Annotated in this window: 110 protein-coding genes and 2 pseudogenes (1 of these 112 only partly in view); 42 read left to right on the top strand and 70 right to left on the bottom strand. The window is 60.7% G+C overall.

Annotation, left to right across the window (positions count from 1 at the left end; translation table 11 throughout):
* Positions 1-194 carry the end of a helix-turn-helix domain-containing protein gene (locus EK373_RS00560; protein WP_129640822.1) on the top strand. Its footprint begins 235 nt before the window's first position, so the window shows 194 of its 429 coding nt (coding positions 236-429); its start codon lies beyond the left edge, outside the window; its stop codon occupies positions 192-194.
* 430 nt (positions 195-624) lie between these two features.
* Here EK373_RS00560 and EK373_RS33590 read toward each other — a convergent pair whose 3' ends face one another.
* Both EK373_RS33590 and mobH read right to left on the bottom strand, forming a co-directional pair.
* A complete protein-coding gene (locus EK373_RS33590; RefSeq protein WP_129640821.1) occupies positions 625-858 on the bottom strand; it encodes a helix-turn-helix transcriptional regulator in 234 nt (77 codons plus the stop codon).
* 237 nt (positions 859-1,095) lie between these two features.
* Positions 1,096-2,910 carry a MobH family relaxase gene (gene mobH, locus EK373_RS00550; protein ID WP_129640820.1) on the bottom strand — a complete coding sequence of 605 codons (1,815 nt, stop codon included), beginning with the start codon at positions 2,908-2,910 and terminating at the stop codon, positions 1,096-1,098.
* 735 nt (positions 2,911-3,645) lie between these two features.
* Between mobH and EK373_RS00545 the strand changes: the two genes are divergently transcribed.
* The 3 genes from EK373_RS00545 to EK373_RS00535 all read left to right on the top strand — a co-directional run bounded on the left by EK373_RS00545 (position 3,646) and on the right by EK373_RS00535 (position 4,780).
* Positions 3,646-3,891 (top strand): type II toxin-antitoxin system Phd/YefM family antitoxin, encoded by a 246-nt coding sequence (locus tag EK373_RS00545; RefSeq protein ID WP_129640819.1) that lies wholly within the window; start codon positions 3,646-3,648, stop codon positions 3,889-3,891.
* Positions 3,888-4,274 (top strand): type II toxin-antitoxin system VapC family toxin, encoded by a 387-nt coding sequence (locus EK373_RS00540; protein WP_129640818.1) that lies wholly within the window; start codon positions 3,888-3,890, stop codon positions 4,272-4,274. The genes EK373_RS00545 and EK373_RS00540 overlap by 4 nt, the downstream gene beginning before the upstream one ends.
* Before the next feature lie 110 nt (positions 4,275-4,384).
* Positions 4,385-4,780 carry a DUF3742 family protein gene (locus tag EK373_RS00535; RefSeq protein ID WP_129640817.1) on the top strand — a complete coding sequence of 132 codons (396 nt, stop codon included), beginning with the start codon at positions 4,385-4,387 and terminating at the stop codon, positions 4,778-4,780.
* A 19-nt stretch (positions 4,781-4,799) separates the two neighbouring features.
* Here the strand turns inward: EK373_RS00535 and EK373_RS00530 are convergent, their stop codons facing one another.
* The 23 genes from EK373_RS00530 to EK373_RS00415 form a co-directional block, all read right to left on the bottom strand.
* Positions 4,800-6,347, bottom strand: coding sequence for a conjugal transfer protein TraG N-terminal domain-containing protein (locus EK373_RS00530; RefSeq protein ID WP_129640816.1), 1,548 nt, complete (start codon positions 6,345-6,347; stop codon positions 4,800-4,802).
* A gap of 366 nt (positions 6,348-6,713) precedes the next feature.
* A complete protein-coding gene (locus EK373_RS00520; RefSeq protein WP_129640814.1) occupies positions 6,714-8,099 on the bottom strand; it encodes an integrating conjugative element protein in 1,386 nt (461 codons plus the stop codon).
* A 178-nt stretch (positions 8,100-8,277) separates the two neighbouring features.
* The gene (locus tag EK373_RS00515; RefSeq protein WP_129640813.1) at positions 8,278-9,240 is read right to left on the bottom strand and encodes a TIGR03756 family integrating conjugative element protein; all 963 of its coding nucleotides are present in this window, start codon (positions 9,238-9,240) and stop codon (positions 8,278-8,280) included.
* The gene (locus tag EK373_RS00510; protein WP_129640812.1) at positions 9,237-9,626 is read right to left on the bottom strand and encodes a TIGR03757 family integrating conjugative element protein; all 390 of its coding nucleotides are present in this window, start codon (positions 9,624-9,626) and stop codon (positions 9,237-9,239) included. Before EK373_RS00510 ends, EK373_RS00515 begins: the two co-directional genes overlap by 4 nt.
* A 62-nt stretch (positions 9,627-9,688) precedes the next feature.
* On the bottom strand, positions 9,689-10,663 hold the full coding sequence (locus EK373_RS00505; RefSeq protein ID WP_129640811.1) for a phosphoadenosine phosphosulfate reductase domain-containing protein: 975 nt from the start codon (positions 10,661-10,663) through the stop codon (positions 9,689-9,691).
* Positions 10,664-11,041: 378 nt separating this feature from the next.
* Positions 11,042-11,401, bottom strand: coding sequence for a DUF3085 domain-containing protein (locus tag EK373_RS00500; RefSeq protein ID WP_129640810.1), 360 nt, complete (start codon positions 11,399-11,401; stop codon positions 11,042-11,044).
* A gap of 544 nt (positions 11,402-11,945) precedes the next feature.
* On the bottom strand, positions 11,946-12,377 hold the full coding sequence (locus EK373_RS00495) for a hypothetical protein (RefSeq protein WP_129640809.1): 432 nt from the start codon (positions 12,375-12,377) through the stop codon (positions 11,946-11,948).
* A gap of 266 nt (positions 12,378-12,643) precedes the next feature.
* Complete coding sequence (locus EK373_RS00490; protein WP_129643220.1) at positions 12,644-15,601, bottom strand: conjugative transfer ATPase; 2,958 nt, start codon at positions 15,599-15,601, stop codon at positions 12,644-12,646.
* Positions 15,602-15,950: 349 nt separating this feature from the next.
* Positions 15,951-16,271: a hypothetical protein gene (locus EK373_RS00485; protein WP_129640808.1), complete on the bottom strand. Its 321-nt coding sequence runs from the start codon at positions 16,269-16,271 to the stop codon at positions 15,951-15,953.
* 183 nt (positions 16,272-16,454) lie between these two features.
* Complete coding sequence (locus EK373_RS00480) at positions 16,455-16,886, bottom strand: TIGR03751 family conjugal transfer lipoprotein (protein WP_129640807.1); 432 nt, start codon at positions 16,884-16,886, stop codon at positions 16,455-16,457.
* Positions 16,867-18,318, bottom strand: a complete 1,452-nt coding sequence (locus EK373_RS00475) for a TIGR03752 family integrating conjugative element protein (protein ID WP_129640806.1) — start codon at positions 18,316-18,318, stop codon at positions 16,867-16,869. The genes EK373_RS00480 and EK373_RS00475 overlap by 20 nt, the downstream gene beginning before the upstream one ends.
* The gene (locus EK373_RS00470) at positions 18,308-19,189 is read right to left on the bottom strand and encodes a TIGR03749 family integrating conjugative element protein (RefSeq protein WP_129640805.1); all 882 of its coding nucleotides are present in this window, start codon (positions 19,187-19,189) and stop codon (positions 18,308-18,310) included. The genes EK373_RS00475 and EK373_RS00470 overlap by 11 nt, the downstream gene beginning before the upstream one ends.
* Entirely contained in the window at positions 19,186-19,869 is a 684-nt protein-coding gene (locus EK373_RS00465) for a PFL_4703 family integrating conjugative element protein (protein WP_129640804.1), read from the bottom strand. The genes EK373_RS00470 and EK373_RS00465 overlap by 4 nt, the downstream gene beginning before the upstream one ends.
* Entirely contained in the window at positions 19,866-20,261 is a 396-nt protein-coding gene (locus tag EK373_RS00460; RefSeq protein ID WP_129640803.1) for a TIGR03750 family conjugal transfer protein, read from the bottom strand. The genes EK373_RS00465 and EK373_RS00460 overlap by 4 nt, the downstream gene beginning before the upstream one ends.
* A gap of 9 nt (positions 20,262-20,270) precedes the next feature.
* The gene (locus tag EK373_RS00455; RefSeq protein WP_232831088.1) at positions 20,271-20,567 is read right to left on the bottom strand and encodes a TIGR03745 family integrating conjugative element membrane protein; all 297 of its coding nucleotides are present in this window, start codon (positions 20,565-20,567) and stop codon (positions 20,271-20,273) included.
* 365 nt (positions 20,568-20,932) lie between these two features.
* The gene (locus EK373_RS00450) at positions 20,933-21,166 is read right to left on the bottom strand and encodes a TIGR03758 family integrating conjugative element protein (protein ID WP_129640801.1); all 234 of its coding nucleotides are present in this window, start codon (positions 21,164-21,166) and stop codon (positions 20,933-20,935) included.
* Complete coding sequence (locus tag EK373_RS00445; protein WP_129640800.1) at positions 21,163-21,486, bottom strand: integrative conjugative element protein, RAQPRD family; 324 nt, start codon at positions 21,484-21,486, stop codon at positions 21,163-21,165. The genes EK373_RS00450 and EK373_RS00445 overlap by 4 nt, the downstream gene beginning before the upstream one ends.
* Before the next feature lie 144 nt (positions 21,487-21,630).
* Positions 21,631-22,377, bottom strand: a complete 747-nt coding sequence (locus EK373_RS00440) for a TIGR03747 family integrating conjugative element membrane protein (protein ID WP_129640799.1) — start codon at positions 22,375-22,377, stop codon at positions 21,631-21,633.
* A complete protein-coding gene (gene traD, locus EK373_RS00435; RefSeq protein ID WP_129640798.1) occupies positions 22,374-24,527 on the bottom strand; it encodes a type IV conjugative transfer system coupling protein TraD in 2,154 nt (717 codons plus the stop codon). The genes EK373_RS00440 and traD overlap by 4 nt, the downstream gene beginning before the upstream one ends.
* Position 24,528: 1 nt before the next feature.
* Positions 24,529-25,074, bottom strand: coding sequence for an integrating conjugative element protein (locus tag EK373_RS00430; RefSeq protein ID WP_129640797.1), 546 nt, complete (start codon positions 25,072-25,074; stop codon positions 24,529-24,531).
* The gene (locus EK373_RS00425) at positions 25,071-25,643 is read right to left on the bottom strand and encodes a transglycosylase SLT domain-containing protein (protein ID WP_129640796.1); all 573 of its coding nucleotides are present in this window, start codon (positions 25,641-25,643) and stop codon (positions 25,071-25,073) included. Before EK373_RS00425 ends, EK373_RS00430 begins: the two co-directional genes overlap by 4 nt.
* Positions 25,628-26,365 (bottom strand): TIGR03759 family integrating conjugative element protein, encoded by a 738-nt coding sequence (locus tag EK373_RS00420; protein WP_129643219.1) that lies wholly within the window; start codon positions 26,363-26,365, stop codon positions 25,628-25,630. Before EK373_RS00420 ends, EK373_RS00425 begins: the two co-directional genes overlap by 16 nt.
* A 30-nt stretch (positions 26,366-26,395) precedes the next feature.
* Positions 26,396-26,719, bottom strand: a complete 324-nt coding sequence (locus EK373_RS00415; protein ID WP_129640795.1) for a hypothetical protein — start codon at positions 26,717-26,719, stop codon at positions 26,396-26,398.
* A gap of 42 nt (positions 26,720-26,761) precedes the next feature.
* Between EK373_RS00415 and EK373_RS00410 the strand changes: the two genes are divergently transcribed.
* A complete protein-coding gene (locus EK373_RS00410; RefSeq protein WP_129640794.1) occupies positions 26,762-27,019 on the top strand; it encodes a hypothetical protein in 258 nt (85 codons plus the stop codon).
* A gap of 19 nt (positions 27,020-27,038) precedes the next feature.
* Here the strand turns inward: EK373_RS00410 and pilL2 are convergent, their stop codons facing one another.
* The 26 genes from pilL2 to EK373_RS00280 form a co-directional block, all read right to left on the bottom strand.
* Positions 27,039-27,584 (bottom strand): PFGI-1 class ICE element type IV pilus protein PilL2, encoded by a 546-nt coding sequence (gene pilL2 / locus EK373_RS00405; RefSeq protein ID WP_129640793.1) that lies wholly within the window; start codon positions 27,582-27,584, stop codon positions 27,039-27,041.
* 182 nt (positions 27,585-27,766) lie between these two features.
* Complete coding sequence (locus tag EK373_RS00400) at positions 27,767-28,375, bottom strand: hypothetical protein (RefSeq protein WP_129640792.1); 609 nt, start codon at positions 28,373-28,375, stop codon at positions 27,767-27,769.
* 275 nt (positions 28,376-28,650) lie between these two features.
* Positions 28,651-29,061 carry an ATPase gene (locus tag EK373_RS00395; RefSeq protein ID WP_129640791.1) on the bottom strand — a complete coding sequence of 137 codons (411 nt, stop codon included), beginning with the start codon at positions 29,059-29,061 and terminating at the stop codon, positions 28,651-28,653.
* Positions 29,062-29,157: 96 nt separating this feature from the next.
* The gene (locus tag EK373_RS00390) at positions 29,158-29,415 is read right to left on the bottom strand and encodes a hypothetical protein (protein WP_129640790.1); all 258 of its coding nucleotides are present in this window, start codon (positions 29,413-29,415) and stop codon (positions 29,158-29,160) included.
* A gap of 156 nt (positions 29,416-29,571) precedes the next feature.
* The gene (locus EK373_RS00385; protein WP_129640789.1) at positions 29,572-29,877 is read right to left on the bottom strand and encodes a hypothetical protein; all 306 of its coding nucleotides are present in this window, start codon (positions 29,875-29,877) and stop codon (positions 29,572-29,574) included.
* Positions 29,878-29,953: 76 nt separating this feature from the next.
* On the bottom strand, positions 29,954-30,220 hold the full coding sequence (locus EK373_RS00380; protein WP_129640788.1) for a hypothetical protein: 267 nt from the start codon (positions 30,218-30,220) through the stop codon (positions 29,954-29,956).
* Positions 30,221-30,295: 75 nt separating this feature from the next.
* Entirely contained in the window at positions 30,296-30,682 is a 387-nt protein-coding gene (locus tag EK373_RS00375) for a hypothetical protein (protein ID WP_129640787.1), read from the bottom strand.
* A 121-nt stretch (positions 30,683-30,803) separates the two neighbouring features.
* The gene (locus tag EK373_RS00370; protein ID WP_157994172.1) at positions 30,804-31,304 is read right to left on the bottom strand and encodes a DUF3577 domain-containing protein; all 501 of its coding nucleotides are present in this window, start codon (positions 31,302-31,304) and stop codon (positions 30,804-30,806) included.
* Positions 31,305-31,648: 344 nt separating this feature from the next.
* Positions 31,649-31,927, bottom strand: a complete 279-nt coding sequence (locus tag EK373_RS00365; protein WP_129640785.1) for a hypothetical protein — start codon at positions 31,925-31,927, stop codon at positions 31,649-31,651.
* Positions 31,928-32,112: 185 nt separating this feature from the next.
* The gene (locus EK373_RS00360) at positions 32,113-32,622 is read right to left on the bottom strand and encodes a DUF3577 domain-containing protein (RefSeq protein ID WP_129640784.1); all 510 of its coding nucleotides are present in this window, start codon (positions 32,620-32,622) and stop codon (positions 32,113-32,115) included.
* A 321-nt stretch (positions 32,623-32,943) separates the two neighbouring features.
* Positions 32,944-33,501, bottom strand: coding sequence for a hypothetical protein (locus EK373_RS00355; RefSeq protein WP_129640783.1), 558 nt, complete (start codon positions 33,499-33,501; stop codon positions 32,944-32,946).
* 130 nt (positions 33,502-33,631) lie between these two features.
* Positions 33,632-33,922: a hypothetical protein gene (locus EK373_RS00350; RefSeq protein WP_129640782.1), complete on the bottom strand. Its 291-nt coding sequence runs from the start codon at positions 33,920-33,922 to the stop codon at positions 33,632-33,634.
* A 92-nt stretch (positions 33,923-34,014) separates the two neighbouring features.
* Positions 34,015-34,449, bottom strand: coding sequence for a hypothetical protein (locus EK373_RS00345; protein ID WP_129640781.1), 435 nt, complete (start codon positions 34,447-34,449; stop codon positions 34,015-34,017).
* A 495-nt stretch (positions 34,450-34,944) separates the two neighbouring features.
* The gene (locus tag EK373_RS00340; RefSeq protein WP_129640780.1) at positions 34,945-36,492 is read right to left on the bottom strand and encodes a DNA cytosine methyltransferase; all 1,548 of its coding nucleotides are present in this window, start codon (positions 36,490-36,492) and stop codon (positions 34,945-34,947) included.
* A gap of 546 nt (positions 36,493-37,038) precedes the next feature.
* The gene (locus EK373_RS00335) at positions 37,039-39,069 is read right to left on the bottom strand and encodes a DNA topoisomerase III (RefSeq protein ID WP_129640779.1); all 2,031 of its coding nucleotides are present in this window, start codon (positions 39,067-39,069) and stop codon (positions 37,039-37,041) included.
* Positions 39,070-39,224: 155 nt separating this feature from the next.
* The gene (locus tag EK373_RS00330; protein WP_129640778.1) at positions 39,225-39,620 is read right to left on the bottom strand and encodes a single-stranded DNA-binding protein; all 396 of its coding nucleotides are present in this window, start codon (positions 39,618-39,620) and stop codon (positions 39,225-39,227) included.
* A complete protein-coding gene (locus tag EK373_RS00325; RefSeq protein WP_129640777.1) occupies positions 39,617-40,165 on the bottom strand; it encodes a DUF3158 family protein in 549 nt (182 codons plus the stop codon). The genes EK373_RS00330 and EK373_RS00325 overlap by 4 nt, the downstream gene beginning before the upstream one ends.
* Positions 40,162-40,959, bottom strand: a complete 798-nt coding sequence (locus EK373_RS00320) for a PFL_4669 family integrating conjugative element protein (RefSeq protein WP_129640776.1) — start codon at positions 40,957-40,959, stop codon at positions 40,162-40,164. Before EK373_RS00320 ends, EK373_RS00325 begins: the two co-directional genes overlap by 4 nt.
* A 277-nt stretch (positions 40,960-41,236) precedes the next feature.
* On the bottom strand, positions 41,237-41,455 hold the full coding sequence (locus EK373_RS00315; RefSeq protein WP_129640775.1) for a hypothetical protein: 219 nt from the start codon (positions 41,453-41,455) through the stop codon (positions 41,237-41,239).
* A 152-nt stretch (positions 41,456-41,607) separates the two neighbouring features.
* On the bottom strand, positions 41,608-42,363 hold the full coding sequence (locus tag EK373_RS00310) for a hypothetical protein (protein ID WP_129640774.1): 756 nt from the start codon (positions 42,361-42,363) through the stop codon (positions 41,608-41,610).
* Between the two features lie 340 nt (positions 42,364-42,703).
* Positions 42,704-43,264 carry a DUF2857 domain-containing protein gene (locus EK373_RS00305; protein WP_129640773.1) on the bottom strand — a complete coding sequence of 187 codons (561 nt, stop codon included), beginning with the start codon at positions 43,262-43,264 and terminating at the stop codon, positions 42,704-42,706.
* 26 nt (positions 43,265-43,290) lie between these two features.
* Positions 43,291-44,805, bottom strand: coding sequence for a ParB family protein (locus EK373_RS00300; protein ID WP_129640772.1), 1,515 nt, complete (start codon positions 44,803-44,805; stop codon positions 43,291-43,293).
* Positions 44,798-45,664: a ParA family protein gene (locus tag EK373_RS00295; RefSeq protein WP_129640771.1), complete on the bottom strand. Its 867-nt coding sequence runs from the start codon at positions 45,662-45,664 to the stop codon at positions 44,798-44,800. The genes EK373_RS00300 and EK373_RS00295 overlap by 8 nt, the downstream gene beginning before the upstream one ends.
* Before the next feature lie 467 nt (positions 45,665-46,131).
* Positions 46,132-46,905, bottom strand: a complete 774-nt coding sequence (locus EK373_RS00290; protein WP_129640770.1) for a LuxR family transcriptional regulator — start codon at positions 46,903-46,905, stop codon at positions 46,132-46,134.
* A 162-nt stretch (positions 46,906-47,067) separates the two neighbouring features.
* Complete coding sequence (locus tag EK373_RS00285) at positions 47,068-47,262, bottom strand: hypothetical protein (RefSeq protein WP_129640769.1); 195 nt, start codon at positions 47,260-47,262, stop codon at positions 47,068-47,070.
* A 965-nt stretch (positions 47,263-48,227) separates the two neighbouring features.
* On the bottom strand, positions 48,228-48,593 hold the full coding sequence (locus EK373_RS00280; protein ID WP_129640768.1) for a helix-turn-helix domain-containing protein: 366 nt from the start codon (positions 48,591-48,593) through the stop codon (positions 48,228-48,230).
* Positions 48,594-48,737: 144 nt separating this feature from the next.
* Between EK373_RS00280 and EK373_RS00275 the strand changes: the two genes are divergently transcribed.
* Both EK373_RS00275 and EK373_RS00270 read left to right on the top strand, forming a co-directional pair.
* Entirely contained in the window at positions 48,738-49,502 is a 765-nt protein-coding gene (locus EK373_RS00275; RefSeq protein ID WP_129640767.1) for a helix-turn-helix domain-containing protein, read from the top strand.
* Between the two features lie 150 nt (positions 49,503-49,652).
* Positions 49,653-52,730: a TonB-dependent receptor domain-containing protein gene (locus tag EK373_RS00270; RefSeq protein ID WP_161810936.1), complete on the top strand. Its 3,078-nt coding sequence runs from the start codon at positions 49,653-49,655 to the stop codon at positions 52,728-52,730.
* Here EK373_RS00270 and EK373_RS32960 read toward each other — a convergent pair whose 3' ends face one another.
* Entirely contained in the window at positions 52,731-52,889 is a 159-nt protein-coding gene (locus tag EK373_RS32960; RefSeq protein ID WP_157994171.1) for a hypothetical protein, read from the bottom strand.
* A gap of 877 nt (positions 52,890-53,766) precedes the next feature.
* Here EK373_RS32960 and EK373_RS00265 point away from each other — a divergent pair.
* The 3 genes from EK373_RS00265 to EK373_RS00255 all read left to right on the top strand — a co-directional run bounded on the left by EK373_RS00265 (position 53,767) and on the right by EK373_RS00255 (position 55,142).
* Positions 53,767-54,006 carry a hypothetical protein gene (locus EK373_RS00265; RefSeq protein ID WP_129640765.1) on the top strand — a complete coding sequence of 80 codons (240 nt, stop codon included), beginning with the start codon at positions 53,767-53,769 and terminating at the stop codon, positions 54,004-54,006.
* A gap of 534 nt (positions 54,007-54,540) precedes the next feature.
* Positions 54,541-54,732 (top strand): hypothetical protein, encoded by a 192-nt coding sequence (locus EK373_RS00260; protein ID WP_129640764.1) that lies wholly within the window; start codon positions 54,541-54,543, stop codon positions 54,730-54,732.
* 200 nt (positions 54,733-54,932) lie between these two features.
* Positions 54,933-55,142, top strand: a complete 210-nt coding sequence (locus EK373_RS00255) for a VRR-NUC domain-containing protein (protein ID WP_129640763.1) — start codon at positions 54,933-54,935, stop codon at positions 55,140-55,142.
* Positions 55,143-55,213: 71 nt separating this feature from the next.
* Here EK373_RS00255 and EK373_RS00250 read toward each other — a convergent pair whose 3' ends face one another.
* Positions 55,214-56,161, bottom strand: a complete 948-nt coding sequence (locus tag EK373_RS00250) for an ATP-dependent DNA ligase (protein WP_161810937.1) — start codon at positions 56,159-56,161, stop codon at positions 55,214-55,216.
* 77 nt (positions 56,162-56,238) lie between these two features.
* Here EK373_RS00250 and EK373_RS32955 point away from each other — a divergent pair, with 77 nt between their 5' ends.
* Complete coding sequence (locus tag EK373_RS32955; RefSeq protein WP_157994170.1) at positions 56,239-56,547, top strand: hypothetical protein; 309 nt, start codon at positions 56,239-56,241, stop codon at positions 56,545-56,547.
* Positions 56,548-56,722: 175 nt separating this feature from the next.
* On the opposite strand, the gene EK373_RS00240 is transcribed toward EK373_RS32955, so the two are convergent.
* Positions 56,723-57,415 (bottom strand): helix-turn-helix domain-containing protein, encoded by a 693-nt coding sequence (locus EK373_RS00240; RefSeq protein WP_129640760.1) that lies wholly within the window; start codon positions 57,413-57,415, stop codon positions 56,723-56,725.
* A gap of 923 nt (positions 57,416-58,338) precedes the next feature.
* Here EK373_RS00240 and EK373_RS00235 point away from each other — a divergent pair.
* From EK373_RS00235 to EK373_RS00215, 5 genes and pseudogenes are all read left to right on the top strand, one after another.
* The gene (locus tag EK373_RS00235) at positions 58,339-61,194 is read left to right on the top strand and encodes a hypothetical protein (RefSeq protein WP_129640759.1); all 2,856 of its coding nucleotides are present in this window, start codon (positions 58,339-58,341) and stop codon (positions 61,192-61,194) included.
* Positions 61,187-62,155 carry a hypothetical protein gene (locus tag EK373_RS00230; RefSeq protein ID WP_129640758.1) on the top strand — a complete coding sequence of 323 codons (969 nt, stop codon included), beginning with the start codon at positions 61,187-61,189 and terminating at the stop codon, positions 62,153-62,155. The genes EK373_RS00235 and EK373_RS00230 overlap by 8 nt, the downstream gene beginning before the upstream one ends.
* A gap of 115 nt (positions 62,156-62,270) precedes the next feature.
* Entirely contained in the window at positions 62,271-63,191 is a 921-nt protein-coding gene (locus EK373_RS00225) for a hypothetical protein (RefSeq protein ID WP_129640757.1), read from the top strand.
* Between the two features lie 96 nt (positions 63,192-63,287).
* Positions 63,288-63,760, top strand: a pseudogene (locus EK373_RS33585) (IS110 family RNA-guided transposase); the annotation flags it as partial.
* 239 nt (positions 63,761-63,999) lie between these two features.
* Positions 64,000-64,185: a hypothetical protein gene (locus tag EK373_RS00215; protein WP_129640756.1), complete on the top strand. Its 186-nt coding sequence runs from the start codon at positions 64,000-64,002 to the stop codon at positions 64,183-64,185.
* Positions 64,186-64,440: 255 nt separating this feature from the next.
* Here the strand turns inward: EK373_RS00215 and EK373_RS00210 are convergent, their stop codons facing one another.
* The 3 genes from EK373_RS00210 to EK373_RS00200 all read right to left on the bottom strand — a co-directional run bounded on the left by EK373_RS00210 (position 64,441) and on the right by EK373_RS00200 (position 68,484).
* Positions 64,441-65,130: an HNH endonuclease gene (locus EK373_RS00210; RefSeq protein WP_198682984.1), complete on the bottom strand. Its 690-nt coding sequence runs from the start codon at positions 65,128-65,130 to the stop codon at positions 64,441-64,443.
* Position 65,131: 1 nt separating this feature from the next.
* Positions 65,132-65,581, bottom strand: a complete 450-nt coding sequence (locus EK373_RS00205) for a hypothetical protein (RefSeq protein WP_129640754.1) — start codon at positions 65,579-65,581, stop codon at positions 65,132-65,134.
* A gap of 560 nt (positions 65,582-66,141) precedes the next feature.
* Positions 66,142-68,484, bottom strand: coding sequence for an alkaline phosphatase D family protein (locus EK373_RS00200; protein ID WP_129640753.1), 2,343 nt, complete (start codon positions 68,482-68,484; stop codon positions 66,142-66,144).
* Between the two features lie 73 nt (positions 68,485-68,557).
* Between EK373_RS00200 and EK373_RS00195 the strand changes: the two genes are divergently transcribed.
* The 4 genes from EK373_RS00195 to EK373_RS00180 are packed head-to-tail and all read left to right on the top strand — an operon-like array spanning position 68,558 to position 72,488.
* The gene (locus tag EK373_RS00195) at positions 68,558-69,577 is read left to right on the top strand and encodes a phosphotransferase family protein (RefSeq protein WP_129640752.1); all 1,020 of its coding nucleotides are present in this window, start codon (positions 68,558-68,560) and stop codon (positions 69,575-69,577) included.
* Positions 69,578-69,595: 18 nt separating this feature from the next.
* Positions 69,596-70,930 (top strand): phosphopyruvate hydratase, encoded by a 1,335-nt coding sequence (gene eno / locus EK373_RS00190; protein ID WP_129640751.1) that lies wholly within the window; start codon positions 69,596-69,598, stop codon positions 70,928-70,930.
* A gap of 2 nt (positions 70,931-70,932) precedes the next feature.
* Positions 70,933-71,769 carry a fumarylacetoacetate hydrolase family protein gene (locus EK373_RS00185; RefSeq protein ID WP_129640750.1) on the top strand — a complete coding sequence of 279 codons (837 nt, stop codon included), beginning with the start codon at positions 70,933-70,935 and terminating at the stop codon, positions 71,767-71,769.
* On the top strand, positions 71,766-72,488 hold the full coding sequence (locus tag EK373_RS00180) for an SDR family NAD(P)-dependent oxidoreductase (protein WP_129640749.1): 723 nt from the start codon (positions 71,766-71,768) through the stop codon (positions 72,486-72,488). The genes EK373_RS00185 and EK373_RS00180 overlap by 4 nt, the downstream gene beginning before the upstream one ends.
* Positions 72,489-72,505: 17 nt before the next feature.
* Here the strand turns inward: EK373_RS00180 and EK373_RS00175 are convergent, their stop codons facing one another.
* Positions 72,506-73,549, bottom strand: a complete 1,044-nt coding sequence (locus EK373_RS00175; protein WP_157994169.1) for an aldose epimerase family protein — start codon at positions 73,547-73,549, stop codon at positions 72,506-72,508.
* 149 nt (positions 73,550-73,698) lie between these two features.
* Here EK373_RS00175 and EK373_RS00170 point away from each other — a divergent pair, with 149 nt between their 5' ends.
* From EK373_RS00170 to EK373_RS00160, 3 genes are all read left to right on the top strand, one after another.
* Positions 73,699-76,455 (top strand): TonB-dependent receptor, encoded by a 2,757-nt coding sequence (locus EK373_RS00170; protein WP_129640747.1) that lies wholly within the window; start codon positions 73,699-73,701, stop codon positions 76,453-76,455.
* 100 nt (positions 76,456-76,555) lie between these two features.
* A complete protein-coding gene (locus EK373_RS00165) occupies positions 76,556-78,100 on the top strand; it encodes a tryptophan halogenase family protein (protein ID WP_129640746.1) in 1,545 nt (514 codons plus the stop codon).
* A gap of 9 nt (positions 78,101-78,109) precedes the next feature.
* On the top strand, positions 78,110-78,838 hold the full coding sequence (locus tag EK373_RS00160) for a SapC family protein (protein WP_129640745.1): 729 nt from the start codon (positions 78,110-78,112) through the stop codon (positions 78,836-78,838).
* A 17-nt stretch (positions 78,839-78,855) separates the two neighbouring features.
* Here EK373_RS00160 and EK373_RS00155 read toward each other — a convergent pair whose 3' ends face one another.
* Genes EK373_RS00155 through EK373_RS00125 form a run of 7 tightly spaced genes read right to left on the bottom strand, consistent with a single transcriptional unit; the run spans position 78,856 to position 85,663 of the window.
* A complete protein-coding gene (locus EK373_RS00155; RefSeq protein WP_129640744.1) occupies positions 78,856-79,491 on the bottom strand; it encodes a 2-dehydro-3-deoxy-6-phosphogalactonate aldolase in 636 nt (211 codons plus the stop codon).
* A complete protein-coding gene (locus EK373_RS00150; protein WP_129640743.1) occupies positions 79,488-80,372 on the bottom strand; it encodes a 2-dehydro-3-deoxygalactonokinase in 885 nt (294 codons plus the stop codon). Before EK373_RS00150 ends, EK373_RS00155 begins: the two co-directional genes overlap by 4 nt.
* A gap of 25 nt (positions 80,373-80,397) precedes the next feature.
* On the bottom strand, positions 80,398-81,834 hold the full coding sequence (locus EK373_RS00145) for an aldehyde dehydrogenase family protein (RefSeq protein ID WP_129640742.1): 1,437 nt from the start codon (positions 81,832-81,834) through the stop codon (positions 80,398-80,400).
* 4 nt (positions 81,835-81,838) lie between these two features.
* Positions 81,839-82,684 carry a phytanoyl-CoA dioxygenase family protein gene (locus EK373_RS00140; RefSeq protein ID WP_129640741.1) on the bottom strand — a complete coding sequence of 282 codons (846 nt, stop codon included), beginning with the start codon at positions 82,682-82,684 and terminating at the stop codon, positions 81,839-81,841.
* A gap of 37 nt (positions 82,685-82,721) precedes the next feature.
* Entirely contained in the window at positions 82,722-83,489 is a 768-nt protein-coding gene (locus tag EK373_RS00135; RefSeq protein ID WP_129640740.1) for an SDR family oxidoreductase, read from the bottom strand.
* Entirely contained in the window at positions 83,486-84,505 is a 1,020-nt protein-coding gene (locus EK373_RS00130) for a zinc-dependent alcohol dehydrogenase (RefSeq protein WP_129640739.1), read from the bottom strand. The genes EK373_RS00135 and EK373_RS00130 overlap by 4 nt, the downstream gene beginning before the upstream one ends.
* A gap of 9 nt (positions 84,506-84,514) precedes the next feature.
* Positions 84,515-85,663, bottom strand: a complete 1,149-nt coding sequence (locus EK373_RS00125; RefSeq protein WP_129640738.1) for a mandelate racemase/muconate lactonizing enzyme family protein — start codon at positions 85,661-85,663, stop codon at positions 84,515-84,517.
* A gap of 168 nt (positions 85,664-85,831) precedes the next feature.
* Here EK373_RS00125 and EK373_RS00120 point away from each other — a divergent pair, with 168 nt between their 5' ends.
* The 9 genes from EK373_RS00120 (at position 85,832) to EK373_RS00080 (ending at position 101,408) form a co-directional block, all read left to right on the top strand.
* Entirely contained in the window at positions 85,832-86,806 is a 975-nt protein-coding gene (locus EK373_RS00120) for an SMP-30/gluconolactonase/LRE family protein (RefSeq protein ID WP_157994168.1), read from the top strand.
* Positions 86,807-86,870: 64 nt separating this feature from the next.
* The gene (locus tag EK373_RS00115; protein WP_198682983.1) at positions 86,871-89,180 is read left to right on the top strand and encodes a beta-galactosidase; all 2,310 of its coding nucleotides are present in this window, start codon (positions 86,871-86,873) and stop codon (positions 89,178-89,180) included.
* Entirely contained in the window at positions 89,170-90,792 is a 1,623-nt protein-coding gene (locus EK373_RS00110) for a sugar porter family MFS transporter (protein ID WP_198682982.1), read from the top strand. The genes EK373_RS00115 and EK373_RS00110 overlap by 11 nt, the downstream gene beginning before the upstream one ends.
* Entirely contained in the window at positions 90,792-91,580 is a 789-nt protein-coding gene (locus EK373_RS00105) for an SDR family NAD(P)-dependent oxidoreductase (RefSeq protein WP_129640736.1), read from the top strand. Before EK373_RS00110 ends, EK373_RS00105 begins: the two co-directional genes overlap by 1 nt.
* A 43-nt stretch (positions 91,581-91,623) precedes the next feature.
* Positions 91,624-92,769: a mandelate racemase/muconate lactonizing enzyme family protein gene (locus EK373_RS00100; protein WP_129640735.1), complete on the top strand. Its 1,146-nt coding sequence runs from the start codon at positions 91,624-91,626 to the stop codon at positions 92,767-92,769.
* Between the two features lie 40 nt (positions 92,770-92,809).
* The gene (locus EK373_RS00095) at positions 92,810-94,117 is read left to right on the top strand and encodes an MFS transporter (protein WP_198682981.1); all 1,308 of its coding nucleotides are present in this window, start codon (positions 92,810-92,812) and stop codon (positions 94,115-94,117) included.
* Positions 94,118-94,207: 90 nt separating this feature from the next.
* A complete protein-coding gene (locus tag EK373_RS00090) occupies positions 94,208-94,819 on the top strand; it encodes a GntR family transcriptional regulator (protein WP_129640734.1) in 612 nt (203 codons plus the stop codon).
* 348 nt (positions 94,820-95,167) lie between these two features.
* Complete coding sequence (locus EK373_RS00085; RefSeq protein WP_129640733.1) at positions 95,168-98,674, top strand: TonB-dependent receptor; 3,507 nt, start codon at positions 95,168-95,170, stop codon at positions 98,672-98,674.
* 157 nt (positions 98,675-98,831) lie between these two features.
* Positions 98,832-101,408: a carbohydrate-binding protein gene (locus EK373_RS00080; RefSeq protein WP_161810939.1), complete on the top strand. Its 2,577-nt coding sequence runs from the start codon at positions 98,832-98,834 to the stop codon at positions 101,406-101,408.
* Positions 101,409-101,597: 189 nt separating this feature from the next.
* Here the strand turns inward: EK373_RS00080 and EK373_RS00075 are convergent, their stop codons facing one another.
* Together EK373_RS00075 and EK373_RS00070 are read right to left on the bottom strand one after the other, a co-directional pair.
* Positions 101,598-102,008, bottom strand: a complete 411-nt coding sequence (locus tag EK373_RS00075) for a thermonuclease family protein (RefSeq protein ID WP_129640731.1) — start codon at positions 102,006-102,008, stop codon at positions 101,598-101,600.
* A 70-nt stretch (positions 102,009-102,078) separates the two neighbouring features.
* The gene (locus EK373_RS00070) at positions 102,079-102,975 is read right to left on the bottom strand and encodes a competence protein CoiA family protein (protein ID WP_129640730.1); all 897 of its coding nucleotides are present in this window, start codon (positions 102,973-102,975) and stop codon (positions 102,079-102,081) included.
* A gap of 483 nt (positions 102,976-103,458) precedes the next feature.
* On the opposite strand from EK373_RS00070, the pseudogene csrA reads away from it, so the two are divergent.
* From csrA to EK373_RS00020, 10 genes and pseudogenes are all read left to right on the top strand, one after another.
* Positions 103,459-103,626 (top strand): annotated as a pseudogene (gene csrA, locus EK373_RS00065) (carbon storage regulator CsrA); the annotation flags it as partial.
* Between the two features lie 315 nt (positions 103,627-103,941).
* Positions 103,942-104,154 (top strand): hypothetical protein, encoded by a 213-nt coding sequence (locus EK373_RS00060; protein WP_129640726.1) that lies wholly within the window; start codon positions 103,942-103,944, stop codon positions 104,152-104,154.
* 71 nt (positions 104,155-104,225) lie between these two features.
* Positions 104,226-105,113: a hypothetical protein gene (locus EK373_RS00055; protein ID WP_129640724.1), complete on the top strand. Its 888-nt coding sequence runs from the start codon at positions 104,226-104,228 to the stop codon at positions 105,111-105,113.
* 61 nt (positions 105,114-105,174) lie between these two features.
* Positions 105,175-105,579 (top strand): hypothetical protein, encoded by a 405-nt coding sequence (locus tag EK373_RS00050; RefSeq protein WP_129640722.1) that lies wholly within the window; start codon positions 105,175-105,177, stop codon positions 105,577-105,579.
* A gap of 288 nt (positions 105,580-105,867) precedes the next feature.
* On the top strand, positions 105,868-106,872 hold the full coding sequence (locus tag EK373_RS00045) for a hypothetical protein (RefSeq protein ID WP_129640720.1): 1,005 nt from the start codon (positions 105,868-105,870) through the stop codon (positions 106,870-106,872).
* Positions 106,873-106,879: 7 nt separating this feature from the next.
* Entirely contained in the window at positions 106,880-108,235 is a 1,356-nt protein-coding gene (locus EK373_RS00040) for a hypothetical protein (protein ID WP_129640718.1), read from the top strand.
* Between the two features lie 280 nt (positions 108,236-108,515).
* Complete coding sequence (locus tag EK373_RS00035) at positions 108,516-109,250, top strand: reverse transcriptase domain-containing protein (protein ID WP_198682980.1); 735 nt, start codon at positions 108,516-108,518, stop codon at positions 109,248-109,250.
* A 334-nt stretch (positions 109,251-109,584) separates the two neighbouring features.
* Positions 109,585-109,815, top strand: a complete 231-nt coding sequence (locus EK373_RS00030; RefSeq protein WP_129640714.1) for a hypothetical protein — start codon at positions 109,585-109,587, stop codon at positions 109,813-109,815.
* Between the two features lie 369 nt (positions 109,816-110,184).
* Positions 110,185-110,826 (top strand): DNA methyltransferase, encoded by a 642-nt coding sequence (locus EK373_RS00025; RefSeq protein ID WP_129640712.1) that lies wholly within the window; start codon positions 110,185-110,187, stop codon positions 110,824-110,826.
* A gap of 72 nt (positions 110,827-110,898) precedes the next feature.
* Positions 110,899-112,461, top strand: coding sequence for a relaxase/mobilization nuclease domain-containing protein (locus tag EK373_RS00020; protein WP_198682979.1), 1,563 nt, complete (start codon positions 110,899-110,901; stop codon positions 112,459-112,461).
* 493 nt (positions 112,462-112,954) lie between these two features.
* On the opposite strand, the gene EK373_RS00015 is transcribed toward EK373_RS00020, so the two are convergent.
* From EK373_RS00015 to EK373_RS00005, 3 genes are all read right to left on the bottom strand, one after another.
* Positions 112,955-114,016, bottom strand: coding sequence for a serine/threonine-protein kinase (locus EK373_RS00015; protein ID WP_129640710.1), 1,062 nt, complete (start codon positions 114,014-114,016; stop codon positions 112,955-112,957).
* The gene (locus tag EK373_RS00010) at positions 114,009-114,479 is read right to left on the bottom strand and encodes a hypothetical protein (protein ID WP_129640709.1); all 471 of its coding nucleotides are present in this window, start codon (positions 114,477-114,479) and stop codon (positions 114,009-114,011) included. Before EK373_RS00010 ends, EK373_RS00015 begins: the two co-directional genes overlap by 8 nt.
* A gap of 189 nt (positions 114,480-114,668) precedes the next feature.
* Positions 114,669-114,765 (bottom strand): IS3 family transposase (locus EK373_RS00005; RefSeq protein WP_157994167.1); only part of this gene is annotated, 97 nt, incomplete at its 5' end.

The following is a 114,765-nucleotide window of genomic DNA, read 5'->3' as shown; positions in this document are numbered from 1 at the left end:
CGATAGATCAGCTCTTGGGCTTTGGTCCGGTGCCATCTAGGAAAGGACGGCTTTCTCCTCGAGCGATGCGACACGCGGAGCGGCTTCAGGCTCTTTCCAAAACACAGCAGCGCTTCGTGGTCAGGATCATTGATGTACTGGAGGTGCACAACTCAGAGAGCAAGGGCGGAAGTTTACGACCATTTCGCAATTGAGGGTCTGCCATGTCCCCTGTTCCTCGCTAAGCGCCGACAGGGACGCGGCGTTTCGCGCTTGCACCGCGGCGAGCTCAATTGTCTGCATGTAGCTTGCTGCCCGAACCGTCCGCTTGACGAAACCCCATGCCTGCAACAAAGCGGGCCGGTACATGCCTTTCGAAGCGATCAGGATCGGAGGATCGATAGACTGAAGCCCGGGTGCCATGTGACCGATTCCAACTCGAGCGGATCTCTCGATAAGCGCGGATCGACAGTGTACTTCGACGTGGCGCTTACGATGATCATGAACGACATCGCTCTTCTTCTTCGATGCCGCCAGGTCAGATCGATCACGCGCCGAAGCGGACGCATTGCCCAGAAGCCCGTTTGCTTCAGTCCTCGTGGAATGAGTAATGCCAAGCAAGTCGGAGCGCGCACATCCTAATCGCTAATCGTGCAATGTCGTGTACGCGGGATCAGATGTGCTCTCGCACGCACGAGCGTCAGACCAGGCATCGAGGTCAGCGAGTTTGTACAGGACTCGCCGCCCGAGTTTCCGGAAGCGTGGCCCTCCACCCACCGTGCGCAGCTTCTCCAATGTCCTCGGGCTGAGATTGAGATGCGCTCCGGCCTGTTCGCAACTGAGGTAGGTCGTGGTCGCGGTTGTCTCGGATTCGGGCATGCGACTATGCTCGTGTCGTGAGGGACGCCCAACCCAGCGTCCATAGGGACCGGTCCCGTGCAGATTGAATGAGAGGTGCCGCGCGCTTCCACGAACTACGCGCTGACGCGTGATGCCGGATTGTTTCCTGCCTTGGCACTTCGACCCTTGAATTGGACTTGCTTACGCGACCCTCGCCTTTCCTGGATCTATTTGGTCGCGCCGCGCACCGAGGATGTCCAAAATACGCGCGGCCGTTCATGCAGCAGCTGCATTCGGATTTTTGCTATCCGTCTGAACTTTTAGGTACAGGTTGTTCGGCGGCAGCTGCGAAAATATCGCGTGACCATCGATCAGCAGGTAGCCGTGCAGCCGCCGACTCTTACGCGGCCCCGTCACTTCGCACGTCCAAATATTGAGTCCATTCCGTTGTTTCTTGTGTGCGCGCAGGCGTTCGAAGCGCTTCTGAATCCATTCCCATGCCGCCATTCCGTCATGCCGGGCGGCTTCGGCGAGTTCGGGGTTTTCCTGTGCATAGCGTTGAAATACGCCAGGTGAAACGAGAAATGCCGTGCCGTCAACCGTGTGAACGAGCGCGCGCGAGTCATTGATGATGAGGCGGTGACTCGCGACGGCGTCGCGTAACCAAGTGATGAACCTCTCGCCGGGTGCTTCGACCGGCGGGGTGGATGGATTGCTGTGCATGCGCGTGCTTTCACCATCCGACATTGATATCGGGGCGCTGGCACGCTCGGCGTTGTCGTCGGACGCAGGACAAGCGCTGGGCAGATCCGAAAGGGCGAGTGCGTCTTTGACCGCCTCTTGATGAATGGCTTCGACATGCGATGAACCAGCACTGGCGTGCTCAGCTGGCGTACTTGTCAAAGCGTGGGCGGCCGGTGTTGTCTCTCTTCTCGAATCCGCAGCGTCCTCGATCCGAATCGTCCCCTTGAACGTCGGTGGACGCTCATTGGCTTCCCAGATCATCGCAGGGGACAGCCGCAGGAAAGTGAAAGTATTCGACCAGCCGGCATCGCTGATGACTGTCGCTCGCCAGATCGCCTTGCCGTTGGGCGCCGCCAACACAATCCCATGATCCTGCAGCGCATTGAAAAACGTGACGTTGTTTTCCGGGATCCCGTCGATTCCTTGTGAGAGCAGATGTGCGCGTAACCTGTCGCAAGTTGTCTTGCTGATCAGCCACAAAGCATCCTGTGTCAACCATCCATCGGACGCGTGAGGCTGGTTGAGTTTCAGCTCTCTCACGAGATAGCGCAGACCGTCGATCAACTGGCGTTGCAGGGTCCGCTTTGGAGCGGTGCGTGCTTTCGCTGGGTCTCCGCCGAGATCTTGTGCGACCGAGGCTTGGTCGGCTTGCACGACGAGCTCGCCCAGAATTCCCGCATGTTCGTATTGGCCGGCGAGCACATAGAGCAGCGCCGCCCAAAGTTCAGGAAAGCCGCTGAGCCAATCCATGATCAGTGGGTCAAGGATGTTCGTGTACACCAAACCTGCAGCGGCGCCGTGCAATCGATACGCGCGATCGCGTCGGAAACGAAACCGATAGGGCTTCTGCAGTGGGCCGTGCCACGGATACCAGCGGCGGCCGTCCTGATGCTCGACGTGTAGGTCGACTGCGATCTTGCCGACATCGTGCAGGAGCGCGGCGTATGCGGCGCCGGCAGTCCAGGCCTCCGCCTGGGCCGCTTGCGATTCAGGCGGCGAACCCACCGGTAGCAGATGTGACTGCCGCAGCCGCAACGCGTAAGCGACGATCTCCAAGCCGTGATCTAGCATGCCGCCCAGGTGCGCGTGATGGTGCGTCTCGCTTGCGGGAAACTGCTGGACGAGGAGAGCGTAGCGCTCGATCGGCGCGCGGTAGAGCGATGCGAACTGCGCGCGCGAAAGTGACGTGCGCTGCCAGATGTGATCAAGGAGTTGTTGACGACGCGGCGTCGCGAGCAATCTGGCCGCGGATTCGGGCGGCAGCAGCCCTTTCGGCAGCGCCTGCGCCGGAGCCGACGCGCTCTCAGGTTGTGCAGCCGCTTTTTTGCGGAACAGTGCGAACGTCATAGAAACTCATGCGGACGCAGCTCCTTTGGAAGTTGGCAACGCTTCCATCAGGATCGAGGCGGGCGGTGCTTCACACTCCATTCGCGGACTTCAGTGTTGCCTCGGGAAGGCTGCAAGATCAACGTGCTGGGGAAAGAAGCGCGGGCGGACACTGACCTAACCGCCCGCGCATTCCGCTTCGCATGAAGCTCCTGGCCTGCCTCCTGTGGGAAGCTCAGTCAGGAAACCGTGCGCTACCGCCGGGATCGTGACGGTGAGGAGCGAACCGTACCGGTCCCAACCTGCCGCAGCGAACGGTCGGCGAAAGGATGCTATGTGCCAGGGGCCGGTCACCACGGCAAAAGCGATTGCGGCCGCCTCCACATTTTCGTCATCGCGTGTGAGCCTTTTAGGTCCCTTTTCCTTTTCCGCCGGAGACGTTCGGCTGGTGGCCTGATCCCGTCTCGTGCTCGCCTGTTTCGGGCTGCGATGCCGTTTCCTCTCTGCAGGGGTGGGGCCTTTACCCTTGATTCCACCTGTTCCCATTCCGCCCTCTTGTGCCTTTTGGTCCGGAGCCGTTTGGGCGGGAGGTGTCAGGCAGCAATGGCGAACCAGGGCGTACCTCGAAAGTGCGCAACTACATGTATAGCAACGAAATTCCTGTCATTCCGAGGCTGGTCAGCCTGAGGGCTACGACCGTTGCGGGATGCGCCAGATTCGGACTAGACTAATCGAACTTAGCCTATAGGTGCGACCGTGCAGACCGTCAACATTCATGAAGCGAAAACCAACCTCTCGCGCCTGGTGGATCAGGCTGCCCGCGGCGAGCCGTTTGTGATTGCCAAAGCGGGAAAGCCGCTCGTTAAGGTGGTGCCACTGGACGCGCCAGCGGCTGGAGAAGCGAAGCGTCTCGGCTTCTTGGAGGGGCAGATCTCGGTGCCCGATGACTTTGATGAGATGGGCCGTGCGGAGATCGACCAGCTCTTTGGAAATGAGGAATGAAGCTGCTGCTCGACACACATATATTATTGTGGGCGGCCGGGCGGCCTGACCGCCTGCCGCAGAGTGCTCGAGACCTGATCGCGGCCCCCGAGAACGAGTTGTTCTTCAGCGCGGCAAATCTCTGGGAGGTCGTGATCAAGCGGTCGTTGGGCCGCGATGATTTCAAGGTGGACCCACGCGTGCTTCGGCGAGCATTGCTCGACAACGGCTACAGTGAATTGCCCATCGGCAGTGAGCACGTCGTTGCTGTCGACAGTCTTCCGCCGATTCACAAGGATCCTTTCGACCGCATTCTCGTCGCTCAGGCGTCGATCGAAGGAATTACGCTGCTGACTGCGGACCACGCGCTGGCTGAATATCCTGGATCGGTGCGACTGGTCTAGTCTTCACTGCGGGAAAAAGCTGGTTCGGAACATCAGCTCGTCCGGGTTGTCGGTAGGAGTAGGAGCGCTGCCTCTTCGGTTATTCCAATGGACTGTGGGTGAGGTCGGCCATGAATACTTACGCGAGCAAAACCCGCGGAGAGCGTATGGGTCGATGGTTCGGCACCGCCTGGCGGTGGGCCGTGCGTCAAGATGTTCGGGCGACTCGCTGGATGCTTGATCGCGGAGTACCTCGGAAGGTTGCCGTGTCATCGCTGTGGGTCCTGAAACTCGGCGTTGTCGCGGCCTTGCTCTATGCGGCATTCTGGTTGGCACTCGTGATTGCTGCCGTTCTGATTCTTGTAGCAAGCGCATCAAATGCCGCCCAGGATTCGGACCAGCCGAAATGGCTGGAGAAGGACCCGGATGATCATCGAGAAGATCTCTTCTATCATCCACTGTCATACAATGACGATCCGGATCCACGCTTTTACGATCCACGACTTGATGACAAGTCGTCGCAGTAACTCACGCTCTCGAAAGCGGTTACCGTTTGCTCTGGGCCTTTGAGCCTTCGTCAATTCGCGTTGTAGCCATTCGCGTGAGAACATTTGCGCCTTGCGAACCGGCCTGCCCGACGTCGCGCGAACCCTGCGCTAGTCCCTGCAGCACGTTGCCTGCATAGATTCCTGTCCATGTAAGCGCGGTCATCCAAAGTGAGGGCAGCACGAGAAACATGACTGGAGTCACGAACCAGTTGAGGATCATGTCCTGAAACGTATTGTTGAGCCCGAGTAGAGCATTGAAGTTGCTGTGCGGAGCGTCCCAACCATACATGGCATCCAGGATCGTGCTATCGATCCAGCGCGCGAGTTGAAACCAGAAATCCACGAAGAACACCGCGAATTGAACGCAACTGATGACCGCTACGGTTTTCAGCTCGAATGTGCCCACCACCAGTACCAGCGGCACGCAGATCACGAGTGCCATCTTGAGCAATGACAACACCATCGGTAACGCCTGCCTCATGGCATCTGACGCCGGCACATAGCCCAGCGTGCCCATCATGACGCCCAGGTCCGCGGCGATGCGCGTCGCGAGGTTGGGTGCGGTCATGCCGATTCTCCCGCCATAGTCTGTGTAGACCTGCCCGTGGTTGACGGTCTGGTGGCGTGGGGATGCGATAGCGCGAATGACCGCATCATCTACTTCATCCTGCGACAGGAACCCGGCCCATTGGCGAAATCGCAGCAACAAATCCGGCTCGACTTGTGTGAGCAAGCGCGCTCGCAATCCGTCGTCAGCATCTGACCACCATTGCTGGCAGGTGGGATAGCCGTCACCGCTCGGAGTCTCAGCTAATCCTGCATCGCGTACAGGATCGTACGGCCATGCGTCGCGCGGTGTACGAGAATGATAGGTATCGTAAAGCCCCGCTGTGGATAGGAAGTAGCTCGATCCAATCCAGGTCACGTCATTCATCTCGTCCTCGCTAAGCGTGGGCCGGCTTGCGAACAACCGAGCACGTGCGGGTCCATAACAGTCCCGGCCGAAATCGGCGATCTCTTGTGACAGCGTCGGGTCATCAATACGGGTCGCATCGATCTCGATGCGCATCTGCCGTAAGTCCGTCCCACATGGAATAGAGGCTGAAGCAGCGCCTGTAACAGCCTTCGACAATGCGTGGATGAAGAACCACCAGACCGGCACCTGTGCGGACTGTCCGTTGAGTTCCGTGAACACGGGCTCCCACCCTGTTTCTGCAGGCAACGGCAGCGTTACCTGACATTGTCGCGAGCGCGGGCGATCAAACTGGATGGTGTTGAGGTCGATTTGAATGAGCGGGATGCCAGCGAACACAATGATCAGTATAGCGACCCAGACCCGCTGCTCGATACGCATCGAGGAGAGTACGCCTTTGTTTCCTTCATCTATGCCCTCGGTGCGGGAGCGCAGCCACTCCTGAAGGACAATCACCAAGAATGGTAGTGCCACCACGCCGCTGGCGACGAGGACATTCCAGATGCCGTTGCTGACGAGCCAGCCGACGAGCGTGAGATAGTACTCAAGGTAGTCGCTCGTATATAACGTCATGTGTCGTGCTCGCCGCTCTATCAAGTTTGCAGAAGCGTCGTAACCTCAAGCGCGGCCACCGCGAGCACTGCGCCGATTTCTGCGCGGCGCAGTCGAGTTCGTGTCTCGGCGTTTGATTCGCGCCGAAGTACACGGCCGCACATCCACCACCACCCCAAAGCCGTTATCGCGTACAGAATTCCGCGCCACACCGCGAAATACCCCGCGTGCTCGTGAAGCCACGCGGTCCAACCCTTCACGTCACCCGTGAGCCATATGCCAAGCACGTTGATGGCAGCAGCAGCGAGCACGGCCGCTAGCACGCAGAGGAGGACGCGTGCAAAACGACGAGGTAGCGGCCGTCGCGCATGCGTATGGGTAGTCATCTCAGTTCTGACCGCCGCCCCCGGCACGCTGGATCTGTTCCAATCGATCGGGGCGATCACCCTGGAAGACGCCGCGCGAGGCATCACTGCGACCACTGTGGCGCTCGATGATTGCCATGGGTGCGTTAGACGCCAGCGTGCGGCGGACTTCAAGTTCGGTGCGCAGGCTTTCGATCTCTCGCGCGAGCCACTCGGTCTCACGAGAGATGGCATCTTGAGCGAGCCGGTTCGAGGCGACGTTAGGTTCCTTGGCGCCAGCCAGTAGGAGGCGCTGTAGCAGAAGTGCCCGCTCGAGCACGGCGGCGAGCGCGATCTCCGAGGCCAGACGGTGGGCGAGCAGGTTCTGGTCGGGCTCATCACGAAGGGCTTCGATGACGCCTCGTGTGATCGGCATGGCCGTACTGCCGGCCGCTACGAGGTTTTCGATGGTCAGCGCCTGGGCGCCGGTGACGAGTCCCTGCAGTGCCTGGAGCTTACGTTCGTATTCCTCTTGGATCAGCGGGGTGAGACCGACGCCAGCCGTCGCCTGAGTCTTGGTGCAGGTGTCACAGGTGCGGTGCTGTGTCTCCCCAAGGACGCGGATCGCCCATGCAGCCGCGGCATCCGGGGAGGGCCAGGCCGCACAGGAAAGGCGACCGTTGCAGGCATTCGGGTCGATGGGTGAGGTGTCGGTGATGCCGCGTCCGTTCAGAAGGTTGTAGCCGGCGCGCGCGATATCGCCCACCACTCCAATCGGCTCCTGTCCCGCGCCCCCAGCATCCTGGCCACCAATCCAGGTCACGCCATTGTTGCCGCGATTGTTCTCCGCCGCTTCAATCGCCGACACGGCATCGGTGCTTGCGACCGCATCCCTCAGCGCGAGTCCTTCGGCCAGTTGGTCCCAACCCAACTGTCCACCCGCGACCTCGGCCATGCGATCTGCGATTTGACGGCACGTGAGTTTGCTGCGGTCATAGTCCAGCCGTGCCTGCAATATGCCGTTGGTCAGCAGGTTATACAGCCCAGGATCGGCGCGCTGAATGATGAGCGCAGGTAACGAAGCGACTGCAGCGGTCGCGCTCTCGATGATGTCGCTCATGATGGCCTGAAAGCCATCCGTGATGCCGTTGAGCTGATTGCGAAGCGTCACTTCCAGGCTCATGTCGCCGCAGATGAGATTGGCGTTCCATCCAATGCCGGCACCGTAACTCTGCATGCCAGGCGCGCGACTCATCGAGACCGCGCTGCCGCCGCCGATCGTGTACAGCACGTGATCATCGATCACACTGCCATGAATCCGTACATCCTCATCAATGACGGTTTGGGCGAGCAGAGCGCTGCTTGAGAGCAATAGGCCGCTGACGACAGCCAGTCTGATTGCGTGGTGAACGGAAAGAGGTGTGATCATGTTCTGTGCGGCGCTAGGGGAACGCACGGAACAGTGAATCGCTTTCAGTCAGGCTCAACCGCAATCAACCCGATCTTGCGGCTCATCGGATTGTTGGCCCCGCTCTGTTTGAAGGCGGGCGTGTGCACACTGGCGCGCGATGGGCGGCATTGCAGGTGAATGGCCGCCGAACGTATGGTCAGTTGGCGAACTCGATGTGACCCAGGAAGATCTGTCCTCTGCGCTCGCAGCAACTGTAGGGACGCCACAGTGCCCAGGCATAGCCACCATCCGTGGCTTGCGCCCGCGCATTCCGATGCGGAAACACAGCGCAGGTTGATGACAGCGTTGGCGTGAGTGGTTGCCACTTCCCCGTCCTCGCGTCGTTTTCGATGAGTGCGCCCGCCGGCCAGTAGCCGTCCTGTCCTTCGACGATCTGAATATCCCTGGGTAGCAACGGTTGATAGACATGCGGTTGGCCGCCACGTGTGACGATGTCGCCGGCGCGCTGTGCGACCACCGCCGCAGATTTGTGATCGTCCACTTGATGCAAGAATCCGCCGCGGGGATAGACGTTGCCCCAGAGATTCAGTGACTGGCGACTGCCGATCTCGCGCCGACCCGGAATCAGCGATTCCGGGTAGAACATCTCAGGAATGTTGTATCGCCATGCCAGCGTGTCGAGGGTACTCAGAAGGTAGGGTGTCAACGGAGTGCCGGCACCGGGACAGATGTAGCCGAGTTGAGCGGCGAATCGATTGAAGACGAGCCCCGCCGGGTGGCCGATCACATCCGCGTTCTTGAACTTCGCCATGTCGTTTTCGTTGGCCTGATCCGCCGAACCGTCGCCACCGCTCACTGCGGTCGTGTTCGGTCGACTCATCGCGGCGACTTCAACCCAGGGGTTCTCTCCCGTGTTGCTATAACTGGAGACGACGGCGTCGGGGACGTAATGACGCACTTGGACGGAGGTCTCGACTTGGCACTCATAGATCGAGCACCGTAGCCAGAAGCAGATGCCCACAACACGGTATTCAAGGCAGTCCAGAGACAGCGCCGAGGACGTGATGCTGGCGGTGTCGATCGCGAAGGCGGTGCTCGTGACACTCATCAACAGGTACGTGATGCGCCGACGCCATTTCGCGCGACAACTGCCGGTCATCTCTGCGTCCTCTGTCGATAATCCTCAACACTCGCCAGTGCGCGCGCAATGTTTGTCTCTCCGTAGAGGACATATCGCCGATCGACGACGATGGCGGGGACCTTGGTGACGCCCAGGCTCCAGGCACCGATCACGCCCTGATACGCCGTTGCCAAGCGCTCTTGCAGTTCAGAGCCGCCGCGCTTCAATCGCTGTTGCGCGATCAGCGACGCCTGTGCCGGATCGGAAGGCAACTTCGATGACAGTTCGGCTTTGATGCGTGCTGGGGCATCCAACTCAATCAGGCGAACACCCGGTGCCATCTCCATCGGATGTTCCCGATCGGTGATCACCCAGATCTCCGCTGCCCGTGCACTCGCCTCAAAGGCAAGTGCACAGGCAGTCATGAGCAGCAATATCCAAACACCCCTGAAAGCATCGCTGTCAGTGGTACGTCCAGTGGGTGCGCTCATTCGCATAGACCGTACACCGAACTGCATGCCGGCGGGGCCTGCAATCGAAAGGCATCGATCTGGCGACCGCCGCGAGCCGTTTGTGCCCAGCGCACGCGTCCGTCGATGCACAAACGATCGAACAACTCCGCCTCGGTCTCGCCGTCCCTGGCGGCATCGGTGAAGAACGTGCTCCATCCGCGCTTGGAGGCCAAGCAAACCAGCGACTCCCATTCACGCTTGATGGCGAGGTATTCAGGGAATCGCTTCCAGATTTCCAGGAGTTCGTCCTTGCAGCAGTTGATGCAGGGCATGCACCCCACACGTCGCATACCCAGTTTATAGAGAGGATTGAGCTCGACGCCGCGCGCTCGCACGGCGGCGACGACTTCCATGCTCGTCAAGTCCGCGATGGGGTGCACGATGCAGTACCCCTCAGCGACTCGTTCGCGATCAGGAGCGTTGCGCCGGTGTAGACTCTCGTCTCGCCGAATGCCGCGCCAGCTTTCGACTGAGAAGCCTTCGGCGATCCGATCAAGCAGATACCGATCGAGCGGGATGCGCTTTAGGTGCTGCGTGCAGAACTGAGCCATGCGTGAGGGAAATCGTCCCTTCCACAGGCACAGATCCAAAAATGGATTGCCGGTCGGATGCAGTACGCGCAGCGCGCGTTGCACGATCTTCTCAGGCACGCCTTTCTCGGGCCACACTGTTTCACAGTAAACGCGCTTGGCGGCAATCTGGCGCGAGAACTCCGCACGAACGACGTCGACATTGGCGCCCAGCACGGTCGGCAAATAGTGGCCCACATACTCGTAGGTCAACTCATGCTCATTGCCAGTGTCGGCGAAGACGAACTTGCAGCGCTTGACGCCCACCTGGTCAATCGCTCGGAAGGCGGTTTCGGTGCTGTCCTTTCCACCCGAGACCGATACGACAACCAAAAGACGTCGATTCGAGCTTCTGTCGTGAGTCCTTCGCCCTGAGCGCATCTGTAGTACCACTGGAGGAAGCAGGTCCAGTGGGTAGTCGAACCGAAGCCGCGTCGTGCAGCCGCAAACAATGCGAACGTGAGTAGAGCGGATTGAACGCGAAGGGACAGGTCGGTTGACCGTATGTCCCTTCGCGGAGCTAAGAGAAGGCTATGGGACCTGGCGGGAGGTTTGATTCGATACGTTCTTTTTCAGCTCATCCCTGAGCTTGATCGCGTCGCTTTCGCCTCGACACGGACAACAGAGTCCATTCCCAACGACATACCATCCATCCGGCAATCTCAGCGTGCGATAGTCGCCGGAAGTATCGATCGCTACTCCATCGGAGAATCGAAGCGTGCTCATAACATCGCCTCCCAAGTTCTCCGGATTCGATCTTTAGGTAGGAGAAAGTGGCGCAGCAGTTTCCAATTGAATGTGCGTTTCGGTCGCGCTCACGAGCAGATCGTCAGTGCCGTTCAGAATGGCCTCGAAGACCGGGTCAGTGACGTCGAATCGCTCGACGAAATCGTCGCCGCCAAACTCGAGCCTCGCGGTGTCCCACCACGCATCAGAATCGTCGACGTTTGGATTGCACCCGATCGCGTAGGCCAATCGCTTGTGTGTGCCACGATCGTCCTTCTCGCCGATGGCAGACATCATGTACACGCCATGGTCCTTGACGAGAAGGATCTTGCAGCCATTCGCCTTGGCTTCTTCCAAGACCAAGCGCAGATCACCATTTTTGAATCTCAGCATGAAGTAGTTTCCTCGGGTGAAGAAATTGGGTAGAGCGCGCGCACGGCACGTATCGGCTCGGGCGCAGTCCGAAATGACAGGTCGTCTGGCTCGCTAGAATGCGGCGATGCGACGGATGACAAACGACGACCTCATCGCAACACATGATGCTCGCCTCAGAGAGGACGTATGTTTCGCTGCGACCTTGCGCAAAATTTCATGATTCATTGATCTGAGACTCCCATTCGTGTTCACCACAGATCGCGAGCCGGAGCTGATGCGGACCTCGGCGAACTTGCTGACCATTCCAATCAACTCGGGTCTCTCCGCAGTACATCGCTGAGCCATCAGGCCCGATGCCGGTGAAGAGGGCAATGCCGGGGATGAGATCAACGGTGCCAATCGCAGGCTGGTCACAGATCGGACAACGCGGAACAGAGACGCATGAAAGGTCTCCTGCAAGAAGGAAGTGGTTAACTGGGACGGGACTCTCGGGATGCCGCGACAGGCATCAAGGTGAGAGGACACGCGGCCAACCTTGGTGCGCGTGTCCATACAGAGGTCCTTAGTCCGCTCTTGATGCGCCGGCTGAAGGAGTCTCGGTGTTCGAGCTCGCATCGAATGACGCAATTGCCCTGTTTAGTGCCGCGATGGCCTGATCGACTGAGATCGGACGGTCGCGAAACGCAGGCCCATAGCCGGAACGGTAGAACGGTTCCTCAGTACCGAAAAAGATCTCCACGGGGATACTGACCTGTCCGCGGGATAGGGACTTATCGTCGCCAACGGTGGTCATAAAGCCTTCGGCCTGGAACCACGGATCAAAACCACAGAAGCCGGCAATGCATGCGGAAACGCCGCTCTTGTTGCGAATCGCGAACAGATCAATATCGAAGTGCGAACGCTCGTCTTCCGAAAGTCCTTTCATGACTCGGACAGCTTGCTGCAGCCGTTCGACATAGAGGGCCCCGGCGCTGCGTATATTATGAGTGTGCATATCATCTCCCGTCAGTGAGTGGTTGAAAAGGCACGACTGTTTGAAAGATGCACGCCATCTTTCGAAGATCGCTGACTTGGCTGAAGAGAAGTGCATCGCCACCAGATGTGCTGGTGAAGGTCCGCGGCTACGATGCATATGCGGACTGGGTTTCGGTCGATGCGCAGAGCCGCACGCAGCCTGAAAGACCGATAGCTGCAGAATCGAGATCAAGATGGACGAGCGGAGAGCTCACTGCAGCAGTGAACACGCGTTGGCGCCGATCCCTATTTATTGGGACTGCCAGGCGTCGGGCGCGCCGTAGTGCTCGCAATAAGTTCCTCGAAGGACAGCGGCTCGATGCCGCGTGAGCGATCCAGCCGCTCGGCAACACGCATGGCCGCCTGCAGTTCGCTAATTCCTTCCGAGGTCATCAGCTGATGGCGCTCATGCTTCTCGTCCGATTCCGTCATGGCTTGCGCCAGGTAGAGGCTCGGGGGAACGGCGCGAAACAGGATCTCCGTCGACTTGCTGAGAATGACGCCTTCTGAGTACTTGCCCATTTCTTTGCGAGCCGAGCGCAAGAGGGCTTTCTGCGCAGGGCTGAGCTCGCGAAAGCGCGCCACTTTTTCCACTTCATCGACCGGCATGCTGAGACAGATCCACCACTCGATCATGTTGAGCATGAGCTTCGCGACCGCCGGAAGGTCGTCCAGGTTCTGCGTCGCCAACCAGAACCAAGCGCCGAGCTTTCGCCACATCTTCGTGATCTTCACCACATACGGGGCGAGGAGCGGATTTCGCGTGATGATGTGACCTTCATCCGTCACGTTGATCAGTGGCCGACCGAGATACTGGTCGCGCTCGGCGATATTGTTGACTGCGTTGATGAGGCTGACGTAAGCGACGGCGAGTTGCGCGTGATATCCCTCGCGCGCAAAGGTCGCCAGATCCACGATTGTGATATCCGCCTCTGGCCACGGCGTCCCTGGGCGATTGAAGAGCTCGCCGTCCGCGCCCTGGCAGAACATGTCCATGGCATCGGCCATCTCGAGCAGGCGCGTTCTGCGCGGCTCGGGCAGCACGGGATCGCTCGCGCGGCGCCGTAGGGCATCGTGCACGTCTCCGGCGAGAACGGTACGTCGCTGCGATGAACAGTATTGTGCGGCGTCGATGATGCACTGGCGGATGAGACTGCGGTCGGCGCGCGTCATCCGCGCTTCTTCCTGCTCTTCGCCGCCGGTGATCATCAGGCGAGCGGTGATCTCAAGTTCACCGAGTACATCGCGCTGCTCATCGGGATCGTCGGTCCGTCCCGTAGGCGTATCCGGTTCGTCCAACGCATCGACGTCCAGGGTCTGAACATCATTCGGCGTTTCCACGAGTCGGCGGGCGTCTGTGAACGGTGCGAGGCTCACGCCGGCGCCAGGTGCGAGTCGCACTCGATGCACGCTCAGCCCCAGCCGTCGAGCGAAGTCAGCAAACAGCCCGAAAGAGTTGCCGGCCTCGACGACGAAGACTCTCGGCCTGTAGATCGCCGTGACCTGATTGAGCATGCTGCTGAGCGTCGCCGACTTGCCCGACCCCGTCGGTCCGAACAGGAACAGATGGGCGTTCATCTGTCGGTCAAGGCGGTTGAGCGGATCGATGCTGACCAGACCACCGCCACGATTGAAGAATGTCATGCCGGGGTGTCCTGTCCCCAGGTGGCGTCCCCAAATAGGCGCGAGGTTTGCGACATGCTGCGCCCACATCAATTGCGTGTACCACTGCCGCCGGTCCATGGCCGGGTTGTACTTGCAGGGCAGCCAGCGCAGATAGCTGTTAAGCGGCGCGACCTCATCGTGCTCTCGCACGGGTTGCAGGCCGGCGCCCAGGAGGGCGTTGGTTAGTTGCAGCGTGCGGTCATCGAGTTCGGCGAGATCACGACCGTGTATGTAGAACGCGATTGCTCCACGATACAACTTATGGGCGCGGCCAATCGTGGAACGGGCTTGCTGCACGTCCTGGCGAGTCTGCTCGGAGTCGAGCGTGTCTCCTACGGATTTCCTGGCGAGATAATTCAGGTGCGATTCGAGCCGGTCCTGTGGTGTGATCACGAGCGTGATGCACATCACCGTGTCATCGGGAAACTGGTCGAAGAGCGCGTTGATCGCCTCGCCACTTTTGGAGGTCTCACCCGTCGTGTGCCCGGTGACCGGGGGCGTGCGCAGTCGGTCGAGCACGACGACGCGATGAGGCCGCTCGTCGAAGGACCACACACCGTGATCGGCATCGGACCGTGGGGAACCAAAGAAAAGCCGTTGCGCGAAATCGGTGCCGCTCGCCAGCTCTAACGTTTCGGCACTGCTATCCTCTGGGTAGGCAACGAGCTGATAGAAGCGCTCTCTGGCCTCGGGCGATGTTCCAAGCATCGCCGGAGACGGGTTGAACCAGCGCACGAGCCAAGCGTGAATGTCGGCCGCGCCGAGTCGTCGTGCCTTGATGCCCGCGTTGGACAGACCACCGACGAGTCGATCGCAGGTGATGGTCAGATCTTGTTCGGGGAACGCTTCGCGAGGAGATGCATTCCGTGACGCCCAGTGCCGGCCGGCACGATCAATGCCATTCAAGCGACGATAGACGACCATGCGCACGCGTCGCGTCTGACCGCGCCAGGGCAGCTGCGTCACCGCATTATCCCGGAAGAGACCGCCGGGCCGGGACACGGAGCGCAGGTGGTGCTCGACCAAACGTAGATAGAACTCGGTAAACGCCGTTCCTTTGGCCCGTGGATGAACGTAGTCACGGAGCGCGCGGAGATACGGGTCCCAACCAGTCTCATCTTGAGCGTAGAGCTGCACGACCCATGGGTCGTCATCGAGCTCATCGAGGCTGTCCTGGAGCGAGTCCTCCAGCGCGTCACGGACCTGATCGAGCCAGAGTGTTTCGCGCCCCTCAGTGGCGATCGGCGTCAGTTCGAAGAACGCCGCGACCGACCGTCCGTCTTCGAGGAGCAGGCTTTGTGAGTTGGGTAAGAACTCGACCCACGGGAGCATGTCGACGAAGGACGGTGCGACATCATAAAGCGCTCGTTCGTCGGCGAGCGTTGCGCGGCGATGCCGTGACTCGCGCCATGTATCTGGTGCAGGAATGCCGTGAGCGCGCAGATGAGCGACGTACTGTTCCCAAGCATCCGCCGAGGGCTCGCTCGGTTTGGACGGTGCTCGCGCGAATGCCGCGGTAGCATCTTGCTCTGCCTTCATCAGATCACGGCCCACAGCCACGTTCGGCTGTTCCTTGCGCGTTGCGGGAAGGGGCATCACAGGCGTTACCTGTCTGTAGGAGGGATAGAGGCGTGATGCTGCGAGCGTCAGCTGGGTCGTGCCGCTAGGAATCGGTGCGCGTTACATACCGCTTTGGCAGAGGCGGTGTTATTGCCAGATGCACGCGGTATGCGCTCATGGTGTTGCTCACGTCACGCGCGTGGTCAATGCACGATCGTGCGGACGGGAGAAAGAAGGGGACACGGCTTCCCGCAGCGGGGAAGCCGTGTCCCATCAAGTAGATGCTTGATGTTGGCTAGATCAGACTCTGCGAGCAGCGCTGAGGAACTCAGGAGCGCAAGTAACTAACGTCTTTGAGACGACGTAGCGCTTTGGCTTCCAAAGCTGTGAGCCCGATAAACTCACTCTCTGTGAGGGAGATCTCATCCGGATAGTAATGAAAGAGCACCTCGTCGGTCCCATCATCGAAATAAGCGTGAACCTTTGGCATGGGGTCACCCATTCCTTCAGGTAGCGTACGTGGCATCGGTCCTATGGTGACGGAAACGATCTTAGCATCGGCCATGTTCGAGTCCTCGCATAGCGGGTGTGGATGATTTTGGAGAGTCCCTGCATCGGCATTGCTGCGTCCGAGTACGACCGTCAGCATGTCGAGCTGATAGTTCTGGTCACTGCGGGGAACCGCAGCGCAGCCTCGAGGACCTATGGCCGCCTGGCTTGGTGCTGACGCAGTCAGTCACACACGAGCGCGAGATGATTCAGCGAGGATGGAATAGTCGCGCGGTAAGTCGCACGCCAGCGATAGCGGGCGTCTCGCGAGCGATTTGGTCAGTCAATAGTCGTCGGTGCGTTCGCCCGGCAGGGCATACTCGACCCGCGAGTGCAAAGCAAAGACGGTGCTGTAGCCGGGCACTGGAACCTGCTCTGACCCGGCGAGATGCGGAAAGACGTACATGATGAGATCGGGATTCGGCAGGCGCGGAAACTGTCGATAGATTTCACTGCGAGCCGTGCGCGTGTAGGTGACATTGGCGGCGAGTGCCGCTGAGCGGTCCGCTTCGATCAATGGGCGTCGCAGTGCTTGCCGCGCATCCAGTAGTTCCCGATTTGCACCGGCTCCCGGCTGACCGCTCGTGTGTTGGTTCCAGATGTCGAGCATCGTGGCGCTGTCATGCGTGAGCAGCGTGTCTTTGCTCGTCGCGCAGCCGCTGAGCGCCACGGCCACCAGTGCCATGCGTGTTGCGTTAGTCGAGATCCGAAACATGACTCGCTCCTAGGGTGTGGTTCACCTTGCGTCCCGCCGCGTCATAGTCGATCGCGAGCGGCTGTTCGATGTGGATTGCCACCTTCGCGCCAGGTGGCACGTACACAGCAGCGAAAGCCTGGCCATATAGTTTGTTGACCCATTGTGCGAGGTCCTGGACGCCGCCCGAAAGAATGCGCCCCATTGCCTCATTCCCCGAGATGCCGACCGTGCCGAGCGATCCGGCGGGGCTGACATAAGAGATGCTGCCGCTGTCGGAGTCGATGAGCGAAGCCGCGCCGGCGCCGGCCGCGGTGATTAACGATCGTGAGGTCAGATACTGTTGAGCGTTGCTGCGCTGTAGGCCGCTGACACAGGGAATGCCATGTGGATCGCTGATCCACCCGAGACCGCTGCGGAGGGTGTCGCCGGTCGTCCCGTTGCCCGAAGCAGTCGAGCCCACAGTGCGAATCGTGCCATCGTGGAACACGAAGGTGATCGAGCGTATCTGGCCGCGCACGCATGACCATGTCCAGTCGCCCGAGGCTGTGCCGCTGGCGATGGCGCCCGCGACCTCCGGCAGTTCGACGCCATTGGCCGACAGGTTGTCCGCACCAATGAGCACCTTGAACGGATACGGATCATCGATCGCGCCGTCGACCGGGATACGTCCGATCAGCGCGGTCATCGCGACAGCGCCCATCAATGTCGAATTCGCCGGCACCGTGTAGATGGGTCTCGTGGTATCAGCTTTCTTGACCTCGCGCTGTGACACACCACCCTCGGGTTGTTTGTCACCATCGGAGCTCGGGGTGTCTTTTGTATCGTCTAGGGCTGGACCAAAACTCGTCGGGAACACAGCAGTGCTCGCGGATGATGTTGGCCGCGAGCCCGTTTTCCTATCTGCGGGTCTTGCGTCCTGCGGCTCGACCCATTGGAGGCTGGAGACGTCGTGCGGGCCGTAGGCATCCTCTTCGCGTAGCCCGAGACCCACTGGTAGGTCGGCGTGGCCGGGTGAGGATCGGTCAAGCTGCTGCTGCAGCTCGAGCAGGAGACTGCGGATTCGCTCTTGCTCGCGTGCGCCCTGCTCTCGATCTTCTCGCGAGCGGTCCCGCTCGGCCTCGAGTGCAGACTGGATGCGCCGATCGATCGCGCTTTCGCGCTGGCGGAGGCGCTGGTTCTCGGCCTTCTGCTGCTTGTTGCCCTCGAGGGCACTCTTGAGTTCGGTTCGTAACTCCTTGACCTGAGCCACGAGCGTCGCGACGGTGTCCTCCGGGGTGTCGCCCTCGATGCCGAGACTTTTCATTTCCTCAGCCGTCAATTCGCTTGCTGCTTCACTTGCGGAACGTGCCGGGGAGGGCGTTGGCGGACTGGAGAGCAATCGCACGCCGACGAATACGACAAGCAGCACGATCGGAATCAAGAGCCACTTGAGTAGACCATTACTCTTCACGTGGACCTCCGTCGTTGATCGATGCGGGCGGTAGATTCGAGCTGGCATCGATGGACCCGATTGAAGGTAGCAAGGCTTCAGCCAGGCCATGTCCACGAGTGATGAGGTACAGCATCGTCGTGTCCGTCGAGTCGCCGGCAGGGCCGAGATCGGCGTGCTGGAAGGTCGCGGCAAGGAAGTCACCTTGCAGTGCGCGCGGGTCCAGCGATATCCACTGCGGTTCGGCGTTCGTGATGCGGAGGGCGGTCACCCAATGATCTGCAAGACGCCACGCGGCCATTGCTTTCAAACGCACCGCCAGCGTGGGCAGCACCGTGTCGAGGGGTAGATTGCGCGGTGTCGCCACACGCACGAGTCCAGACGCCGGCTCGAGCGTGCGAAGCGGTGCATAGAAGCTCTGCGCAGCGTATCGCGTGAGTACCACAGAAACGGGTGTCGGGATGGCCGCAGGGTCGTCTGACACCTGTACATCGGCCCCTGCGTGGAGCTGTCGATCGGTGAGAGCCCGCGCCGCCTCGCCATCAATGATCCGGATCGGCTCCAGAGGTGCGGCATCGGCCATCGCATGTTCCGCCGTCACGTCCACCAGAACGAGCGCACCACTGATCGCATCCTGCAGTTGCAGGCGCGTCGGTTCGATGGGCGCACTTGCTTGGAGGTACAACGCGCCGCCCGCACTCTGCACGCGCAAGCGCTCGCTGACCGAGGCCGGTATCCCGACTCTTACGTTGCGATCGACAAAGATCACGCGTTCCTGCCCGACCACCAGGCGGATCGAGAGTGGCAGTCGCTCCCATCGAAGGATCTCTACGGCATGGCCGACCGATCCAACGCCAAGCAAGAGCGCGCTGAGGAAGATCGAATGCTTCATGATGTGCCTTCCGATGTGCCGGGTAGTCCTGAACGGTCAGGCGTTGCTGGGGCAGGCGATGCAATTCGTTGTGGCGGCGTGCTGTAGCAGTTGATGGCGAGGCCAAACGGATTGCGCTGCGGATCCACGTCAGCGCGGACCGCCTTCAGGGAATAGCGAATCAATGCGCGCTTGACCTGCTCGGAGCCGTAGTACTCATCGGCGGTCACATCGAGCGTCACGATCCAGTCGCGGTTCGACACGGTCTGGACCCGAATCGCAGGCGCTTCGCCATAGCCGCGCCCGGGGATTTCGTAGATGCCGCGTACACGTTGCCGCAGCTCGCCGGCATCGCGGCGGGTGGCAAAGTCATGCTCCAGAAACGTTTTGCACGCGGGTGTCAGGTACGCGTCGAGCGCACGGATGTTTCTTGGATAATCCTCTTCACCATTGGTCGGCCAGCGGTGCAGTTGCTGCCAGACGTAGAACGTAAAGGCGTAAACGGACTCCGGCGGTACATCCCACCACTTGCGTACACTGCCTGTCCGCAGATCCGGTGGCACATGGATGGTCAGTTCACGCGGTGCGTTCCACCAACCGAGCGCCAGTAGTAATGTGATGAGTAGAAGCGCGACGGCCGCGAAGCGCAACGTTCGCACGTGCGCTTGCAGATGCACGACCTCATTCTGAAACCGGCTCATCGTGTCGGACCTCGCCGAATACTCCAATACCCGGAGCGGTCGATGAGTTCGCTCGCACCGACATAGCGGGACAGCGCCGGGACGCGTCGTCTTATGCGCCACTGCATCTGCCGGTAGAGCCAGGTGTCCGGTCGACCGCGCTTGTGTCGCCGGAGTACGCCGCCACCTGCGAAGACGCCGACGGCCATGCTCACGGCGATGACGGTCGGCGCCAGCGCAATGCTGTGCGCAATCCACGCAAGCGGAACGCCGATCAGCAGCCCGACTGTTGCGCTCAGCGTGACGGTGATCCACAACTCATCCGCGGTGAGACCGCGCACGACCGTAGGTTGGCGGTTCAGGCGATGCGGCAAGAACGTCACCCTATCGCGTGGCTCGAGATTCCCGCTCACGCGATGACCTCACAGGATGTCAGTGGCCGCATTGAGCAGCCAGATTGCGATGACTAGGAGCACGGCCCCCACAGCGACCGTCAGACCAAACTCACCCCACGTCTTGCGGCCCGTCTGGATCTCCGAATAGGAGACATACCCGTGATAACAAACGCCAATGAACATCGTAGAGATGACGAGGAGTGCAACCAACAGCACAACGTCGTAGCTGTAGTTCTGGATGGTTTCTAGGATGCCGTCACTGGGTCGCGAGGGATCCTCCACGGTCGGCAGGCCCTGTGCTTGCACGACGGATGGCAAGCTCATATCAATCAGCAGCAAGCTGGAAAGAACAAGAAGAGGAATTGCACGATTGAGACGGATGGATGATTTCATTGCGGGGTCACCGATCTACTCGCGGGAGGCGTGATGCTGCGAGGGGTCGATCGGGGCCGCCGCAATGAATGGGCACGCGATGCACACCGCTTTTCCCGCGCCGGAATAACGGTCAGTGAACGCGATACGCGCTTAGAGAAATTGGTTGAAACTGCCTGCGATGCTGCTCATCGTGCTGGCCAGCCCGGTCGCGCTGAGAAGAGCGTCCCGAGCAGACGCACGCTCACGGGCAGGGCCGGATACCAATGGCGGGGAAGTGCAGCGAACGGCAGAAGGCTCGCGTCAGAGCCGACGGATCACGACAATAGGAAGTAGGTCAGCACGAGGTACATTGAGACGAAGCGGACGATGACCATCAAGAGAGCACGATGGGGGAGCTGGTGTTCGGCCCAGCCGACATAGGCTGCGCGCATCGCCCATACGCCCCAGAGGAGCAGGACGGCGAAGACGGTGCTCAGCAGCAGCATGGCGCTTTCGGAGGGACCGAAACCGCCGTTGGCGAGAAATGCATCGAGTTGATCTTGAGTCATCGCGCTGGCACACCTTCACGGCGGTACTCACCGCTCAGCGTGTCTGGGTCGCGCGGCTGCGCCCGACTCGGGCTCAGGTAGTCCTCGATACCTGTGCGGATGCGCACCAGGTCCTGGCGCAACCGCGCGTAGTCAAAGTGGTAGCGGGTATTCGCGGGCGGTGAGGAAGCGCTCTGCGCCGCCAGGCGATCAAGCACGTCGAGTTGACGCATGAGCGCGGCGAGCCGCGCGTTCTCTAGATCCGAATCGGCAGTGGCGGGTTGACACAAGCTCAAGCCGACCGCGAGCGTCACTGCCCACAACCGCGGTTGGGTCTTCATCGTGAGTCCTTGGAGCGTCATTACACGCGTACCCGTTAGCTTCAATTGTGAGATAGGAGCTCGATGCTGCGACGTTCGGTGAGAGCGCGCCTCAATGAATGAGCGCGCACCGGATATCGGTTTTCGGCGCCACGATCAGCAGCGTTACAAATACTTCTTGAAGCTAGCTGCGGTGATGCTCACGGCAATGCCCAGCCCGATTGCGCCGGGCAGAAGAATCCAGAGCGGATGCATACTCACGGGCAGCACGAGATAAGTAACCCAGGGCAGCACCGCGAGTGGCATGAGGCTCGCTCTGGCGCGGTGGTAGACGAATCCTGATTCACGCCCTGCGCCGAAGCGACGAATGTCCCGGCGCACGAGTCCATCCACGAAGCCCACAAAGGCGGCGGTGATGAAGAGCGGCAACGTCAGGCACAACACCACGACGCGCACGAGAAACGTCAATAGCGTGTAGCTGGCCGCGAGCGCATACGCTTCCATTTGTAAGCTGACCCTACGCCGTACCGACCGAAACCCCTCGATGCGATCGGACTGTACGTGGGCGCGTGCTGATAGTGCGCGTGCGTGTTCAAGCACACCGGTCTTCACGAACAGCTTGTCATATGCACTCAAGACGACGCGACGGGTGGTCGCTTCGGGCGCTTCGATGAGCAGACTCTGCGGGAATTGCAGCGATAGCTGATCGAGTTCGTGCTCCAGCATGTGTTGCGCATGATGCCAGCCCTGTTCCGGCCACACCCAATGCATGCCGATCCATTCCACGATAACGGACAGGATCAGTGAACCGCACAGTACCCCGAACAATTGAAATGGGAGCAGCAGGGTGTTTGCAATCAAACCTTGCGCACGAGCCTGCTGCCGTTGCGCGGCGTCTGCTGGACTGGTCATGTGCTTGTTTCGGGTGAGGAGCCGCTATCGCGTTCAGCGAGGCCGCGCAGATCGTGAGGTAGCGGTCGATCCTGAGCAGCCGGCTGGCCTTCCCACCATTCGTGCGGGTCCGCATACCGCTGCCGCATATGGGAGGCGAGTGTCTGCAGGTCTTTCGGCATGACTTCATCTGGGTTCGGGGCGGGCAGCGGAATTCGAACCTTCCAGAGGGTGCCGCCCTCGATCAACGCAAAGGCCTGTCCCTTGGGCAGTGCGACCACATGCGCCGGTTCAATCAGGGGCACACTCGTCATCTCGATCTGATCGTGCGTCGAGGAGACGAAGGCGGTGTCACCGTGCGGGTCGGAGCTGTCCGTCGCACCGCTTGCGAGCGACGTGGAGTAGATGTCTACCTTGGGCAGTTGTTGGGTCAGCAACTCCGCGGTCGCCGTCTCGCGAACGCGCAGCATGATCAGCGCGTTGAAGTTGCCGATGACCTGACCCGCCTTGGCGCGATTGCCGATGCGAGCCTCAATGTCGCTCAGGGTTTGCGTGTAGGCCGTGATTTGAAGACCCGCACCCCCTCCCTTGTTGAGCAACGGAATGAACTCGTTGCCCATCAACTCTGCGAATTCATCGGCATGCACGTTGATGGGAATCTTGGCGGCGCGTCCGCCACCTGGCAGTCCGTCGTCGATACCGAACTTGTACAGGCTGCCCGCGACCGAGACCAGGTCGGCGAACATGGAGTTGCCGACTGCGCTCGCGACCTCGGCATCGCTGAGCGCATCGAGGCCCACGTACACGATAGCGCGCTGACGGATGGCCTGCATCCAGTCGAAGATGGGCCGCGGATCATTGAGATCTGAGTACTGAGGCGCGAGGAGTTGCGCGATCTTGCCGGTGGTGAGCTTTTCGAGCAGCGGCAACAGGCTTGCGACAATTTTGTCGAAGTACGTTCGATCGTATCGAACGGCCGAGCGCAGCCCATCCAGGACGGGATCATAGAGCCGAGACTGCGACAGATACTGCTCGATCGCCACCACCCGTCGTTCGCGACCCAGCATGTGACGCGGGATGGTTTTGTCGTTGAGCTTGCCCTCGATCGCGACAATGATCTCCCACGCTTTCGGATCGACGCGTGAGAAGTAGTGGCGAGCATATTCGAGAAACAGCGCATCGATGTTGATGACATGCTGCTGGATGAGTGCATAGTCAGGTCGTTGACCGAGTTCAACCAATGCGCGCGCGATAATGTTGACGAAGCGCCAGGCAAATTCTTTGAAGGCGGCCGAATCACCTTCCGCGCTGAGCTGACCGGCGACGCGGGTTGCGACCTCAGAGATGCGTCCGAACCGACCGATGGCGTTATAGCGGCAACTCAGCTCCGGCCAGCCGAGATGGAACACATATAACTCGCCTTCGCGCCCCGCACGCTTGGCTTCCACGTACAGTCGCGTCAGAAGATCCGCATCGCCTTTCGGATCGAACACGATCACAGGCTCGTGCTCGCCACTGCGTTGGCGGCGGATGTCTTGCGTGAGGAGCAGTTCGGCAAGGCGCGTCTTGCCTACGCGGGTGGTCCCCATCACCAACACGTGTCCGACCCGTTCACCGAGGGGTAGCGTCACGTCCGATTCATGAGGTTCGACGCCGTGCAGGCGCGGTAGTCCGCCGACGGGGGGTAATGGGCGGACCGGATTGAGTGCGTGATCCCACTGGGTGATGCGTGCGAGGCCGTTTAGAGGGGATGAGGCGAACTCGAGCCGATGTTCGAGCGATCGAATCCGCTGATACAACCCACTGGGTTCAATGTAGCGGCGGTATTCGGGCCGATAGGTCTGCAGCAGTCGATGTGTGTGGCGCTGGTCCCAACGAAAGCCGCGACCCACGAACAACCGATGCTGGCTGACCGGCACCGCACGGCTCGTCATCACATAGCGCGGTAGACGGCGGATGTTGCGCCGGTAACGCAGGACGATGATCGCTTCGTGCAGGCGGCATCCCGCGAGAACAAGTAGCACTGAAGCGGCGCCCAGCCCCAGTGACGGAGGCAGGGCGAGTGACCAGGGCGCGGCGAGACAGAGCACACTGCACAGTACGCACGCGGCGACTGTGTACAGTTCCACGGCGGGTCGCAGCAGCACCTCGAGGGCGTGCACCCGCGCCATATCATTGCTCGATGCCCGTGGGCGTGATCAGCACGGGGTAGTAATGCAGTCCGAGCCGCGCTCCCAGGTCGTCGCCGGAGATGGGCGCGAGCGTGAGGCCCGGTGCAAGTTCCCGCAGCGACGCCAAGGCTTCGGCGGAGTTGACATTCACGACCCAGCCAAGCGCGCGTAACGCGCGCAACTTGGGCAAGCGTGCTCGCAACCAAGCCCGCGATCGATCGTCATCGCCGATCAGGAACAATGGCGTGAGGCCCGGCACATTGATTGCGCGAGGCGCGATGGAGCCCGGCGTGAGTCGAGCTGAGCGCACGGGAAGCAGGTCCGCTTCGCTGTACCGAGTGCTTGCTGAAGGAGTTCGCACCGACGTCGGATCCACCAACGACGGAAAGGGTTTCCGCGATTGCAGATTGAGTGCGCGGTAGTACGGCAGCGCGGAGGCGCCACCGAGATCGTCGACGACGATAAGTTCCTGCCCGTCCGGGAGTGCCGGCGCTGTGACGATCGCTCCGACCCATACCGCGAACACGCGGAGGCAGCGCGGCTTCATCGGCGTGCTTCCGGTGAGGCCGCCACCGTGCCGACAACACGTGCGAGGTGCTGCTGGACGCTACGTCGATAGCGCGCTGCAGGCTCGCCACCCGCCGGGCGATGGTAATGACCGATGGCGACCAGCCAATCCTCACCAGGGGTGTAGTGCTCGCGGAGAATGGCCGCCGTGATCGCGAGATTGCGATAGGGATCCAGCAATTCGCAGGGTTCTCCGACGCGATGCCCGTGATAGCGCACGCTGATCTGGCCGAGACCCACGTCAACGTTTCTATACTGAGTCAGCGCGCGCCGGAGCGCCGCGCACGCCTCGGCTCGGCGGCGAAAGCGATGAGGCATGCCGTCTGTGTTCAATGTCCACGGCCACGGGATCAGACGACCCCGAACGGTCATGCCGCTCTCTTGTAGCGCCACCGCGAACAGGACCGTCGAAGGAATGTCTGCGGACGAGGCAGCATGCTGATAGGCGGCAGGCGGTGTGATGCCTTGGCCCCGTGCCGCGCCCGATCCGAGGAACAGGCAAGTGACACACATCAGCGCGGAAGTCCGCGTGCTCACTGACGCTGCCATCGCCCGTCAATCTCCTTAACCACGGCCGGCAGTCCGCCACGTCCGCCGATCCATGCCCAGCGTCCCGCATCGTGATTGAGCGTGATCTGTCCGGCTCGGACCTTGGACGGCTCGATGCCTGCACGCGCGGCCCATTGGCGAATCTCTGCATCGTTGTTGTCGCTCCCGACCATGTAGAGATCGAACGGCTGACCCGCCGCCTGCAATTGCTTCACGCGCTGATCGCAGGGCGGGCAGTGATTGCTCACGAAAACGGCGAGGCGTAGTTCGACCGGAGAGGCAAGAGGCTGCGATGAAGCTAGGTGCGAGCGTAGACTGGATGCGGTGATACGCTGCTGCCTCGGATACAGGCGCTGCCATGCCTCGTCATAGGCTCGCTGATATGCGAGCAGCTTCTCCACGCGACGACGTTCCGCCTGCACCTGCAACTCGGCGTAGCGTTGCCGTTCGTCTTCGTTGCGCGCCTCCATGCCCAGCGCCGTGAGTGGATCGAGGTTGGGTGAGTACAGCCCCAGTGGTCCCTGCATCAACTGGCGATACCGTCCCCATTCTTCGGCTTTGAGACCCCAGTCGCGTGCAAGGCGCTCGTCAAGCGCTGCGCTCGTCGACGATCGCAGGTCGCTCTCGACAACGCGGGATTCGACAGCGCGATGGCTTTGCGCCGCCAAGCTCGATAGTGGCAAGAGGACCGTCAGGAGCGCGGCACGCGAGAGCAGACGCATACAGGAAACAATCGTCTTCACGTCTGTGCTCTATGGAACCGTGACTCGCTGCAACCGACCGGCGACTCGAAAGGCGGCGCTGTCGCGATCCACGCTTTCAAGTTGCCAATCGTCGTACGCCTCGCCCGGTTGCAGTACGCGCACGGCATCGAGTGAGTACGCGCCGGTAGGCGCCAACGACAGGAAGCGCTTGCCGCCGCGCCATTCGATGCCGAGCACGGTGAATGGCGGGTCTGGAGGCGGCGGTTCGGTGTGAACGGCATCGGGTGCGCGCGTGGGCGTTGCGGGACGCTTGGATGTTCTCGCGCGCGCCAGCCCTTTTTCGACGGCGATCAGTCGCTCCTGCAGAGACACGAGGTCGCTCGCGCGCGCTGACTCACGTATTGTTCGATCGATTTGATCAAGCCGATCATCGAGTGCTTGCTGCGCCTCGGCAAACGCGGCCTTGCTGACTTGGCGGGGAGCACGTTGGAGCGCTCCCATGCGTTGCTCGACTGCACTCAACCGCTCCTCGAGGGCTTCCACCACCAACTGGCCATACTCGAGGTTCCCCTCGACACGCTGGGTCAGATGCCCTACGGCAACTCGGTCAACGAGCGCTATAGCGCTGATCAGCGTGACCCAAACGATCGCAAGGACGCGAAGGAGTCGTGATCGAGGTGACGTTGCAGGGTCAGTCATTGCCGTGCTCCGTCGCGTCGCCGCGGACGGTGCCGGCGGCCGGCTGCGCGGCGTCGCGGCGTGCGAAGCAAACTGTGCGGGATGCGTTGTCCTCGTCTAGCTGCCACCCCGGTCCGACAAGTACCTGAAGCGCGTTGCGTAGCGTGAGAGGTCCGAGGTATGCGTGAGTCGCGGGAAACGCCAGTCCATCGAAGGCGTGAGCGGCCTCGCAGTCCTCGCTCATGCGATAGCCCGAGTGCAGCAACAGGTAACGAAGTGCGTCCGTGACACTGTGAATCACGGCTGCGGGAAACGTGATATCCATGATCTGCTGCATCAGATCGCTTTGGTCATGCTCCGGAATCAGCTCTACGAGCGTGTACCGACCATGACGCACGACCAGTGTGCCGTCTGACGGCAAGAGTTCCGGAGAAGACGGCGTGGCGGGCGCCACGACCGTCGGTGAAGTCGCGGTGCACCCTGCCATCAAGCCGAGGCAGGCGAGCCCTGCGTAGATGAGACGGCGCTGAAAACAGACGGAACTCGACTCGCGACGCATTGGGGTTCCCCAGATACCACTGACTGGACGGCAGCGTGGCGGTGAACTGCGGCGCAATCAGCAGAGAATGCGAGTCGCGAGCAAGTCGATTTATGCTCGGAATCGCGCAGCCGAGGAATGCGGCCCCCGGCGGGGGCCGCCAACTTGCGGATGTGAAGTTCTAAACGGGTATCGATTCAACATCACTGATCGATGCGCCGGGCCATGCCGTTGGGACCGAGCACGGTCATTCCCGGATTCGCAAGGATCACACGAGCAGCATGAACGTCCTGCGGGTCGAGTGTGAACTGCGTGCGCAACGCCCGCTCGAGCTCGGGACGTGCTTCGTAATAGGCCACGCCCGGGTGCAGAGTGGCGGCGACCTCCTTGTAGCTTCGGATTGAGTTTTTTGGCAGCAGCAAAAACGCCGGGCACCAATTCACCGTCGTATGGCCACCGTCCATCGCATCCAGTTCTTGCGCCTTGTGCCTCAGCTGATACGTCGTGAAGTCGACAATGAATCCAGAACAATCGAGCCATGCGTGGTAAGCGAAGCCTTTGACGCCCGCGGGTAGATAGCCCTTCACATAGGGCGCGTGAGCAATGACATCGCCGTTGCCTTCGCCGACACGCCACGCGGCAAAGCCCACGACGCGCAAGGCTTGGAAACCGCAGTCCGCGAGCAACACGCGTCCCAACTCTGCATGTATGTAACAGTCGCTGCCTAGATGGCCGCTCGCTGCGGTTGCAAGCTTGCGTAACGCGGTCGACACACGGGCCGCCGCGGGTTCGAGATCCTGTGAATAGGTCATGTTGAATTCCTCGATCGGGGTGAAGTGATAGGAGCGGAAGTGTGGTTGCCAGACGCACTGGCGATCGGCGGCACTGCGCAGCACGGGTGCGTTAGCCCATGCGGGCCGGCCTTGAATGAAAAGGGCACCTGCCAGTCACCTGGTGAGCGCCTATGGGAGGGAGCCGGAGCGGATCGTGAAAACAAACAGGGAAGGACGCGGCCCCAAGAGGGGCCGCGTATGCGGGAGACAGACTTGCGTCAGCTCAGGTCAATGCAGTGGCTGGGTGAGCATGATCAGGTCGCATCAGCTCGATCTGTCGAGGCGTGCGTCGCTGCCTGAAGCTTCCGAATCATGCCTGGTTCGACGAACACGCACGGCAGACCTTGACGAATGGGAACGTTGAACACCTTCGCGGCGATATCTCGCCTGAGATGCGCGAGCGCGCCCGTCCGGTAGACCTGCTCTGGTTTGACGCTCGCACCGTCTGGCGGGCTACCGCTCTTTGCTGGATCGATCTCTACTAATGCGGCAAAGCCCGCGTTGAATAGCTGCTCGTCCTTCGAACATAGCCCCCAGCCAGTGATCGTATATCTGTCCAAGCTGGCTCGCAGATGCTTGTCGATGAGCAGTGCGTTCGTGTCGTACTCAGTGCCGCAGACGATGCAGATGCGACGTTCCATGGAAACGTATGACTTCTCGGTCATGGACCCTTCCTCAAACTTGTGAGTCGTTGAGTCGGGATCGCCCCCGTCGGGTGCGATCCCGACGTGTGATGTGGACGTGATGGCAGAGAACGATGCTTAGAGCGTGGCGGTGTGATCCGGCGCGACGTGTTTGTCGTCGCCACCGGTAATGCGCACCAGACCCAGCGTGTCGTCCCACCGATAGTTGGGTGGATCCTCGGAGGGAACGACGCGGGTGTTGTGGACCAGCGTCCAGCGGCTAGCCAGGTCACGGACGTTCTTCTGTGCTTCGGATTCACTCGCAAAGCGCAGCGCATTGCCATACCACTTTCCAGAATGGTCGCATTGCACCTCAGGTGCATAGGAATTGGTCATGGATGTATCCTCATGAAGTGAGTGTTTGAGATCGGGAGTTGTGACGCGGACTCGTTGATGTCGAGAGTGAAGAACGAGCAGGTCCATCCGGATCAGGTTCGGATGGCCGACGGCGCAATAGCGGCGGTCCGCTGCCGAGAGCTGCGATACGGCGTCTTAGGGTGAAGTGCGGAGCGTAGGAACGAGCAGCACGGCGGTTTCTGTGCGGCTATCCGCCGTGACGATCATGAGCTTCGTCTCTGTCGTGAGCACATAAGACGAATACAGGACACCGCCTCGACGAAGGGCTTGCTCATTGGCCTCTCGAGCAGCCTTGCCAATATCGCCCCAGTCACCACGGAGATGACGATGCAGGTAGTGATCAACGTTGAGCTGGCCTCGGTTCACAAGGTCCTCAACCCCTGAGCTGAGCTCCAAGCGGCCCGGTTCGAACCGCGGGTGAAAGGAACCGGTGGTCGTCATGATGCCTCCAAGAAACGACGAGGCACCACCCCAGCCGCAAGGGGCAAAGTGATGCCCCTGCGGTGGTCGGAAAATGTCAGCCGGTCATCAACTCAAGCGGTTGCCGATTTGGATTGAATCGGATCGCCTGCTCACCTTTGAGGATGGGCGTATGACCATCGAGGTACAGATGCTCGAGATACAACTGCCGGTAGATCAGCACCTGCTCGGCTTGTTCCGGCGTCAGTCCGCACTGGACGAATTGTGACTGCAGCTCGATGTTGGTCGATGACGAATCTCTCGACAGTTGCTCTTCCACCATCTGAAGCTGTTCGACGGTGAGTGACGATAGTTTGGGATCCATAGTAGTGTCCTTTAAAAAATGGAGAGGGGGGGCGAGAATGCTTGGGCGCACCCGTTGGAACGAATGAGCAGAAGTTCAAGCGACTGGAGTGCGCTCGTGATGCGTACGAGCACCGTGATACGCGCGAACGTTTTCACGCCATTCAGGGCACTGCACGGGTGCGAGTTCGAGATATGCAAGAGGACAATTGTAGTAGTAGGGATGCATGGATTCGTCCAGCGGCTTGTATCCCCACTCATCTCCGTGCTGGTCTAGCAGATCGCAGCGGATGTATGAGCAGGATTGGCCGATGGCGAGATTCATGACCCCCGATTGCTTGGCATTAACGCGAACGACGGACCACAACACGTTTTCGCTCAGGGTATGAGCGATGACGTCGATCCGAGCGCGATCGGTATCGCTGGGTTTGATCAGCTCTGCGATGAGATCTTCGCGAGAGCAGCGCCGGAAGTACCATCCCATGGGGTAGCTCCGTGATTGCAAGTCGGCCGAGACTGTTGGCGCGTACGACGCGCCAACAGGCAGTCGGTGGAAATGACAAAGCGAGAGAGCGACGGTCGACTGTCGCGTGACCTACCAGGCGTCACGAAGCGGCAGCGATGGGCTCCGGAGACACGATGGCATTGGTGGCGGACGCCGCAGGAGCGAGTTCGTCCGCGGCGTCCTTGGAGTTGGCGTTGACATCGGCCTGATATTTCAGCTCATCATCGATCGTGAGCCAATCGATGGCGGCCAAACTGGCCTTCTCAGTAAAGCCAACCTCGTCCTTTCTGTCGCCGTTGCGATAGGTGAACGGATTGAGTTCAGCCGCACTGAGTTCGAACTTGATCATGATCTTGCGGCCGGCGTCGCAGGCTTCCTTGCATTTCAGAATCTCTTGCGCAGCAACTTGCCCGGTCACTTCGCAGTCGAAGTATCGGTGTCTGGGTTGCTTGCTGGGGCCAAGCAGCGCGACGAGTGTGCAGGCAGTGAACGGCTTGCCTCGCCTGGGCGTGACGGAACGGACCTGCTTGACCTGGCCTACGCCACGAATGTTTGCGGTCTGCAGGTTGTAGAAGTCCACGTTGGGGGATGGGAGCGTCATGACGAATCTCCGTAAGTTGCACGAATGAAGCGGGCAGACGTCGCTTGGTCCAACAGGAACAAGCGACTTAAGCCCCGCATGGGTCAAAGGATCAGAAGGGACGACGGTGGCATCCATCATCAGGTTGACTTGATGACGTTCGCACAAAGGATGCTTTGCGAACTGGTTCGGTCACGCGGCGCAAGCCGCGTCGTAGTCCAACGGACCGATGACTACTGGCATGTTGCTGGTGATTCAGCAGACATGCGGTGAGGATGGATTGAAACGGTCCGAATCGTCGCGCGGCAATGAGAACGTGAGGCGCACCGCATTGATGATGGGTACCGACTTGCCCGCAAGTTCTCTCAGGACTCGGCGTCCAGGCGCAGAGCCCATCCAAAGGCCATGACGACAAAGAGCACGCCGGCAGCCAGATTGTAAGGACCATGCGCAGCAACGAGCGCAAGATACGTCAAGTGGAGGCTGGTGTGGGCCGCCCGATAGGCATGTCGATGGTTCAGTGCGTGCTGCTCGGTCGCAACCCACACGGCTCTAACCTTTCTAACGAGGATCAGCGCCGATGCAACGGCCGAGAATCGCAATAGATAGCTGGACGAGCCCCCGGTGCGGCTTGTCTGTGACATGGACATCTCCTTGCGTTGGTTTGTTGAAGAGGCCAGGGAGGAGGGCATGAGCCAAATGTTCACGTGCATGACATCGCAGAGCGACGCAAGCGCGCAGACGTTCCTGCAACACTCGCGTCCAACGAGTGCTTTGATGAGGCTGAAGCGAGTCGCAAGAAGGGCCCCCGAGAAGGGGGCCTTATGCATCAGGCTGACGCAGCGAGCGCTGTGACGTCAGCGGCGGCGGCCGGCTTGGGAGTGGCGGCATCGGAGGAGTCATTGCCGGTCAGCGCGTCTTCAGCATTGCCGTCTCGGACGGCACTGGCTTCGGCGGTATAGACGCGCACGCCGTCCACGTCCATCCAATGGACAAACAGCAGGCGTGCTTTCTGCACGATGTCGATCTCGCCGGCCCTCGGGTGGTCGTCATCGTATTTGATAATGCTGAGCCAGCGAACGCCGGCCTTGAAGGCGATCAGCACATCGCAGCCAGCGTTGACAGCGTTCTGGGCTTTTCGAATCAGACGCTCAGCCTGTTTCCCAACGACTCTCGCGTCATAGTCAAGATATTCCGCCTTGTCGCGTAGCCCATGGAGTGCCTTGATATGGCAGGCCAGCAGGCTTTGACCCCACCGAGTTCGCTCCGTGTGGATGTCAACGACAAGACCCTCACCGGTTGTGAGAAGATTGCAGTACTTGGAGTTCAACGTGGTCATGGAAGAAGCCTCCGGGCGATCGTGAATGTAACGAGAGCGCGGAGACGTACGCCTGTCCCGCGGGGAAGGCGTAGGCGTCCGCGCGGAACAGGAGAGAAGAACGATCTGGCATCTTCATCGAGCGTCGTACCCGATGAGCGTTCGCCGAGGGATGCCTGAAGCGAACTGGATCGGTAGCGTCAAAGATCGACAGCTACCGGGCATGCAGCTGACGTATGTCAGCAGACATGGTTCCAAGCATTGTGCAGCACTCCACTCACGTCCCGAGAGAATAGGCAGTCCGCAGGCGCCGAATTACTCTGCGTGCGATTGTCGACGGGTTCATGACCGCCCGTCCTCGAGCATGTAACGCTTCCAAAGCAAGAACGCTTCCTCGAGTGGAAGCTCGGCAAGAATGGTGATGTCCGATTTGTGGTTTGCTCGAAGCCAAGCAAAGAGTGCCGACCTGTCCGTCACCGTCTTGAGCGGAACTCCCTTCAAGTACAGCAGTTGGTCGTCTCTGACGTAGAGCACCTCGTTGGCGAATTGCCGCTTGAACGCGGCACGAATCTTTCTATCCGCATGCATCTGAGACGCCAAATGATCGACGAGAAACTCGAGCGTGACGTCGATGGTGAGATTACCCGAAGGGTCTTCGTCGTGTTCGACGATCACCGGCGGAAGCGTTCTCGCGAAGGCCTCTGCCTCGGCGAGTTGCGCATGATTGCGCTTCAGCGGACGAAGGACTGTGCAGCCGCCGTGCCCGTCGTTTCGAGCCTCCGCAATCGGGTGCCCGTCACGGAGCACCGTGGCAGAGAAGCACAGTGTTTCCTGGCTGGCAAAGTCGGCCGTCTTGAGACTTCGCAAGCTGACGCGATTCTGATGAATGACGTAAGTCATGGAATGTACTCCTGCTGGTGAAGAACGAAAACGGGATGTGGGGTCAGTCTCTCGCGCGAGGTCGCACGATTCATGTCTGCCAGAGAGTTGACATCAGGGTCTCGCACGCAGGAATCCTGCGAGTGTCGTCCTACCGGTGGTACTGTCGCCGGCCCGCGAAGATGTGACGGTTGGCTGTGACGCGGTCGGCTTTCCGCCTCGTACGATGAAGGGCGAGTGTTGCTCGATAGAGTGCGATGGATTCGCTCAGAACCACGTCGATGCCTGCGAGTGTGCCGACGGCTGCGTCAAACTTGCCACGTTTGGCAAGCATGTTGGCCTCCGCGCTGCACTTCGCGCATTGACTCAGACCGCCGGTCAGCGCTTCGATCGTGCGGGCAATCGTGGTGGCTTGTGAGTCGCCTGTGATGTTCTTCGTCACTGATCTCTCCTCTGGTATGAAAGGAGGAACAATGCTCCACAGGGAGCACTGTCCCTGGGGTGAAGTAGAAGTGCCGAGCGGCGCCTGTGCCGCTACCAACCGGTGTAGTGGAGCAGCAAGCCGGCGATGACGGTCCGGCGTTTGAGATCGAGTCGGCCAAGGTCGGCAAGGCCGTCCGCTCCGACGTGGCGTAGCAGGCGCCCACCGTCGTCGGAGTCGTAGAAGCTGACGAGCGACGCAAGGAAGATGGCTTCGCCCGGGCTCAAGACGTTGATTGCGTCATTGATCAGTGTGACGTTGGGACACAAGTCCCACTTTCGGGTGGCGCGATTGAGATCTTCGCGCGTCCCGTTCCCGAAGAACCGTACGCCCGCGAGTTCCACGCCTTGCTTCCATGCGCGCAAGAAGGCTTCTGGCGCATCTGCGAAGTGTGCTTGCTCGCGAGCCAGCGCGTCGAACAGGGCCGCAGTCGTCGGATCGTCTTCCATGGACAGGTTCTCCCAGGAATGATCAGTGACATCTGGCATCATCGTCAGGTGACGATCGTCCGCGTAGAACGATGCCGTGCGGACTGGCTTCGGTCGCTGCGAAAATCGCAGGGCAGCCGCAGAGACCGATAGCTGCCTGCAGTGCCGACTGTCGTCAGCGGTGCGTGAGAGAGAATGCAGGGAACGAAAGACCACGTCATTCAGAAAATCGCGCTCATCGCGCCGCCAATAGTTGTCGGGTGGTGTTGTTGGCATCGGTTGCAAGAACGCGAACCTTTTCTAGAGGGAAGGTCGTCGCGATCGAACGAGGTCATCGCGAGTTTGAAAATTCTGGATTGGAAGACGGTGCTGCGGGCCCGGTCCATGGGGTGGACTCGCCGTCCGTCGGGTCTTATGAAGTAATATCGTGCATCGTCGCTATGAATTCCGGCGATCATCCGCAAATTGATACTGAAGCGGACTGGTGGTGCTGAGACTGCCTTGGTAGGGCGTCCAAGCTCGACCATGTGTTAGCGGACCCAACAATTCCTACGATCAGCGGCGTTGGCAAGCAGGGCTCGCCTGCGCATGCCTCAGCGTGACGATCAAGCGCCGACCAATCCAGCGTACACAAGGGACCGCCATACTCAGACCAATCGCTCGATAGCGAGGCCCATCTGCGGCAGGTTGCCCTCGATAGGGCACCAGCGTGTAGTGCTCGGGCAGGCCTTGGAGGCGTTCACATTCCAACGGCATGAGCCGGCGAATGCGCCATGTCGCGTATGCACCTTGAAGCGCTTTGCTTGCCGATGGAGGAATGCATTCAAAGTGTGCCTCAAGCGGAGGCAACAGCACGTGTGCTTTATCGCTTCCCCCGCCGGATGCGCGAAGCGTTGGGGCGAGATCGCCACCGAGTTCCGGCACGCTTCCGTGCTTGCGTCCTCGCAAGGCGACACTGGCGATCGTCGGAACACCCTGGCCCGTCTTACCGCCACCGGCTGACAATGTGCCAACGCGCTGTCCGTCTCTGCCTTCAAGTCCGAGTTCGCCGCGGCTGTTCTCAGCGAATGCGAGGGTGACAGGTGCCGACTGTGTCGCTGGAAAGTTGTCATACGGAAACTGGCCTTTGACAGCGATGATCGGTACACCCCGGCCATTGCCGTCCTCGGTAGCATCGTGGGCCGCGGTGAGCGTGTGGCTGACATCACCGGTGATCGCCTGAGCAACGAACGTCTCGTGTTCAAAATCATTGCGCTGCCCGTTCCCTGTGAGGCATGCAGCCAGGTCAATGGGGCCACTCGTGTTGCCACCACCGAAGGACGCGCTCAGTGTCGTTCGTCCGTAGTAGCTCGGCGTCGCGCCTTGAACTGCCCGGCCTGCGCCTGCAGCGCCTGGTGCAGGAGTGTTGGCAATGTTTTCTCTCGCCTGCGCGCCCGGCGGAGAATGCCCTGGCACGCTTTCGGACTCAAATAGTACCGCGCCGGGATTGAGGTCCTCACGAGCACTTGCGACAACGAACACGCGCTTGCGTCGTTGGGCGACGCCGAAATGTTGAGCGTCAAGAACCCGCCACGCGGCTGTTCTTTGGGGTCCATACACACAACCAGCGTTTGTCCATTTCTGCCCTGGAGGTTGCAATGCACGCGTCTCCCCAACGAGCGCGCCAAGAAAACAGCCGAAGGCGTTGCCGCGATCGGAGAGGATGCCCGGGACGTTCTCCCAGGCGATGACCGTGGCCGGTTGGCCACGTTGTGTGCGCGTTTGATCGATGGCATTGGCAAGCTCCACGTAGTGCAAAGTGAGTGCGCCGCGAGGATCACGCAACCCTTTGCGCAACCCGGCGATCGAGAATGACTGGCAAGGTGTGCCACCGATCAAGATGTCGGGCGCACAGATGTCGCCGCGAAGGATCTGCGGCGCGATGGACGTCATGTCGCCGAGATTGGGGACATGCGGATAGTGATGGGCCAGCAAAGCGTTTGCGAATGGGTCGATGTCTGCGAACCATGCGGGCGAGAATCCGAGCGGTCGCCATGCGACCGTCACAGCCTCGATCCCGCTGCAAACGCTGCCGTATGTAATCAACGACTCAGGTTCATTCATCGTATGCGTCCTCTAGGGTGTTTGTGGGGTGTGGGTGCGAGAGAAAGATTGGAAGAAGGCGCCGAAGGTGAGGCACCTTCGGCGGAGGACAGCATGGCCACCCGTGAGCCGGTCATCGTTCGGCGCGACTGTGCGTGAGCCTGCCGATGCGCCAGCAAATCCACCCGACCCGTGTCGTGGCTGGAGTCGGAACGAGACGGCACGCATCCGCGCACAAAAGGAACCCGTTGTTTCGCCGGCGGGCACCGGGGTCGATTACCGCTGACCCGAAGGGTCTCCTGACACTGCGCCCGCGCTCGTGCGTCAGGAGACCCTTCGCGGCCACCGGAATGCACATTGATTGCGTGAAGCCCGCTCGGATGAGACGAACTCAGGGAGGATGACGCCGCCGTTGGCAGTGTTCGGCGCGCGAAGCAAGACTTGCTTCGCAGGTGCAGGCACGCTACGCATCGGCTTCGGCTCGAGCCGTATCTCAAACGCCGGAACCGCAAGAGCACGAATCCACGATGCATGCTAGAGCCACTTTGGAGAAAGAAATCATCACTGCTATCCGGCGCGCCCGGGTCTGCGGCTGGCCTTCGAGCAGACTGGACGAGTGTTCCGCTGATCCGCGCGTTCGATCGGCCGCGTACTCGTGCACCGAGGGTAATTGGAGCAAGACCAGAACGCGCCGTGTTTACCCGAGCGCTCACGCATTGGAGCGTCGCAGGTTGGGCACGTGTGCTTATCCAGCGCCTGCATCACCAGTCGACTGCGTGAGTGCTCGTGGACTAGGGTGGTGACCCATGCAGACTGCTTGCTCACGAACTCACTCAGCGGCATCTGTCCGGCTGCAATCAGATCCAACGCTTGTTCCCAGATCGCGGTCGTTCCAGGGTCAGCGATAGCCCGAGGGATGGTGTCGATCAGAACGAATGCCGCCTGTGATGCGCTGATCGCGCGCCCTTGCTTGATGAGGTACCGGCGCGCGATCAGCGCCTGGATGATCGCGGCGCGCGTGGCCTCCGTGCCGATACCTGTCGTGTCTTTGAGCTTCTGCTTGAGCTGCGGATCGGTGACCAGGCGTGCCACGCCCTTCATGGCCTTGACCAGTTCGCCCTGCGTATAAGGTTTGGACGGCTGAGTCTTGAGCGCCTTCAGCTCGATGCTGCCGATCGAGCAGTGTGTGCCTTTTGCAAGTGGCGGAAGTACCTCGCCCCTGTCGTTGTTGGAGACACGCTCGTCACCGTCGCCATTCGATAGTGCGTTCAGCGCGACTCGCCAACCATTACTGACTATTCGTTTCCCCGCGGCCTTGAGTGTCGCATCCGCGCACGAGAACTGCGCTGTGGTGCGCTCGTACTCGTGCGGCGGCAGAAACTGTGTGAGATAGTGAGCTCGAATCAGCTGGTATACCGCGCGCTCTTTGTCCGACATTGCGGACAGGCTCGCCGGCTCAAGCGTTGGAACAATGCCATGGTGTGCAGTGACCTTGCGGTCGTCCCATGCGCGCGAGAGTTGCGTTCGATCCAGCATGGCGATCAATGGCTGGATGCTCGGATCCATCGCAACCAGCGCAGCGAGGACCGTGGGAGCCTCGGCGAGCATGCTCGACGGCAGATGGCCTGAATCCGAGCGCGGATAGGTCGTGGCCTTGTGCGTTTCGTAGAGCGACTGGGCGATGTCCAGCGTCTCTTGAACGTCCAGACCGAGCCGACGCGAGCACGTCTCCTGCAGTGTGCTCAGGTCGAATGGCAAAGGCGGTGGCTCACGAATCCGCTCCGTGGCGACCGAGGTGACTTGGACAGTGCGTGCTGCTCGCAGCTGGTCTGCGGCGAGTTGCGCGACATGCCTGTGGATGCAGCGTCCTTCGTCGTCAGTCGTGCCCTGCGGCGCAGTCCATTGCGCAGGAAACGACTGTTCGCTCGATGACAGTGTGACGTCAATGGACCAGTATGGGACGGCAACGAAGTTCGCGATGTCGCGGTCTCGTTGCACAACCAGGTTCAGCGTCGGCGTCTGCACCCGACCGACGGATAGCATGCCATCGTAGCCCGCTCTGCGGCCCAGCACGGTGAATAGCCGACTGAGATTCATGCCGACGAGCCAGTCCGCGCGCGAACGGGCAAGCGCGGCGTGGTACAGCGGCAAAGTCTCGTTGCCGGAACGAAGTTCAGCGAGGGCTTTGCGAATCGACGCGTCGTTGAGCGCGGATAGCCACAGGCGTTGAATAGGGCCACGGTACTCGCATAGCTCCAGGATTTCACGAGCGATCATCTCGCCCTCGCGGTCGGCGTCGGTTGCGATCACGAGATCAGATGCAGAGGCGAGTAGATCGCGAACGACTCTGAACTGATGAGCCGTGGAGGCCTTGATGTCGAGGCGCCATCGATCTGGGATGATCGGCAAGTGCTCGATGGACCAGCGCTTGTAGTGCTCGCCGTACGCTTCCGGCGCAGCGGCTGCAACCAAATGACCAATGCACCAGGTGACGACGATGTTCGGACCAATGTAATGGCCACTGGCCCGTCGTGCGGCGCCAAGCACGCGTGCAATATCTCGGCCCTGGGAGGGCTTCTCACAAAGAAACAGCCGCACTGAAGGTGCTACTCGAACTGTGGAAATGCAGTGAGCATGACCGGCCGATCTGGCTGCATGATGGAAGAAACTGGCGCGCGACGCATCCGGTTAGATGAGCCATTCGCGGCCGGCGCAGATTGCGCCGGCCGCCCAGTTCCCAGTTCCATCAGGTATCACTGTTGCTGTTCAGGCTCGGCAGCAGGCTTGGAGGCGATGACGATGCGTTCGATCCGGTACGGCAACACGCCGACGCACCGCGCCTCAACTTTAAAGGTTGTGCGCGGCTTTCCTTCACCATCTTCCCAGGGTTCTCGCACCATACGTCCCTCTACAAGCACGCGCATGCCCTTCTGGTACAGCGTGCTCCAGTGCTCCGCATCGCTGTGCCACAGCTCAACCGGTGCCCAGAATCCTCCGCGATCGTGGAACTCGCCGTCTTTAGGAACCGCGTTGTCAAAATACACACTGAGACGTAGCAGTCGGCTCGGCTCCTCGTTGTCATGTGGCGGGAACTCTCGAAACTCGGGCGCGGAACCGATATTGCCTTCACCGAAGAAACGGGTGCTCATGGGCTGCTCTCCTTGGGGCTGCTATCGTCGTGCCGGTCGGCACGACGACGATAAGTGGTTTCGGCGTGAGTGAGCTTCGCGCTGCACTCGCGCGCGTTTCGGGCGAGTGCGTGCGTGAGGCTGATTTGCATGTTGAGAACGACACGCTGTTGTTCCAGCGCGAACAGCTCGTGCACCAGCGACAGGGGCGTGCGCGAACTCTCGATGAGCTGCGTCCATAGCGACACACCCATGGCGGTTCGGTCTGCGCTGCGCCAACGCAGCAGCGTCGTGCCCGCTCCAGTGGTCTGCTGAGCCAGCACGACGGGCAGCAAAGAGAACGGATAAGCAGTCGCTTGCGCCAGCAGTTGTTGCGCGAGTGAAATGAGCTGATCGCGCAACAGTTCGCAGTCGCTGGCCCAGATCTCCATCTCCCCCTTACCCTTAAAAGGTCTTAAAAGGCCCTTTAAGGAGGCCGCGTGTTCCAGGCGCGTGAAGGCTGCACGTTCCAACGGAACGAAGAGACGCGACGCCGGCACGGGGTGATCGGGTGAGGACTCGGTCACGTTGGCGAATCCTCGTCCGTGGTTTCCGTGGCCGTGTCAGACTCGACCACCGTCGAATCCGCCAACGCGTCTGCTGAGCCAGCTGCGGATCGTGGCGCAGCTGGCTCAGCATTGCCGCTGAGTGCCGATCGGCGGACGATCGGCGGCGCAAAGCGAGAGCGACGCGTGCCTTCGAGAATGTCCTGCGGCAGTTCTCCATACTTCTCGCGCGCGGCTCGCGCGACCGCATTGTTGGCGGCGAAGTCGTCGCGGATCGCGCCGGAATATCGATACTGCTGTGCCATCGTGAAGGTACTGCGCAGCAGGTGTGCGCCTTCCTCCAGCCACCGATCCATCGTGCGACGGTCGATCAGCGCGGTGTGATGCGCCAGGATGAGGCGTCGCACGATGTCGTCATAGGCTGCAAGGAGGTACACCGCAAGGAACCCGAGCTGGGAGCCGACAAACAGCGGCAGCTTGACGGGCTGCACATTGAGGTTCTCGCCCAGTGATAGGGCAGGTGGCACGTTCGCCAGAACCTGATCCACCTGCTCACGCAGCGTCTGCAGCTGCACCTTCGTATCTTCGAGCTTCGCTTCGATCCTCAGCATCCACCAGTCCGAGTACGGATCGTCCTGCTCGGCGCCGTGTTTCATCTTGTTCATGATGCCGACGAAACCATTGAGGCCGATGATGCCTGCACGATCTTCGGTTCTCGCACGACCATGCCAGATGCGCGAAGCATGATGGGTGTGCAGCGTCAGCTGCATGGCGCTGCGTAGCGCGCCCAGATTCAGGCGAAACTCGTCAGCCATCGGGGACGCCTCCTCGGCAATGATGGGAGGCAGAGGATGAGGTTAGATACAGAGGAGTGTCAGTCAACAACTCGGAGGTCTGTGGCTCCGGCTTGATCTTCCGCACCCCTTTCGTTCGGGTGAGATTCGAGTGTTGACACTGTCAACACTCGATTCATCCGGTCGCCACCCACGGCTTCTGTTTTTCCCGGCGCATCGGAGTGTTGACAGTGTCAACACTCAGTTTTCCGTCTCACCTCGATGAAGGTGTGGTAGGAGGCCGGTACAGTTGCCACGGTCAAAGGGCGTCAAGTTGTTGCATTCGTTGATCGACACCAACCTGATTGGCGCCGACACGCGCGAGCGAGCGGAAACCGTGAGATTCTGCGAGTTCCATTGCCAGACCCACATAAGCTGGGTGGTCTTCCGGATCGATGTTGATGGTGCCGGTCGTGTTGCCACCGCCGACGGCTGATGGCCACGAGTCGAAACAAAAGAACAATCTGCTCGAAATCATTCAGCCGGGTCGGCTCAGACCCCGAGCTATTCTGCGACCGCTAAGTCCAAAATACGTCGCCGAAGGCCCGCATTGAACGCGCACGCGATCGGCGATCATACGCGCCGCGAGTTCGAGACAATCGCCGACGCGTGGCCTTGTGAGCCGCGCAATCACGAGACATCGGATCCCTTCGTGGCTGACACGCCCTCTCGCGTGGTCGGGGCGTTCGGATCTTCGGGGATCCAGTATTCGAAATCGGAGCCGTCTACAAATTTAGAAACAAGCCAGCGCGGCCGCGGCGACAACCCTTGCTCACGGCGACAATCCTGCAGGTACTCAAAGTGGTCGATAAGAATTCCTGCACACCGCATTCCGCCCTCATTAATGATGTCAGCGTCATAACGGACCGTGACACCAGCAGCGGAGCACCGGGGCGGCGAGACTCGGCAGTTCTCGATCCACTCGACGATCCCGCGGCTCAGGTAACGCGCGAAGGCGACGCCTCGCAGCTGAGGCCGGACGAACACAAACTCGTGACTAAGCTGAATATCACAGATAGGGTCTTTTGTCGGCGCGATTCGCAACTTATCGCCGTCAAAAATGTTGACGCTGAAAGTGGTAAAGCCCACCGGCAGGCTGCACTTGTCAGGCGTGTTCCAGGCAAATGCTACGTAATTTCCGCCAACCGGATTCCAGTCCGCGCAGGGATTCCATTGCTCGCCGGGGGCCTCAGCCACAAGACGTTCAATCATTGATCGAGCTCGCCGGGCAACGCCTCGGAGCTCCAGGCGCTCAACACGCACGTATGCCTTCGGTGCAAAGGTGCGGCGGTCTCGATGATCATCAAGGTACGCGTCCAAGTCGTCTGGGACCAGCTCGAACTCCAGACGATTGGCGAATATGCCCATCCAGTATTTCTGTCGCATCGGTGGCCTCCGTCTCAGCACACCTGCGTTGAATACCATCGCCTGTTGAGTCGATCTGCCCATCAACGAGAAACAGACGAGCGACCTATTCTTTGTGCAGAGACGAAATGTTGCCGTCGAGGCGATCCGTCCGGCGCTGCACGGGCCACTGACTTGCCGTGGAGCGCCGCCGTCGTGGACGCGATTGCGCCATTGCGCCTGAGTCAGTGGGAGTGGATAGGCGTTGGCGTCGTTGCAGGGGCGATAGAGTGTTGACAGTGTCAACACTCGGATCAGAGGTGTGGGTTAAAGCAAGGCGCTGTGTGATCGAATGGCGCCCGAAGCGGAGAATAGGAGGAGACTATAACAGTCCTTGATCGATCCAGTCCTGGATGGCGCTCCAAACGACCGCCAGTGGCAACTGCCGAGTTTCGGCGAGTTCCATGGCCAGCTCCAGCATGGCTGCATCGTCCTCCGGATCGATGGCGCGCTCCAGGCGCGCTTGGCTCCACCCCTGCCAGAGTTCCGTGTCTTGCTCCTCCGTCAGCACGGGCCATCTGCCTTTGCGGTCGGGCAATGCGAGGATGGCTCGACGACGCGCAACTTCCTGGTGGCTCAATCCGTGGAACTCACCCAACATTTCCGTGCTAGCCCCGAGCCGGAGCATGCGATCGATGGCATCGATTTCTTTCTGGATGTCGGGTACGCGGTTGAGTGTGCGGAGCACGACGTCGCGATTGATCTGGCATCTCACCCACGGAACTCGAGCGTGCGCCAGCGCAACAGCATTCTGGGGATGCTTGAGCGCATCCAGAATGTCAGCGGTGAATCCAGTTCCTTCCCATCGGCCCAATTGCCCGTTGCGCATGTCGTGCATCGCTTGCTGAATGACAGCTTCATTGAGCGGATGCGGCACGGCCATGACGGAACTCCTGTAACGAACAGTGTCTACGACCCGTGGGCACGGGGGTTGCCGGAAGATGAGCCTTGCCTCGATGCAGGCAGCCGCCGCGCCAGTTTGAACATCTCGGACACTTTAGCGATGCCAACATCGGACAGCGATCCGATCTCAGGTGCGCTGAGCGCATGCAGGAGCGCGAGCAGTGCGCGCTCAAAGGCAGAGCGAAGCTCGATCGATCCGGAAGGTGGACTCACGCAGATAAAACCGACGCCTTCATCGACTGCCTTGACACTGTCAACGAAACCGCCTTCCGCGGCGATGTCACGAGCCAGCTGCGCGATTCGGGCACGTAGGGTGTGGGTATCAATAGAGGGTGGAGCAGCATCAGTGGTGGCGAGCTGTGTGGCCGTTCGTGAGCCAGCGGTCTCGTCGCCGGATTCCGTTGTATCGAGTTCCGCGTCATCGGGTTCCGAGTCATCGGATGCTGTGGACTCCGCGTGGTCCGGCGTTGATCGTTGCGGCGCCACGGATTGAGCCTGAGTGGATGACAGCGTTCGGAGTGGCGATGCTGCGACGGATTGTGGAGGCAGGCTTGCAGACTTCGGTGTCTCGGAGCCAACCGGAAGCGCAGGCGTGCTGAATGCTGGCTGGCTTGCAGGATCGCGGCCCAGAGCGTCACGGATGCTTTCCGCATCGATGAGCTCGAGCGACAGCGTGTCGTAGTCTGAGGCCAACAGTCGTGCCATCTGTTTTAGGAGTTCGTCCTGAACACGCTGAACGTCGAATGCATCGGGGTCGGCATCGAACGCGGCAAGCACGTCCTGAAAGAGCGTTACGAAACTGATTGCCGGCGGGATCTCGGGCGTGTGATGGTCCCACACGCGCGCACCTGTCTTTCGCAAGGCCGTGAGCCGTTCCGCTTGCGGTCTACCTAGGCCTGCATAGAGGACCGTCGGAATCGCCGGCAGCAGATGCTGGACCGCATCGCTCATGCGACTGAGGAGCGAATGATTGATGGGATAGCCATCCGCAGCTAGTCTGCGGGCGAGTTCACGTTGTGAGAGCGGCTTGCCAACCTCCTGTTCATAGAGATCGCGCGCCTTCTCGACACCCAGTGCGCGCTCGATGAAGGACAGCTCACCCCGCAGTTCATTCTCCGCCAGGTGTCCGGTCAGCGCGAGGACCTCGCCGCGGGCAGACCAGGGGCGGAAGACGCAAGGGATGCGGAAGAATCGCTCATCTCTCAACTCTGACCACAGCTCACGCAGGATCGACAAGCGCGTGTTGCCGCCGTTGCGGATGATGAAATGTGATTCGCCAGGCCTGCGCGTGATGATGGGCGGCGCGTCCAGTCCGCGCTCGCGGATGGATGCTTTGATCTCATCGTACTTGGGGTTGCGTGTGAGGCGAGGATTCAGGTCATACGGTCGCAACTCATCGAGTGTCACGATCATCGGCGTATCGGCGATCGGATCACTGACAGTCGGCGAGGATGATTCTGTGCGCGTGAAGCTCTCACCACGGAGTCGCGCAGCCATGTCTTGAACCGTCAGCTCAGGCATGCGCGCTGCTCCGTCGGGTCGTCGCAAGCGATTTGCTTGAGACCGCCGCGAACTGGGCTCGCCACTCGGGCAGCAACTCGCAGGCGAGCGCGCGGACGGTTTCCAACGCGGCTGGCGCCGTGCGCCCACTCGGTCGGCGTGGTTCGACACGATGCACGGGCTGGCCTAGTGCAGCAGCGCGTGGATAGGCCTCGATGGCGGGAATATTCGTGGCAAGCACCGAGACACAAGGCTCCTCTTGATACATCTGTCGAAGCGCTTGTTGGATCAGCCGAGCGCTGGAGGACACGGCGGGTACGCGATTCAGGAGCAAATGCAATGCCGGTGGTTCGATGCCCCACTGTCTAAACGAGGCGACGTCCCGTATCAGCTGCAACGTTCCACGGTGCAACTCTCGGGCGGCAAGCGTTTCGGGTGTGACGGGTGACAAGGCAAGGTCGGAAGCCAGCACGGCAGATTCAAGCAACACGCTGCGTGCTCCCTGCGTATCGATGATCGTCAGGTCATACTGAGGTGAGAAGATCTGTAACAGACGCCGAAGTCGAAGCCGTCCGTCCGCGGCATGAAGGAGGAGTGTGTTCAGTTGTCCGCGCTCGTCGTTCGACTTCACAAGGTCGAGATTGGATAGAGTCGTACGTGAGATGAGCCGTTCGGTACGCTGCTCGTTTGACGCGAGCAACTCGTAGATGCCACCGGCAGCCTGTTCGGTCAGAGCGAAGTAGCTGGAAAGCGTCGGCTGGACGTCCAAGTCAAGCAGAAGCACGCGCAGCCCCGCGTCGGCCGCGAACGCGCCGAGGTTGGCCGCGGTGGTTGTCTTGCCGACTCCACCCTTGGTGGAGATGACGCCGAGTACTCTCATGCTGAGCGACCCTTGGCGTGAGGGAAAGCCATCAAGCCAAACTGCCCGCACATGCGCTCGAAGAAATCGGGTACTGACCTCAACCGTATTTGTCTACGCGATGGCAGAATTAGCCATGCGGTGATCCGGCCGATCATCGGCCATAAGGCAGAGTCGCCTACGTCGGGGCCGTCTTCTTCCTTTGTTGGGAGAATCGCGAGGGCCGGTCGCTCGTATCCTGTCCGACCACTCCATTGGAAGGTATGTTTCATCCGACGACGACGGCAAGTCGTCGAAACTGTCGTATGCTCACGCGCCCCCACCATGGGCTCACATCCTGTGGAACGTCTTCCAGTCGCCGAATCTATCGGTCTAGGCAGACTGCATACGCGAAGTCGGGGCAGCGCGCGCTACCCCAGCCAGGTTAGCCTGAATAGGCTAGTTGACATTCCCTGGAAGACTTGACCAGACAACAGGCGAGCGGCTGATCAATCCCTTACGGCTTTGATCGGCCGATCGGCCCGAATCACGTCGCCGAGCGAAATCTGCCTTCCTTGAAGCGCGCAAATGATGGCCTGAACGCGAGTGGCGACCCCGAGGCGCCGCTTCGCGCTCTCGATATAGCGGTGCACGGTGTGCTCGCTGATGCGCAGGATCTGACCGATGGCCCAATCGCTCTTACCCTCTGCAACGAGTTCCAGGCACTGCCGCTCGCGCAGGCTCAACGATTTCTGGAGACGCTCAATCGGCGGCTCATTCTTTCGACATGCTGCGTCGTATAGATGCATTGCCATAAGCTGCAGCGCGAAGTAGCTGCTCGGGTCGATGGATTCGGATGCGGGTACGACGGAGCACGAGGCGCGCAGCGCGCCAGGCGTCCAGGGCAAATGGATGGGGATCGTATAGCCTCGGCTGAGACCGCGGCGGGCGGCTTCCGCGAGAATCTCTTGTTGTGGCGTCGTGATCTGCGCGAGAAATTCCGGCGAGTTCCAATGAAACGGCAATAACGTGCGCTCGGCGTGAATCAGCACCGGATCAATCTGATGTAACCGCCGCTCTCCGTACTCGGCCACCCAATCGTGGGGATAGTTGTGAATTACGACGGCGCCGGGAGGAGGGTGCAGCGGATCGACGTGCGCCAAACAAGCAAAATGCTGGAAGCCCAGCCGCTCGATCGTCACTAGAAATGCCGCTGCTAGTTCTTGAAGGGGTAGCGCACGCGCGCGCTCCACGAACGACTGTGCGTCATCGATCGGTCCCATCTCTTAGTCACATCCGTGTTACGGCATGAATCGGATTCGCCCCACGCAAGATAGATATATTGACTTTGATATGCACTGCGCGTTCCGCTGTTTAGCATGCGCGGGCGTAGTGGAAATCCGTGGGGCACAACAGGTTGAGGCTCAGTTCAGAAGAAATGGCAGTTATATAGTTCGCTGATCCGCGGGCGCAGGCGGTAGAAGGAGATTGACGTTCACGAGCGTTCGAGCCAGCAGAGCGACGAGTTCGGCGGCGGCCTGATGGCGCAGGTCCCGGGGCACCGCTTCCAGGCGTTGCGGGATCGCGTGCAGCTCTGCACAGACGGCGGCGATCTCGCGTTCCAGTTCTGTCGCGTTCATGGTGGTTCCCAAAAAAAGGTTGTGAACCGTCTCGCCAGCCCCTCATCGGACAGTATGACAAACCTGGGGGAAAGAACCACATCCGGGATGTGGGACTTTGGGATTGGGGGCGTTCAGTGATGACCTGCTGGCGGCTTGCAAGCCCACGACATCGATAACAGGAGGTCCTCAGCGGCTCAAGGTATTCAGCGGATCTCCTCCCCGCAAGGAGTCGCACGCCCAAGGATCGTTCGCCAATGCAGCGACGATGTCATTTTCGTTCTCTGTCTCGACGTCGTTCGCGGAGGAGCCCAGGAACCAAGCGGAAGTTGACGCGCTACCTCAGTCGAAATTTACAAACATTTAATGGAAGTGAGGCGCCGGACGCTTGTTCCATCACTGGTAGTTGCGACCGCAGTTATTGGCATCTATGACTGTTGTCAGGACGGCAAGTGGAGCAACTCGCTCCGCCCGTGCCTGCGTAACTCGCCGATCCCTCCGATCTGCGGCTCCGTACTCGCCAAGGTCCCGGGCTTGGGGATTCTGACGAGTTTGCAGTGTCATCTGAGCGGGTGACCTAGCGTTCCTCAAAAGACTCTATGGTTCCACACTTCATGCAGAGCCGTTCTCGGCGATATCCCGTCGCTGTTGGCGCACGCGGTAGGCCGACCACGTAGTTGTCGCCTGGCCTGATCGTTTCGTTGCAGTCGAATCCGTCGCACGGGCCTGACACGACGGCCCTGCAAATCCGGTGACCCTTGAAAACACCGGATGTGACGGCGGTCGCTGATTGCTTGGCGCGCATTCAGTGGATACGCGCAGCGCCCTCTGGGAATGATAGACCGCGATGCCGCACGCTGTTGACCTCGGCCGGAGTGTCCGATCAGCGCAGGAAGCTCAATATAGGTATGAGCCGCAGGGATCGGCGCGAGCCTTGCCGGTCTTGTTCCGGCTTCAAATTATCAATATAGTCCATGTAACATGGACTATTGGGTCTTGGGATGTCGCGCTTGGATAAGGTTGCCGATCACACTACGACCTTCGCTGGTAAGGCTCAGCTCGCGCGCACGCGCATCGCTGCGACTCTTGACCTTCGCCACGAGTCCTCTTTCCACCAGCAAATCGATTGCGTTGCCGAGCGACTTGTCTGCCTCCTCCAGTCTGAGTGCTGTCCTCAGATCCGAGTAACTGACCGGCGCTCCGCTTTCAAGCCACAACTTGACCAACACCATCAGACCGATGGGTTTCGGTGGCAACGAGAGACCGATGCCATCGCCCGCATAGGCCGATGCCGTTACAGACAACCAGAGTCGTAATGCGTCGGCGTCTTGGTTCGATAGACGCGACGACATTCAGCCTGTGAGCGTACAAGCTGATGTCGCGCGACGGAAGGCTTGTCAAAGGGCGACTTCTATGCGTCTGAGGGAGCGGCCGCCTCGATTCGTCTATTTCTCTATTGGGGAATCAAAGAAGCCACGCGGACACGAGGAAATTGCATGGCCATAATGGAGTCAATCACCCTGCGGCAGTTCGGGTTTGGCGTGTCCGTGGCGCTGGCGTGGGCCCACAGCCCCGTGCGCAAGATCGGCGAGATATGCCGACTCGCGCGCTTGTGCAGGCAATGCACGCTACGCGCGCTGGGCGCAAAGCTCGGTTGCTCAATGAGTCACGTCTTCAAGCTTGCGGCCGGCAAGGCGGAGTCGGTTGAGAGCTACTTGCCGCTGATCGATGCGCTTCAGCTGGACGGGGCTCGCCTACTCCAGCTTGTCAGAGCGCCGGTCGAGATGAGTGCTGAGCAGGCAGTATCGCTCCTGCTCGATCCCCCGCTCATCTGCGACGCCGCCGCGATGGCCGAAGTCTGCACTGACGAGAGAATCAAGGAACTTACTCGCGAGGTTCGCGCAGTCCTAGCCAGCCAGGGCGATCTTCCACTCAAGCTCGCTTCAATCTGCCGATTGACTCGCATAGCAAAGGGATTACGACAACAGGACGTTGGGCATCGGCTGTCATGCTCAAAGATGCATGTTTCCGCGCTTGAGGCGGGCAGAGGCCATATACAGGACTATCGGAGACTCGCGCATGCATTGGGCATCGCCGCTGAAGAGTTGCTGTCGCTCGTCAATGGCCCTCCGGCCGAAGAACAACTCATCGAACATGTCCTGGACCCCGCGATCCAGGCAGCACCGCAGTGCCGCATTCCGCAACATCAGACGAAGTTTAACCGTCAGCCGTGGGAGCGCGCGGGGGATGAGCGGGGCTAGCCCCGCTCATTTCTCCCATGTTTCAAGTGCGGATCGCACAAGAACAAGGCTGTCTCAAAAAACCCGTAATCAAATATGACCGTTGGACTAAGAGGATAACGCACTACTGTTGACCGGTCCTATGCAAATAGGATGTGGGGAAACGGAATTATGCGCAGCGGTCCAGCACAGAATTTTATCGGCATTCTCTTCGCGGCGCTGTTCCTTTGCGGCCGATGCGCGAACGGAGCCGAGTCAGAGCCCGCCCTGGATCCTGACGAACTCGTCGAGTGGGATCTTCCGCGAATGCGGTTCTATGACTTCGCCCAGTGGTTCAGTAGAAAGTATGACATCCAGGTCGCCGTAGACACAGGCAATGCATACGTCGGTCCCATGAAAGGGCTAATGTCTCCGAAAGAACTATGGACGCGCTTCGCCGAGGCCGCCTGCGGGACACTGAAAATTCATGAAAGCGGTATCACTTATTCCGTCTATCCACGGGAAATCCCGCCCTTGAACGATCGGCTCTTCAAGTACCGTATCCCGAGGGACAAGTTTGCCAATGTCATCCGCAACCTGTCACGTCAATCCAATGGTTTGACGATCGCCTACCTGTCCACCAGCAAGGAGGAAGAGGACACGCTGGTCGGTCCATACAACGGTCGCTGGTCGACCCTGGAAGCGCTCACAAAGATCCTGGCCGAGAAACCGGAACTGACGTTTCGATGGGTGGATCAAGAAATGATCTCGATCGAGCCGAAAGCGAACGTGCCTCCAGAGCAAGACCTCGTTGCACGCGATCTGGCTGGCGATATTTGTCGGGCAACCATTCCGCCATCATCCAGTAGGATGCTTGTCACTGCTTCGCGCTGGCCCTCGTTCGCAGATATCACCTCGCCGACGATCTTGGACCGCAGGGACATCGAAGAAGGCGGAAAAGACACTTTGCCCGAAGTGCTACAGCAGTTGTCGCAGACAGCGTTTCATCGGCCCCTAGGTTATCGAGCGACGGGCGCGCAGTTCGCCGAGTTGCGCGGGCTTGGCGCACAGTACGTCAAAGTGCTCATTAATGGGCGTCCCACGTTTGCGAGCGCTGGCGACTTTTGGGAAGGCGCGTTCGACTTGAACTCAGTGCCACTGAGCGCCGTGGAGCGCATCGAGGTCAGTCCGCATGCTGCGTCCCTTGTGCACGGTGCGGACGCAATCGGCGGAATGGTAAACATTGTCCTGCGCGAGGCAGATCGTCAGATCGCCAATGTCAGGTATGAGGGCGCGGAGGGTGGAGCTGGAGTGACCCGCGGTTCGGTAAGCGCTGGCATCAAAACCGACGATGCTCTAGCGTCACTCGTGCTTGACTACTCCAAAACAACTTCATTGCTTGGCAGCGAACGATCACGGTGGGCAAATCAGGACTTCACACGCTTCGGCAGTGTAGATAATCGGTCGCTGTTCTCGACGCCACCCAATGTGAGCACGCTGGACGGAAGCAATCTACCAGGGATGTCGTCTCCGTTTGCGGCAGTTTCAATCTCGAATGCTGGCGTCCCAGAATTTCGCGCCGGTGAAGTCAACCGCACAAGCCTGCTGGCTTGGCAAGCGATCGTACCCGAGATTCGTCGCATCAGCGTCTCTGCAATTGGTGAACAGAATATAGGGTCAAGCACATTTAGGACTGAGTTTCTCCTGTCTGACAAAAGTACATCCTTTCAATACAGTCCCGAGGTTATTCCTCAACTCGTGCTCGGACAGGATCATCCGCAGAATGTGTTCGGTATTCCCGTTGCGGTCAGTGGTGCCTTGAGTGGACTTCCGTCGCCAACACAAGGCATTGAGTCGCAACTACGGCGCGGCGTCGTACAACTCACCGGCGATATTGCCGACTGGACCTATGAGACCTACGTTACGCACTCTACTGAACGCGCGGCGACAACTTGGACGAATGCCGTTGACCCATTCCTGCTGATCGAGGCGCTGTCGGGGCGAACATCGACGCTGAATGTCTTGTCCGCAAGCCCCGGTAAAGGCAACTCGAATATTCTTGCCCCGGAGCAGACGAGTCGTTACGAGCATGGAGGTACGCAAGCGACCGCGCGGTTAAGGAGGCAACTTATTGACCTTCCAGCAGTCTCAGCGACCTTAGATGTCGGCGTGGACGTGAAACGAGAGTTCGCCGAGTACGCGAACCTCACGAGCGACCTGGCGCGGAATGTCATGTCTGAATTTGCTATCGCCGATCTTGCGCTGCTTGGGGAACTGAAGACGTCGTTTGGCGTGAGGCGGGATGACTACGAGAACCTCTCCCCGGTGACAAGCTATCAGTATTCGACAACGTGGCAACCCATCCGGAATGTGAAGGTGCGCGCCAGTTACAACGATGCCTTCTTCGCACCGCTGTTCATTGATCTGTTCTTTCCCCGAGTGGCCTTGCCAACTGAAATCTTTGACCCGGCGCGACAGGAGATTGCGTCAACTACCATCGTGACCGGCGGCAATCCCGACTTGCGCCCATCTGTGGGCAGATCGTTCAGCATCGGGTTCGAGTTCGAAGATCGGGGTGGATTGCGGGCATCCATCGATTTTTGGCGCATGACGCTGAGAGACCGCGTTTCAGTCGTCCCACCATGGACACTACTTGCGAACAGCGCTGCTTTACCTGACCGCGTTGTTCGTGATTCGCCAACCGCGGAGGATATTGCCACAAACCGACCGGGCCGCTTGCTTTCTTTGGATATGACTCGAGCAAACTTTGGCGAAACCGACACCCGCGGCATCGATGCCTCTGTCGAATCCGAATTGCGAACAAGTGTCGGTTCATTTCGCCCGCGGTTAGATGTGACCTACACTGATCGATTCAGATTTACCGACCTACCTGGAAGCAACGTGCCCGCTCGGGAGCGAGCTGGAATAGCAAGCGAACATGGCACCATCATGCAATGGCGCCTGCGTGGCTCGCTCGCCTATGAGCATCGCCAGTGGAAGGCGAATATCCTCGCACGCCGAGATTCTTGCTACGAGGATTTCAATACAACGATGGGCAGGTTCACCGGACGGAGCGTGTGCCCGGCTCTCGCCATTGATCTCAATGTGTCACGGAAGGTTGGCGAGCATGTCGATGTAATGGTCGGCGGTTCCGACCTTCTCAACCGCTCGCCACCGTTCTCCGAAATAAACGGACCCGTCGGCTTCGACTTCTCGCAGGGCGATCTTGTGGGTCGCACGCTCTACCTGAGCGTTTCCGGAACACTGTAACTAGCAGCCGAACTTGGCACCCCAAACAAAGTAGCAATCTGGATAAACAGGTAACGACGATAGTTGCTTGGTCTCAAGCATCGCGTCGCCGAGGTCCATCAAGGCCAATGGCTTCTCAGGGTCAACTAAATCTGCGGTCGGTTCTTGCTCCTCAGTCATGACACTCTCCCGTAAAGTATGTCGGGCTACTTGATAGTGTCATGAGCTACGCGGGAGTCAATTGAGGGTTCAGGAGATCAGCGCATTTCACGCCAACGGGAGGCTGATCAGAGGCGTCATTTTGCACAATGGATCTTGCCTCGCGCTAACAACACGCCCCCAGGGCACACACCAAGAGGTGTAGGTCGCCTTTACAATTCCCGATAGCCGGAAGCCAAGCCATTGGCGAGAAAGGATGGAATGGTTCGTGCATGCCCTCGAGAAAGAGGAGGAGAGAATAATGACTAACGCACGGCTAACTCTTGTCGCATGCTTGACTTTCCTGCCTGCTCTTACATGCCGCGTTCATTACCATCGAGCTGGCTAACTACGCTTCAGGCACAAAGCTCACTCGTCGAATTTGACGATGACGACCCTACAAAGCGACTGCTGACTTATGAGCGACGGGAGCCGCCTGAAGAAAGCCTTCCGCCTAAGCGCCGCGATGCTGGAGGATATGGCGCACGACCTTATCGAACGTTGCTGGAGGCGGCTTCTGGCGCACGAGAGCAGCCTTTCCGCCGTGGCACTGGCCCGAGCGGTAAGCCTCAACCATGGCGATATACACCACTCCATGCGCGCGGCTCCCTCCTCCATCTAACGGCGAGCCGGGCGAGCCGGGCGAGTCGGGACGCTACTTAGTCCGGCGCGATTTTCCTCTTGGCTTGGCATTTCCACCTGCGCGTCTTGCGGCGGCGGAGGCGTGCTGAGCATCCGCCGCAGGACATCATCAAACTTCGCCTTGTCGGCGGCCTCGCCCGCATCACGCGTTCGAGAACCCAGTCGCCTTGGCCGCTTATAGCCTCACTCGGCCTGCGCCGCAAATGAAGTTTCTTAAGTGAGTAAGTCGTCAAAAAGAAAAGCCCTGCTGGGATTGCAGGGCTTTACCCAAATGTCGAGCTGGACCACGTTGGGCGCGCAGTTAATCGTTAATCCCACCGAGCCCGTCTTTCTCTTCTTTCAGCATCGCGGGCTTGCCGACCTCGACAGTCGCTTCCTTTCGGACTTCACCCCTAGAAGCTTCGGGTGCATTCCATTCATCGCGATGAATAGCGCCGATGAAGGTTCGACCGTTTAACTACGCTTGATCAACCCCGCGTTCGCTCGAGCTACGGCAGCGGAGGATAAAGTCACTGAGATGACCGGTCTCCATCGTACTGCCAGTTTCAAGCGAACAGCTTGGGCGGTCTATTGTGTCGTCATCAACGACTGCAGACGCATCATGACGTGTACCCTTGTCTCTATGCTCGCTGCTTGCGGGCTCATCGTCGGATCAATGGCACCCGCCAGCGCTACCGAGGAAAAGCGCTTCGACTTGCGCGCGGGCGTCGCTCCGGCCGGCCAGCACTCCAGCAGCCTTCTCTTGTTCACAGGTTATACGGCCGACCCCGGCACATGCGGGAATGAGATGGTTGGCCCGCTGCCTCGCGGGGAGTACACGGGCAAGGAAGCGTGGCTGACACTCATCGCCTCGGCGTGTCACTTGGTCGAGCGTCGCGACGCCACCGGAAAACTCCGGGTGTTTGCAGACATGAGCCGATGCAAATGCAGCTTCGGTTTTCCGCCTTAAGCGAGCGAGCAGCCCGATCGACTCCATCTCGACACAACGACCGTGGCGGGTAACCGCGAACTGCCCAAAGTGATGTACGTGGTGCCCTGGAAGAAATCCGATCTCGGCGATTTGCCCGCGCAGCCGTTCAACACGCTGCTGGATGAGGTGTTGATGCCGCTCGATCGTGACGTTTTTCGCCGTGAAGCGACCTACTACGATGCAATCACAGGCAAAGAGTCGATAAGGGAGTGAGGGGTCGCTTCGAACTCGCGGACCGTGCTGATGAAGATCGTCGAGGCTGGCGAATTATCCAGAAACAGGATCGACGTCGATCAGGTGGCGGCGCGGTGGTAGTAGTTGAGCATTCCACCGAGTCTTGCCCGGCGCTCTACTCGACCACCTGGCTTGAAGGGGCCATCGGAACACTTCAGTGGGCGATTCTGTAACCCCTGATGATTACGCTCGTCATGATAGTGCGCCACACGGTGCGTGAGCGCGCGCTCGACGAAACGACCTTGCAGCTCGCCTTGCAATGTATTCCGGCGGAACACTTGACGCTGTACTTCACCCAGATGCTCGAGGACTTGAGCGAGAACACCCATGGATTTGCGGATCTCGTGCAGTCCTTTCCGGAAGCGCGCACTAATAATTCATTGAGGTGAAGGGGGCGGGCGTGCCGGGCACAGGTTGCCGGTGGAGGTCCGCCAAGTCAGCTTCACCGGCGGCCGGTGGCTCATGTTTCTCTCACGACCTCAGTGGCCGGCTTATCACTTCGCACTCGAATGAAGGCGGGATGGCGAAGTCGACCGCTCTCGGTCCAGTGCAGAAACTTAACTTCTGCCAGCAGTCGCGGCCGCACCCAGTGGATTTCATGCATCTCTTCGGCAGACACGCCACCGCTGTCCCACGACGTCTTCCCGCGTCGTTGGTGCGTCGGCAGATCGCCAAAGGGGCAACGCGCCACCTCGTGAGGTTGCAACGCCTGGCGCAGCGGCCCGCGGTTGGTCTTGTCCAACCCCGCGCGTACCTTGGACGCAAACATCAGCGCCGAGTCCTTGTAGACCCCGACGATCAAGGCGTCGACGCGATCGTTTCCGTTGGGGCGATAGCCGCCGATCACAAACTCCTGCTGCAAATTAAAGCGTTTCTTCTGCCACTCGAGCGTCCGACGATCGGGACGATAGGCAGAGCGCTGATCCTTCGCGACAATGCCCTCGAGCCCCATGCGTTTGACGACGCGAGTGATCTCGGCGAGGGTGCCCGGCAGCGCGGTGCACCGCTGCAGGCCCGAGCCTGCAATCACGTCGGCGAGCAGCGCCTGGCGTTGAGATAACGGTTCCGTGAGCAGACTACGACCGTTGAGATACAGCAGATCGAAAGCAAAGAAGACGACCGGGATGTGGGCATCCCGGCGGTCGAGGGCGTCCCAACGAATGCGCCCCGACGCATCGACGGCGGCACCCTCACCGTCGAGGATGGCTTGTGGCGCGGCCAGTCGGGCTGCGTGGGCCGCGATCGCACGCACATCGATCAACGGTTGACGGTCATTCCGTGTCCGAATCCGAATACTGTTGCCGTTCTTGAGGATCTGTAATCGATGACCATCAATCTTTGGCTCGTAGCCCCAGATCGTCTCATTGCGCTTGTTCCGCGGCAGAGTATCGACCGGTTCCGCCTTCATGGGCGGAATGAACGACGGCATCGGCGCCGCGCGAGGTCTCGACGGGAGGCGGGCCACAGTACACCTCAATGCCACGTATGCAATCGTTCGTGGTTGTCACTCTCGAAGTGGTACATCGCCTCTTGCAGAAGGCGTCGATCAAAGGCTTCACCGCAGACCGGGCACACCTCGTACTCGTCGGCCTCGTCTTGAGCATCGCCCTCGGCCGCGTGCCCGACAATGCCGCGCGTGAGATCAGTCAACTTGGTCATCGCATCACCGTGCCGTCCTGGGGTGGAACACATCATGAGGCGCGTTGGTTCGACCCGGGGCGCGGTTCGAGTGAGGAAATCACCACCAAAACGCGCCCACCGACGAGCGCCCGTGTGCTAGGCCGCGATCATTGAGAGAAGTCGGCAAGATTCCGTCAGCGCGCCGCCTGGCCCGGTACGCGGTGGCCGTGTCGGAGACACCCGGCGTGGCGCAGGGCGGTCTGGGCAGGCGCAAGAGGCCGATCGCTCGTCGCGCCGTTGCACGCTCATCTAGGGCCGCCGCTTGAATGGAATCTTGGGTCGGCAGCGCTTAGGGGCGGTCGCGCCGCACCGTCGAGGCGGTGGCGCGGATGTAGTTTCCTGGCCGGCGTCCCCAGAAATCGCCTCGGAGCACATAGATATTCATCGGCTGCTGAGGCCGCGATTCGGGCGTGTGTGAACGCATCGACACCCACTCATAATTCAACAACACATCGATCGCGCGCCGGATGTGAGGGCGCCCGATGCCGGTGTAGTGCTCGATCTTGTCGTAGGACAGCAGCGCATGTGACGAGTCGTTGGCCCGGAAGCTCACGAGCGCGAGGTACAGCTTCAGCGCGTCCAACTGCCGCGCGCCGCGGATCCCGACGCCCCGGAATCGCTGGTCCTCGAGCAGATGGGCGCGCGGCAGCTTCGCCCAGCCGCACGCCTCGTAGTTAGAGAGCACGTAGCGATGCGCCCGGCCGACGCGATGGATGCTGATGTGCCCTGTCGTCTCCAATCGGCGCAGGCCGCGGGCGATGTAGCGGCGTGAGATGTCACAAAGCTGTTCCAGATCGGAGAAGGACAAGCGCACGGCGCCGGCCACCGGCGCGGTCGGCGTGGCGCGGAAGCCCGCAAACATCGCCAGGGCCATGTAGAGCTTCAGCGCGGCCGCATCGCCGCTGCCCGCGTTCGCGCGAAACGCGTGCAAGGCGCCGTCGCGGATCCAGCGGGACGGCATCTTGGACCAAACCGTCTTCATGCCGTGCTCACCGTGGACCGATGGTGCGACCCGGCGCGATCGGCCGACGGCGACGCACGGCGCACGGACCTCGTCGGGGCGGGACCGGCGCCCTGGGGGCCGCCGGGGGACCTTTGATCAAAACAACATAGGAACATCTAGAATCAGTGCACTCCTCGATGACAGCGGGTGACGCGCTAAGATCCTGATCATAAGAACAAAAAGAGTTCGCCCGGTTGGTGATCGGGCGCACCACGTTGGTAAACCAGCGGAGCTGTTTCTCTTGAGCTACCGACATACCGATCGTCCTTTCACCAATGGTGCCAGGTGCAGTCGCGGGCGCCGCCTGTCGACGCCTCCGAATCGGATCCATCCAAACCGGCTTGAGTGAGCACCGTGGTCATCGGCCACGTGCGCTGTGTTGAAACAAGCGTTAATAACAAAAACGCTCCCCGCCGCTTCGTTGCCTCGCAGGCAAAGTTATAACAGCAGCGACGGCCGATCACCGATTGCCAGCACGCCCGGCGTCACAGGTCCCTCACGCCCGATCCTCGAGACGAATGTTTCTACGGCATGACAACGACCGTTGAGAAAGAAACAAGAGAGATTGACGGATCTTCTTACAAGTCGCAGCTGCAGGATGGACAGGACCGAGAAGTTATTTCATGATCGGAGGCAACGAGGCTGTCGAAAAATATACAGCGGATGCACGGAAAGTGACTGAGGTGCAACTTCAGTCCGACCGACATCGGGAGCAGCCAGGGCGACGGGACGGTCACTCGACACTGAGCTTTTGACGGGCGCGCAGCCAGGTTCGTTATGAGCGAACCGGTGGTCGCCGGTCTTGGCCGCGATGGCAAGACGACCTGCGTGTGTGCGTCAAAAGTGCGCCAGTGGGCCGCGCTGTTTCGGTGCGCAGTGGTGGAAAGTGTAAGGAGTCCATGATGGATATGATGCGCCTGTCCTCCGAACTCGCCGACGTGATGGCCCTGGGCGGTCCCACGTCGCTCGAGAGCATGTCGACGGGATTTCACTTCGAGCGTAGCAAGTTCGTGGATGTTCCCTGGCGGGACGTCGTTGGACCCTTTGTGGATAAGGCGGCGGCTGCCGCGCTGAGCGCCGCGGATGGGCACTTGCCCGGCGAATACTTGCAGCGACACTTCATGACGCACTGGGTGACCGTCGCGAAGGAGGATCGGGCAGTGATGCTGCCTGGGGAGCAGATCTTCCTTCCCGATCTTGCAAGCGTGGTCGCCGTGTCCGAAGGCGTTCAGAAGCAAATCGCGGAGAAGAAGTTTCCCATTCGCGTGGAGGGGCTCACCGCACGGAGGGCCCCGTACGCCAAGCGCCACGTCGACCTCAAGGGAATTGGCACCGTGTGCGTGCTGCGCCTTCCGACCGCGTCCATCGACCGCTATTTCCTTCCCTTTGGTCTGTCGGTGCATGGCAAGGTCGAGTACTTCAGGGATGATGCCCTGCGCGATCCGAGTCACTCCGCGCACGTGGATTCCTGGACACGCGTGCGGGGGCTGCAGCAGGTGTACGTCGCGCTGAAGCCCGAGGGCATTCAGGCGGCGGCGACGGAGGCGGTGCGCAGTTTTTCCGCCATGGACGAGGTCGATGCGGCGGCGGCGCACATCATCCGCGAGTGGAATCGCTTCTCCATCAAGAACGCGACGGCGACAGCGCGGCGCGGCGCGGCCCAGGGCATGCTCGACGCCGCGGTCAAGGAGAATTTGTCCTCGGAGGCCTGGGCCGAGATTTCCCAGCGCTACGTCGAGCTCGCCTCCAACGAGGAGTTGCTCGGAATGGCGGATGTCCTACGTGACCGCGCGGCCTCGCTACGCTACGAACTCATCACCGAGAAGATGACTGTCGAGCACTTTCACGATGGCAGTGCGCAGCCCCAGAAGGTCTCGCTCGAGCCAGGCGCGCTCAATTATAAGTATCCAAAAAGCGCCTCCTGGTGGACGACGCATCACAATGGTTACACTTGGTACGGAAAGAAAAAGCGCCGAAGGCAGCTGAACACGCACGTCTTTCAGTATTACGAACGCGTGACACCCGATTGGGACCCGTGGGTGGAGGCCGTGGCGCAGTACCAAGCGGATGGTTTCGATGTGGCGATGATGCGATCGACGGCGGATGGTTTCGTCGCTGAGGACGGTCGCACCCTTGCCGAGGTCGTCGAGCAGTGCGCGCGGGATGAAGGTTACCGACGTCGATGTGTCGTCGGCATTCCGACGCTCGAGGATACGTTGCACGGCAATCCCATCGTGCGCGGCTATCGTTTCTATTTCCGCCCGCTACCGGCCATCCTGCCGAGCGCGCCACCCTCCATATTCGTCAACGAACAACTGACCTATCGCTTTGCTTGGCAGGGCGTGCGCTTGGGAGAGCTCGCTGCAAATATTCCACTCGCGCCCGGTGAGGAGCGATCGGTCACCATCACGCGCTCGGTCAGCAAGGAGAACTCACGAACCGAGAGCAGCGGCTCGATCCTGGAGCTCAACACGGTCACGCGCCAGGATTTCGAGTCGACCTTCGAGTCGGAGATAACCAAGGAAGCTGAGAAGACTCGAACGATGAGCGCTGAGGCGTCCGGCTCCTACGGCGGAATGGTCTCGGGTGGCGCGAGCTTTTCACAGACCCAGCGCACGCGGGATGTCGCGAGAACGCTCAACCGGGCGGTCCAACGCGCCTCGAGTGAGATCACCTCCAAGCGCCGTCAGGAGGTGAATGTCTCGATGAGTTCGAGCATCAAGGAGAGCCTGAGCGACTCCACCTCCTACAAGGTTTCGAACATCAACACCGGCAGGACGCTCAACATTCTCATCTTCAGGCTGATGAATGAGTATCGAAGCGCCCTATATCTAAGCGATTTTTCGTGCGTCGTCGAGGCAGGTCCCGAATTGATCGAAGGTACCGGCCTTCGAGTGAGACGAACGTTCCGCAAAACGGCCGAGGAGATGCAGGCGATGGGGGACTACCTCGCCAATGCGCAGTATGGATTCGACATTGACCCGGCTCGCCGCGCGGAGCTTGGCGCGGAGGTCACGCGAAGCCTACGCGAGGCGATCGCTGCCGACTACGAGGTCGCCCGCGGGGAGGCGCCTGCACTTGCGAAGGCGACGCTGCCTATGAAGCCGGAGTCCAAGCCGCTGTTGAAGTTCAACGCCGCGATCTTCGCGCCCGCCAAATTCGCCGTATCCGCAGAAGCTAAGAGTCCAACGGTGATGCTCGCAAGCGTCGAAACCGAGCGTGCCACGATGGACGCGGTGGCGGCTCGGACACTCGACATGCAGGCCCTAGCGGCGTTCGAGGGAACGAACCAGCCGATCATCCAGGAGATGACGTTCGCGTACGATTCCGGCGCGTTGTACGCGGACTGTCAGTTGGGCGCGCGAGACGGACTGGAAGACTTCGCGCTGCAAATGCGCACGCTCGAGACGAACACGAAGTCCGCGGACATCGAACTCACTCGGGGGCGTGCCGCGCTGCTGATGTCGGCGGCTGGCCTCGCTCGGAGTGGGGCCCAAGATGGCCGCACGCTCGCTCGATTCGTGCGCCGGGGACCCTCTCGCCTCCTCATCACGTTCATCCTCTCAGGGGAGGCACTGCCGACAAAAGGATGGCACCTTCGCGATGCGAGCAGCTCATTCAAGATGCCCGTCGACGAAGTGAGCGCCTCGGGCGACGCCGTGTTAATCGTCGTGACGTTGAACGGTGAGAAAGCGGCCCCGTATCTCTCGCTCTCGGACGCCGATCTTTTCTCTCGCTGTGAGCTCGTCAATGAGTAACGCCTGGACGGTACCGCCGTCGATCCTACGGGCTGCACCACGCAGGGAGGAAGAGCTCTATCTGGTGCCCTACGAGGAAGGCTCCGGACTGCCGCATGTGGTGGTGCCTGGGGTCTTGCCTGAGGCGTTTCACAGTGTGGACGCCATCGCCGATGGCAAACCGGACGCGAGCGGGCGCCACTACCTCAAGTACGCCGCCAAGGCTGTCGCGAAATCCAATCAGCAAGTCCTGGATTTCCTTCTCGAGAAGCGACAGTACATCTATGCCGAAACGCAGAAGCTCACGAAACTGTACATCGAGAAGGGCGGGATGAATCCGCAAGTCGCCCAGGCGATCATCGATGGAAAGAAGGCGATTCAGCAGACGGTCGGACGAGACTTCCGGATGTTTCCCTCGAGCCGCATCGCCGTCGTCAATGGGGCAGCCGCCCTGCGCCTTGGGCTCATCGAACGGTCGCCTGTTACGCAAGGGGCGCCGCTCGAGCGCGTCACGAAGGCGGCCCTTCGCACCCCAGTCGGCGCACCTCATCTCATTTCACCCGCGAAGCTCGCTCGCGCGCAGGCTTATATCAAAGGAGTGAAGTACTTCGGTGTTTCGGTGGACCTCGCCCCCGAGGTCGCGACGCTTCTGACTTCTACGTCGGCTGAGGATCAGGAGCGGGCGCTGCGCAACGGCGCGAAGGTCGTTGCCAAGGAAGTGGGCACGACCCTCATCAAGCCAGTCGTGTCGACCGCGCTACGAACGGGGGCCTTGTGGGCGGCACGAGGCGTGTCCACGCTCGCCGCGCAGACGTGCCTCGTCGCCTTTCTGGCGTTCACGCCTTCCGGGCTCGTCCTGATCGGCCTTTCTGTCGCCTTCGCGATCGCCGGTGAGTTCTTGCTCGGATCCATGGTGCAGAAGGGCACCGACTGGCTCGTTGACATGACAGCGAATGCGATTGTGGAACTAAGACGCGATTGAGCCGGGCGAGGCGGAAGCTTCCTTATCACTATCCACGCCGGTCCTCCCGCGCGACCTAACGCGTTTGCAAGAACTACAGTAACGCCTCACCAAGGCAGCTAACGAGAATGCGACGATGGGAATGAATCGCTCTCCAGGTCGACCTTCATTCTGGCAAGAACTTCGCGATGGCGTGGTCGGTCGCTTTCTCGATCTCAGCAGATTTCTGAGCCAGCGGTCGCTCCTCTTGAAACAACCTGAGCTCGCGGTGTCCGAGAGGACACTGCCCCAGGGCGCGGTGACCTTCGCTATTCAAGGAATGTTGTGGAGTATCGGCGTGCTAGTGCTTGCCAGTTCTCTTGTTGACGCAATCCAGCCTCTCGACACATGCGCACAAATTGGATTGCGAGAAGCCGAAGCCGAAGAAGCTCGGAACCGCGCCGCCTACTATGTCCCGGGATTCTTGGATGAGGCTTTCGAAATCATCGTGGGCGCACCTACTAGATCTGCGCGGCGTGATGTATTTGGGGAGGAGTTCATTGACAGATTCATCGTTCCCCCTGTCTGGGCTGTTTCGCAGATGGTGGTCGGCGCCGCAATCTTTGGCTTCTTGATTCGCCGAAAATTTCGCACGGCCAGCAACGGTCGTGAGGCAGAGCGTGCCTATCTATATATAACTACGGCGTTCGTCTTCCTGCCCATGTTGGCCATTGCGGCGGCGGCTGAGATGGCGGAGCAGGGATGCCGGCGCCAGTATGAAGTAGGCTGGCTCTGGTATTGTTTTTGGTTGGCGGTGGTGTGGATGTGGATTCGCTTCTGGCGTGCAGGTCAAACTGTCTCCCGCATCCTCGGCATCACTGAGCAGCGCGATGAAAAGAGAAGGCGACGAGCCGTGTCGCGGCGAGTAATCTTTGCGGCGCTGATGGGCAATGCAATTGTGCTTGCACCGCTGCATTATGCGAAACTTCGTTATGAAGATCTTAAGCTGGAGCAGATCGAACCGAGGAAAGTGACCGTTCAGATCGCACAGTCGGGTAAAAAGAAGTGGCGGTCATAGACCGTAGTAATGGCATGGACGCCCCTGCTCGGTCACGGCATCAGATGTGCCAGAGTAGAGGTGTTAGCGACTAATCAAACCAGCAGGGGCGTCAGGATGAACATTACGACGATCGGGCTTGATCTGGCAAAGAACCTGTTTCAAGTGCATCGGGTCATTGAGCGGGTAACGCCGTGCTGCGCAAGAAGTTGAAGCGCGCTGACGTGGCGAAGTTTTTTGCAACGCTGGTGCCCTGCCTGATCGGGATGGAAGCCTGCCCAGGAGCTCACTACTAGGCGCGCAAGCTCGCTGAGTTCGGACACACCGTGAAATTGGTCGCACCTCAGTTCGTCAAGCCGTAGGTGAAAGGAAACAAGAACAATGCGCGGGATGTCGAAGCGATTTGTGAGGCCGTCAGCCGGCCGAGCATGCGCTTTGCGCCTGTCAAAACGGTCGAGCAGCAGGCGGTGTTGAGCCTACATCGGGCCCGCCAGAGCTTTGTGGCTGAGCGCACGGCGCAAGCCAATCAATTGCGCGGGTTGCTCAGTGGCTTGGTGATGCCCAAGCCAGGCATCGACCAGCGAATTCCATCAGGGCCCGCGGCCTCGTGTCGCAAACCGAGGCGGATGTATGGGCTGCAATCTCCCCTGATCCCGAAGCGCAGGAAAGCGCTTGGCAACAGGGGGCGTCCAAGTATGTCTGAGAATGCAGTCAGGCCGCTGCTCGATGAAAGAAGTTGAGCTTCTATGTGTGGTGACTCGAATTCATCGCATAGATTCCGCGACGATCCACATCTTGAGCCGCCGACGACGATCGTTAGCATCACTGGATGCATCTGGCCATTCTCGCCGTCCATCTCATTGCGACGATTGGCAGGCTGCTGCCCCGGCGGCGCTCGATCTGTCCTCTCAGACGCGCTGCTGCTGAAACACCAGCGATTGATCATGAATCGGTCGCGGTCAGGGGACCGAAACTGCGGCCGATCGACCACATCATCGCCAGTCTCTGCGCGTGATGCCTGCTCGCTTGCTGCGTTCGACCATCGGGTTGCAGCCGTCGACGCTCATGACGTTTCACCGAGCGGTGATGAGTCGTAAGCAACGGTTGCTCTTCGCGCCGAGACGGCGGAAGCCGGGCCCGAAAGGGTCGAGCCGAGAACTGATCGCAGCGATCGTCGAGATGAAGCGGCGGATCCTCTCGCTTTGGCTACCGGACGCATCGCTCACCAAATCACGAATGTCGCAGCCGGCCTGCTGCGCGCTGTAAGTGGTCAGTCTTCCCGTCCGAGGAAGATATGCTCGCGGTGATAGCTGAGATATTTGCACTGCGCGGCGCGGAATGCGCTAGCGTTACGTGGCTGCGAAATGCGCCATTGATCGAGCACCCGTGTGTCAAGCGCATCCGCGATGAGCAGCGCGCCGGAGTCTTCGAAGGAGATAAAGCCGCGGTCAAGTAGATGATCCGCGTGCGGGGAGAGCAGCAGTCCGTTATTCCCGTCGAGCTTCTCGTGGTCCGAGCAGCTTCGCCAGGGCTTGATGTGGCTTGCACGAAGGTGTATCCGATCGCGTAGCCCGGTGATCCGGCACCTTTTCTCTACGCGTTCGAGGTTCTGGCGGAAGATGCCTTGACCACGGCGCGCGCGGATGAGACTGGCTTTCTCCGTTGGCCCGAGCCCGGTGCGCTGCCGGAGGTCGGCCTCCGCGGCATCGTCCGCATCGTCGCTTTCCTGCCCACCGCTGCGTTTGGGGACAGGTGCAAATCCAAGCCGCGTCAGGATTCGACGGCATTCGCCGGCTTTGAAATCGTAGGGACCGAGCGGTCGCTCGGCGAGCCGCCCGGCGGCAAGCCCCAGCACCGCTTTCTGTGGATAACGCGCGTGCTCCCAGACAACGTCCCAGCCGGTTGATACGTCGAAGGGATGCGCTTCACCCTGCGACAGACGCCGCAGTGCATCTCTCACGTCAGCGGAGAATTCCCGCCGGGATGCGCACGCGATGATGGACGGCCTGCGTCGGGACCGTTCCGGCAATCACGGCGTACACGCCTTCCTGCCGATCGATCACGCCGCTGAATCTGAGCAGCGTCTGTGTCTCAAATCGTCTGATTGTCCGGTGACCCCGCGATGCAGTCTCATCAGGAAAGCACACGACACCATAGGCCTGTGTGCCATTTCTCATGAGTTCGACGTGCCGCGCTCTCTCCGGACGACCCGTGGAGGCGCTCTTCCAGGTGTCGGTGTGGACGATCACGCAAGGCACGCCCCGGACGCTGTGCCGCTCATCGTCCCAAACCCGCAGAAAAAGCTGACCGGTTTCCGGATGGACGGCGCCCCAGGACCAACGATTGTTGTGAAGCGGCGCCCGCAGGGTCTGATTGAAGAACGTGCTGATACTCTGCTGCGGATCCGGCATCGGGTCACCTTTGTTTCACTGATCAGGTTTTTACTGCGGTACCGGCGCACAGATCGCGGGCCTGCGTCACATCGGGATCGATCGCCCGCGACGATGCGGGGGGCGGAGGCGACGGGAAAGGGAGATCGATTCTGCGCGACCTGATCGGGCCGGTCACTATCAAGACCGACGGCGATCAGGTTTTGGGCGAACTCGACATGCGACTGGACGTATTGTTACGTGCCGCAGATAGAGATGGTCGGGGTGACAGGATTTCTCGTGTACCGGCGGTGATTCCCCTTGGTACCAGTGTCCGTCCAGCATTTCGACTAGGTCAAGTTTGTAGCGCCTAGCAGGAGTTTCACCGATTTATCGGCGAAACTCGTCCACGATCATTGTAGCTGGAGTTTCGCCGTACAAGCGGCCAACAGCGCCGGCCCCCTGATTATCAATTCGCCACAGACAGGTCGAACAGAGCTGTCGGGAGAGGCTTGGTGGAAATGCTCAACTTCTATCATCGAGAAGCGGACGCCAACGACGGACTGTTCAGACACTACGCTATCGAGGTGTCCTTCGTGCGCTCATGATCGGAGCTTGTGCAGGTAGGGCCAGCCTGCGAATTGGCGACCCGAGTGGGGGTCCTGGTCCCAGGGCCAGCATTCGATTCGTGCCGTGCGCGAGCGATGATCGACGCGAATGAGACCGTATCCCTCGCTCTTCATCCGGCTGTCCGAGAGGAACTTGCCCCAGGTGCGATTACGGCGTTGAAACTCGGCGTGGGGGATCTTTGGATTGGCGGCCGCGAGGATGCGCATGCGGTTGCCGAACGCATCCGTGAAGTCTCCGGTGTCCGGATCATCGTCTCGCCGGTTTCGCAGCTTGCCACGGCCTTCGAACCAGCGTTGCCAGAATGCGGCTGCGGCCGGACCGGCGAAGAACAGCGGTCCGTCGTCATGACCCTCGATGCCCTGTCGCGCAAGCAGCGCGAGATGCTGATCGCCGGTGAGCACCAGTGCCTTTGCTCTTGCAAGCAGCTTCACCGCGCGTGTGCGCCCATCCGGCGGATAGCCGTTCGAGTCGTAATCCAGGAGCGGTTGGCCTTCGTGATCGGTCTGAGCCGACGCCCATACCGATGCCGTGAGACAGATCTTTGGCAGATCCGTGCTCGTGCGGCTCCAGTACTCCAGGAACTCCTCCTGGCGGGGGCCGAGCAGTTCGCCGCGTGCCGAGGCAGGTGCAACGCTCATATCCGGTGGCGACTTGAACTTGCGATCCTCGAGCAGACAGAAACTCACGCCGCCATAGACGAATTCTCCGTAACCGACCGGAATGTCGTACTCGATGGGTGTCGGATCGTACGAGTCGGGATTGTGGCCCTGCTCGATGCGATAGATCATGCGAATCAGATCCTTGCTCCACTTGAACCCGCCATCCTCCTCGCGCGGAAGCCGGGAGCCCGCGCCCGCGTTGCCCCACAGATTTCCCTGCAGTACATCGTGGTCGTCGGCGAGCACGATCGTCGGCTTGTCGCGCACGCAGTCCCTGAATGCCCAGTACCAAAGGTACCAGCGGTAAAGCGTGTCGAGCTTCGCCTCGGACGTGTCGCGTGCCGATCGCGTCGGATAGCCTTCGTAGAACTGGTCGCCGCAGAACACGTACAGATCGGGGTCGTGACGGTCGCAGTTCGCAATGAGGCGCCGATGTGGAAACAAAATGTTCTCGGGCGTGTAGCGCCCCGGCACCCGTTCCTCGGCGATCCATGGGTCGTATGAATCCTCGTCGAGTCTTCTCGCGGTGGGCAGGATGCAGGAGTACAACGCGATTCTAAGTTCCCGCTTGCTCGCAGGATCGGCAGCGATCCTTCCCTCATAGAGCACGCGGTCCGCGCACGCCGGGTCGATGATGCGGTACTGATGCGGTGTGTCGGCATCCCACCGATCGAGTCTGAATGCCGCTACATATCCATCGCCGAGCGCGGCACGCGGCCCTTGAATCCAATGCCCGCGAGGCAGCGCTCGATAGTCGAGCCTGAGTTCGCAGTGCTCCTTCGCCGACACAGGCAGAAGCTGTGCGGTGAGCTTGAGTACATTTCGATTGAGGCTGTGCAGACAACCCATTACAGGGCCCAGGGCGCGCTCAGGATGCTCGTCGATCTTCGCACCGCCGGTCGCGACCTCGGAGAACCACCAGCGGGCGCCGGCTTGCTGCGAGGGTGGGGAAGAGATGAGCGAGATTCCTCCGCACAACTCGCGCTCCGCCACGTCCCGGCGCAATGCGAAGCCGATCTTCTCGCCTGTCGCTCCGTCACGGGCAACCAACTCGACGTTGAACCGGCCACGGCCAGCCGGTTCGATACAGCAAGCGAGCACGATCTCCCGCGATCCCAGCGCTCCAGTCGATTGGTGCGCATCCCGTTTCTGCGGCACGAAGGCGTTCGCGCGCTGATCTGCAGAGAAGTCACGAAAGCATAGTTCACCGCGATCATCCATGACCGCCATGAAGCCGCCGCCTTCTCCGCCGCGCGCGTGCGCTAGCGCGCAGCTACGATAATCCAGCTTTCCAGCGCCGATGCCGAGGAGGAAGCCTGCGAAGCCCGGCCGTCCGGGCTCAACGAGTCCGAGTCGCACGCTGATCCTTGCGGGCGCCCGCTTGCGATTCATGCTGCGAGTCAAAAGTGCGACCGTGCGCGCTTCAAAGCTCTCTCTGCCGTTCAGACACTCGATGCGGCCATTGGCGAGGCGCCAATCCTGCAGCCGATTCGCCCAGAAGGCCTCGCCGAGCCACACGCGCTCGACATCGCCCGGCAATGTCTGCACGGGCCTGAGTACGACCTCTCGCCTGGCTGCGGCGTGAGCATCTTTCAGCGCGGCGAGCGCGGATCCGGCGGCTGCCGCGGCCGCGCCAATGAAATTGCGTCGGTTCATCATTCGACCGTAGGGTAGCGAACATTAGTTGACAATCGACAATCACATTGAGTTGCCTTGACATGAATGTCAAATGTTGACAATCTGGCGCGACTGTCATCGCGGTGTGTCGACCTTGTCGAGTAAGTTCGAGGAGATTCTCAGGAATTGCGGCCTGTCCGACTGGCGCACAGTGCGTTCGGTGGAGCCGCTGACGGGCGGAGTCTCGTCGGACATTTACAAAGTGACGCTCGCCGGTCGTGTCGTCTGTGTGAAGAGCGCGCTGGCGCAACTGAAAACCGAAGAGCGCTGGTGCGCTCCGGTGCACCGGACTTTCGCGGAGTACCGATGGCTCTCGTTCGCCGCCGCTCAGTCGCGCGGCTGCGTGCCCCAAGTGTTGGGCTATGACTCCGTCAATCACGCAATCGTCATGGAATACCTGGCGGCCGGCGACAACACGACGTGGAAGGAGCGGCTGCTCGCAGGTGACGTGTCCAAGCCATTCGCCGCGGAGGTGGGCGTGCGTCTATCTCTCATTCACGCGGCGTCCTTCCGAGAGCCTGCGTTCTTGAAGGAAATGGACCATGCCGAAGATTTTCGAGCATTGCGTGTGGAACCCTACTTGCGTTTTACGGCCGAGCGGGAACCTGCCGCAGCAGTGCAAATCCTGCACGTCGCGAAGCACCTCGAAGACGCGCGTTGCACCCTCATTCACGGTGATGTCAGTCCCAAGAACATTCTCTGCAGCGGGTATGGGCCGATGTTCATCGATGCGGAATGCGCCACGCATGGCGATCCTGCGTTCGACGTCGCCTTCTGCCTGAATCATCTGCTCATCAAGGCTCAGCATCTGCCTGCCTGCGCGGGTGCGTTGAAGGCTGCGGCCGGCGTGCTGTGGCAGTCGTATGCAGCTGGTATCGATTGGGAAGCTCCCGAGAACCTGGAGCGACGCGTGGCGGCGCTCGTTCCGGCGCTGATGCTGGCGCGCATCTCTGGGAAGTCGCGCCTCGAATATTTGTTGCCTGCGACAGCACGGCTGGTGCGAGAGCAGGCATTGGAATCGCTTACGAGCCCTCCGGGCGCACTGAGCGATCTCATCCGACCCGATAAGTGATGCTTGTTGGATGACATCATGAGCAACTCTGAGATTTCCGATGTACAGGCGCGCCGCGTGTGGGATTCACGTGGCTTGCCGACGGTGGAGGTGGAGGTCCGAACAAGGAGCGGCGGTCTCGGGCGCGCGATCGCGCCGGCGGGGGCTTCCTGCGGGACGCACGAAGCCGTCGAACTTCGCGATGGCGGAGATCGACTCGGAGGCAAGGACGTCTCTCGCGCCGTCGCCAACGTCGAGGAATTGATTGCGCCAGCGCTTCGCGGCGTCGATGCGCGAGATCAATGTGGAGTCGACGCGAAACTGGATGGGCTGGACAGTTCCGGAGCGTTTCGCACGTTGGGAGCCAACGCCAGTGTCGCGACTTCCCTGGCGGTGTTGCACGCCGGCGCACAATCGACGGGTGTTCCATTGTGGCGTCACGTTGCCGATACGTTCGACAGGGCGCCATCGATTCCCCTGGCGGAGACGCAGATATTCGGTGGCGGTGCTCACGCGTCGGGCCGAGTGGACGTGCAGGACTTCATGATCATGGTGCCCGGCGCAGGCTCGTTCGACGAGTCGATGGTCGTGACCGCGGAAATCTATCGCGCCGCCGGTCGCTGCATGGCGGAGCAGGGGCGGCTGGCCGGTGTCGCTGACGAGGGCGGATGGTGGCCGAATTTCGACTCCAATGAGCAGGCACTGGATATGTTGATGCGGGCGATAGAGGCAGCGGGCGAAACCCCGGGAGAGCGCGTCGTGATCTCGCTCGACATCGCGGCCACGCAACTGCGTCACGGCAGCGGCTACAGGATGGCGCTCGAAGGCGCACTGCTCGACGCCGACGGCTTTTCGGAGCGAATTGCGCGCTGGATCGAGCGCTATCCCATCGTCGCGATCGAAGATCCGTTCGCCGAGGATGCTTACGAGAATTTCGCGCGCTTCCGGCAACGCACGGCAGCTATTCAGGTCGTCGGTGATGATTTGCTGGTGACGAATGCTTTGCGAGTGCGCGAGGCGGCGGCGGCGGGTGCCTGCAATACGGCACTGATCAAGGTCAACCAGGCCGGCACCGTGAGCAGAGCGGTTGCCGCGCTCGATGAGGCGCACCGAGCAGGGTGGCGCACGATCGTCTCGGCACGATCGGGTGAAAGCGAGGATGTCTCGATCGTCCATCTGGCTGTCGGGCTCGGCGCCGGGCAGCTCAAGGTCGGCTCCTTCGCTCGCAGCGAGCGGATGGCGAAGTGGAACGAGTGCGTGCGTATCGAGCAGGCCTTGGGAAGCAAGGCTTTCGTGGCCGGTGAGCCGTTGACGAACACCTGGTGGGCACGATCCGGGCAGCGCGCCGCCAAATCGAGTAGTGGAGCGAATTGACGATGAAACTGATGCGCTATGGCGAGGCGGGTCGCGAGAAACCCGCGGTCCTGGATGCTTCCGGCAAGATCCGCGACGTGTCGTCCCTGGTGAGCGACTATGACCCGAGCACGCTCGGTGACGATCTCGTTTCGCGATTGAGGCAGGTGGAGGAACAGCCGGAAGTCACGGGCACTCCTCGAATAGGTCCGGTGCTGGCGAGAGTCGGCACGATCTGGTGCATCGGGCTCAACTACGTCGACCACGCGAAGGAGGCCGGCATGGCGGTGCCGACGGAGCCAGTTGTTTTCAGCAAGGCAGCCAGTACCGTCTGTGGACCGAACGATTCGATTCCGATCACAGCCGCGATGGCCAAGCTGGATTGGGAGGTCGAGCTGGGGGTCGTCATCGGCCGGCGCGCCTTTCGAGTGACCGAGGCGCAAGCGCTGGAGCACGTCTTCGGATATACCGTGGTCAACGACGTGTCCGAGCGCGCCTGGCAGCTCGAGCGGGGCGGGCAGTGGATGAAAGGCAAGAGTCATCCCAACTTCTGTCCCCTCGGCCCGTGGCTTGTGACGGGGGATGAAATTCCCGACTTGCAGTCGCTGCAGCTGTGGCTCGATGTCAACGCGGTGCCAAAGCAGCGTGGCAGCACCTCATCGATGATTTTCCCGGTCGCCAAGCTGGTCAGTTATCTGAGTCAGTTCGCGCGCCTGGAGCCCGGCGATCTCATCTGTACCGGCACGCCACCGGGCGTCGGAGCAGGCATGAAGCCGCCTCAATTCCTCCGCAGCGGCGATGTGGTGACGCTGGGCATCGAGCTGCTGGGCAAGCAGAAGCAGCGAGTGGAGAGCGCATGAACAGGATCGATCTGGAAGGGCGGATCGCGGTCGTGACCGGCGGGGCATCCGGCATCGGCGCGGCGATTGCGCAGAATTTCATCGCGTCCGGTGCGACGGTCGTCATCTGGGATCTCGAGCGTGCCGAGCATCAGCTCGGCGAGTTCCTGACCACCGATGTAGCCGACGAGTCGAGCGTCGGCAGCGCCATGCGCTTGACGATGGAGCGGCATGGCCGAGTCGACATTCTGGTGAACAGCGCGGGAATCGCCGGACCGACGGCCAATACCTGGGAATATTCTCTCTTTGACTGGCAGCGGGTGCAGCGCGTGAACCTCGATGGCACGTTCCTTTGCTGTCGAGCGGTGGTGCCGGCGATGTTGCGGCACCGGTACGGCCGCATCGTCAACATAGCATCCATCGCCGGCAAGGAAGGCAACCCGAAGGCCGCCGCTTACAGCGCCTCCAAGGCTGCGGTCATTGCACTCACCAAATCGCTGGGGAAGGAACTTGCCGCCGAGCCCATCGCGGTGAATTGCATCACTCCGGCGGCGGCCAAGACGAAAATATTCGACGCGGTGAGCGAAGACTTCATCACCTTCATGTTGTCCAAGATACCGCGCGGCCGCTTCCTCGAGGTGAGCGAAGTGGCCTCGATGGTCGCCTGGCTGGCGTCCACCGAGAACTCGTTTACGACGGGAGCGGTCTTCGATCTATCCGGAGGCCGCGCGACCTATTGACCACACAACGTCCGCATTCATGCGGGCAGCAACCGAAAAGAATATCGCACGTGCTCGCAGTAGCGCTCGCCCGGTCGCAGGAGCGTGCTCGGGAACTGCGCAAAGTTGCAGGCATCGGTGTGGTGCTGCGTCTCCAGACACAGGCCGGCATGCCGCGAATAGATCGTTCCGCCCTTGCCGACAAGCTCTCCCGTGAAACCGTTCGCGGCGTAAAACACGATGCCCGGCTGCGTCGTGGCCACGTCGAGGATTCGCCCGGAGTCCGGCTCGATCACCTCGGCGACGTGCCGGAGTGCACGCGCCGTTCGACTGAAGATGTAGTTGTGATGATAGCCACGCAGGGGAATTCGATGGATGCAGTCGCCCAGTCTCGTCGAGCGAGACAGATCCCACGGCGCGCCTCGTAAGCGGCCGATTTCACCCGTTGCAGCGCCTGCGCCATCCAGTTTCAGGTAGCGGCGCGCGTCGATGCGGACGCGGTGATCGTAGATCGGCGAGCGTCCACCATTGAGATTGAAATAACCGTGATGCGTCATATTCACATGGGTGGCGCGATCCGTCTCGGCCTCGAAGCGTATGCCAATCGCGTTGTCGTCTCCCAATGTGTATGTGACGTGACAGCGCAGATTGCCGGGAAAGCCGTGGCTGCCGTCGGCCGAGCAATATGCGAAGCGCAGCTCGGTTGCGCGCGCCTGTTTGACGACGTCCACATCCCAGACGGCGGTGGCGAATTCGCCGCCGCCGTGCAGCGCGTGCTCGCCGTCGTTGGCCGTGAGCAGAAAGATGTTGCGATCGATCATGAATCGGGCGGAGCGAATTCTGTTGGCGACGCGGCCGATGGTCGCGCCGAAATATGGATCCGACTCCAGATACTGAGCGAGGTGGTCGAAGCCGAGCACCACATCGTCGAGACCACCGCCACGGTCAGGAACCAGAAGCGCGGTGATTCTCGCACCGCAGTTGGTCATTTTCAGCACGAGGCCGTTGGCATTGGTGACGGCGATTTGATACACGCTGCGAGCGCCCAGCTGGCCCCAGCGCATCTGTTCGACATGATGCATTTGCCACAATCGTAGAAGAAGGGCGCCGCACGGCGACGGCGGTCGATACTGTAGATAGTTGATTGTCGAATGTTGACAATCGTGCATCTCAGAGTACCATGAACCGCTGGTACTCAAGATCGATAGCAGTTTTTAGGGGGAAAAACGAAATGGTTCACAGGCACCGTGCCCGTACGACAAAGGTAGCCATTGCCGTTTCGGTGGCCATGGCGCAGGCAGCGACTGCGCAGGAGTCCACCACGGCGCTCGAAGAGGTCGTGGTCACCGGAATCAGGACGTCGCTGGAGTCCGCCACCGCGCTCAAGCGGGAATCTTCGGGTGTGGTCGACGCGATCACCGCGGAGGATATCGGCAAGTTTCCGGACACCAACCTCGCCGAGTCGTTGCAGCGAGTCACCGGCCTGTCGATCGATCGCTCCAACAACGAAGGCAATCAGGTCACCGTGCGCGGCTTCGGCCCGAGCTTCAACCTGGTGACCTTGAATGGCCGTCAGATGCCCAATACTTCCGCGCTGCAATCGGACGGCATTTCGCGCAGCTTCAACTTCCGTGAGCTCGCCTCGGAGTCCGTCTCGGCGGTGGAGGTGTATAAGACCGGCAGGGCGGACGTTCCCTCCGGCGGTATCGGCGCCACGATCAACATCAGAACACCGCGGCCGTTCGACTACGACGGATTCACGACAGCGTTCAGCATCCAGGGTAATTCCGATAGCAGCGTGCGGACCGGGGATGACGTGACGCCCGAACTGTCGGGCCTGATCAGTCATACGTTCGCCGATGGCCGGTTCGGTGTTTTGTTGTCAGGCTCCGATTCCGAGCGTGACAGCCACAAGGACCGCCTGGGCACGCAGCAGGGCTGGCAGCGCAACTACGGAGTCGCCGATACGAGCGCCATCGACACTTCGCGCAATCCCACTCGAACCTACTGGACGCCGTTCACGATCGATCTCGACGATTGGAATTATCACCGCACCCGGCAGAACGGCCAGGCCGTGCTGCAGTTCGCGCCTTTCGACGGGTTGACCGCGACGGTCGACTACAACGTGTCGAGGATCAAGGAAGACATCGACATGAACCGGCAGAGCTACTGGTTCGATCGTCCCAGCGGACGGACCGATGCCAACGGCACGATGGTGGAAATCGCCAATCCAAACGACGAGTTGAATTTCTGGGCTTGGAATTATTTGTTCGAGACGCACAACGATTCGATCGGGTTGAACCTGGAATGGCGGGCCACCGATACGCTGATCCTCAGTCTCGACGCGCACCAGTCGACTTCTCACTCGCAGCCGGACGGCCAGACATCGGAGACCATCGCCAATCTGAAGAATCCCGCGGGTAGCGTGCGGCTGATCGGCGCCAACTTCGACGGTCGCCTGCCAGAGGTGATCGTGGACGACTCGACGCTGCCTGGCGGCGCCTACAATTCCGATAACATCGTGGCGGATTTGTTCCAGAAGCGCGGCTACGAGATGGAAAATGAGATTCGCCAGGTGCAGCTGCAGGCGCAATGGAACAACACCGACGGCGGCGCGCTCGAGCGCGTGGTGTTCGGCGTCGAAACAACCAAGTATCAGATCGATACTCATCTGACTCAGACATTCGCCTTCGTCGATCCCGACTTCGCCGGCGTCGATCTGGATCTGTCGGGACTCGGGTTGAGCTTCATTCCCGGCGGTTACGGCGGCGGCAGTTTCCCGTTCATCCCGCAATACGATGCCGAGAGATTCCTGGATATCGTGCGCGATGCCGGGCTGTTCTACCTCAATCCTCCCACCGTCAACGGCGTCGAGGAGGACACGATGGCGGGTTATATCGCCACCGACTTCGCCACCACCTTCAATCAGCGGCCGGTGAAGGTGAATGTCGGGGTGCGCCTGGAGGATACCGATGTCACCTCCTATTCGGTCCAGAACAGCATCGCGAACCTCAACTACCGGCAGGCGGCGGAACTGCAAGTCGTGTACGACGATGTTCCCAAGCGCCAGGAGCTGGAAGGCGGCTACACGTCCGTACTGCCGAATGCGGATTTCAGCATCGAGGCTACCGACGACCTGGTCGCGCGCTTCTCGTACAGCCGGACTTTGTCCCGGCCCTCCATCGGTGGGCTCATTCCATCGCTGTCCATCAATGCACGCCCCAACGGCCCATTCATCGGATCGCAGGGCAATCCCGCGCTGCTGCCGCTCGAGTCGGACAACTTCGATCTGTCGCTGGAGTGGTACTACGCGAAGGGCAGCTATGCTTCGGTCGGCTACTTCCGGAAATACGTGGAGAACTTCATCGGGTCGACCGTGGTACGTCAGACCATCGACGACGTGAACGGTAATCCGTTGACCAATCCCAGCATCAATCCTCGGCCCGGCTGTCCGGACGGATCGGCCACGCCGAATCCCGCGTGCTTGAATCAGCCCGGCGATCCCGCCATCACCTTCGATATTTCGACGTACGCCAATCTGAAGACGGCGGAGGTCGACGGGTGGGAGCTCAACCTGCAGCACATGTTCGGCAACTCCGGCTTCGGCGGCATCATCAATGCTACCCTCGTCAACAGCAATGTCGGCTTCAACCGCTACAGCTTCGAACAGTCGCTGGCGCTGACAGGTCTGGCGGACTCGGCCAATGCCGTCCTGTTCTATGAGAACTCGCGCTTTCAGATTCGCGCAGCATACAACTGGCGCGACGATTTCCTGCTGTCGCTAGGTACCGAGCCGGTATTCACGGCGGAGTATGGACAGGTGGATCTCAGTGCCAGTTACCAGGTGACTCCGTGGATGTCGGTATTCGCCAATGCGCTGAATCTCACCGAGGAGGCAACGCACCGCTACGGCCGCTTCGAGAATCAGCTCGTCGACTACGAGGAGTACGGTCGGCGCTACGCTTTCGGTGTGCGCATGAAGTTCTGATGCGCGACATCTGGTGATCCGGCGAGGATGATGCGAGCCCGGCGTTGGGCGGGCTCGCACCGGATCACTCAAAGCACAACCAACCAGTCGGGATTCGACCATGGCACAGCAGACTCGTAGTGTGGCGATCATCGGCGGCGGGACAGCGGGTTGGCTGACGGCGGGCATCCTGGCTTCGGCCGTTCGCGAGTCCGGCGTGACGGTGACGCTGGTCGAGTCTCCCACCGTCGCCTCGATCGGTGTCGGAGAGGGCACCTGGCCCACGATGCGCCGAAGCCTGAAGCGGATGGGCATACGCGAGACGGACTTCATTCGCAGATGCAATGCCTCGCTCAAGCAAGGGGCCAGGTTTTCACGCTGGGCGAAGGACGTGCCGGAGGATTTCTATTATCACCCGCTGGTCCTGCCGGAGGGTCGAAGCGAGGTGAATCTCGGGCCGCATTGGGCAAGCGGCGCGCGCGGACAGTCATTCGCGGCGAGCGTCTGCGCTCAGGAGCGCGTCTGCGAAGCCGGTCTCTCACCCAAGCAAATAACGACTGCCGAGTACGACGGCGTTCTCAACTACGCTTATCACCTGGATGCCGGGCTGTTCGCGGACTTTCTCAGGGAGCACTGCGTTGAGCGCCTCGGAGTCAAGCACGTTCTGGCTGATGTCGTCGGTGTGAACTCGACTCCCAGCGGGGACATCTGCTCGGTCGCGACGCTCTCCAGCGACGAGATCGGCGCGGACTTCTTCGTGGACTGCACCGGCTTCAGGTCGCTGTTGCTGGGCCGGCATTTCGGCGTGCCGTTCAAATCGTGCAAGGACATCCTGTTCATCGACACCGCCCTGGCGGTGCAGGTGCCCTACGAGGACGAACAGGCTCCGATCGCTTCACACACGATTTCAACGGCGCAGGAAGCCGGCTGGATCTGGGACATCGGTTTGTGGTCGCGGCGGGGAGTCGGTCATGTCTACTCGAGCGCGCACACGAGTGAGGAGCGGGCCCGCCGCCGGTTGTACGACTACTTGCGGCCCGCAGTACCTCGATGCGAAGAGCTGTCGGTGCGCAAGATCGGCATCGAACCGGGTCATCGGACCAGATTCTGGGAGCGAAACTGTGTCGCGGTGGGTCTATCTGCCGGGTTTCTCGAGCCCCTGGAAGCTTCCGCAATTTTGTTGATCGAAATCGCAGCCGCCGCGATCGCGGACAAGTTTCCAAACACGCGCGAGTCCATGGACGTGCTGTCCCGGCGGTTCAATGCGGCCTTCCTGTATCGCTGGGATCGCATCATCGACTTCCTGAAGCTGCACTACGTGTTGAGCCAGCGCTCGGACAACAGCTTCTGGCTGGACAACCGTGCGGCCGAGTCCGTGCCCGGCAGCCTGAAGGAACTGCTGACCTTGTGGCGCTATCACGATCCCTGGGTGGATGATCTCGAGCACGCAATCGAGGTATTTCCTGCTGCCAGCTACCAGTATGTGCTCTACGGCATGGGCTTCGATGCGCAGTGCGAGCGCCGTGCGCGGCCGCCTCGGCACAGTCCGACTACCGACGAGCTCTTCCAGCGGAACGAGGCATTGACCCGACAACTTCTGGCCCGTATGCCGGCCAATCGCGCGCTGCTCGACAAGATCCGGCGTTACGGACTGCAGTCCGTCTAGGCGTAACTCGTGAATCCTCAATCTGCGCAACACGCCCCGCTCGACAACACTCTGCATCGTGACTTGCGGGTTGCAGCGTGCGGCGCGGTGGCCGGCGCTACCACGCACTATGCGCCAGTGATCGCCGATGAGTTGGTTCACCTGGTCCTCGAGTATCCGGTCTGCCTGATGAAGGATGCGGATACCGGCCGCTTCGGCTTGTATGCGTTGCTCGGTTTCGAGGAGGGCGAGAATCTGTATCTGCACCGAGGCGCCTGGCAGGCGCGTTACTTGCCGCTGCATTTTCGTCGGCAGCCTTTTGTGACTATCAGAACGCCCGGAGCCGAAGGCGACCTCGGCTGCCCGCCGCGGATTGCGATTGATCTGAACAACAGTCGCGTGCAGATGAGCGAGGGGGAGCGGCTATATACCGAAGACGGAAGGGAAACAGAGTATCTGCTGAGCGCGCGGTCGCTGTTGGAACGGCTGACTGCCGGCGCCCGGTCCACCCAATCCTTCATCGGCGTCCTGGCCGGTTACGATTTGATCGAACCCTTGCGCCTGGATGTCGCGCTGACCACCGGCACACGGCGCAGCTATGCGGGGGCTTATGGCATCAATAGCGACCGTCTCCAAACCCTCCCGCCGGACACGTTGCAACGCCTGCATACGCTGGGCTATCTGCAGGCGAGCTATCTGTTGCTGGCGTCGCTGGGCCACATCAGAAAGCTGATCGAAATGAAAACGCAGCGGACTTGACCCTGAGCGCATTCGTCTCAGGGGTGGGCTTTCAGGTGGGAGACGAAAGCGTCCGCTCGAGTCGCTACTTCGGCTGCTGTCAGGCCGGGGCGGAAGAGTGCAGATCCAATGCCGAAGCCATCCGCGCCTGCCGCGAGCCAAGTTGCCATGGTCTCGGGCGTGATTCCTCCGACAGGCAGTACGCGGGTGTCGCGAGGAAGGACCGCGCGCAGGGATTTCAATGCGGCTGGACTGCTTGCTTCGGCAGGGAACAGCTTCAGCGCGTGCACACCGGCTTCGATGGCGAGGAAACATTCCGAAGGCGTGCTCACACCCGGTACGCAAAGGATGCGCTGCGCAGCGCACGCCTGCACGATTCTAAGGTCCAGGTGCGGCGAGACAATCAACGATCCGCCGGCGGCGGCGACTGCCTCGATCTGCGCGACGCTCGTCACCGTCCCCGCGCCAACAACGGCTCTGCCTTCGAGTCGGCGTGCGATTCGTTCGATGCTTTCCAGCGGGCGCGGGGAGTTGAGAGGGACTTCGATGATCCTCAGGCCACATTGCCATAGCGTATCGCCTATGACTTCGGCTTCCTCGGGCGTGATGCCGCGGAGAATGGCGATCAGGGGACATTGAGCGAGTGCCGCGTTGAATTCGATCGAAGCTTTCATTGCCATTGTTCGTAAATTGCCAGACTTCCCGCCACGAAGGCGTGTTGGCTGTCGATGTGCACGACTTCCCGGCCGTGATGTTCCAGGGCCGCCGCATACAGGGGCGCGAGCGTCTGGTCGCTGAGGAGGTAGACGCGGCGGTCGGCCGCGCCTCGCAGGCAAACGGAGACTTCGCTGCCGATCAACAGTCCGCTTGCATAAGAGCTTGCGTCGCCATCTCGATCATCCTTGCGGACCGCGGCCGCGGCGCGAATCTCGAATAGCGCGCAGGTCAGGTCCATGCGCTCCGCGCGCTTGAGTCCGCAATGAAAGCCATCATCCGCGTGCGTCGGGCTCTTCAAATGCGCAGCGAGCAGGCTATGCGTTCGAAGCAGCGCGAACAACTCCCCTGTCATCGACGTGCTGAAGTCCACGATGCGACCGGCTTGGATTTTGGCCCACTTGCTGTGGGTGCCGGGCTGACAGAACAGCCCGCTATCCGGTGTCAGGCCAGCGGCCGGCGCGCCAAGCAGCTGGACTTCCTCGCCGCGCATGACGTCGACGTGGCCGTGAAGGTTCGTTGCCACGCCCGGGACGATTGCAGTCTGCGAATCGACGTGCAGGAGCTGTGACGAAATGCTCGCGATATCCGCGGGGCACTGTGCATACCCTGCTTGGTGCCAACCGATGTTCGAACCGATCATGCCGGCCAGAAGCATCGGATGATTTCCGAGTTCGTCGCGAATGGCCGCCACCTGGCCGGCATACGTGGTACGCGACGATATGGACACGCCTTCCTGCCGACGATGAGTCCTGGTGACTGCACCGTTCTCGATGAGATAGGCGCGTCGATTGGTGGTACCCCAATCGACGGCGATGAATGATTCGGATGCACGCCTCATGTCTAAGATCGGTTCGACGAGCGCATCAATACTTCATATAGACCGTGCGCTTTTGCATGTAGTTCTCGAGCCCGTACGGACCATCCTCGCCGCCGAGCCCGCTCAGCTTGTGTCCGGTGTGATAGCCGTGCACCGAGCCTGAGATGCCCTTGTTGACGAATACGGTGCCTGTCTGCAGCTCGCCGATCATTTGCATGATGGTCGAGTTGTCTCTGCTCCAGAGGTAGGCGGAAAGGCCGTCCTCGCGAGAATTGACCAGTGCGACGGCTTGAGAGGCGCTGTCGATCGTGAGCACCGGCAGTACCGGACCGAATATTTCTTCCTTGATCACTGGCATCGTCGCCGTGGTGTCGACGATTACCGTCGGGGCGTACCAGTTGCCGCCTCGACGGCCCGGCACCTCCGGTCGCGTGCCGCCGAGCACGACCTGCCCGCCGGCTTGCCGCGACGCTTCGACCAGCGACGCCACTCGCTCGAGTGCTTGTGGCGTCGCCAGCGGGCCCATGTCGGGATCATCCATTGGATTGCCGACTTTGATGCGGCCGACCCGCGTCACCAGCTTGTCGATGAACTCCTGCGCGATGGCTCGGTGGACCAGCAGCATCTCGTTGCAGATGCAGACTTGTCCGGAGTTGCTGAAGCGGGCAACTGCGGCTGCTTCGACGGCGGCATCCACATCGGCGTCCGGCAGAACGATGAAAGGCGCTTTGCCCCCGAGCTCCAGGCTCAGCGCGGCCAGATTGCCTGCAGCCAGCTCCGCGACTTTCCTGCCGGCAGCGGCGCTGCCTGTGAGAGTAATCATCCGCGTCATGGAACTCTTGACGAGGGCCGCGCCTGTCGTGGCCCCGCCGCCCGTGACCATGTTGACGACGCCCGCCGGCACACCGACGCTTGCGACCAGCCTGCAGAACTCCGCTGCGGTCACCGGAGTGGCTTCATGCGGCTTGATGACGATCGTGTTTCCCGTCACGAGGGCAGGGCCGACCTTGCGGCCGATCAGTGCGAGCGGATAGTTGTAAGCGCATAGGGCGACGACGACGCCATAGGGCACACGGAAGGTGAACAGATGCTCGTTCGGGCTATCGGCCGGCCAGATGTCGCCACGCAACCAGCGTGCGGATTGAGCTGCGTAGCGCATGTAACCGATGGTGTCGGAAACCTCGGCATGCGCCTCGCGCAGCGTTTTGCCCTGTTCGCGGACCAGCAGTCGGGCGAAATGATCGCGGTCGGATTCGAGTGCCACACTGATTGCTTCGATGTATAGAGCGCGTTCGATGGCAGGCAGCGATTGCCATGCCTTCTGCGCTTGCGCGGCGGCGGCCAGGGCGGTCTGCGCGTCTTCGGGCGAGCAGTCCGGCACTTCCGCCCAGGGCTCGTTGTTGGAGGGGTCGACGACGGTAAGGCGACGCGCGTGCTGCGCATCGATCCAGCGCCCGTTGACGAAACAGCGATAGTAGTCCATGCCTCTAACTCTTCGTTGCGGTTTCAGTGGCTTTGCGCCGAGGATCGACGGTGGCTCCAGCCATGATGATCTGATTTTGCAGCTTCGCGACGTGCTCGTGAAACTGCTGCTCCTCTGCGCCAAAATCTCGGCGCGGCACCTGCTCCATGTCGAAGTTCCCGTGGCGATCCCTGCCACGCACAAGTGTGGCCGTGTCGCGATTCCCGCTCAGCTGGCGGACGTGCGGCGGGAGATAGCGGATGGCGAATCCGATGCGACGCCGATCCGAGACATTGGAACCCGAGCCATGAATCATGCGCACGTGATGCAGCGACATCTGGCCGGGGTCGAGAGTCAAGGTCATCGCGGTGGCGGGATCCACCTTCACGGCGATTTCCTGGCCGCGTGAAAGCATATTCGCCGAATCGAAAGTATCGATGTGCGGGCGCTGATCGAGTGCGTGACTGCCGGGAACCACGCACAACGCCCCGTTCTGTGAGTTGCTCTCCGACAGGGCGACCCAGGCAGTGACGACATCGGCCGGGTCGAGTCCCCAGTAGGTCGAATCCTGGTGCCAGGAGACGAACCCCGGATGACGCGGCTCCTTGATGAAGAGCGTCGTGCCCCAGACCAGGATGTCATCGCCAATGAGGGCGCCGACGGCGTCGAGAATCGTGTCCTTGCGGATGAGATCGTTCAGCCAAGTGAACAGCAGGTGAGGGTTGTTGCGATGAGCGGGGGATAGTGGACCGTGCGCTGCTTCGTGCGCGTCGAGGTGCGCGCGCATGGATGCGGCTTCCGCCTCGTTCAGCACAGTGATCGGTGCGTAGTAACCGTCGATCTCATACCGGGTGCGTATATCTGATTTCATGATGCGTGGTCGACTGTCAACTGGAGCGCCGGCGACTTCATCGACCCATCCATCCGCCATCCACCACCAGAGTGGTGCCGTGAACGTAGCGTGCAGCGTCGGAGGCGAGGAAGACTACCGGGCCGGCGAAGTCCTCTGGCTCGCCCCAGCGACCGGCCGGAATGCGGGCCAGGATCGCTTCGGAACGGACGGCGTCGCTGCGCAGGGCTGCGGTATTATCCGTCGCGATGTAGCCGGGAGCGATCGCGTTTACGTTCACGCCCCGCGAGGCCCACTCATTGGAGAAGGCCATCGTGAGCTGCCGGATGCCGCCTTTGCTGGCGGCGTAGCCTGGCACCAGGATGCCTCCTTGAAAAGACAACAGGGAGGCGGTGAAGATGATCTTGCCGCCGCCGTGCTGAACCATGCGTCGGCCAATTTCTCGCGTCATCACGAACTGTGCTCTCAGGTTCACCTCGAGAACCTGGTCCCAGTACTCGTCGCTGTGCTCGGCTGCCGGCGCGCGTAGGATCGTGCCTGCATTGTTGACCAGGATGTCGATGCGCGGGTGCGCCTGCATGACGCTCGAGATCGCCGCATGCAGTGCACCACGGTCAGCGAAATCGCATTTGTATCCTGTGAACGAGCGCGAAGTTGCGCGTACGCCTCGGGCGACTGAGTCGGAATCGGGGTCGAGCGACGCGGACATGCCGATGATGTCCGCGCCCGCTTCGGCGAGGCCGATGGCCATCGCCTGGCCGATGCCTCTTCGGCAACCGGTAACGAGCGCGACCTTGCCGCTCAGATCGAAGGATTGGATGCTCATGCGCGGCACTCCAAAAGCGTTTTCATGCCGGCCTGGCCGGTATCGAGCATCTCGAAGGCGCGCTGGACGTCCGCAAGCGGCCGGACTGATGTAATCAAGGGGTCGACCGGAATCTGTCCGCTGGCGATCAGCTCGATGGCGCGGTCGAAATCCTCGGCCTGGTAGACGCGCGCACCGAGCAGCTCCAGTTCGCGCCAGAAGAAACGAAACAGATCGACGGGCGGCTGGGACGAATGGATCGCGACCATGCAGATGCGGCCGCGTACCGCGGCGATCTTGGTCATCATCTGTACAGTTTGAGGCACGCCCGCGACTTCAAAGACAACATCGGCGCCCTTGCTTCCGGTCCACGCCTCCACGTGCTCGGCAAGATTCGCGCCGGTGGGATCGAAGACCTCGATGCCGGCGTCGGCGGCATAAGTCCGACGCAACGCATGCGGCTCGGAGACCAGAACGTGCGCCCCGAGCGCTTTGCCCACGAGAGCAATGAGCTGGCCGATGGGCCCGCCGCCGAGTACGACGGCTCTCTCGCCCGCTCGAAGGCGTGAGCGTGCTACGTCATGGCAGGCTACAGCCAGCGGCTCCACGAGCGCCCCGCGTTTCAAATCGACGTTGTCGGGCAGTCGGTGCAGGCTGCGCGCCTTGACGGTCCAGTACGACTGGAGTGCGCCGGTGCTATCGACACCCATGAACTTGAGTCGATGGCAGACATGAGAATGGCCTGCAGTACACGCCGGGCAGGAGCCGCAGTAGTCGAGCGGGCGGACGACGACGTTGTCGCCGACGGCGAAGCCCTTGACCGACTCGCCGAGCACGGCGACCGTGCCGGACATTTCATGTCCGATGATGCCGGGGGGATGGACGCGATGATCCATCTTGCCGTGGTAGATGTGCAGATCGGTGCCGCACAGCCCGACATATGCAACGCGCAATGTGACTTCATCCGGCGCCGGTTGCGCCATGTGGCCGACGCCGATCTCGAATCGACGGTTGCCCAGGTACTCTGCTTTCTGCATGACAGCTGACTATCCTTCGTGAACCAGATACGGCTTCAGGCGCGCAAAGTCGAACTCGACGCCGGTGCCGGGAACCTCGGGCGCGGTGGCGATGCCATTCGCGACCTCGAACGGGCGGTGCGTGTACTCATCGATGGGGAAGGAGTGCACCTCGAGCAATGAGGCGTTCGGCTGAGCGGCCATGAGCGACACGTGAAGCTCGTGCATGCCGTGACTGGCGACTTTCAGACCATGTAATGCGGCATGTCGCGCCACCTCCAGCCAGCCGGTGATGCCGCCGAGATTGGACGCGTCCGGCTGCAAATAACCGAGGCGCGCATGACGAATGGCCTCACGGAATTCGGCGAACGTTCGCAGGTTCTCGCCGGAGGCGAGTGGAATATCCACGGCCTGTGCAATCGCTGCGTAGCTGTCGAAGTCGTGGGGGTCGACCGGCTCCTCGAACCAATGCAGCCGGGCGCCCGCCACCTCTTTCGCGAATGCGATGGCGGTGCTGGCGTCCCAACTGTAGTTGGCGTCGGCCATCATGACCGCTGCCGGGCCGATCACGTCGCGCACGCGACGCACTCTGCGAACGTCGGTCTGGTAATCGGGACGGCCCACTTTCAACTTGATGCCCGTATGGCCGCGAGCGATCTCTGCGGCGACAACTTCCACCAATTGTTCCTCGGAGAAGCCGAGGTCGATGAGTCCACGGTAGCAAGGCACGGTGTTCGCGTGGCCGCCTGCGACGCGCCACAAAGGCTGGCCCAGGCGTCGGCAGTGCAGGTCCCACAGAGCCACGTCGACGGCCGAGATCGCGAAGCCCACGACGCCGCCGCAGCCGAGGTAATGCAGACTTTGCCGCATTTTTTTCCACAGACCGGCAATGTCGGCGGAGTTCGCTCCATGCAGCAAGCCAGCGATCTCATCGCGCAATAGCGCTCGAATCGCGGTGCCGCCCTTGCCGCCCGTGTAGGTGTAACCGACGCCGCATGCGCCGTCGGCGCAGTGCACTTTGCTGATCACCAGCTCGAAATGCGTGTGGTCGCCGTGGCCCGCGTCGACCAGGACCTGACGCAGCGGCACGCGGTACAGCAGATTTTCGATGCGGACTATCTGGGTTGCCCGGCTGTTGCGGGATATTTCGTCCGCGGCCGCGTCGGTTGGTGTTTGCATGGACGGCAGATTGTCAACTATCTACAATCTAGTCAAGTGTAGACATTCAACATGCGGTCGGGAACGATCGGGTTTTGTGGACGAGCGGAGGGCAGCGGCATGCGGGCGGGCACGACCGATCGAAGGCAGTTCTTGATCGCGGTGACAGGTATCTTGGGAGGCAGCGCGATGAGTGCAGGACGAAGCGGTGAAACTGCGGAACGACACATTGGCGCCATCGAGCGCTGGCATCCTCGGCTCGATCGGTACCTCGACGCCAGTCGCCGGCCGATCGTTCTGGCCGATGGACTCATCTGGCCCGAAGGACCGACCTGGGATTCCAAGCGCAATTGCCTGTATTTCTCGGACATACCCGCGAATCGGATCTACCAGTGGAGCTCGGCCGGCGGCCTGACCGTCCGGCGCGCGCCTGCCGGCTCGCTGGGCGAGGCTGCGGTCGATCCGGAAGTCATGCCGGGGACCAATGGGCTGTTGTATCTGCCGGAGGAGGACGCGCTGTTGATCTGCGATCAGGACAGCCGCTCGCTGCGGAAGTTGTCGCTCGCGAGCGGTGCGCTCAGCGAGGTGCTGGACTCGGGCGGCACGCCATTCAACAGTCCGAACGATCTCGTCGTTTCGCGCGGCGGCGTTATCTATTTCACCGACCCGCCGTACGGCCTCAGGAAGGGCAATCGCTCGGCCGCGCGGCGGCGCGCCTTCAACGGGGTGTACCAGAGCGACGGCTCGGGAGGCGCGCGACTGGTGTCACGAGCGATGAGCTACCCAAATGGGATCGCGCTGTCGGTGGATGAGCGCTATTTGTATGTCTCCCAGTCCGACGAACAGGCGCCGCTCATCCGGCGCTTCAGGTTGGAGGATGGCCGGGCCGTGGACGATGGGGAAGTGTGGTACGACATGGCAGCGCACCGTTCGGCCGACAGCCCCGGGCTGCCCGATGGCATGACCGTCGCGCATGACGGCACCGTATTCGCGACGGCACCGGGAGGAGTGATCGTGATTTCACCGGATGGAAGTGCGCTCGGTCGTATCTTTACCGGCCGTGCGACCGCGAATTGCTGTTTTGGCGAGGACGGCCGGACTTTGTTCGTAACGGCCGACAAGTGCCTGCTGCAGCTTCGCACCCTCACTCGCGCGCCCGGATGACTTGTGTAGATTGTCGACAATTGACATACTGGGTCCGGTCCCGGTCTTTATCGAGAAACGACAAATGAAGAGATTGAACGATGTTCGCTTCGGGGGTGGCATGGGTTCGATTGGCACCTGCGCACTGCTCTGTGTCACGTCGCTCGCCGCCGCGTCGGCAGTACCGACTTCGTCGATGACAGTCGAGACATTCGAAACTGCGGCGCCCGAGCGCCTCTCCGTGCAGCACGCTGGCATCCAGCGCATCGGTGGCAACGGCGTGACTGAAGGCACGCGAGCGCTGCAGATCGACTTCGAGCCACGCGAGGAGAGCACCGTAACGCTGCAAGCGCCGCAGACGTGGGATTGGAGCGGACACGGCGATGTCAATCTGGCGCTCGATGTCACCAACCTCAGCAAGCTTTCGACCCAGCTCTATGTAGTTCTCATCGACGAGCGTGGCGCCAGCCAATCGCGCGCCACCGTCATTCCGGCGGGCACGTCGCAGACGGTTTATGCAGTGCTGAATGGATTCGTGGGCACGGTGGATGCGGGCATGAGAGAGACTCCGCCAGCGTGGCAATCCGTCGAGAGCAAGATGTCGTGGCGCTGGGGCGATAAAAAATTCGATCTCACCCGCGTGAAAAAGATCGTACTTGCCACGCAGTCGCTCATGGCACCGCGGCGCCTGGTGGTCGACAACGTGCGCCTGCGAGTCAACCCGCCCGTGGACCCGTTTTACCTGAGCGGCTTGGTGGACGAGTTTGGACAGAACGCACGCTTGCAGTATCCGACCAAGATCCACTCCTTGCAGGAACTCCAGCAAGCCGCCCGCACGGAGTTGGCTCAATTGGCCAACTCGAAGGGCCCCGCCGGCCGCTCCCGATTCGGCGGTTGGAGCGAGGGACCCAAGCGCAAGGCCACCGGATACTTCCGCGCCGAGAAAGTGGATGGCAAATGGTGGCTGATCGATCCGGAGGGCTACCTGCACTTCTCGAGCGCCCTCGCCAATGTGCGCATGGCGAATCTCGACACAGTCACTGGCTATGACTTCGGCAGCGCGCGCGTGCGCCACATCGATGGCGAGGAACTCACTCCCGAAGACTCGGCCGATATCGTGCCGGTGAAGGGGGACGCTCTGAACACGCGCTTTCTCGCATCGCCGCTGCGCCGTCAGATGTTTGAATGGCTGCCGGCCTACGACGACCCGCTGGGAGAGCACTATGGTTACCGCCGCACCTTCCACATGGGGCCGCTCGAGCACGGCGAGATCTACAGCTTCTACCGGGCCAATCTCGAGCGCCGCTACGGCGAGAGCTCGCCAGGCTCCTACATGCGCACGTGGCGCCAGGTCACCATCGATCGGATGCGCGACTGGGGATTCACGTCGTTAGGGAACTGGATCGATCCGATGTTCTACGACAATGAGAAGGTTCCTTACTTTGCCAACGGCTGGATCATCGGCAACTACAAGACCGTGTCCTCCGGCAGCGACGTGTGGGCGCCGATGCCCGATCCGTACGATCCGGAGTTCGTGCGGCGCGCTCGCCTCACGATCGAGCAGGTGGCGCGCGAGGTCAAGGGCTCGCCATGGTGCGTGGGAGTCTTCATCGACAATGAGAAGAGCTGGGGACGTCTCGACAGCGATCGCGCGCACTTCGCCATCGCGCTCGACGCACTGTCGAGATCCGCTGCGGACAGTCCGGCGAAGGCGCGGTTCGTGAGCATTTTGCAAGCGCGCTACCCGCAGGTCGGTGCACTGAACGACGCATGGAAGACCGATTTCAAGAGCTGGGAGCAGTTTGCCGCGACGGCGAAAGTGCAGACGATCACGCCGGCGATGAAATCGGATCTGTCGCAGCTGCTCTTCGATTTCTCCGATCGCTACTTCCGTGTCGTGCACGATGAGCTTGCCAAAGCCATGCCGAATCATATGTACATGGGAGTGCGCATGGCCGAATGGGGCATGCCGGAGGAAACGATCCGCGCGGCCAAGAAGTATGTCGACGTGATGAGCTTCAACAATTATCGTGAGGCCATGCACCCGGATACCTGGGGTTTCCTGAAGAATCTGGATGTGCCGACGATCATCGGCGAGTTCCACATCGGCTCCACGGCGGATACCGGCCTGTATCATCCGGGATTGGTCCACGGCACGAATCAAGCCGATCGTGCGCGGATCTACCAGCAGTACATGGAAACGGTGATCGACAACCCGGCGATGGTGGGTGCGCACTGGTTCCAGTACATCGATGACCCGGTAACGGGCCGCGCCTACGACGGCGAGAACTACAACGTCGGGTTCGTGACCAATACCGATATTCCTTATCCAGAGATGGTCGAGGCGGCCAAGCGGATCAACTACGGTATCTACGAGCGCCGTCATGGCAAATGACATGGGGGCGATCCTGGCGGCGCCGGTGGAGCGCGGCTCGGCGATACCCACCGATCGCCGCGCCCTGGTGCTGGCGATCATGGTGTCGTTCGGCGGTTTCGTGTTCGGCCTCGACGCCGCGCTGATCTCCGGGACCGTCCGTTACATCATGCAGCAGTTCGATCTCGACGCCATCCAGCTCGGCGCCATCGTCAGCGCACCTGGCTTCGGTGTGATCTTCGCGTTGCTGGCAACCGGGTATGTTTGCGACCGGCTGGGTCGGCGCAAGACGTTGCTGATCATCGGATCCTTGTACCTGCTCTCTGCAGTGGCATCGGTCCTCTCGCAGAGCTTCGTGCAGCTCACGGCGGCGCGCTTCCTCGGTGGCTTGGCATTTGCCTCGCTGTCGGTTTCGTCGATGTATGTGGGGGAGATTGCTCCGCCCGCCAGACGCGGCCGGCTCGTAGCCATCAATCAGCTCAACATCGTGCTGGGTCTGTTCGCGGCGTACCTGCTCAACTATCTCATTCAAGGTTGGGCCAGCAGCGAATGGGCGCCCCAGCTCGGGCTGGACCGATATACCTGGCAGTGGATGCTCGGCATGCAAATTCCACCTGCGATCCTGTGGATCGCGCTGTTGTGGCGCATTCCTGAAAGCCCCCGCTGGCTGATGTTGAAAGGAGAGCGAGAGCGGGCGCGCAGCGTGCTCTGCCGATTGATGCCCGAGTCTGCGGTTCCGGAGGCCTTGCGTGAGATCGAGGGGACACTCGACAAGGGACGGACCGAGACGCGGAGCGCAAGCACGGCTCAGCAGCTGCGGCACATGTTCCAACCAGCCCTACGCCGCGCCACTGTAGTAGGTGTCGTAATTGCCGCCGTGCAGCCCACGACCGGGATCAACGCCATCATGTTCTACGCCCCGCACGTGTTCGAGCAATTGGGCGTGGGGGTCGACGCCTCGTTCCTGCAATCGGTGTTGATCGGCGTGGTCAGCGTGCTGGCGACTGCGCTCGCGCTGGGGCTCATCGACAGGCTCGGCCGCAAGACGCTGCTGGTGATCGGACTGGGAACAGCGGCCGTCAGCCTTGCGGCGTGCGCGATCGGATTCGCGATGGCTACGTACAGGATCGAGGCGCCAGCGGTCGAGGTATTGCCTGCAACCATCGATCGTACGGCGCTCGCGTCACTGGTCGGACGCACATTCGCCAACGACGTGGAGCTCAAGAGTGAGCTGTCGGCCGCGCTGGGTCGATCGGTCGCGCATGTACACCAGGCGGAGCTGATGCAGGCCGCCACTCACATCAACGTGTGGCTGGTCCTGGGCGGCATCATGGCCTTCATCGCCGCCTTTCAGTTTTCCATCGGACCCATCATGTGGGTGATACTTTCCGAGATCTTTCCGACAGACGTGCGGGGTGTCGCGATTCCGGCCTGTGCACTGATCACCAGCGTGCTGAGTTATCTGGTCCAGCAGTTCTTTCCGTGGCAACTCGCCACCTGGGGCGCAGTAGCGATTTTCGTGTCTTATGCCGCCTCGGTTCTGATCGGGCTCGCCGTGCTGGTGCGGCTGCTGCCGGAAACCAAGGGCCGTTCGATCGAGCAGATCGCCACCGAGATGAGAGGAGCGCATTGATGAATGGGCAGCTACCGGGCAGCTCTCTTGCCGGCAAGGTTGTGGTACTCACCGGGGGCGGCGCCGGCATCGGCTGGGGCATCGCTCAGTGCTGCGCGCAGGCGGGGGCGACGGTCTTCTTCGGTCAGCGCAATCCGGAAGGGGAGGCCAAGGCGCGGCAGCTCCGCGAGCAGGGCGCTGAAGCGAAGTTCCACCGTCTCGACGTAGCCGATCCTGGCAGCATCCGGGAGTTTGCCGCCTGCGCCGTTGCGACGTATGGCAGAGTCGATGCGTTAATCAACAATGCGGGAGTGACCATCGAGGGCGACTTCCTGGAGTTCTCGGAAAGCGACCTGGACGTGCTGTGGCAAACGAATGTTCGCTCGATCTTTTTGCTGTCCCGCGCACTCGTTCCTGCCATGCCGCGGGGCTCCGCAATCCTGAACATTTCCTCCAACCACTCGGTATCGAGCGTTGCGGGCTACGAAATGTATGCGGCCACCAAGGGCGCTATCTCCGCGATGACGCGTGCGATGTGCTGGAGTCTCGGGCCACGCGGTATTCGCGTGAACACCCTGAGCCCGGGCCTGACCCGCACCGAAGCGGTCGAAAAGATCATTGCCGATACGCCGTCGCTGGAAAGTACGTTCAACGCGATGCACGCCGACGCGCGCTTTGCCACTGTTCACGAGATCGGCGCGCTTGCAGCGTTCCTGGTTTCAGACGGCGCGGCGGCGATGACGGGCGCAGAGTTGATCGCCGACCACGGGCTGGCGGCGCAGCTGTGCCGGGATTCCCAGCTGAAATGACGATTGACCACATGGCGGCGTTCTACGTGCAGCAGTACGGCAAATGAAAATCAGCGATGTCACGGCCTTTGCGATCAACGCGGGCCATCGAAATATCTGTCTGGTGAAGGTCGACACCGACGCCGGAATCGCCGGGTGGGGCGAGGCGGGGCTGTCGAGCCGGGAGCAGGCCGTCGCGGGCATGGTCCGTCACTTCAAGGAATTCCTGGTGGGAAAAGACGCCACGCGTATCGGCGCCATCTGGCAGGAACTGTATCGCGGCCAGTATTTTGAGGGCGGCCGCACGATCACCGCGGCGATCTCCGCGATCGACATCGCGTTATGGGACATCGCAGGCAAGGCGCTGGGCGTTCCGGTGCACCGATTGCTGGGCGGCATGCAGCGCGATCGCATCCCTTGTTTCATCACCAGCACGGCGCCGATGGATGACCGTCTGATCGCCGACGGAATCGCGCTGCGCGATCTGGGTTGGGACTGCATTCGCGCAACCATCGCGGGCCGCGGTGACGAGTCGATCTTCGATCCTCGCAAGGCGTTGGCCCAGGCGGCGACGGCCCTGACGGAGCTTCGCACGGCGCTGGGCAGCAGTATCGTCCTGGGCATCGACTTTCATCACCGGCTGCAGGTCGCCGAGGCTGCGTCGTTCTGTCAGCGCATGCCGCCGGGGACGTTGGATTTCCTGGAGGAGCCGATTCGCCAGCAAACGCCCGGGGCATACCAGGCGCTGAAGCACATGACTCAGATCCCTTTGGCCATTGGTGAAGAGTTCGCATCCCGCTGGGATTTTGCGCCGTACATCGAACAGGATATAACGAGCTTCGCACGCATCGACGTCTGCAACGTCGGCGGCCTCAGCGAAGCCATGCGCATTGCCTCGCTGGCCGAAACTCACTACATCGACGTGATGCCGCACGATCCGCTGAGCCCGCTCTGTACGGCGGCCACCATACAACTATGTGCCGCGATACCCAACCTCGCCTGGTGCGAAGTCGATCCCTACGGTCTCGACACGTCGGCGTACGATCGTCTGTTTCCAGTGCGCCCGCGCCTGGAGGGAACTCACTTCCTGGTGAATCAGTCCCCCGGTCTGGGCATCGAGGTCGATGAGTCCGCGGTGCGCTCGGCGAGCTTCTCGTACTGGGAGCCGCCGCGCCGCTACAAGCCGGACGGTTCTTATACAAACTGGTGAGGAGTAGGCGCCGCAAGTGTCGCCGTGGTCGATCACCATCGTGCATTCACCTTCAGTTACGCGGCGCTCGCGCCTGATGCTCGTGGCGGTGCTCGTCACCGTCGTCATCAACTATCTCGACCGTACCAACATCTCGATCGCCGCGATCGGCCTGGCGGCGGAGCTGGCCCTGTCCCCGGCGCAGATGGGACTGCTCTTCTCTGCTTTCGCCTGGAGCTATTCCCTCTGCCAGTTGCCCGGCGGAATTCTGGCGGATCGGGTGCGGCCGCGCGTGCTCTATCCTGCGCTGCTAGTGTGCTGGTCCCTGGCTACGCTCGCGCAGGGAATGGCAGCGTCGTTCGCGTGGCTGGTGGTGTGTCGGGTTCTCGTCGGTATCTTCGAGGCACCCTCCTATCCCATCAACAACCGGGTGGTCAGCAGCTGGTTCGTCGCGGACCGTAGAGCTGGAGCGATCGGCATCTATACCTCCGGCCAGTTTCTGGGCCTGGCCGGATTGGCGCCGGTGCTGGTGGCCTTCCAGGCGACCTTTGGCTGGCGCGCGCTGTTTTTCGCCTGCGGCGCGATCGGTATCCTCTGGGCCTGGGTGTGGCACTCGTTCTATCGGGATCCGGACCAGGATTCGAAACTCACTGACGCCGATCTCTCGGCGTTGCGCTCCGGTGGAGCTCTGCTGGATTGGAAGCGGCCGACGCAAGCACCCCGATTCGTGTTCGTCGCGAGCGATCTGAAGCATGCGTTCTCGCACCGAGCGCTTTGGGGCCTGTACTGCGGGCAGTTCTGTATCGGCACGCTCACCGCGTTCTTTCTCACCTGGTTCCCGTCGTACCTGGTGCAAGCAAGAGGGATGCAGTTCGAGAGTATCGGCGCAATGACTGCCGTGCCCTTCCTCGCCGCAATGGGCGGCGTGGTGCTTGCCGGGCTGGTGTCCGACTGGCTGGTGCGCAACGGCGTATCCAATGGACTGGCTCGCAAGGCTCCCGTGTTGACCGGCATGGCGCTGTCAGGCGCCGTGCTCGCGATCCCTTACGTTGGCGATGACGCGACGGTGCTGGCGATCATGGCAATCGCCTTTTTCGGCAACGGGCTGGCCTCCATCAACTGGGTGTTCGTTTCGATGCTCGCGCCGCCCGGTCACCTCGGTCTGGTCGGAGGAGTCTTCAATCTGGTCGGAGGACTGTCGGCGGCGGTGACTCCGATCGCGATCGGAATGCTCGTGCGCGGCGGAGACTTCAGCGCCGCCATGGCGTATATTGGCGCGGTCGGCATGGTTGGCTTCGCTTGCTATACCGTGCTGATGAGCGGGATCGACGGCAGATTGCCGAATGCGATCGGCCAATCCCATCCATAGGGAAAATCTCGCGCAGGCGGCGGGGCGCATGCTCGTTCTCCCGACACTCGCCGCTACGCGAACGACGGCCCAGAGGGGGCCACTGCGAAGATGAAAACAAACGGTGCCGTGATCGTCCAGGTACGTGAGCAGATTGCCGAACGGCTGCGTCTCGACATCATTTCCGGAGCCTTGGCGCCCAATCAGAAGATCACCGAGGAGGCGCTGGCGCAGCGGTTCGGTGTGTCCCGCGGCCGCATTCGCGATGTCTTGCTGGAGTTGTCCAAGGAGGGCTTGATCGTCAACCGAGCCAATCGCGGCAGCACGGTCAACAACGTGCCCTCGACCGATCTGCAAGCGTTGATGATCAAGCTGCGTCTGGCAATCGAGACGTTCGCGATCCGACAGGCGATCCGTGCGCGTCCCACGCAATTGCTCGATGATCTTACGGCGGCCTTCAAGGATCTTTCGGAGCGGCTGGAGGCAGGGGATTTCGCGGAAGTCACGCACGCCGACATCGCTTTTCACAGAGTCATCGTCATGGCGGCGGGCGGTGAGGACCTGGTGAACCTCTGGCAACCGATCGTGTTGCGAATGCGCATGAACTACAAGCGGATCAGCACGCCGAAACAGGCGATTGCCGAGCACAAGAAAATTCTCGATGCCATCCGCAAGGCGGATGCGAGCGCGGCCGTCGCCGCGCTCGAAGCCAATATTCGCTAGCAGAGCCAGGCATTCCCGGCGCGACATGCTCAGCGCCGGCGCCGAGCCACGAGCACCGCTGCCGCCCGTTCAGCGCGCATAGCCGGCGGGCAATCGCCCGGTACTCGATTTCCATCTCTCGACACCCCGCCGAACGCACCTGCCTTTTCGATCCCCCCGTCCTCGGCGCACGAGACGCCGCGTGCCTGCTCGTTCAGCCGCGTGTTTTCGGTCTGTAGCCAGTTGTTGACTGTCGACTGTTGACAATTGACAAGTAGCATTACAACATATGACCAGGCTGCACGGAGAACGCGCCTCTGGCTGCGTCCCGCAAGCGGCTCAAGAATAAAATCGCTGGAGGGGGAGACCATGAAGATTGCTAGCGCTGCGGCGTGTCGTTGCGTAGTTCCCGCGGCGGTCACTGCCGCTTGGTGTTGTGCGTCGGCGAGCGCAACGGCAGCCGATCCGCCGCGAAGCACGACCAGCACGACTCCCGTGCTCGAAGAGGTGGTGGTTCAGGGCATCCGGCGCAGCATCGAGGAATCGATCGAGGACAAGCGCGCCAACGCCAATATCGGCGATACGATCAATGCCGAGGATATCGGCAAGTCCACCGACCAGAGCATCGCCGACGCCCTGTCCAGGGTGACCGGCGTGACCACGCAGAGCGTCGACGGTGAGGGAACGCAGATCTCGATCCGCGGCGCCAATCCTCAGCAGAATGTCATCTTGCTGAACGGCGTGCAGATGAGCACCACGGACTTCAGCCAAGGCATCGATCTGTCCGCGTACTCATCGGACATCATCCAGAAGATCGTGGTGATCAAGGCGCCGAGCGCTGACCATATCGAAGGTGCGCTCGGCGGCCTGGTGTACCTGGAGACCCCCAAGCCGCTCGAACTCGACCGCAATGTCCGCGTCGTGACCCTGCAAGGTCGTTACGGAGAGCTGTCCGGCAGCGAGGATTACAAGCTTTCGGGCAGCATCTCGCAGAAGTTCGCGGGCGACACGCTCGGATTGCTGTTGACCGCGTTCGACGAGACATATTCGATCCGGCGCGATCAGTTTCGCGTCTCCAGTTATATCGCCCGCAACTCACGCCTGGCGAGCGACCCCGCGGGCAATCTCCTCAACGATGTGACCGGGCTGGTCGCGCAGGACTCCAACTACGAGCTCTTCAGAAACGAGCGCAACCGTCACGGCATCGATTTCGCCGCGCAGTGGCAGGCGACCGACCGCACACTGCTATCGCTGAATGCCACGTGGAGCGAACAAGCGGTCAAGGAGTCGATGCACGGAGTAAAAACGCGCGCTCCCGATCACGACAATCTGGTGGCAGGCGAGCCGCTGGCGAGCCTGTTCACGGGCATTCCGGCGCCGTACACCGATCCCCAGCAGGACTGGCATACCTACGATCCAGACACACGCACATTCACCAAATATCTCAATCGCAACGCGTTGGGCGATCTGTCGCAATCGCAGAGCGAGTACACCAATCGCAACGCGCTGCTGTCCGTGGATCTGGCGCAGGACTTGACCGACCGGCTGAGCCTCCGGACGGGCGTGAGCCGCACCAAGGCCGAGCGGATCCCGGACCAGTCCGTCTACGTCAATCTGCAGAACTACGCGAGCATCAATCCCTGGCTGCTGTTCTGGACCGACCCGTCCCAGCTCGAGCCGGTGGGCTACGACTGCACCCAGGGACGCTGCCGCCTGGTGGCGGGGCAGGGCCAGGTGGATTACGGCCCCACCACCGAACCGCTGCCGGGCAACGGACATGTCTGGGACAACAGCTCCACTACGGGCTTCAACCCGAGCGACCTGCAGGCGCAACACCTGGCGTTCATGCAACGTAACGTCGTCACCGTGGAAGACAAGCAGGAGAGCGCCTATCTGGACTTCGACTGGCTCGTCGACGCCGGCAGCATTCGCGGCATCGAGTTCGGCGCACGTTACTCGACCATCGATAAGTACGTGGACAATCAGGCAGGCACGTTCAACGCCGTAGGCGAGGGCGTCATCGTGACCAATCCACAGACCGGCTTGCCCCTGGTCGCCCCGAACGGCCTCTCGGACATACCGGCAACCTTGATCGCCACCGGCGGGAATCTCGGCGCGAGTGACTTCATGTCGTCGCTGGGCTATCCCCGCGATTCCGTCACGCGGGGCTGGCCGACAGTGTCCGCGTTTCGAGCCTTCGACGTCGCGCTTGGGAATCGCAATGTCGCATTCATACCGGATGACAGCGAGACGCGCGCCGCCCGACTCGAAAACTTCGCCACCTATCTCAAGCTGAACTTCGCCCATTTCGACGATCGCTTGAACGGCGACGTCGGCGTTCGCTACGTGCGGACAGACCTCGAAGCGAGCGGCTCGTCCGGCGTCAACTTCCATTTCGATCCGGGCAACCTGGGCAGAGTCTTCGATCCGTTCGTGCTTCAACAGTTGCGCGATCCATCGAACCCGGCGTGCAGCGACATCCGCTTCTATGGCACCGACTATAACGAAGAGACTCGGTGGTCACGCGTCGACGGACAGGGCTGGGATACATCCGGCACTGCCTCGTACGCGGACGATGTGCGGCTCCCGGACGAACGTCCTTGCTACGATGCACGCGCCGAGCGCAATCATCCGGAATATTCCGAGTGGTGGCTGTGGCGTCACAGCGATGTTTCCACCGAGGCGGCCCACGTCTATGGGGACCGCCCGCTCGATGCGAACGGTCGGCCGGTGGCCAGCAATCAGAGTCGGCGCTCGTTCAAGGTGGAGGGCGAGCACGAGTACCACCGTTTCCTGCCGGCACTGAACGTCAACTACCGCCTCGCCGACAATCTCGTGGCGCGCTTTGCCGCCTCCAAGACGATGTCACGACCGCAGATAGATTCGCTGCGCCCCGGTTTCAAGGTCACGGAATCCGTCTGGGGGGATGACCGAGTGCGTGCCGGAAACACCATCACGCTCTACAACCCGCAACTGGATCCGCTCGAATCGGTCAACCTCGATGTTTCCCTCGAATGGTACTTCGACGCCGGCGCGTTGCTGTCGATGGGGCTGTTCCACAAGGACATGACCAACTTCGAGGAGTCCGAGCAGATCGTGACCTATATGGACGACTTGCGCGGATTGGGGCTCGATCCGAATGCCCCTGCCTACGATTTGAGCCGGTTGATACGCACCGAGGATGATCTCGCCGGCTGCATGCCCAGGCGCATTCAGGGTGGCAACCAATTGGCGCAGGACTGGGTGTTCTCGGACGATCTGGCGCAGCTGTGCAACCAGTTCGTGACCACGCGTATCAAGAACGGCAAGGGCGCGGATATCCGTGGCGTGGAGCTGCAGTACATCCAGCAGTATCGCGGGCTGCCCGGCTTCCTGTCCGGGCTCGGCGTGCAGATGAACTACACCTATCAGAAGAGCGAGTTCGATCAGGAAGTCTCATCCCTCGATACTTCCGTGCTGCTGCCGGCCCTGCCGGTGACCTACACGCCCGAGCACAGTTACAACGCGACCATTTTCTGGGGCCTGCGCGGCCATCAATTGCGCCTGGCCTATCAGGGGGCGTCCGATGTCCTCGCGCAGCGTGCATGGAACAACGGTGCGCTGTGGCAGGAGGGCAGAAGCACGCTGGATTTCTCGGCCATCTATGCCGTCAACGATTCGCTGTCGATCTCCTTCGATGCCGTCAATCTGACCGATCAGGACCACCGCACCTATTTCACCAGCCGCTTCATCGATCTCGGCGACGTGGACGGCGACGGCAACCCGGTGCTGTTCGACGAGGGCAGTCCGCTGGGCGACGGTGCCTCGAAGCGCCGCACCGTGGAGCAATACAAGACCGGGCCGATCTACCGGCTCGGCTTCCGTTTCAATTTCTGACCGAACGCACGCCGTCGAATCGCGAGCGCAGACCAATAAGGAGGTGGTGTTCGACGCCTGCGAGCAGCAGTGACATGGCACGGGAGCCGGCATCCAACGGCTCGATGCACGGCCAGGTGTAATGCCGCCTGGCACTACCAACGTCGGAGTAGCCAGTATGAAAGTTATAGGAAGAGCGAGTCTCGCCACCACCCTGCTCGTCGCAAGCGCGCATGCGAGCACGGTGGCGGTGGATGTGAATCTCAACATGAAGCACAGTGTCAACGGCGTATCGGACTTCGGACGCGATCGCCATATCATCGTGCACACCAACTTGACGGAGCCGGACTGGCAGGGCGAGGAGGACAAGATGACCTACCTCTTTCGCACGCTCGATGCCTACATGGGAAGAGACAACGGCACCGCTTCGTGGATCTTCGCCGCGACCGAGCAGGATCCGGCGAGGCCCGGTCGTCCCGACCACGAGCAGATGGCCGATTTCGGCGGCTGGGTCCGATCGCAGTACTCCGCGCAGAACCCGTTCCTGCTGTCCTTTCGCGATCGCGCCCAGAATATGATCATGGGAACCAATCCCCATCCAACTTATCCGACGTTGTGCTACTACGCGCACTGCTGGGCCGGCTCCGAGCCGGCCTCCGGCGGCAACGGCAAGTGGCTGACCAGAGACATCGAGACGTCGGCAGAATGGGTGGGTCAGTATCTCGATCAGTTCTTCGCCAAATACGCGACCGACTCCGGCGCATCGCTGCCGAAGTACTGGGAGGTTGTCAACGAGCCGGACATGCTCCTCAACACCGGCCAGTTCATGATGTCGAGTTGGGAAGACATCTTCCAATATCACAACCTGGTCGCACAGGAGGTGCGTTCCAGACTGGGCAGCAAGGCGCCGCTGATCGGCGGCATGACTTGGGGATTGCACGACCTGCCCGACCGAGACCTCGGCACGCGCTTCAAGCAGCACGGTTACACCGATGCCTTTTATCGGCCGGAGGATGTCGAGGCCAGAGCGTACGCGCGCGAACAGACGAGTTCGAGCTACTGGGGGCTCGGCGATAACAACTGGTTCCAGTGGGATGTGATCTGGAAGGGCTTCATCGACACCGCCGGCCAGAACATGGATTTCTATTCGGTCCACTTGTATGACTGGCCGAACTGGGCGGTCGGCGGGGGCAGTGTCACTCGCACGGGCGGCGCGGTGGAAGCCACGCTCGATCTGCTGCAGTGGTACAACGTCAAGAAGTTCGGCACGACCAAGCCGGTCGTTCTTTCCGAATACGGTTCGGTCAACGGCGCATATATCGAGCGCGGTTACACCATCGATGCGGCGCGCCGCGAATGGGAGGATCTCAAGCCCTTCTCGTCCATGCTGATGCAATTCCTGGAGCGACCCGACCAGGTGGTGCGCTCGATGCCGTTCACTCCCATCAAGGCGACCTGGGGCGATTGGGATGCGAATCGCCCGTACCCGTACAAAATGATGAATCGCAAGCTCGACACCTGCAACGCCGACCGCACGCAGTGTCAATGGGAGTGGTCGTCATATATCAAGTGGTACGAGTTGTGGAAAGGCGTCACGGGTACGCGCATAGACACTGCCGCGTCGGATAGAGATATCCAGGTCGATGCGTACGTCAACGGCAGGACGGTGTATCTGATCTTGAACAGCCTGCAGCACCAGGACACGCAGCTGCAGCTGTCGTTGTTCGGGGCGCAAGGCAATCCAGTCACCTCGGTGCAGCAGCGACATCTGTTCCTGGATCGATCGCTGGGTACCGATGGACGGCCCCGTCTGGATCAACGGTCGCTGACAACAGTTCCCGGCACGGTCACGGTCGCCGCCGATGCAACTATGATCCTGGCGATCACCTACCGGGATCCGGTCGCCATCAATGCGACGTCCAAGGAGCGACGATACTACAGCGAGCCGCTGACTCCGTCGTCACCCCATCGAGTCACCACTTCGTACACTCCCCTGACCGCGCGAGTGAACAACGTGGCGGTGCCCGCAGTGGGCGAGGCTCAGATCCGCCTGACAGGCAACTTCATCTACCAGGACATCATCCGGCAAGACGGCCGGGTCGCGGTGAAGCTCAATGGGCATTCGATCGCTGTGAATCCCGACTGGCGCGGCGAGGATCCGGGGCGCAATACGTTCTTTGCTACGCTGGAGATCCCCGTTCCGCTGCAGTACCTGCGCACCAACAATACCATCGAAGCCACTTTCCTCAACCGCGCCGAATACGCCGCGGCTGGCTTGCAGGTATGGGACATGAGTCAGGCGCCGGGTCGATCGACTAATCCGCCTTGCACGCCAAACTGCAATGGTGGCGGTACTCCGAGCGCTCAGACGGTGCAAATGGAGGCGTTCACGCAAACCGGCGGCGCCTACGGTGGCTTCCAGGTGTACAACGTCAATGGAGTGACCGCGATCAACTGGAATCAGGTGGGAGACTGGGCGGACTATCGCGTCAATGTGCCTGTGGCCGGCAGCTACGCCGTCGACATCACGATCTCGACTCCGATGAATGGCGCGCAGGCCACGCTGCTGGTCGATGGGCAGCACATCTCCACCACCGCAGTACCCAACAACGGCAGCTGGGATCACTTCGTGCCGTTGAGGCTGACGCCGGCGCTGCAGCTCACCAGCGGCGATCACACGATTCGCATGTTGAGCAGCGGTCCCAGCAACTGGCAGTGGAACGCCGACTACTTCCAACTGAGGCCCGTGAACTAGCGCGAGGTGACGGCGACGTCACACTCAGCTCGCCGCCGTGCAACCGGCGGCGAGCTTCCTGCCGCCGCAGTCTTTCAGCGCTAAGCTCCGACAACCGCCGCCTTGATCTGCTTCTGGGTCTTGTCGAGATTGAAGGGGGCGGGCTGTAAATAGTCCGTTCTGGTCGGCAGGAAACTTTTCGGTGAACTGTTAAAGCGGTACCAGTACAGCATCGGCCTTGCGCATATAGCGTCGCATCGCCCAAGCGTGACCGTTGCGAACGGCTGCCGAATTCACGTTCAGCTCGCCGATGAAGACGATTCCGACGAGGCGGTCATATCGGTCCTGCTCGAAAGGTTCAATCTGCACATCCTTGTCCATCACCAAAAGCGAGAGCGCCGCTGTCGCCTCCTTCCCGTGATTCTGGGCATTCTCTGGCGCATCCACACCGTGGAAGCGCACTCGAATCAGGCCAGACTGGAGCCGAACGTCGATCGTGTCGCCATCGATGACCTTGACCACGCGTCCAGCGAGGACGGAGCGCCCTTCGGAGAGCGCTGCTGTTGAGTGTGCGAAGAGTGTAGCTGCAGTCAGCGCGAGGACCCAGAGAATAGATTTCATCGCGGCATTTTCGCACTTCCTGACCACGCTTTGCGCGGTTACGGAGGGGGCACTCCTGGCGCTCAACCCGCTATTTCAGTTTTCGCTTGGCGAGTGCTTCTTGAAACATGGCGGAGGTCTCCGACATCGTCGGGAAGCGGCCATGGCGAGCAAAGAACTCCGCAATCAGGTTTGCACTCTCGCGGGTGCCGTCGAAGCTCGACGCCCGGCGCATGCGCTCACCGCGATCCTTCTCTGCCTTAGCGCGCTCGGCTTGCTCTTGTTCAAGGCGATCTCGTGCTTGACGATAGCGCTCGTCAAATCGTCGTTCGCAATCCAACTCACGCGGATGAAAGAGCCATCGTTTGCCGGCCGATCCTTGCAAGATGCGCTTTTCGAGCTCCGCGCGCGTCAATCGTGCGTGCGCTGGTTTCAACGTCAGTTCGAGCGCAGGAAGATTCAGCGCCCGTAGGCGCTTGAGCTTTTCGGCGTCGACGGGGTGACTCACTGTAACTTCAAGCAAGATCGTGCGGGCGGATCCGTCGCGCGCCTGCGTCGCAAATACAACGTCGGGGATGATGCCCTCGAACGTACGAGGCTCGATCAAGACTTGCGACAGCCGGGCACGCCCGCCGGCAACAATCGCCTGTTCAAGATGTATCAGTCGATCTCCAAGGGACTGCTCGCGGCGCCAGGTGTAATCAGGCAGGGCAAGGACGGAAGCGGTGCGCAGAATCTCCTTGGCGAGCAGATGCAGGAGCGTCTCGAGCGCGCCGGTGCATTGATTCTGCTGTGCATGGGCAAAATGATGAACGCGGATGTCACCCTTTCTAGCAATGAGCGGTTCGGCGCAACTGACGCACCGACAACCGCACGCTTTGCCGCGGGGCACGCTATCAATATGCACGAGTTCGTCCGACTCATTGAGGCAGTAGCCAATATATCGGTCATCGTGGGGAAGATCGCGTGGGGTCAGCGTACGGGTCATCCTTCAGTATCCTCTCTGTCTATGATTATCCCTCCTGTTCGCTATCCGCCCTCGCAGCTTGCCAGCCTGATGGCGGATCGCAATGTACAGCGGCGTTGGATGCTGCGGGCAAGCAAGGAACCTTATCCTCTGAAGCGTCTGACTGTTCTCACCCGATGGGCCGAGGGGGCTGCGCTCCTTGCGTTCGGCAGGCCGCGCCTCTTGGTCCGTTCCTCCTCGGTCGATGATAGATGCGCGGTGCGCCTTGCCTCGGATCGCGGGCATTCTAGGCCGTCTTCCTCTCGCCGCGTTCTTGCGTGTCGGGCCACGAACCAGCCCACTTGCGTCCTCAGTGGAGATCAAGCGCCTACCACAAATGAAGCGGATTCAGTCGATGAATTTCCAGCGATGTGGCCAGCGATTTATCTCAGCATGGCAAGCCATCGGTCTACAGTCCTCGCCCGCACGGTCCGGCGTAACGGATCGATTCAGGGACGTTAAACGATGCTCATTTTGACGCGACGGGTTGGCGAGGCCATTCACATCGGCGCCGACATCACCGTGGTCGTGCTCGGCGTGAAAGGCAACCAGGTGCGAATCGGCACCGAGGCACCGGAGGACGTCGCGGTTCACCGCGAAGAAATCTTTGAGCAGGTCCGGCGGGAGACGAACTCGAAGCCAGTCTAGGGGGGCCTGCGGCCGGCACCACGAAGACAGTCGTCGCTTGCAAGCTCCAACACCGCGTTGCTGATCGGCACGGGCCTGCGACCAGCATAGCTTGCCGCCCGCAGGTCCGTGCCGCCCGCAGGGCCATGCCGGCCTGCAAGCATAGAAGGGCGGCTCGACGGCGACGGCGGCACGCGGATAGGTCTGCTGGGGGCGGCCCCAAAAATCGCCGCGCAAGATATAAACATTGGTGGGCTTGCGATGCTCGTTGACCTCGGCCGCGATCGACGCGACCCCGTGTGTGCCGATCGAAATCCAATCGTGGTTGAGCAGCACATCGATCGCGTGCCGGATGCGTGGTCGGGGGATCCCGGTGTAGTGCTCGATGCGATCGTAGGAGAGCAGCACATGCCGCGACTGGTTCGGTCGGAAGGTCACCAGCGCCAGATACAGCTTCAGCGCATTGAGGGCGGCCGCGCCGCGCAGCCCGAGGCCCCGGAAGTGATTCTCGTGGAGCAGATGCGCGCGCGGTAGCTTCGCCCAGCCGGGCAGCTCGAACTGGGACATTCGATCATTACCGCGCAACGCTGCCCATCGCCCTGCACTTGAACACCACCGTCGGCACACCACAATCCGCAGACCGCAGCGTTGAGCTGCCCATCCTGAAGCCGTCGCGAGCGCCGATGAGGTTCGATGCCGTCATCCTTGCGACAGGATTCGGCGAAGATGCACTGGATGACAATGCTGTGACGAACGACATCTCGTATTGGCTCTCCGGCAATCCGCTGACCTACCGGCGCTCCCCGTTGCGCAAAGGCGGCGTGGAGCGGGTACTGGTTTCTGGCAACGGCGATAGCGCGATCATTGAACTGGCACAATTGCTGATTCGCGACTTCACCCATGAGAACATCTTTAGTTTCCTGCCGAGCAACACGCTCGCGAAAGGCTTGAGTACTCAATACACGAGGGCGATCCAACATCTAACGCATCGCCAAATTGCTCGCCACGAGGGCATCATTCAGTGGTATTGGCGTACGCGTGGCCTCGCAGATCTCACTGCGCGGGCCAACCCGTTCGGATCTGGGCGGCAATCTCAGCCCAGCGGCAAGCTCTACCGTGCCGTCCATCGGCTGCTGAAGAATTTCAATGAGAACGCTGCGGTCGATGAGGCGCTGAGTGCCTCTCTCTCGGCGCTGCAAGCCCAATTCGATGACATGGCCAGCCACGAAATCAAGGCGTGCCTAGACAGTTTCATTCTGTCGAAGATCTTTTCTGAGAAGATTCGGGACGCGTTTAGAACCGACCTCCACGTTACGGTCACGGGACGCTCACCCACCATTTACTCCACCCGGCAAGCGCCATTGAATTGGTTCTTGCTGCGTGTGCTGATGGAGTACGGGTCGATTCAGTATCATCAAACCCATCTCACCCGCAGTCGCCTGGTCAACAACCTCACGCGGTGTCAGTTCGCCGACCCCTTCATTGAAGGGTGATTTCCATCGTGTGATTACACGACATGGACCCGACTACTCGGGGTATGCGAGCGATCCGCAGATGCGGCATCCCGCGCCGCCGCCATCGATTAAGAAATTCCTGCCGCCGCCCAAATTCTTCGAGGGGAAAATCGACCCGAAGCGGTTCAAGACTCGCCGACTTCTTCAGGCGCAACGTCGCCCGCTGCCGTTGGAGGATGTTTCTTATCCGGGATCGTGGGATTCGGCGAGCACCCAATGGGCGCATGCTGACCAGGCGCTCTGGTTTTGCCACGGCGAACGCGAGGCGGGCAAGGCACAGCAACTGTATCGGCGGCTCAAAGAAAGTCGCAGGCCAAACGCTCGAAGGTCAAATCTCAAAGGCTTGCTGGAGCTGGCACATGCCGCTGTTCGTCGGCAAAACCGCCGCCGATCTGTTAAGCAATCCAATCAGGGGTTGCAAGCACATCGCCAAGGGGGGACATGACAGAACGCCAGCCGCGGCCACTAAGGTGAGGTCCACGGCCGGCAAGGGGCAGTTGCCAGCAATCCCGCTCGCGACTCAGGGTAAATGCCGAGCCGTGAGGGAGTCTTAGATCTTGTCTTTCAACTTCGTTGCTCGCCCGTGAAACTGTTTCTGCAAGGTCAACCCTGCGGTTCCATGGGTGCAGGCGCATAATCGGATTCTTAGCGGCTTATACCTCCTTCAGGCACTGCCTTGGGTGCCAATGCTTTGAGGTCCAAAATGGCGGTACGGCGAGCAAGCAAAAGTCGCGTGGATTGGGCTGAGGAAGCGCGACGACGGGAATTAGAAGAATTTCGGAAAGATTGGGACTGGTCCGGCGTGTTCTTGCATTGGAAATCACGCCTGGAGGACTTTGCGATAGATCCGGCGGACCTTTTCGTGCAGGTTTCAGTGCATGATCCGGCGTATCCGACCGGCAGAGAACCGGAGCTTTCGTGGTGGCCGCGGCGCCGAATCCGTGAGCGCCAAGAGTACGTCCAACACCATTTTCTGCGGTGGCCGGGAACGCACGGCCCGATTCATGTCGAGAATCAGCGGAAAGGGGAGCTCGATACCCTTCAGCACATATACGAGTCTAAAGACGATGCCGAGAATGTAGCGGCCATACTCATCGCTGCCTCGCTCTTCGCTCGGCTTAGGAGTAACCGGCGGGACTTCCCTCGTGATCGATGGCCGCCTTTCCGATGTGTCGAGGTGTTGGAACAGATGGCCTATCGGCGGTGGCAAGGTGAGCAGTTTTATGTTCCGTGGGCAGATACCTGCACCGTAGTACTTCCATTTATCAGCCACGATTGGGATTACTCGATAACGACTCTTGACACTCTCATCCGCTACTTAGCGGAAGAGCACGCTGCGGTGTTCAGCCAGTCCTGTCCAGTCATAGTTAGTTTCTCGTCCGAGTGCGATGCATCAGTGGAGAAGAGTTTCAGAGATAAGCAGGAAGCGGAGGCGGAACGATCACGGCAGTGGAAGCTGCAATGGCAAGAGAAGCAAGCGATACAAGAGCAAAAGAGGCTTGATCGGTTAAAAGCGCACCCGCGATGTGAAGAGTGGGACCGATTGTCGCATCAGGAACTCGAGCGGCTAGTTTGGTCGATGCCAACAACAAAGATCGCCGAGCAATTTGGTGTCTCGGATTCTGCGATCGGGAAGCGCTGTAGACAGGTCGGGATCAAGAAACCACCGGCGGGATTTTGGGCTCGTGTCGACGCCGGGAAGGTTCCTCACCCGAACGGAAGTCCTCAGGATTCCTGACCGGGTAATGAAAATGAGCGTGGCATCTTCTGTGCCTGAGAATCGCCAGCCGCGGGAGAAATTCACTGCACTGCTGATTCGCATGTGTGAGCGACTCGATGCCTGCGCAAGCTTCGAGATCCGCGATCGCGACAGGTATCTCCGTTGGGCGATTGAAGCAAACGAACTGGACCCAGCCGCGGCCAGCGAGACGGTTTTCATTACGCGCATGTGGGTGGTAGGCTCGTACGCGCGAGGCATGCTTACGTGCGGAGATCTCGATGTGCTGTTGGAGACCCGAACAGCCACAGGCAAGGAGCCGCGCACTCACCGCGGGCTTGCGCGTCTTGCATTCGGCCACATCCAAAATCTGCACTGGCATCACGGAACACCGGAGACCAACAGCTCAAGGGTAGCGTTCCCGGAGGCTTGCGAGGTTTGGGCGCCAGGGAAGGATTGGCGAGCGGCCATCAGTGCCATTCCGGTCAACCCTCAGGCAGTGCGATTCGAGCGGCCTCGGGACTTGGTTCCGCTTCGTCCCCATCAGCTGTATGCGGGGATTGAGACACAAGAAGATTTGCTGGAGGCATACGACAAAGGTCATATCGCGTGGCGCTTTCTGCCTTACGAAGGTGAAGGCGTCCTTACGGATCTGACATCCCTAGAGGCTCATGTGCTTAACAACTTCGGTTGGGGAGAAAAGACTCGCAAGCTCGTTCCCCATGCATGGGCCTATCTCCGCACGCAGCGCCGCGAGACCGACAAGTTCACCGCTCATGCCGGAGCCGGCCTCACGCTCGCGGGCGTCCACTTTCAGTTTGGCCGCCCATTTGCTCCTTTGCACATGCTTGATGGGATGGACATCTCGCGAGTGGTGCTCGCCCCGCACGTATCCCGGCGCGGCCCTAATGGCATGCTGGAGATCTCACGCGGCCCGAAGCATCCGCTGACCGAAGCCGCCAAAGATCTAAGCGCGTGGGTGCATTTGAACGAGCGGGGCGCGCTCGCCATGATTCAGAGGAGCGTATTCCACTCATGGGGGCCTTATGCCTTTGCTTACGTGCTAGAGCTTTTTTCCAAACAGGAGTTGGCAGATAGATGGATGGAGCAACTCGCCCGAGACGATGAGTTCACGATGCCTTTGGCCACCCATCGGCTTACGGGTGCTGAACTCCTCGATGCAATCTCCCTGGCCGATACGCTGGCGTTTCCTTCGGGCCAAAGCGTCGGAACTTTGCATCTGACGCGCGAGGGCGCGCGCTATCACGATGACGTCAAGGGCGACTTCGGCGCCGCCACCGTCGAGCACCTTATTGAGCGTCTACAAGAGCAGGCGCGCAGATCGCAACGGAAACGTCGTGGCTCGGTCCGTAAACAGATCTGATACACGTCCAGCCGGCGGCCGTGCGTTTGAAAAACTGCATGGACGAAGGCAGGAACCGAGTAGCACTCAGCGGCTGCTGGTGGACTGCTCGCGAAGAAAGGGGGTACACGCAGTTCCTGCGGCCAGGATGCGGGTGCTTTTCCGTTCAAGCGTCAACGCGCTGTCGTAGTCACGGCGCGCCCGCAGGTGCGGCCGAGCGCGCTCCTGTCCCCTCGTTGTGGCGCCAGCATTCAGCGCAGGCCGTCGGGTTCACCCTATGGACTTTCAGTCGTTGTTACGCATGATGTTGATCAAGATGTGGCTGCATGCGCCCGTGGAGGAAACAGACGAGCGTGGACGAACGCAGCGTACGACCCAAAACCGCGACGAGAAGCGTGGCACGCCTCAAGGTTCACCGCTATCGCCGCTGCTGTCGAATATCTACATGCGGCGGTTTGTGATGGGGTGGAAGCACTTGGGATACGAGCGACGCCTCGGGGCGCGCGTTGTTACCTATGCCGATGATTTGGTGATCTGCTGCAAAGGTAGTGCCGAACAGGCATTGCACGCGATGCGGCTCATCATGACGCGGCTGAAGCTGACGGTAAACGAGCGCAAGACTCACATTTGTCGCGTGCCGGAAGAGCACTTCGACTTCTTAGGTTATACGTTCGGCCGGTGTTACTCGACGCGGAATGGGCGGGCCTTCATCGGCACGCGCCCGTCCAAGAAGAGTGTGCAACGATTGCTCGCAAATATAGGCGAGCAGACGGCGCACAACCGCACCTGGCTGGCGGCCGAGACCGTGGTTCTCGGGATCAATCGATCACTGTACGGTTGGGCCAACTACTTCAAATTGGGTCCGGTCGGGCGGTCGTATCAGTTGATTGACCGATACACCACAACTCGGCTCCGCCGCTGGTTACGTGACAAACATCCGAGCGCAAGACGCTGGACGAACGAGGCGCTTCATCGCGATCTCGGTCTGGTCCGAATGCCTCTGCTGACGCGTAATCTCCCGTGGGCGAAAACATGAGTTCTCGTCCGAGAGCCGGATGCGGGAAATCTGCCAGTCCGGTTCGATGAGCGGGATGTGGAAACGGAGTCAAGGATCTTCAATTGAGGCACCGCCAACCGAAAGGGGCGGCAACAGTTGAGAAGATCCTAAACGCCACCGCGCCACATCTCGACTCTACCGGTCAAGGCAACGGCCGCGGACTTTCGCGGCATAAACGGCGCCACCCCGCGAGGACGCGGGTCGTCGAGCCATTTATTCCACGGTTCCGCGACCGTCACCTTGACCGCTGTGCGCGCCGTGGTGCGGGGACGCGTCGGCACTCCCGCCGACGAACATTCCCAAGGAGACTCTCATGAGCGCCATGCCGGCCGAGGTCAAGGTTCAAGCAGTGACCGCCAACCTCAAAGCGATGCAAGCGTTGCTTGCAGTTGCAACGAAGCAGAGTGCTGAGGCCTGCCTGCTCAGTCAATGCGGTCAACACAACGAGGCGATTGGTACGGTGTTTGGGTTGGATGCAATCCTGGAAGACGTCACGGCGCTATATGGCGCAGTGGTCGTGCTTCATCGCTTGAAAGCTCGGTGACGTAGACATCGGGGCTGCGGCACGCATTTGGTGCTGCAGCCTCGATTTTCTCGACTGAGGATACAACCGCTCATTGCCACGTCGGCCACACCTTGCGCTCCTGAGCAGCAGGACGCCGAGAATGCGGGAGCGAAAACATCAAGAGGAGGAGAAGAGTGTGGGGCTTGCCTATGCTGGTCCAGCGTATCACGTCGTGCTCCCCGTCAACCGAGACACGGCGAGCTTTCGCGGCATAAACGGCCGCCACCCCGCGAAGACGCGGGTCCCCGCCATTTATTCCACGGACTCGCCATCTCTCAGTTGACGGCTGCGCGCGACGTGATGGGGGACACGCATCGGCAAGCCGCCGAGCTCACTGGAGTCACTGCCATGTTCCCGAGCAACGAGATCCTGCACGGTGATTGCACCCGCGTGCTAAAACAACTGCCGGATGCCTTCGTCGACTTGATCGTGACCGATCCGCCGTACGGTGTTCGCTATCAAGACCGCCTCGGCCGCACCGTCGCCAATGACGATGATCCCAACCGCATCCTCGGCGCCTTCACCGATCTGTACCGAGTTCTGAAGCCCAACAGCGTGTGCATTTCGTTCTACGGGTGGGGCTTGGTCGATGATTTCTTTCGCGCCTGGCGCCGTGCAGGTTTCAAACCCGTGGGCCATATCGTCTGGGTCAAGGACTACGCCTCGCGCGAACGTTTCCTGCGCTACAGACACGAGTCAGCGTACCTGCTCGCGAAGGGGCAGCCGTCACTGCCAAGCAGGCCGCTCGATGACATCCAGACCTGGCTGTATTCCGGTAACACGGATCATCCGACACAGAAGGCGGTGCGCATCCTCACGCCGCTCATCGAGACCTTCTCGCAGTCCGGACAGTTGGTGCTGGATCCCTTTGCCGGCTCCGGCAGTACGCTGGTCGCGGCACAGATCACTGGTCGGAGATATCTCGGCATCGAGCTCGACCAGAAATACTGCGCCTTGATGCGGGAACGGCTCGCGTTTGTTTCAACGTGAGGACTCGGACGATGCTCATACCGCCTTGCCCTCCAATAAAGGCAGCAGCGCACCGCCGATCATGAGCACCCCGTGGAGACGAGATTCCTCGAGGGCCGCTTCATCGTTGTCGCGCGCGGCCATGAGGAGATTGTTCCAGTACGCGGGAAAGTCATGCCAGCGCGGCAGAAGATGCGCGCGATATCGGGCAGCGATGCGCTCTGCGCTCACGATGCACGCAGGGCTTGCCTCAGAAGTACCGAGAGTGTGCGGCCGACACAATGGCTCGCGGAACATCAGCAGATGACGGAGTCGGCGCTTTTGAAGCAGCTCATTGAGCTGAGCGTGCAGCGAGTGAGCCACGCCGACGGCGATGTCCTGAGGTCGCCAGGGCGGCGATTGCGAGCGGCGCGGTTGTATGTCCGGCTACATCCAGAAGACCAGTTGCTACTTATGGAGCGAGCTGCAGCTCGGCAGATGCCGGCGGCCACGTATGTCTCCGTCCTGGTCCGGGCCCACCTGCGGGATCTTGCTCCCTTGCCCAAAGCGGAGTTGATGGCGCTCAAGCGATCCGTCGCGGAGCTGGGAGCGATCGGCCGCAACCTCAACCAGCTAACTCGCCTGGCTCATCACCAGCCGGGTCATGGAGGGTCGGCCATGGGAACGTTCCATCTTGATCGCAGCGGAGCCATATGGGACCTGACGAGCTACGCTCGTCGAGGACCGGGACAGCGCGACCGGTTGTCTCCCGCGGAGGTGGCGCTCATCGCCCGCACCGTGCGCCATACGCCCGAGGTGATGGTCAAGGTGACCGGCGGCGGTGGCGCCAATACCAGTCATGGCGTCAACGCCCATTTCGATTACATCGGCCGGCGGGGTGACCTTGAGATTGAGACGGACGACGGCGAGCGCCTGAGTGGCCGGGGCGTTGGGCGGCATCTGATCCACGACTGGGACCTGGACCTGGACGAAGATCGAGAGCGGCCGGACCTCTTCGCGACGAATCGGCGGGCCTCGCCGAAGCTGGTCCACAAGCTGATCTTCTCCATGCCGGCCGGCACGCCACCCAAGAAGGTGCTCGCGGCCGTCCGCGACTTCGCCCGAGAGGAGTTTGGGCTCCAGCATCGATACGCTATGGTGCTGCATACGGATGAACCCCACCCGCATGTACATGTGGTCGTGAAAGCGGTCAGTGAGGCCGGCGTGCGACTGAATATTCACAAGGCCACGCTGCGGCACTGGCGCCAGGAGTTTGCGCGCCACCTGCGGGAGCATGGGGTGGAGGCGAATGCGACCGAGCGAAGCGTTCGCGGGCAGAGCCGGGCGCCGAAGCTGGATTCAATTTTCAGAGCGGCTCAGCGTGGCGAGTCGTCGCACATCGCTGCGCGAGTACGCGAGGTCGCTCGTGAGCTGAAAGCTGGCTTGTTGGATGGATCGGGCGCTGCGCCCCTGAAGCAAACGAGAAGGGAGGTCGTGAGCGGGTGGAGCGCCATTCGGGATCGGCTGCTTGTTGACGGGCAGCATCAGCTGGCGGAGGAGGTAAGAAGGTTCGTCAATCAAATGCCGCCGCCCCGCACAGAGAAGGCGTGGTTGGCGCAGGCGTTGATCGAGCTTTCACGCCAGGGTCGGTCGAAAGACAGGCCCCCTGTTCGTTAGTACTGGCGTCCCCTGCGCGCAGGCTGCCCGATGTCCCTTGTATGGTCCAAGCGGACGTTGGCTTAAAGACGAAGTGCGATGCGTGAATGCGGCAGAAGCGGGCCGGTGGAAAACGGGTGACCAATAGAGACATAGTGCCAGCAGTGTCTGCGAGAAACCCGGACGGCTACTGCGGGTCCCGGGTCTGGAGGATGCGAGTTAGCTTCGCGTTGCCGGAGCGGTCAGAGCCGGCGAAGGCGTAATGGCACGATTACTGAACTATCTGGCAGAGATTTCCGGATGACCATCGACCGGAAATTACCGGTTACACCGCTGGGGCGGTAGCTATTTTGCGCCGCGCGCGTTACCTCTGTTCACGCGAACGTACCAATGTTGATCGATATTGTCGAATTTCCATGCCTTCGAATCATTGCCAAGACGCACTGAGGAATCCCCACGCGACTGCTTGGTCGTAATGAGATCGGCGCGCCGTACGAATGCAGCGGGTGAGGCTTTAATTTGTCTCTTCATTGCCGTCCGTCCTAAGGAACTGCCTAATCTCTTGATCGCTGATGCTGTCCATGCAGAACGCCTTTATACGCCTGAATGGCCCATCACCGCATCTCTTTTCCGCATGGCTTTGCATCGTGCCATCAACTCGCAAGCGAATCTCTCGATCAGCTTGCACTTTTGTCCACTGTCGGCAGCCGTCCATACCGGGCTCGTAGCGCCAGTCGAGGTCCGCGCCGCCGATTGAGGCGAGATCACTGACAACATCAGTGGAAGATTTGTAGCGCTCACTTCGATCGCTCTTCAGGCACTTCTTGATGACATTCCTTAGCCGAGCGGGTACGTGCTCAAGGTGATGGGCGCGATCTGGGAACCTCTCGTTGATCACGTCAAAGCGGAACTGTTGGAAGTCGAAGTTCGCTTGATCGCCATACGTTCCAAACTGATCGTAAAACATGCTGTTGCCGTTGATTAGCCGATAGAGCGTTACGCCCACCTGATATATGTCGAACCTTGCATCGAACTCTTGATCGTTGAAGAACTCAGGGGGTTGCATCTTGAAGTAGCTACGGTCTTGCTCTGCTACACCGTTGAGGTTCAGTTGCTTAGCAAGCCCAAAGTCCGACAGCACGGCTTCATCACGATCAGTGAGCAAGATATTGTCCGGTTTAACATCAAAGTGCACCAGGCCTTTTGAATGTACATTGTGCAGTCCGGCTAGGAAATGCGTGGCATATCTAATAACCTCGCGTACTGTGAGGAACCGTTTGGACAGCGCGGCATTCAGCGAGCCGCGCCGGAAGTACGGCATTGCGAGATAAATGCAGTCGGCATCCTCGGACGCGTAGAGGATTGGTACGACGTTTGGGTGGCCACTCTTGTAGAGCAGCTGGGATTCGGAAAAGTACGCCGGCACGTCCAGCTCACTTTTCAGTACCCTCTTGATGACGATTTCGGCATCGAGATTCGGGTCGTAAGCAAGATGCACCTCGGAGTTCTTCCCCTCGTGACCGATATTCTTACGCAGCTCGAATGAGACTTCTGCTCGCTTGTACGGCTTAAGCATTCCTGGCCCCTAACGCTGCAAGGATGGCCTCACGCTCCTCTTTGTCGAAGCTTGCCCAATCCTCGACCTCGTCAAGATTCTTCTCGCCAGAGACGTAGGGCTTAAAGTCTGCTCGATGGATTCCGATGCGCGACGAGATGCTGGATATCTGGCCCACGAAGTACGCAGTCAACGAGCTACTCGCGAACGATTCCTGGATCACTGCCTCGATCTGGATACGCTGTATGTTCGAGGACTGGGCGGTGGGCTCCGTCTCGCGGATGCATGCGCGTTCAATACTGTACTCCCGCAGTAGATCTAGAACGGTGTTTCTTATGTACCTAAGCGAGTCTGGAGTATCCAATGCAACAGGGATGTTGATGGTCTCCACATTCACTATCCGGTTCTCGTTAGCGTCGAAAACCGCAAATGTGACGAATGATGATCCTGCGCGTATTCCAATGGTGCGCACTGATGGCTCCATCCCGTAGTTTCGTTTTATGAATGCAGTGTCCCTGCGGTTTTATATATTCGGGATCGTCGGAGGGCAAGCCCTATCGCCACTGATCCGAACGGGCAGGTGCGCGATGGGGCTGATTCTTCGTGCTCGCATACCGTTATCTTTGTGACCAGGGTGGCGTCTTGATCTTGCCCCGGAAAATCGGACACTCGTCTAAGCGACCCGTGGCAGCTCGAACTCTGCCGGGCTGAGATAGCCCAGCGAGGAGTGAAGCCGCTGCCGATTGTAGTAGATCTCGATGTATTCAAAC

This window comes from Peristeroidobacter agariperforans (assembly GCF_004138335.1).
Lineage (GTDB): Bacteria > Pseudomonadota > Gammaproteobacteria > Steroidobacterales > Steroidobacteraceae > Steroidobacter > Steroidobacter agariperforans.
Note: the sequence above shows the minus strand (reverse complement) of the source record. Positions and strands in the feature narration are given on the sequence as shown.

What these genes read in the sequence shown, in the direction of transcription:
- EK373_RS33590 (WP_129640821.1), bottom strand. Translation starts at nt 858, where the DNA reads ATGCCCGAATCCGAGACAACCGCGACCACGACCTACCTCAGTTGCGAA.
- mobH (WP_129640820.1), bottom strand. Translation starts at nt 2,910, where the DNA reads ATGACGTTCGCACTGTTCCGCAAAAAAGCGGCTGCACAACCTGAGAGC.
- EK373_RS00540 (WP_129640818.1), top strand. Translation starts at nt 3,888, where the DNA reads ATGAAGCTGCTGCTCGACACACATATATTATTGTGGGCGGCCGGGCGG.
- EK373_RS00535 (WP_129640817.1), top strand. Translation starts at nt 4,385, where the DNA reads ATGAATACTTACGCGAGCAAAACCCGCGGAGAGCGTATGGGTCGATGG.
- EK373_RS00530 (WP_129640816.1), bottom strand. Translation starts at nt 6,347, where the DNA reads ATGACGTTATATACGAGCGACTACCTTGAGTACTATCTCACGCTCGTC.
- EK373_RS00520 (WP_129640814.1), bottom strand. Translation starts at nt 8,099, where the DNA reads ATGATCACACCTCTTTCCGTTCACCACGCAATCAGACTGGCTGTCGTC.
- EK373_RS00515 (WP_129640813.1), bottom strand. Translation starts at nt 9,240, where the DNA reads ATGACCGGCAGTTGTCGCGCGAAATGGCGTCGGCGCATCACGTACCTG.
- EK373_RS00510 (WP_129640812.1), bottom strand. Translation starts at nt 9,626, where the DNA reads ATGACTGCCTGTGCACTTGCCTTTGAGGCGAGTGCACGGGCAGCGGAG.
- EK373_RS00505 (WP_129640811.1), bottom strand. Translation starts at nt 10,663, where the DNA reads ATGCGCTCAGGGCGAAGGACTCACGACAGAAGCTCGAATCGACGTCTT.
- EK373_RS00500 (WP_129640810.1), bottom strand. Translation starts at nt 11,401, where the DNA reads ATGCTGAGATTCAAAAATGGTGATCTGCGCTTGGTCTTGGAAGAAGCC.
- EK373_RS00495 (WP_129640809.1), bottom strand. Translation starts at nt 12,377, where the DNA reads ATGCACACTCATAATATACGCAGCGCCGGGGCCCTCTATGTCGAACGG.
- EK373_RS00490 (WP_129643220.1), bottom strand. Translation starts at nt 15,601, where the DNA reads ATGAAGGCAGAGCAAGATGCTACCGCGGCATTCGCGCGAGCACCGTCC.
- EK373_RS00485 (WP_129640808.1), bottom strand. Translation starts at nt 16,271, where the DNA reads ATGCTGACGGTCGTACTCGGACGCAGCAATGCCGATGCAGGGACTCTC.
- EK373_RS00480 (WP_129640807.1), bottom strand. Translation starts at nt 16,886, where the DNA reads ATGTTTCGGATCTCGACTAACGCAACACGCATGGCACTGGTGGCCGTG.
- EK373_RS00470 (WP_129640805.1), bottom strand. Translation starts at nt 19,189, where the DNA reads ATGAAGCATTCGATCTTCCTCAGCGCGCTCTTGCTTGGCGTTGGATCG.
- EK373_RS00465 (WP_129640804.1), bottom strand. Translation starts at nt 19,869, where the DNA reads ATGAGCCGGTTTCAGAATGAGGTCGTGCATCTGCAAGCGCACGTGCGA.
- EK373_RS00455 (WP_232831088.1), bottom strand. Translation starts at nt 20,567, where the DNA reads ATGAGCTTGCCATCCGTCGTGCAAGCACAGGGCCTGCCGACCGTGGAG.
- EK373_RS00450 (WP_129640801.1), bottom strand. Translation starts at nt 21,166, where the DNA reads ATGACTCAAGATCAACTCGATGCATTTCTCGCCAACGGCGGTTTCGGT.
- EK373_RS00445 (WP_129640800.1), bottom strand. Translation starts at nt 21,486, where the DNA reads ATGAAGACCCAACCGCGGTTGTGGGCAGTGACGCTCGCGGTCGGCTTG.
- EK373_RS00440 (WP_129640799.1), bottom strand. Translation starts at nt 22,377, where the DNA reads ATGACCAGTCCAGCAGACGCCGCGCAACGGCAGCAGGCTCGTGCGCAA.
- traD (WP_129640798.1), bottom strand. Translation starts at nt 24,527, where the DNA reads ATGGCGCGGGTGCACGCCCTCGAGGTGCTGCTGCGACCCGCCGTGGAA.
- EK373_RS00430 (WP_129640797.1), bottom strand. Translation starts at nt 25,074, where the DNA reads ATGAAGCCGCGCTGCCTCCGCGTGTTCGCGGTATGGGTCGGAGCGATC.
- EK373_RS00425 (WP_129640796.1), bottom strand. Translation starts at nt 25,643, where the DNA reads ATGGCAGCGTCAGTGAGCACGCGGACTTCCGCGCTGATGTGTGTCACT.
- EK373_RS00420 (WP_129643219.1), bottom strand. Translation starts at nt 26,365, where the DNA reads ATGCGTCTGCTCTCGCGTGCCGCGCTCCTGACGGTCCTCTTGCCACTA.
- pilL2 (WP_129640793.1), bottom strand. Translation starts at nt 27,584, where the DNA reads ATGCGTCGCGAGTCGAGTTCCGTCTGTTTTCAGCGCCGTCTCATCTAC.
- EK373_RS00400 (WP_129640792.1), bottom strand. Translation starts at nt 28,375, where the DNA reads ATGACCTATTCACAGGATCTCGAACCCGCGGCGGCCCGTGTGTCGACC.
- EK373_RS00395 (WP_129640791.1), bottom strand. Translation starts at nt 29,061, where the DNA reads ATGACCGAGAAGTCATACGTTTCCATGGAACGTCGCATCTGCATCGTC.
- EK373_RS00390 (WP_129640790.1), bottom strand. Translation starts at nt 29,415, where the DNA reads ATGACCAATTCCTATGCACCTGAGGTGCAATGCGACCATTCTGGAAAG.
- EK373_RS00385 (WP_129640789.1), bottom strand. Translation starts at nt 29,877, where the DNA reads ATGACGACCACCGGTTCCTTTCACCCGCGGTTCGAACCGGGCCGCTTG.
- EK373_RS00380 (WP_129640788.1), bottom strand. Translation starts at nt 30,220, where the DNA reads ATGGATCCCAAACTATCGTCACTCACCGTCGAACAGCTTCAGATGGTG.
- EK373_RS00375 (WP_129640787.1), bottom strand. Translation starts at nt 30,682, where the DNA reads ATGGGATGGTACTTCCGGCGCTGCTCTCGCGAAGATCTCATCGCAGAG.
- EK373_RS00370 (WP_157994172.1), bottom strand. Translation starts at nt 31,304, where the DNA reads ATGACGCTCCCATCCCCCAACGTGGACTTCTACAACCTGCAGACCGCA.
- EK373_RS00365 (WP_129640785.1), bottom strand. Translation starts at nt 31,927, where the DNA reads ATGTCACAGACAAGCCGCACCGGGGGCTCGTCCAGCTATCTATTGCGA.
- EK373_RS00360 (WP_129640784.1), bottom strand. Translation starts at nt 32,622, where the DNA reads ATGACCACGTTGAACTCCAAGTACTGCAATCTTCTCACAACCGGTGAG.
- EK373_RS00355 (WP_129640783.1), bottom strand. Translation starts at nt 33,501, where the DNA reads ATGACTTACGTCATTCATCAGAATCGCGTCAGCTTGCGAAGTCTCAAG.
- EK373_RS00345 (WP_129640781.1), bottom strand. Translation starts at nt 34,449, where the DNA reads ATGCCAGATGTCACTGATCATTCCTGGGAGAACCTGTCCATGGAAGAC.
- EK373_RS00340 (WP_129640780.1), bottom strand. Translation starts at nt 36,492, where the DNA reads ATGAATGAACCTGAGTCGTTGATTACATACGGCAGCGTTTGCAGCGGG.
- EK373_RS00330 (WP_129640778.1), bottom strand. Translation starts at nt 39,620, where the DNA reads ATGAGCACCCGTTTCTTCGGTGAAGGCAATATCGGTTCCGCGCCCGAG.
- EK373_RS00320 (WP_129640776.1), bottom strand. Translation starts at nt 40,959, where the DNA reads ATGGCTGACGAGTTTCGCCTGAATCTGGGCGCGCTACGCAGCGCCATG.
- EK373_RS00315 (WP_129640775.1), bottom strand. Translation starts at nt 41,455, where the DNA reads ATGATTTCGAGCAGATTGTTCTTTTGTTTCGACTCGTGGCCATCAGCC.
- EK373_RS00310 (WP_129640774.1), bottom strand. Translation starts at nt 42,363, where the DNA reads ATGCGACAGAAATACTGGATGGGCATATTCGCCAATCGTCTGGAGTTC.
- EK373_RS00305 (WP_129640773.1), bottom strand. Translation starts at nt 43,264, where the DNA reads ATGGCCGTGCCGCATCCGCTCAATGAAGCTGTCATTCAGCAAGCGATG.
- EK373_RS00300 (WP_129640772.1), bottom strand. Translation starts at nt 44,805, where the DNA reads ATGCCTGAGCTGACGGTTCAAGACATGGCTGCGCGACTCCGTGGTGAG.
- EK373_RS00295 (WP_129640771.1), bottom strand. Translation starts at nt 45,664, where the DNA reads ATGAGAGTACTCGGCGTCATCTCCACCAAGGGTGGAGTCGGCAAGACA.
- EK373_RS00290 (WP_129640770.1), bottom strand. Translation starts at nt 46,905, where the DNA reads ATGGGACCGATCGATGACGCACAGTCGTTCGTGGAGCGCGCGCGTGCG.
- EK373_RS00285 (WP_129640769.1), bottom strand. Translation starts at nt 47,262, where the DNA reads ATGAACGCGACAGAACTGGAACGCGAGATCGCCGCCGTCTGTGCAGAG.
- EK373_RS00280 (WP_129640768.1), bottom strand. Translation starts at nt 48,593, where the DNA reads ATGTCGTCGCGTCTATCGAACCAAGACGCCGACGCATTACGACTCTGG.
- EK373_RS00275 (WP_129640767.1), top strand. Translation starts at nt 48,738, where the DNA reads ATGGCCATAATGGAGTCAATCACCCTGCGGCAGTTCGGGTTTGGCGTG.
- EK373_RS00270 (WP_161810936.1), top strand. Translation starts at nt 49,653, where the DNA reads ATGCGCAGCGGTCCAGCACAGAATTTTATCGGCATTCTCTTCGCGGCG.
- EK373_RS32960 (WP_157994171.1), bottom strand. Translation starts at nt 52,889, where the DNA reads ATGACTGAGGAGCAAGAACCGACCGCAGATTTAGTTGACCCTGAGAAG.
- EK373_RS00255 (WP_129640763.1), top strand. Translation starts at nt 54,933, where the DNA reads ATGATTACGCTCGTCATGATAGTGCGCCACACGGTGCGTGAGCGCGCG.
- EK373_RS00250 (WP_161810937.1), bottom strand. Translation starts at nt 56,161, where the DNA reads ATGAAGGCGGAACCGGTCGATACTCTGCCGCGGAACAAGCGCAATGAG.
- EK373_RS32955 (WP_157994170.1), top strand. Translation starts at nt 56,239, where the DNA reads ATGCAATCGTTCGTGGTTGTCACTCTCGAAGTGGTACATCGCCTCTTG.
- EK373_RS00240 (WP_129640760.1), bottom strand. Translation starts at nt 57,415, where the DNA reads ATGAAGACGGTTTGGTCCAAGATGCCGTCCCGCTGGATCCGCGACGGC.
- EK373_RS00235 (WP_129640759.1), top strand. Translation starts at nt 58,339, where the DNA reads ATGGATATGATGCGCCTGTCCTCCGAACTCGCCGACGTGATGGCCCTG.
- EK373_RS00230 (WP_129640758.1), top strand. Translation starts at nt 61,187, where the DNA reads ATGAGTAACGCCTGGACGGTACCGCCGTCGATCCTACGGGCTGCACCA.
- EK373_RS00225 (WP_129640757.1), top strand. Translation starts at nt 62,271, where the DNA reads ATGGGAATGAATCGCTCTCCAGGTCGACCTTCATTCTGGCAAGAACTT.
- EK373_RS00215 (WP_129640756.1), top strand. Translation starts at nt 64,000, where the DNA reads ATGCATCTGGCCATTCTCGCCGTCCATCTCATTGCGACGATTGGCAGG.
- EK373_RS00205 (WP_129640754.1), bottom strand. Translation starts at nt 65,581, where the DNA reads ATGCCGGATCCGCAGCAGAGTATCAGCACGTTCTTCAATCAGACCCTG.
- EK373_RS00200 (WP_129640753.1), bottom strand. Translation starts at nt 68,484, where the DNA reads ATGAACCGACGCAATTTCATTGGCGCGGCCGCGGCAGCCGCCGGATCC.
- EK373_RS00195 (WP_129640752.1), top strand. Translation starts at nt 68,558, where the DNA reads ATGTTGACAATCTGGCGCGACTGTCATCGCGGTGTGTCGACCTTGTCG.
- eno (WP_129640751.1), top strand. Translation starts at nt 69,596, where the DNA reads ATGAGCAACTCTGAGATTTCCGATGTACAGGCGCGCCGCGTGTGGGAT.
- EK373_RS00185 (WP_129640750.1), top strand. Translation starts at nt 70,933, where the DNA reads ATGAAACTGATGCGCTATGGCGAGGCGGGTCGCGAGAAACCCGCGGTC.
- EK373_RS00180 (WP_129640749.1), top strand. Translation starts at nt 71,766, where the DNA reads ATGAACAGGATCGATCTGGAAGGGCGGATCGCGGTCGTGACCGGCGGG.
- EK373_RS00175 (WP_157994169.1), bottom strand. Translation starts at nt 73,549, where the DNA reads ATGCATCATGTCGAACAGATGCGCTGGGGCCAGCTGGGCGCTCGCAGC.
- EK373_RS00170 (WP_129640747.1), top strand. Translation starts at nt 73,699, where the DNA reads ATGGTTCACAGGCACCGTGCCCGTACGACAAAGGTAGCCATTGCCGTT.
- EK373_RS00165 (WP_129640746.1), top strand. Translation starts at nt 76,556, where the DNA reads ATGGCACAGCAGACTCGTAGTGTGGCGATCATCGGCGGCGGGACAGCG.
- EK373_RS00155 (WP_129640744.1), bottom strand. Translation starts at nt 79,491, where the DNA reads ATGAAAGCTTCGATCGAATTCAACGCGGCACTCGCTCAATGTCCCCTG.
- EK373_RS00150 (WP_129640743.1), bottom strand. Translation starts at nt 80,372, where the DNA reads ATGAGGCGTGCATCCGAATCATTCATCGCCGTCGATTGGGGTACCACC.
- EK373_RS00145 (WP_129640742.1), bottom strand. Translation starts at nt 81,834, where the DNA reads ATGGACTACTATCGCTGTTTCGTCAACGGGCGCTGGATCGATGCGCAG.
- EK373_RS00140 (WP_129640741.1), bottom strand. Translation starts at nt 82,684, where the DNA reads ATGAAATCAGATATACGCACCCGGTATGAGATCGACGGTTACTACGCA.
- EK373_RS00135 (WP_129640740.1), bottom strand. Translation starts at nt 83,489, where the DNA reads ATGAGCATCCAATCCTTCGATCTGAGCGGCAAGGTCGCGCTCGTTACC.
- EK373_RS00130 (WP_129640739.1), bottom strand. Translation starts at nt 84,505, where the DNA reads ATGCAGAAAGCAGAGTACCTGGGCAACCGTCGATTCGAGATCGGCGTC.
- EK373_RS00125 (WP_129640738.1), bottom strand. Translation starts at nt 85,663, where the DNA reads ATGCAAACACCAACCGACGCGGCCGCGGACGAAATATCCCGCAACAGC.
- EK373_RS00120 (WP_157994168.1), top strand. Translation starts at nt 85,832, where the DNA reads ATGAGTGCAGGACGAAGCGGTGAAACTGCGGAACGACACATTGGCGCC.
- EK373_RS00115 (WP_198682983.1), top strand. Translation starts at nt 86,871, where the DNA reads ATGAAGAGATTGAACGATGTTCGCTTCGGGGGTGGCATGGGTTCGATT.
- EK373_RS00110 (WP_198682982.1), top strand. Translation starts at nt 89,170, where the DNA reads ATGGCAAATGACATGGGGGCGATCCTGGCGGCGCCGGTGGAGCGCGGC.
- EK373_RS00105 (WP_129640736.1), top strand. Translation starts at nt 90,792, where the DNA reads ATGAATGGGCAGCTACCGGGCAGCTCTCTTGCCGGCAAGGTTGTGGTA.
- EK373_RS00100 (WP_129640735.1), top strand. Translation starts at nt 91,624, where the DNA reads ATGAAAATCAGCGATGTCACGGCCTTTGCGATCAACGCGGGCCATCGA.
- EK373_RS00090 (WP_129640734.1), top strand. Translation starts at nt 94,208, where the DNA reads ATGAAAACAAACGGTGCCGTGATCGTCCAGGTACGTGAGCAGATTGCC.
- EK373_RS00085 (WP_129640733.1), top strand. Translation starts at nt 95,168, where the DNA reads ATGAAGATTGCTAGCGCTGCGGCGTGTCGTTGCGTAGTTCCCGCGGCG.
- EK373_RS00080 (WP_161810939.1), top strand. Translation starts at nt 98,832, where the DNA reads ATGAAAGTTATAGGAAGAGCGAGTCTCGCCACCACCCTGCTCGTCGCA.
- EK373_RS00075 (WP_129640731.1), bottom strand. Translation starts at nt 102,008, where the DNA reads ATGAAATCTATTCTCTGGGTCCTCGCGCTGACTGCAGCTACACTCTTC.
- EK373_RS00070 (WP_129640730.1), bottom strand. Translation starts at nt 102,975, where the DNA reads ATGACCCGTACGCTGACCCCACGCGATCTTCCCCACGATGACCGATAT.
- EK373_RS00050 (WP_129640722.1), top strand. Translation starts at nt 105,175, where the DNA reads ATGCGGCATCCCGCGCCGCCGCCATCGATTAAGAAATTCCTGCCGCCG.
- EK373_RS00040 (WP_129640718.1), top strand. Translation starts at nt 106,880, where the DNA reads ATGAAAATGAGCGTGGCATCTTCTGTGCCTGAGAATCGCCAGCCGCGG.
- EK373_RS00035 (WP_198682980.1), top strand. Translation starts at nt 108,516, where the DNA reads ATGATGTTGATCAAGATGTGGCTGCATGCGCCCGTGGAGGAAACAGAC.
- EK373_RS00030 (WP_129640714.1), top strand. Translation starts at nt 109,585, where the DNA reads ATGAGCGCCATGCCGGCCGAGGTCAAGGTTCAAGCAGTGACCGCCAAC.
- EK373_RS00025 (WP_129640712.1), top strand. Translation starts at nt 110,185, where the DNA reads ATGTTCCCGAGCAACGAGATCCTGCACGGTGATTGCACCCGCGTGCTA.
- EK373_RS00015 (WP_129640710.1), bottom strand. Translation starts at nt 114,016, where the DNA reads ATGCTTAAGCCGTACAAGCGAGCAGAAGTCTCATTCGAGCTGCGTAAG.
- EK373_RS00010 (WP_129640709.1), bottom strand. Translation starts at nt 114,479, where the DNA reads ATGGAGCCATCAGTGCGCACCATTGGAATACGCGCAGGATCATCATTC.